We start from the raw sequence: 93,418 nt of genomic DNA, 5'->3' as shown, positions 1-93,418 counted from the left end.
AATTGAGGAAATATCGGGCTTCATTTGCAGGTCTTCTTCTTCCCCTTCCTGACGTTGAATTGAGGAAATATCGGGCTTCATTTGCAGGTCTTCTTCTTCCCCTTCCTGACGTTGAATTGAGGAAATATCGGGCTTCATTTGCAAGTCTTCTTCTTCCCCTTCCTGACGTTGAATTGAGGAAATATCGGGCTTCATTTGCAAGTCTTCTTCTTCCTGACGTTGGACTCCTTGACCCGATGTTGACTGTTCCCCAGAAGGAGTATTAATTTTTTTGACCACTTTTTCAGCTACACTATCTGCTTCCTGTTCATATTTGTCCCCAGCCTCGCCGACAGTTAATTTTTTTTGTAGGGATAAATTAAATTTAGGTTGTATTCTGGATGTTGACCTATCTGTGTTTCCTGTAATCGGGATTTCCGCAAAATTAAAACCCGGTTTTTTCTGTATTTGCTGATGGTTTATATCTTCGGTTTGGTGTTTCTGCGGTGTTACGAGGCCGTTGTCCATTGGGCGAATATCTGTCAGGGATTTCGCTTGAATTCCGGTTTGATTGACAGATTCTACTTCATGGCGATTCTGTTTTTTTAGTCGTACTTTCATCGTCAGACCCCATTGCTTACAGATTAATACATTGACCAGGGCAGGTTACATTTTTATTAATTGTATCAATAAAATTGACAACCAAATCTATACTTAAGTCTAATTTTAGTTTTATAGCAACCGCCAAGGCAGTTAGGACACCAGACGTATCTTAGAACCCAGACGGTGAAGTGATTTCCCCACTGTTCCCTCCCCCTAGCCCTGCGTGCACGGGGGGTTTGGGGGGGCTGTTCCCTCTCTCAACTAGGTAATTTATTTTGTGCAACTACTTAGCACAAATCATAAAAAAAGGATGGGAGTGTGGAAACTCAGTGTCTTCAGACCACCAGAGGAAACACGATCCAGGGGAATTTATTCCCCTAGAAATATTTAGTAATGCTATCATAAAGAAACCAACATGGTCGTGATAGTCGAGTCAATGACTAAAGCAAGTAAAACAATGGGAGTGCAGCAAATCTTGTTGTCTCCAGATCCAGAAACTCGTGCGTTGATAGAATATCTTTGTCAACAATCGGGTAAATTGTACAATACAGGGATTTATTTTGCCCGTCAAACGTTTTTTAAGACAGGTAAATTATTAACGGGAAAATTTGATTTAGCATTTGAACCATCGGTGTCTATTGATTTAGGTACTGCCGACAATTTAGCAGCTTGTGTTGATACCTTGGGAAATTCCTTTTTGATTGATGCCGATGACAGACCCACACAAAACTGGACAGTATCTGAGGTGATCGATTTTATGCGAATTTTATTGGTTGATGATGAAATCGAATTAACAGATCCTTTAAGCCGGGTATTAACCAGGGAAGGGTATACAGTTGATATTGCAACGGATGGCTGTTTTGGCTGTGATTTAGCCCGTCAAAATCATTATGATTTATTAATTTTAGATTGGATGTTACCGCAAAAATCCGGTTTAGAAATTTGTCAGGAATTGCGATCGCATTCTGACCAAACACCGATTCTATTTTTAACCGCAAAAGACACCCTAGATGACCGAGTTCAAGGGTTAGATGCTGGTGCAGATGACTATTTAATGAAACCCTTTGAATTACGCGAATTATTAGCTAGAGTCCGCGCCTTACTGCGTCGTTATCAAGTTATAGAATCTACCATTAATTCTAACCATTTGCAAGTATTAGACTTAGAATTAGACCTCGATAATCAACTCGCCTATCGAGGTGAACGCATGATTGATTTATCAGAAAAAGAAAGTCAACTTTTAGCTTATTTGATGCGTTCACCAGGACAGTTATTAACCCATGATCAAATTCATCAATATCTCTGGGGAGAGGGTGAACAACCGAGCAGCAATGTATTAGCAGCACAAATTCGCCTGTTAAGAAGAAAAATCGAAACTACAGGGGAAATTCCCCTAATTCATACGGTTTATGGTAAAGGATATCGTTTTGGAGAATAGTTTATTACTTTTCATTGCATACCCTTATAACCCCAACAAAATTTCTGCTAAATATTCATATTGGGATAAATGATTATAAATTTGAGCCGAAATTCTCATCAAGGACTTAGTTTGATCTTCCCAAGGCATAATCGGAACTTCAATTTGATATTCTTCCCAAAGTTTTTGATTCAAATTATCATAATTTTGCCATTTTTCCCCTAAAGGTAAAACTGCCATTGAACCGATCATATCATCAGGACAGGATAAATTTATTCCTATTTTTTTAGATAATAATTTTCGAGCATTTACCACTAAATTATGATTAGTTTTGATTAATTCTGACCAGCCTCCGGGTAACAGAGAACCCATGAATTTAATTGCTTCAGGAATACATAAATAAGCACTGGGGTCTGGGGTTCCTGTCCAGTCAAATTCTAATAAAAATCGAGAGCGATCGCTTCGGGTAGAATTAGCTCCATGACTAATTGTAAGCGGACGAATTAATGATTGTCTATCCCTTTGTACCATTAAAAACGCGGCTCCCTTGGGAGCAGATAACCATTTATGACAATTTCCTGTATAGTAAGTTGCTCCAATTGCTTGTAAGTTTAGCTCTAACATTCCGGGTGCGTGGGCACCATCAACTAAAGTATCTATTCCTAAATGAGTTAACTTTTTAATAATCTCTTGAATTGGAAAAATTAACCCGGTTTGGCTGGTAATATGATCGATTAAAACTAATTTTGTTCGAGGAGAGACTTTTGCCATAATCGCATCAATAATTTCTTCAGATGAAGCGACCGGAAAAGGAATATCTGCTATAATGATTTTAGCCCCCGTGCGACTAGCAACAAAATCTAATACATTCCGACAAGCATTATATTCGTGATTAGTTGTAAGTAATTCATCTTGTTCTGAGAAAATTAGCGATCGCAAAACCGTATTTACCCCGGTTGTCGCATTGGGAATGAATACTAATTCCTCTGGATTTGCACCCACAAAATTAGCTAATTCAACTCTAGCATTATCGAGTAAAATTTCATATTCTCTGACAAAAAAATGACAAGATTGTTGTTCAAGTTGTTGTCGAAATTGATATTGAGAATCTAACACAGGAATTGGACAAGCACCAAAAGCACCATGATTCAGAAAAGTTACCTTGGGATCAAATAACCAATATCGAGAAAAGGGAGAATATTCAGGTTTAGTGTGTAAAAGAGTGTCTTTCATATTTGATGAAATTAACAACTATTTGATCCTAAACCAATTCCGAACTTAAATAAATCTTATTTTTTGACAAAATCTTTCCCAAGTCGAGTAAATTAGGAATACCGTATCCATCCCCAATATTTATGAGCATAGCCAGCTTTTTGATGTTCTGGCGAAATCTGAAATCGTTTAAGTGGCGACCTTGTGCTATTCACACCCATTTAGTTAAACTGATTCAGCGCGGTGCTGATCTCGTCGCGGAGCAATTAATTGTCCTGTTTCCTATCATAATTAAACAGATTAAAAGAAGTAGGCGACGGATGATTCGTTTCTGCCGTTTTTTTCTATATTTGAATCCCAGAACCTTTAAAAAACTGATTCAGGCGACTATAGAACAGCGTCTACCGGGTTTTGCTGCGGAAATGGCTTATCATGCTACCTTAGCATTATTTCCGGCGGTATTAGCCCTATTAATTGCCCTAAGTTCCTTTGAATTATTGCAAACGGAACTCTATCAAATGGCAACTTTACTCAGTCAAATTGTCCCAGAAGATGTCCAGAATTTAATAGGAACTGGAATTTATCATTTATCTTTAACACCGAGTTCGGGTTTACTTTCGGTGAGTTTTATTGCCTCTTTGTGGGTTTTTTCCGGTGTAATTGGTGCAGCGATGACCGCATTAAATCATATTCATGGGGTAGAAAAGACCCATATTAGACCCTTTTGGAAAAATAAATTAATTGCCTTATCTTTAGCATTAGGAACTCTATTATTATTAATTTTAGCCACTGCATTAGTATTAGTGAGTGACATGATTGTTGAAGGAATTGCCCGTCAAAGTTGTATGATTGAAACCATCGGAAACTGTGCCTTAGAAGATTTAGCCATTTGCATGATTCAACCGCCAGTACAGAATTGTTTATTACAATCAACCCTATTAGAAACCTGGCAAAAACTACGGTGGCCGATTACCTTGGGAATTGTTTCTACTAACTATGCTTTTATTTATCGTTACGCGCCTAATTACCGCAAACATGGAACTCCTCTGATGCCAGGAGCAATTTTAGCCGCTGTATTTTGGGCTTTAGTATCTAATTTATTTCGTTTATATGTTTACTATTTTGGCAAATTTAATATTACCTACGGCACAATTGGCGCGTTTGTAGTTTTATTACTCTGGTTACAAATTAGTTCCTTAATTATGCTAGTAGGAGCCCAACTTAATGTGATTGTGGGGGATGAATTAAGATCCTCACCGCCCTAGAATTGCAGTGATTCCTAAACCTGTTCTCAGGCGATCGCATTTAATAGGGGCGAGTTTAGATAGGTTATGGGTTAGTATTGAATATTGTCTTAGTAGCTGATCATCAGTAAGACATTTCCATTATAGACTTTAATTCAGAAATCTTCAACACTCCAGAGGCGGGTTTAGCAAGGTTATTGCTAAGAATTAAATATTGTTGCGGAACCCTCCCCTACAATTTGTTAAAAAATTGCGATCGCATTTGACAATGATTAACAATTCAACCGTAGGGGCGGGTTCCGAGACCATCTTTAATTATCAGCAATTATCTCCCTAAACCCGCCCCGGCAATTTGTTGTTGAAAAAAGCGCGATCGCTCTGAGAAATACAGAGGCGATCGCCGAAATCATCAACCTATCTGATGACCAGATTCAGATAATGGCAAAGTTTGCTGCTGTTAAGGAAACATCGTGGAAGATACTAATTTTATTTCCTGGGCTGAGGGTGATTTCAGAAAACAGGCCTCCACCAGTAACAGGAAGTTGGTTAGTAATTGCGGCTAAAACAGCGACTCCATTGCTAAAACCAAGACCAGCAGCGACCTGAATCTTATCATCAGCAACAACAAATTGATTCACGCTATTTTGACCACTTGACGCACCAAAGATGAAGGTATCTTTGCCTGCACCACCGAATAGATTAGTAGAACTCTTGCAAAATAATTTTATGGTATTATGGTAAGTTTTGCTCAATTTCATAAAATCCTAGAGACTAACCATTCTTCACAAACTTTTGCTAAAAACTCCATAAAATGGTAAAAATTGAAAGTGAATTTAGACAATAACTCTGCGATGAACACTCAATTTTATCTAAATTTGAAACCTCATGAATTTAAACGAAGATTTGGTGTCAAGATTCAAACCTTCCAAAAAATGGTTAATGCCATAGAGCAGTTCAGGTTAGAACATCCTAAAGATAGGAGAGGACATCACACCCACCTGACTCTCCAAGAGCAAGTTTTAGTAGCCTTGGAGTATTGGCGAGAATACAGAACATATTTTCATATTGGGACAAATTGGGGAGTATCAGAATCAACTATTTGCCGAATTGTTGCTGACATTATTCAATTAGTAATTAATCAAGAAACTAAACAGATTATTTGTACAGATTTTGGAGAAGGACATTGCCACGATTTTAGCTTATTCAAAAAAAGCGAAATTCATTTTCACCCCCAAACTGATAGCTTACAAGATAGTGGCTATCAAGGAATTAAAGATTATCACTTTAATAGCTATGTACCCAAAAAGAAACCCAAAAATGGCAACCTTTCGGTCTTAGAAAAAGACTATAATCAAGATTTGGCTCATCAACGAATTGTGATTGAACACGTTAATCGGAGCCTCAAAATTTTCAGGATCTTATCGAGTCGTTATCGAAATCGTCGTCGCCGTTATGGTCTTCGTTGTAATTTGTTGTCAGCCATTTATAATTATGAGTTGACACTCTTAGTCTGAAAGTGAAAGTTTGGCATTATAGCATAGATTTTTTTTGCAAGAGGTTTATCATTCCCATTACCTCCATTTAGGAAGTCATCCCCATCTCCTCCATCAAGGTAGTCGTTGCCAGCACCGCCCAGCAGTGTATCATTGCCGACATCGCCCCATAGGTAATTATTCCCATCACCAGCGTCAAGGGAATCATCGCCACCCCCTCCGCTCAGTGTGTCGTTGCCAGCTAAACCGCTAATAGTGTCACCCAGTTCGTCCCCGAAGAGGTTGTCATTCCCCGCAGTCCCGACAATCGGTGCTTTGGGGCCGACAGTAAACGACCATGTGTAGGTTTGACCGTTGGCTGTAATGGAGGCAGTATAAGTTTCCCCTGGCAGCAATGGATCGCGCGGAACCAATAATACCATGTCATTTGAGTCGAGACTAGAGCGTCCTACCTCTTGATCGTTGTTGAATCCAGACCCTGGCCCGTAAGCTTCGAGAACCCCATTCTTGGGATTGATGTAATTAGTTTCATCAAACACCGCGTGAGCAAGTTGTGTGCCGCCCTGCGAGAATGAGTGAGCAGTAACATTAGGAGTAACGTCTCCATTCCCCAACTGCAAGAGCAATGGCAAACCCGTAGGGGCAGTGTACGGGGGGGTACCTGTGCTTGTTAGCGGATCGGGCCACTCTCCTCCTCCATAATCGCGTATGGAAGCTGGAATGGTTTGACCGTCGCCTGGCCAGATAATGGGAAACTTCACTGATGAGGGGATGCTGCTGTATTCACGTTGAAGCACAAGCGTGGCACCAGTAGTAATCTGGCCGCCTGCTTCCCGATAAGCACCATAGCCGACTTCGGTCACGTACTGATTGAGAATTCCCGATGCGTGGAAAGGCGCCCTCAGCCACACCTCGATATCGTCTACATCAGTAGTGTTGAGACCACCACCCCACGCTACATTGCCGGACATACCAGCTTTCGCGCCTTCAGGGGTGTACCACTGGTTCCCTGGATCTTCGTAATGCCCACCCCCGTTATTTTTAACCAGATATTTGGAGTGTGCGACAGCACCCGCTCCCGCAATCGGGTTTTCTCGGACGGGGGGCAGGTTGGCTGCGGTGCGATGGAAATTAATAGTAGACAGCCATTCCGGTTGCGTATCATTATCGACTATAGCCAAAGTTGCGTTCCTCTGGGTTCCTACAGTTGCCCCACCAGTAGGGTTTTTTAAGGTCATCGTCAGGGTTTCACCGGGATCATAGGCAGTGTCATCGAGGATGGGAACCTGAATCGTTTTGGGCGTGGTGTCTCCCGCAGCAAAATTAACGGCTGTGGGAGTGGTGCCGTAGTCGCCAGATCCAAATTTAGCTGTACCGTCAGAGAGGCTAACAACAGCACTAACCGCTCCATCACTGCTGCCTGTGCGGGTGACAGTCACCAATGTGACTGGTGTGCCATCTTCGTTGACGCTGTAGGTAGCCGCACTAAATTGCAAGCTGCTTGCTGGTATTATCGTTGGCTCAGGAGTTGGCGCTGGTTCCGGTGTTGGTTGAACAGTTGGAGTTGGAGCCGGAGGAAAACTGCTGCGAGGAACATTCAGCAAGACTGCGATCGCACGATTAGTAAGTTTGTCTATGATCAGCGTATCGTCACTACCAGTACCATCAGCACCTGTACCCGCAGTCAAAGTGTAGTTATCAAAATTCAAAATGCCGTTCTTGCTGGTAATCTGATCGCTTCCAATTTGATAATCGGTAATATAATCAATACTCTGATCATCTAGCTTCAGGAAAAATGTGTCGGAGCCATCGCCACCTGTTAGGGTATTGATACCGCGATTGCCGTACAAAATATCATTGCCTCTACCACCGACAATTAAATCATTGCCTCCACCACCGAATAACCAATCATTGCCATTTCCTCCTATAAGAGTGTCTTGATCTTGGTTTCCGAAAAGGGAATCATCACCACCTCCGCCATCAATTGAATCATTTCCTTTCCCAGCGTAAACAACTTCAGCATCAGAAGAACCGCTCACGCTATCATTACCTTGGCGAGTTACCAAACCAGACATACCCTGAAGTTGTCCGGCTTCGAGTGCAACATTGTCGGCTGTATCTTCTCCGACTAAATAAATCCCTTCTTTTTTGATCGTCATCAGAATAAATATGAGTGTTTAGAAATCCAGTCGCTATACCTTACGGCAGGCTAGGCCAATGCACCGGATGTATCTGATTTTTTTTGCCGAGAAACTGATTTAAACACCCTGAAACAATTTTAGTGGCGGAGGATGATGAAGATGATCGCCTACTGATGCAAGAAGTCCTAGTGGGACTTAAACAAAAATCAAGCCCAAATCAAGTTTTATAAAGACAGGCTAATGATACTAGACAATGAAAATAGCAATCTGAAAGTTTATGAGTGGATTGTAAAATATACGGAAGAAGGTACTGTAGACATTATTACAGGTTATTTCACCGTCGGAGCTTTAGCTTATCTTTCGCAGCAAATTAATCAGAAAATTGCTAAATTTCGGCTAGTGCTTGGGGATATTGTTAATTTGGATCTGGTGGAAAACCGACCCTTAGATTTGCTCAATGAAAACATTACAATTGAAGCGGCACTTAATCTTAACCGTTTAGCACGGGAAGCCGTGGCTTTTTTAAAGCAGGATAAAGTGAAAGCAAAAACTTTAGAACCCAATTTTTGTCATGCTAAGTGCTATTTATTTAACCCGTCGAAGAATGATGATCGTAATAAATATTTTATTTCGGGTAGCTCCAACCTAACTGAAGCAGGAATTGGCTTAAAACATACAAATAATTTAGAATTAAATATTGCTGAAACTGGTAATAATAACCAATATAAAGAGCTAGTCGAATGGTTTGCAGAACTTTGGAACAAACCACAAGCACATCAAGAAAAAACTCTTATTTTTAAAGATGGTTCGAGGAAAAAAGTTAATTTCAAGCAATATTTAATTGCAGAAATTGAAAAGATATTTATTGAATATACGCCCAGAGATATTTACTACAAAATTTTATTTGAGTTATTTGGTAATCAAATTCTGGAAATCGAGAATGATCCAGAGTTTAATCGTCAAATAGGTCGGTTAGAAAATACCGCTATTTTTCACTCCCTGTATGACTTTCAAAAAAAAGGTGCTCTTAGTTTAATTCGGATGCTTCAGAAATATGATGGGGCAATTTTAGCGGATGCTGTGGGTTTGGGTAAAACTTGGAGTGCTTTGGCGGTGATCAAGTTTTTCCAGATGCAGGGAAGGGAAGTTATATTGCTTTGTCCTAAAAAATTAGAAAGTAACTGGAGACGCTATAAGGAAGATCAGGAATCTAAATTTGAAAGTGATAAACTCAAGTTTTTTATTCGCTTTCATACGGATATGAATAGCGATCGCCTAAATTCCTATAATGATCGCGCTGATAAATTATTTTGTGACGATAAACCTAAGCTAATTGTGATTGATGAAAGTCATAATCTCAGGAATGATAAATCCCAGCGCTATAAATTTTTAGTTGAGCAGATTTTGCGGAAAAATCAAGATATCAAAGTTTTGTTGATATCAGCGACTCCGATCAATAACTCTTTAAATGATGCTAGAAATCAATTTAAGTTAATGGTGCAGGGTAATGTTCATGGGTATGAAACAAAATTGGGTATCAAAAATATTGATTATTCCTTTAAAGAAGCAAAGACAATATTTAATGAATGGCGTAAAGATGACATTCCCAAAATAGGAGACTTTATTAAAAAACTCTCAGGTAATGATTTTTTTAGATTGACGGATTCGTTATTAGTGGCGAGAACTCGCAAGATGGTAGAAAGTCAGCAAACTAATTTAATATTTCCTGTTAAAAATAAGCCTGTAAATTTATTTGTGACACCACACCAACTTGGTAATTTTGAAACCTTTGAAGAATTATTTGACCATTTCCCCCCGATGCTGTCAGGGTATCAACCAGCGTTTTATTTAGATGATAAATCGGGAACAAAAAAGGATGTATTACGCGATGATAAACTACGCGATCGCTTTCTGGTCAAGATGATTTATATTTTGATGGTCAAGCGTTTAGAGTCTTCTTGGTGTTCCTTTTACTCAACGGTTGAGAAAATTAAATATCATCATCAAAATGCTTTAGATAAAATTAAAGATTATCAAACCAACAAGGCAAAAGCAGTATTACTAGAAAATGATGTTCTTGATTTGGATGATGATCAAAATGATGATGATTTTACAGAAGCAGTTGAAGAATATACACTAGGCAAAAAACGTCCGATTAATATTGCTGATATTGATGCTGCTGGTAGTTTGGATAAGTTTAAGGAGGATCTCAAAAAAGATTTGGATGCTCTTGATAATCTTTATGTCAATTTGCAAAAATTTGACGCAAAAATTAATAAAGAGTTAAATAAACCCAATCAAATTAAATCCTGTGATGATAAGTTAGAAGCATTGATCGCTCAGATTATTAAAAAGCGGAAGTTAGGGGCAAATAACCATAATCAAAAAGTGATAATTTTTACGGTTTATCGTGATACGGCGATATATTTATTTGAGCAACTTCAGGCTAGAGGTTTTAACAAAATTGCGATCGCATCGGGTACAAGTTCACAGTCTGATGATAGCGATCGCCCTCAAAAAATGGAAATGATTTTAGAGAGATTTGCGCCCTATACTAAGTTATTTTGTGAAAAGGAATGGAATTTTAGTTCCGAAAAAGAAGGGTTAGAAGCGTTTACAGAGTGGCAAGAATGGATTAAAGAAAATCATCCTGATACTCACCAAAAGCTGAATAAACCCATTGATATTTTGATTGCGACTGATGCTTTGAGTGAGGGACAAAACTTGCAGGATGCTGATATGGTGATTAATTACGATATCCATTGGAATCCGGTAAGAATTATTCAACGGATGGGACGAATTGATCGCTTGGGTAGTCCAAATCAACAAATATTTGGGATTAACTTCTGGCCCTCAGATAAGATTAATTCCTATCTCAATTTGCAAGGAAGAATTGAGCAACGGATGGCGACGATGAAGTTGGCGGGGTCAGAAGTCGATCATCAGTTTTCTGATAGCTTTGCAAAGATGGCTCATGATGAAGATTTTGATCGGAAAATGAATGATCTGATGATGCGACAAATGCAAACTACTTGGGATGATATCGAGGTAAGCGATCAAGGTTTAGGCTTTGATAGTTTGTCTTTGGAGCGCTATCGACAGGATTTACTCGCTGAATTTGACCGCGATAAAGATAAATATCGCCAGATGCCAAAGGGGGTATATACGGGATTTTTGGGAGATGGTAAAATAGGCGATCGTAATGGGATTGTGGCTTTACTTGGTTATCCGGCAAAACCTTCTAAGAAGTTCGATCATCAATATCAAGTTTTTGATTTAATTTATATTAATAAGTCGGGTAACTTAATTTTGAATAATCAAAAGGAGGTTTTAGATTTTCTGACTTTAAATAAGGAGAAAGGACGTTTTGTGCCTGATGCTGTTGATCGGGGTGATGAAAGTGCGATCGCTGAATTAGTAAATGCGCTTAAAGCTTGGTTAAGTAGTCAAATAGATCAGGAGCCGCGAGATTTATTAGCCAAAATCAAAAAAGGTAATAAATCTGCATTGGAAATTGTTAAGCAAAATATTAAGGTTGATGAAAAATTTCAGGTTGATAAGTTTGATTTGGTGGCTTGGGTGTTGGTGAGCGCGGATTAGGGGGGGACTTGAACACGGATTAAGGGGATTACACGGATTTCGCGGATTTTTTGGATTAAGAGTGATTAAGGGATTTTCTTTGTTGAAAGCTATATGATAAAAATAAGTAAAATCTGTGAAATCCTTTAATCTGCATAATCCGCGATTAAGACGTTTTTTTGATAGGAGGCAAAATTTATAGAAAGCTTTAATCTGACTGAACACGCCCGTTATCAAATTCTGAAGCGAAAAATACTAGAATCATGGATAGAACAGACATTGCTATATCCTGAAAGAGTTGAACTTTTAGCTGACATTCATGGGAATACCCATTATTTAAAGCGCATACAGGAATTTGGCGATCGCTGGTTGCGAGTGGTCGTAAATCCCAATGTTGAGCCTAATCGAGTTGTGACCATCTTTTTTGATAGGAGAGTAAAATGAAATTGATTGTTCATAAAGAAGATGATGCTCTGTATTTGAGTTTAGATGATTCAGAAGTTATAGAGTCAGAAGAAGTGAGTGATGGCATTATTCTTGATTACAACGCTGAGGGAAAAATTATTGGGATTGAGTTGCTGTATATCAGTAAGCGTAGTCCTAATTCTTTGCAGAAAATTTTGTTAGAAACGAGTGCTTAACATAAAAAATTTGAGTAAATAGCTATGACTATTGCAGTTACAGAAAATATCCGATCGCTTAATGATGTAGAGACAAAGTTAGGTCTGCGCCGATCGCACGATCCAGACTTCTTTGTGGAATGGCGTGGAGATTTTGCAGAATTAGTTGATACTGAAAAAAACACTCTAGATCGGATCAAACGCTCATATTTACATCATGTTGCTGAAGGCTTTTTGTCTGAGGGGTCAGTAAATTTGTTGATGGTTTCACCATTACTATTTTTGGCAGGTTTTCTGGAATCTCCTTTTAGTTTGCGAAGTGAACAGTCAGTTGAAATTAGCGATCGCAGTGGTAGTGTTACTTATCACGGCAGAATTGATGCTTTAGTTTTGAATAACAATTTATGGATCGTTTTAATTGAGGCAAAGCGTTCTAGTTTTTCGTTTTTAGTGGCATTACCACAGGCTCTTGCCTATATGATGGCAAGTCCAAATGGTGATAAACCAACCTATGCACTCGTCACCAATGGCGATCATTTTATGTTTATTAAGCTGCAACAATCGCAATACGATCTTTCTGATGATTTTTCACTTTTTAAGCGATCACGCAATGAACTCTATTCCGTGTTTCAAATCCTGAAATCCTTTGAGAATCTGTAAATAATGAACCTAACTATCTTTGAACACGGATTAGATGGATTACACGGATTTCGCGGATTTTTTGGATTAAGAGTGATTAATGGATTTTTTTTGTTGAAAGCTATATGATAAAAATAAGTAAAATCTGTGACATCAGTGTAATCTGCATAATCCGTGATTGTGGCTTTGTTTTGATATGAAACTCACTATTTTTAATGAATTAGACTTTTTGCCTGCTTTACGGGCTTTTTTTGCGGAGTTGCAAGTACCGATAAATGCGGTGACGGATAAGCCGATCAATGCTAGAGATATTCTGGGAAATAATTACAAAGATCGCGAACCTTTTGAATTGATTGATGATGTTTATTTTTTGGGGATGGTTGATGATGCTGCGTTTCGGGGTGGTAAGAGTTTAGCGATTGATAAAATTAAGTCGGATTATGATGGGATTATCATTTTTGGGGTGACATTAAATAGGCGCGAGGGTGGTTTATTGCCAACGCGATCGCATTTAGCCGAAATAGCACGGGCTTTTAATCGGGAGTTTTGCTATACGCCTGTCGTAGTAGTGTTTAAGTATGCTGATGCTGATAACAAATATCTGGCGTTTGCTAATACCGAGAGATCGAAGTATAAGCGGAATCAGGAAGGGGAAAAGGCGGGGAAGGTAACGTTGTTAAGGGATGTGAGTATTAGCAATATTCACTCGGCGCATGAAAAAATTATTTTTGGCGATAAGAGTTTTAAGGGTTTAAAGATTGATGCGAGTAAGGTCAATAGTTTTAAAAAGTTGTATGACTATTGGCAAACAGTATTTTCATTACAAGCTTTAAATGATCAGTTTTATGGAGATTTACAAGATTGGTTTTACTATGCCTCACAGCATATAAAGCTTCCTTTCAGACCTAACTATGTGCCAGAAAAGGAGAATATCAAAAACTTTTTGGTGCGGTTGCTGGCGAGAACCATGTTTTGCTGGTTTATCAAGGAGAAAGGACTAATTGAGCCTGAAATTTTAGAGCTTAGAGATTGGGATGGTCGGGTTTTTCCTTTGGTTAAAGATTTTGAGGATGAGAACTTTTTAGAGTCAAATAGCTACTATCGCGGCGTTTTGCAAAATATATTTTTTAATTCGTTGAACCAAAAGGATAAAAAGTCGCTCAAAGATTTTAAATGGACTAAGTATTTACATTCTAACTTTCAGGTTGAATGGTTTACAGAAATTCCATATTTGAATGGTGGTATTTTTGATGATTTGGATGAAGATAATGCGAAGGAAAGTATTGAGGATACGGTGATGCGTGTGCCTAATTTTCTGTTTTATGGGATTGAGACAGAGGAGATTGTGGCTAAGGGTAAGGCTAAAAAGATTGAAGTTAGCAAGGTTTATCATAATGGTTTGAATGGTATTTTCAAATCCTATAAGTTTACCCTGGAAGAAAATACGCCCTATGATGAAGATATTGCCTTAGATCCTGAGTTATTGGGTTTGGTATTTGAGAACCTATTGGCAGAACTCGATCCAAATTTGGAAGAGAATACGATTAAGAGTATCCGTAAGCAGACAGGGAGCTATTACACACCGCGTAAGGTGATTCAGGAAATGGTGAATGAGAGTTTGTTTATCTATTTGAAAAAACATACTGCTCCTGCAAATGTAGAAACTCTCAAAAAGTTGGTTTATGAGAATATCCTAGACAATACGAGTAATGCTTTTTGTGAAGGTGTGGTGAATGGAATTGATCGCTTTAAGGTGCTTGATCCTGCCTGTGGTTCGGGGGCTTTTCCGATGGGTGTGTTACATCGGTTAGTTGATATTTTGAAGCTGGTTGATCCAGATAATTCCAAATGGTTACGGCTAAAGTTACAACCTGTGGATGCTAATTATCGTGATGAGTTTGAGAAGACACTGAAGCAACATTTAGATGATTACAGTCGCAAGTTAGGGATTATTCGTGACAGTATCTATGGCATTGATATTCAGCCTTTGGCGGTACAGATTACCAAGTTACGCTTTTTTATCTCTTTGCTAATTGATCAAAAGGTTGAGAAAGGGATTACACCAATGCCAAATATTGAGACAAAAATTATTTGTGCAAATAGTCTCAAAAATATTCAGCCAGATTTGCTTTCGTTTGGTGCGATTCCCCAGTTAAAAATCGCTAGACTCAAGTATTACAAGCCTGATTTGTCGATTGATGAGAAGCGATCGGTAACTGATGACATTGTGACGGTTTTAGATGGTGCTTTTCCATCGTTTAGTACGGAGATTATGGGTAAGCATATCGCAGGACAGAATCGGGAATTATTGCGCCATTGGTTTACCCATGCGACGGTGGCGGCTCCATTTTTTAATTTAGATTTCTTCTATCCTGAGCTTGAGGGACAGGGTTTTGATTGTGTGATTGGCAATCCGCCCTATGGTGGTACGAAGATTAGTGATGATGTGCGTAAGGATTTGGGAATAGATAGTAAAGATCCCTATGGTGCTTTTATTGCGAGATTTTTGGCAAGTAATAATAAGCAAACGCCGTTAAAGGATGGTGGGGTTTTGGCTTACATTGTCAGTGATACTTTCATGACGATCAAGAGTCATCATGCTTTGCGCCGTCAGATGATGGATAACTACATTCATAAGATGATTCGGGTGCATCCTGATACGTTTAAGGCGACTGTAAATACGGCAATTATTATTTGTGAACGCAATAATTCAAAGTCTTTTAATCGGGATCATGTTTGTCAGATGGTAGATATGACTAATGTGAGTGTTCATGATAGTTATAGTCGGTTTGTGGAGTTGTTGGGACTGGCGCGGGGTGTTGATTTTGGTGAGGTGAAGGAATGTGTGAGTAATGAGGAGTATGGGATTTATTATTATCCGCAGGGTTTGATTCGGACTAATAGTAATTTGCCTTTTTTTGTGGCTAGTCCTAAGTTGTTTGCTTTAATGAATGATAGTAATGATCCGTCTTGTATGCCGAAAACTATTAATCAGGAGATTGGCGGCAAAAGGGTAAAGGTACGCAAGATTGAGATGAATGGGAAAGAGATTCAGGTGGTGAAGTTGGGGGATATTGCGGATGTAAAGCAAGGACTCGCAACTGGTGATAATCAGGCTTATTTATTCCAAAATCCTGATGCAAGGGGTAATTATCGCAGTATCGAAGATTTTAGAGAGTATTTGCTGACTGATGAAGATTTAGACAAGATTAGAAATAATGAGAATTTGCGTTTAGAGGTGATTAATAAAGGTATTTCTAAAGATGATCCTTCAAGTCAAAGATATTTTGGTGGGCGTTATATTGTTCCTTATGATAAAGGTGGTGAGAGTGATTCTGATGGTGGTTGGATGCCTAATTATTTTGTTCCGACTAATTATTTTATTGATTGGAGTGATTGGAGTGTCAATAGAATGAAAATTTACACAATTGCTCAAAGAATTAGAGAGTATGAAGAGAAAAAATCAATAAAATCTAATTACGAAACTACAACCTGTGCTGTTTTTAGAAGTCCTGACAAGTATTTTACTGATTCAATAAGTTTCTCTCGTACTGGTGTTTATAGCCCTACGTTTAGATTAGGTTCAATAGCACCGTTTGATACCGAAGGATCTATGATTTTTCAAGATTTTATTTCTAAAGAACATTTAGCAGGTATTTTGACAACATCTTTAATTAGATATCAAACAAAAAATTTTATTGGTCATACTGTTCACGCACAAGTTGACGAATTAAAAGAAATTAATATTCCTACAACATCATCTGTCAAAATTGAAGACTTAGTAAATCAAATCATTCAACAGCAAAAAATTAATCCGCGTTACGATTATGCCAGTCACGAACAGATAGAAATAGATAAATTAGTCTATGAAGCCTATGGACTTAATGCCGAAGACATTGCCGAAGTTGAAAATTGGTATGCGCGTAGATATCCCAAATTATCGCAAGCGCAAAAAGCCAACCTGCGTAAACTTAACACCACTATTTGAACACGGATTAAGGGGATTACACAGATTGCACGGATTTTTTTAGATTTTTGGAGATTAAATGAATTAAAATCAGCGAAATCAGCGTAATCCGTTAAATCCGTGTTCAGCATTTATATTATGACCTTCAAACACCAAGACATCACCCAAAAAATCATCGGCGCATCCTTTGAAGTTCATAAATTTCTCGGTAACGGCTTTCAAGAAGTAATCTATCAAAGAGCATTAGCCTACGAATTTCATCAAGCAGGATTAACATTTGCCAGAGAAATCGAACAACAAATCTATTACAAAAACCTACCCGAACCAATCGGTACACGCCGCGCTGATTTTGTTGTCGAAGAAAAAGTATTAGTCGAACTAAAAGCCACCAAACAACTAGAAGATGTCCACTTTGCCCAATCCCTAAACTATCTCAAAGTCTATAAACTCGAAGTCGGACTATTAATTAACTTCGGCAGTAAAAGCCTAGAATTTAAACGACTAATACGAACATAAACATCTGAACACGGATTAGACGGATTACGCGGATCTCACAGATTTAGGTTATCTTAAAAATCAGCGTAATCTGCGTAATCCCCTTAATCCGTGTTCAGCATTTAATTAATATGAACTACTGGCTAGTAAAATTCGCACCCTTCCGCTACAGTTGGCAAAAAATCCTACTACATGGCAAATTTGAAATCTATTCCGTCCGCAACCCCCAAGCACGGAATAACCTCAAAGCCATGCAACTAAACGATCAAGTCTTGTTTTACCACAGCCAAGAAGGAAACAGCATCATGGGTAAAATGAAAGTAATCGTCACCGCCCATCAAGACCCAACCACCGATGATCCCAAATGGTTAAGCGTCACCTTTGAGCCAGTAGAAACCTTTGAGAAAGCGATCGCATTAAGCCAGATTAAAGAAATTCCAGAATTAGCAAATATTGGCTTAGTCAAACAGCCAAGACTCGCCATAATGCCATTAACTAAAGCTGAATTTGAGATAATTGTAAATTTAGGAAATTAATAAAGGCTGAACACGGATTAAGGGGATTACACAGATTGCACGGATTTTTTTAGATTTTTGGAGATTAAATGAATTAAAATCAGCGAAATCAGCGTAATCCGTTAAATCCGTGTTCAGAATTTATATTTAATTGCTTTTCGTCTTTTTTCAGCAAGCCCTATTTACTGGTTTGAAATTGTAGAATTACCCGACCGCGCCTCCAGAGAATAACTGCTAGAAATTGACACTCTCAGGTCTGAAGACACTGAGTTTTCAAGCTCCCAGACTTATGTTATAAAAAGCAAAATCCGCGACGTTACTCCCTGCTGCATCCATGAAGCATTAAGCGGGAGTTGGGGCGCGGTAGATACAAAAGCAGTTTTTCGGTCTTAACAAAACTAAAACTATGATGTCCGTTTTTTGCGGAAAGCACGTCTTTGACGTTGATTAGCGATCGCCTTGCGCTTACGCTTCTCTGTAGGGGTTTCAAAGTGACGGTTTTTTCTAACATCCGCCAAAATACCAGCCTTAGAAACTTCCCTCTTAAAACGCCTTAATGCTGACTCTAGCTGTTCATTTTCACCCAGAATAACTTGGGTCATGTCCTCTCCTTAAATGGTCTACAACAACATTTGAAAATCTTTTGTGGGATTATTCCCCTTCATGCAATATTACAACAATGGGTAATATCTAGTCCATGTTGTAATGGCTACAAAGCGGATAATATATTAGGTTCGGTGAACCTAGCAACTCAAGTTTAGCGGCTCGCCGAACGTAGAATTCCAGTTGCAATAGACAGAAATAGCAAAATCCAAATCACATAACCCGGGATAAACGCTAAAACAGATAGACCCCTGAGCGTCCATAACAAGACCAGTAGACCCGTTATAGACGCAAATAGGTAGGAAAAAATTAACTTTTGGGAATTAGGAGATCGAGTCACAAATAGTACAGACTTGAAGACGCTACGGATCTAGCTTAACCTAAGACCTGGAAGCTATTAGAAATAATTAAATTAGCCTGTACACCCGCCAGACGCACTAGGGGCTGATCTCCAAGATTAATTAAGGTAGAAGTTCCCTCTTGGATAATAGTCAGTTGGTTTAAGGTTAAGCCATTTGCCAAAACCAAGAAATCTTCTCCCACACGGAAATCCGTAATCTGGTCAAAACCAGTACCAGCACCGATGACAAAATAATCTTTACCTGTACCTCCGGTGATCAAATCATCACCGAGATCCCCAAATAACCAATCATCCCCAGCCCCGCCGTTCAAGGTATCGTTTTGTTGTCCACTGTAGAGGGTATCATTGTCATCACCGCCACAGAGTAGATTTTCTCCCTCATTAGCTAAGAGCAGGTCATTGCCCGCACCGCCACTGAGTTGATCTAGGTCGGAACTATTACCCACGACATTATGGCTTCCCACACCCCCATAGATCGTGTCATCCCCATTGCCACCGCAGAGGATATCCGTGCCTTGGTCACCAAACAGGAGATCATTTCCCGCATCTCCATACAGGACATCATCCTGTTCACCACCATAGACATTATCGTTACCCTCACCCCCCATCAGGGTGTCGTTGTTGCGGTTGCCATAGTAATCCATTGTGTAGGTTGTGGTGGCGTTGGCGGGAATAGCATCAATCGGAGCGCCTAGAGCATCGTAGTTCTTAATCGTACCATTAGTAGGAGGGATAGTGGGAATGGTTACACCAAAATTAGTCGCTGCTAGAGGTAATAAAATACCCTGGTAATTTCTGATCGCATTTTGACTAAAAGCTAAAGCAGTTTCAATATTTCCGGTTTGAACTTCTAACGCCCAGTTTCCTCCTAATGCTGCATTTCCGGTTAAGTCATTAGAAGCTGCAATATCAGCCCCAGTTAGTTGGGATAAATTTGTAACGAAGGATTGTCCTAAACTTCCAGACGCAACATTACATCCATATAATAAAATATCCGCATTTTCTGTTAAGCTGGCTTGCCATTGGGAGAGTTGGGTTGAATATTGGTCGAGATTATTAGCATTAATAACAGTTGTCCCTAACTGTAAACTTCCACTTTCACCGTGAGAAATAATATGGAGGGCATCAATATCTTTTTGTGTAGAAAGAATAGAACTAATTTGAGCGATTCCATCTTGATTAGGATCGAGTATAATAACTTCTGCGTTTGGGTCAACGCCTTGCAATAATGTTTCATAGTTTTCGACACTAGAATCAATAACTACGACAGTTTTCACTTGATCTTGAATATAATTATGGTTAGATGACATATCCTGATTTTCCTTGGTTTGGCTTTTGTTTCAACAAATGTATGGGCTAGTTGAAACTTAGATTGAAATTTACACTAAAAAAAACTGATGCAATACCGACGACTCTGAATGAATAGCGTGTATCATAAACTGCACTATCCTCTCAGTGTAAACCCATAGATTAGATTTATTCATTAAGTTTGTACCAGATCTGAAATTGTCATACTTACAATTGACAAAAGGTTAAACAATGCTATAATTGACAGCCTTATTAATCAAAAACCTAAAAACTTCCACCCAAATCAAAGATGAGGTAATCAGCCAATGTATAGTTAAAGAATATCTTTGCAACCTAGCATAGAATTAGTATTGAACTTCCAGGCTAAGAGCGACCTCACGGATGCCTCCAATTTCGTCTCAACATAACTTAACTAAAAGTAAAATTTCTCCTGGCATTGTCCTGTATATGTTTAATCGTTTAAGCATTCGGCAAAAAATTGGCTGGGGTTATGGGGTGGTAATCGGGGTCGTCCTTGTGGGTCTGACCTCTGCCTTCTTGGTGGCGACCTATTCGGTGCGACCTTTGCGTGCCCAATTAGAAATTGACCAACAAAAGGCAAAAGTTCTCGATGGACTCAGCCAAAGTCTACTCCAGTTAAAGCATAATCAGGATAATCTAGCGCAGTTTTTTAGCGATACCAAGGATATAGAAAAAATTGAACGGGGAGTTTCCGCCCTGCGTTCAAATATCTTTGTGATGAATAATGAATTGCAACAACTCCAAGATATTCCTGAAACAATGGATGTTACAATTCAACAGGATTATCAAGCCCTACAGGACTTAACTCAACGCTATAAAGAACAGTTGACTAGCTATTCAGAACAGTTTGAAACTCTGATTCAAACTACGGAAAAACCGAATTTGAATCCTCAAATTTTGCAGTCGGTTCAAAAATCTTTGATTAACCTGAATCGGACAACCGGAATTATTCAAGTTTATCCGGTTTATGCTGAAACAACTCAACTGGAAAATAGATTCAGAAAGCGGGCTGAAACTGCTCTAAAAGATTATGAAAAAATCCAATCTTTAGGCAATAAAGTTATGATAATAACTTTATTTTTATCTACTGGTTTAGCAATAATCTTTGCAATTTTTACGGGTAATATGATTGCAACTCCCCTGGATATTATGATTAAAGTTGCAGAACAGGTGAGTGAGGAATCGGATTTTGCCCTACAAGCACCCGTTACCAGTTCCGATGAAATTGGGGTATTAACTGAATCTTTAAATCATCTAATTCAACGGGTGGCTGAATATACGGAAGAATTACAGAAAGCGAAAATTATAGCCGAAGCTGCTAACCGTTCTAAGAGTGTGTTTTTAGCGAATATGAGTCATGAACTTCGCACGCCGTTAAATGCGATTATTGGCTATAGTGAAATGCTCCATGATGAATCGGAAGATTTAGGCTATACGGACTTTTTACCCGACCTAGAACGGATTCAAACTGCGGGAAAACATCTGCGGGATATGATTAGTGATATTTTAGATATTTCTAAAATTGAGGCGGGTCATGTTACTCTCTATTTAGAAAATTTCCCTGTTGATCAACTCATAGAAGATGTGATTACTACCGCTACACCTTTAGCAGAAAAAAATAATAATGTTTTGAAGGTCAAGACCAAAGCGAATATTGGAACTATGTATGCCGATATGCCAAAAGTTCGACAAATTCTGTTAAATCTACTCAGCAATGCTTCTAAATTTACCGAAAAAGGAACGATTTATTTAATTGCTGAACGTACCCAAGAAAAACCCCCGATTCCAGAAGATGATGAATTTATGTATACAATGGTTGCTAATTCGTCTCAATATTTAGTATTCCGGGTTAAAGATTCGGGAATTGGGATGACTGAAGAGCAATTACAACATATTTTTAAACCCTTTATTCAAGCGGATGTTTCGACAACTAAACGGTTTGGTGGGACTGGGTTGGGACTGGCAATTAGTCAGCGTTTATGTCAAATTCTCGGAGGCGTGATTACGGTGGAAAGTCAAATGGATAAGGGTTCTATTTTTAGTGTTTGGCTTCCAGTTCATGTTAAAGGATAGGGAATGGGTAATAGGTAGGGGAATGATCCAAATTCCGATTCCCCCTTCCCGATGCTGCTAGGAGATCAACTAACTCAACACCCAATTCACTAGCATTCGCACCCCATAACCCGTTGCTCCGGCGTTATTATAACCGTTGTCTTTATCAGCCCAAACCGGGCCAGCAACATCTAAATGGGCCCAGGGAGTTTTTTCCACAAATTGCTTCAGGAATAAGGTGGCTGTGATTGACCCTCCAGCCCTTGGCCCGGTATTTTTCATGTCGGCGTGGATGGCTTTTAAACCTTCAAAATATTTGTCTTCTAAGGGCATCCGCCAGAGTTTTTCCCCTGATGTTTTGGAGGCGGTTTCTAACTCGATTGCTAACTGATCATCGGGACTCCATAACCCGGCAATATCATCTCCTAAAGCAACCACACAGGCGCCAGTTAAGGTGGCTAAATCAATCATCGCATCTAACCCTAATTTATCAGCAAAAACCAGGGCATCAGCTAGGGTTAATCGTCCTTCGGCGTCGGTATTATTAACTTCAATGGTTTTCCCATTAGATGCTGTTAGAAAGTCCCCTGGGTGCATGGCGCGGCCGCTAATCATATTTTCCGTCACCGCACTAATAAAATGCACTTCTACGTCCGGTTTTAATTGACTAATAGCTTTAGCCGCCCCAAAGGTTGCCCCTGCGCCTCCCATATCGACTTTCATCATTTCAATCCCGCCACCTGTGGGTTTAATATTTAACCCACCGGAATCAAAGGTTAAGCCTTTACCAATAATGGCTAATTTGCGGCGAGGAGTGACTGAAGGATGATAGATTAAATGAATAAATTTAGGCGGTAAATCCGAGGCTTGGGCTACTCCTAAAAAAGCCCCCATCCCCAATTTTTCGCAGTCTTCTTTTTCCAAAATATTCAATTCTAAGCCGTATTCTTTAGCTAGGGATTGAGCCATTTCTGCCATTGTAATTGGGGTGACTTCATTGGCGGGGGCGGCGACTAATTCCCTGGCTAAAATTACCCCGGAACAGATTTGTTTAGCCCGGGTAATGGCGGATTCTGTGCCGGGTAAACCTAATAATTCAATCTGTTCAATTCCGTGACCCTTATCATCGGTTTCTGACTTAAATCTGGTATCTTGATAGAGGGCTAATTCTATGCCTTCGGTAATAGCTTGGGCGGTGGTTTCTGGAGTTTCAAAAATTGGTAAGCTCACCCCAAGACTTTTGCCTTTCAGGGATTTTGCGGTTTTAGCAATATTGGCGGCGGCGCGGCGTAAGCTGTCTAATTTGAGAGCATCGGATTTACCTAAACCGACTAAAATCACTTTGCGAATGGGACTATTTCCCCCCACGCGAGTTGAAATATTGCTATCTGCTTTTCCCTTAAATTCGGTTTCTGTGATTAATTCTTTTAGAGTTCCGGCTAGTTTATCATCTAAGGTGGCTAAGTCCCCGGTTAATTCTATCTGGTCTTCAAATAAACCCAGGGCGAGGATGTCTCCCGACCAGTTTAAGGAGGATGTGTTGGTGGCTGTAAATTCCATTGTTGTTTGTGTCTGAGTTACTGTAAAAAGTATAAACTGTTTTCGAGTTCAGGAATTAGGGAAAATTTCATGGTGTGACTTCGTTGATACATGGCTTTGAAAAATTTTAATTCGGTGATGTTGAAATATAATTTATTTTTTCCAGGTTTCTTGCCATAAATCCCCCCCGACTTCGACTCCACCCAGGGAACTGGTGGCTTCTAGGATTATACTATTTCCTGCTTTTAATTGCAAGTGAATTTTCCCCTGCATGGTATCTCGACAACGAAAGATTAATCCGGCTTGGGTGGGTGCTCTTAATAAAGTTCCTGGGTGTTCGGTGGTAGCGGTCAAACAGACTTCATATTCGTTATTTTTAGCTGTCATTTGCCATTTTCCCCAGGGTTCGATTTGCCAACTAACTTCCGAATTCCAAGGCACAAATTCATAGAATTTTCCCTGATAATGAATTGCAATTAAAGCTACGGATTCTGACCAGAATAACACATCTCTGATCCCGCCTCCGGCCGTTAATGCTAAATCTGTTTCTCCATCAAAACTATTACAATTTACCCAAAACCATTGTTTAGGAAAACTCCCGCCCCAATTTTTTTCGCCATAGGCGGGGGCGTTTTCAAATTGATAAATTTGACCATTCCAATCAATCCAACCTGTGGCTAAACCATGGGCCATTAAAATTTGCCATCCTGGTTCAAATATAGGTAGAAAAGACAACCATCCGGCGGTCGATTGTTGCGGTTGATTGGGATTTCCCCAGCCATAAATCGGTTGAATATTATATTGCCAATTACAATATTGAGAACTGCCCGAATCGGCTAATTTTCCTTGATGTAAGGTGGCTGTTCCTTGATAGCCTTGTTGAATCGAATTTTCAAAAATTGTGGGTTCTAAATAGCCAGGAATGGCAGTTAAATCGGTTTTTCCCCAATGTCCTAAACCGAGTTGATCGGAGGTTGCCCAAAAGGTTTTAACGTCGGGAAAGGTGCGACATAAATACCCATCATCGGGCCCTAAAATTTGGGCTCCGCCTCCACTTTGGGGTTGATTTCCGATGGGATCTTCGATAGAATACATGAAGGCAAAGGTCTGTTTTTCTTGAGGTAATGTGACTCGATAGTACCAGCCTTCAAAAAAACGGCGATCGCTTCCATCCCAATGATACCCACTATGGGGGGTTTGTAAAGGGTTTTGTTGACGATTAAAATTAAACATCAAAATCCTCAAAAATAAACAAAAATTAAAATCGTAGTGAGTCCTTTAGGACTCTCTTAATATTAGATTAAGATAGCCCTAAAGGGCTTACTATCGTAGTGAGTCCTTTAGGACTCTCTTAATATTAGATTAAGATAGCCCTAAAGGGCTTACTACGGTTTGTAATGAGTCCTTTAGGACTCTCTTAAATATTGGATTAAGATAGCCCTAAAGGGCTTACTACGGTTTGTTGTCAACTCCCTTTCGAGGCTTTAATATTAGGTACAGCAGAGCCATAATTAACTCGACAACCCAAATTAAATAAACTAGAACTACATTCTAACGGGACAACTTGATCACCTAATAAGGCGCTACAGCTAACATAATTATCATTATTACTATCTTTCAAAACACATTCAATTGGTCTAGCACCGGAACTACTTGTCCACATTTTCATTCCCATTTCTGCTATAATATGTTGATAAAAGAAGGCGAAAATTGCTCCTCCTAAAAGCACAATTCCTAGTAGGGTGATTCTGACTTTCCAATTACTCAGAATTTTACCGATAAATCCTTTAATACTGTCTAGGATGGATGTTGTTATCGGCGTGGGTGTATCCGTGGGTTGATTTTCTGTCATCAGATTTTTCCTTTAAAATAATTGCTGCTGGGGTTAAGCCCAATTTCAGGTTAACGCCCAGAGTATTACTTCTATATTTTAACTGAATTTACTGAAAATTAGATTCGATCTGGCTAAATCTCCCTGAAGATGTAGGGTAAGGGAAGATATAGGGCGCTGAGATAGTATCAATAAATCTCCTGTTTAAGATTTTATAGCCCTTAATTAAGACTTTGCTATTCTGTTTGAATTTGTGTTAATAAATTATAAAAAGGTTGCCAATTATCTTCAAGGCTAATCTGTTCCCAGACTGCTTCAATTTCAGGACGAATAATCACCACTTGAGGATTATAATAGTTTAATCTTTGTTGAATTTCATTGAGTTCGGGATTAGACAAGGTTTGTAAATGATGATAATATTGTTGTCTCCAAGCGTCTAAATATTCCATGGGTTCAGCATCTTTTAAAATATTCTGAGGTTGGTCTTGCCATTGCTGACAAAATTGTTCTCGCAGTTGTATAAAAAAGTCGGGATAGCTAATTCGATTATTTTTGAGTAAATTAATTGTAATTTGCAATAATTCCTCTGCTTCTGGGGTGGGAAGTTGTTCAAATCCTAAACGATTAATCATCCGTTGACGATAGAATTCTCGATAATAGTTTTGAAAAGGGTCTAACCCAGCTTTAAGTTCTTCTAAAGGTATAACTAAGGATAACGGTTTTTGTAATAATTCTAGGTTTCCTTCACAAATAAAGGGCTGATTTCCATAACAATATAACTTTCCATAATCAAAATAGGCGGCGGTGAATTGTGGGTTATAATCGGGCATAAAGGCGTAGGGGCCATAATCGAAACTTTCCCCGGTAATTGACATATTATCGGTGTTTAAAACCCCGTGACAAAACCCGGAAGCCATCCATTGGGCGGCTAATTCTGCAACTCTTTTCACTAATTCTGTGTAAAATAAAATATAGCGATCGCTCTCTAATTTTATGCTAGAATAATAATAGGTAATAACGTGATCTAATAGAATTTCAATCAGATCTTTTCGTTTAAAATAGTGTAGTCGTTCAAAGGTTCCGAAGCGAATATGCGAGCGACTAAATCGGATCATCACGGAAGAACGGGTGGGGGAAGGTTCATCTCCTCGCCACAGTTGTTCCCCGGTTTCAATTAAGCTTAAACACCGAGAGGTTTTGACTCGCATTCGATGCAACATTTCGGCGGCTAAAACTTCCCGCACGCCACCTTTTAAGGTTAATCTACCGTCGGCATTTCGAGAGTAGGGGGTTCTTCCCGATCCTTTTGTCCCGAAATCGTATAATTCCCCGTCTATTCCTCGCACTTGGCCATACAAAAACCCCCGTCCGTCACCCAAATAGGGGTTATATTCCCCAAACTGATAGCCGTGGTAACGCATGGCCAACAACGGACGCACGGATTCAAATTTGCCAAAGGCTTCGATAAAATGTTCGTCGGTAACGGTTTCGGGGTTGAGTCCTAACTGGGTTAATACGGAATTATTGCGGAACCGGAGTTGGTGCATCGGGAACTCCGCAGCCGTGACAATATCGGAGTAGTCACCGCCTAACGCCTCAAATGCGGGTTCATAGTCGAGGTGCAGGAACGGATTAGACATAAAATCCCTAATGATAGTCTATTGACAATATTACCCCTATTTTGCAAAATTGTCAATTTCTGAGGGGAAAAATCTTAGATTAGGGATTAAGAAGCAAGGGATAAATGCTATTATTTTTGAGGTATCCTTAACTGTATATCCATACTTTTAAATAAACGAAAGGAGCAAGACCAATGACTGAGTTAATTAAGGCAATTCAAACGGGAGAAATAGATCAAGTTAAAACAGCTTTAAGTCAAAACCCAGATATTAATGCTCAGAATGAACAGGGAAATACGGGATTAATTACAGCGATTACTTTAGGAAAAAAGGAGATAGTAAAACTCTTACTAGAAGCGGGGGCGGATGTTAATGTGTCTGACAATGATCATTGGACTCCTTTGATGGAAGCGGCGGCAAGTGGTTACTTAGAAATGGTGCAGTTATTATTAGATACCGGGGCGGATATTCAGGCTAAAACTAATTTTGGGTTAACAGCGTTAATGGGTGCGGCTGGAAGCGGACATAAACCCATTGTAGAATTATTATTAAATAGTGGCGCAGATTTAACTACAAAAGATCAGAATAGTTGGACGGCTTTAATTTGGGCATCTTCGGAGAAATATACAGAGATCGTAGAATTAATTAAACAATTTCGAGATCAGCATTAAATTTCTCGTTGATCAATCGGACATAATATTAAGATAAGCGGGTGGATAGCCTGATGATTTTTTAGAGTGACGACATCAAGGGTAAAAATAATGTGATGAAATAATAAACTAAAGGGGCGGTAAAAACATAACTATCGGCGCGGTCTAAAATTCCACCGTGACCGGGGATGAGTTGACCGGAATCTTTAACTCCTGCATCTCGTTTCATTAAAGATTCGGTTAAATCGCCTAATAAACTGGAAATTCCAATTAATAATCCTAGGATTAAACCCGCCCAAGGAAACCCCGGCCATTGTAAATACCAAGACCCCAATATGGCGACGATAATACTACCTAAAAACCCAAATATTGCCCCTTCAACGGTTTTTTTCGGACTAATATCTGAGAGGCGAGTTCGACCAAAGGTTTTTCCGAAAATATAAGCCCCAATATCCGCCGCCCAAATACAACTAAAAGCTAATAAGGTAGCAGTTAATCCTGGGGATAAATTAGAAATTGACCAATTTTCTAACCAATTTTCATTAAAAGCAATGGGACTAGCGAAGGCTTTTTCTAGTAAAGTATTGGGTTCAAGTCCAACTCGTAACCGTACCCAATAACTGGGTAAATATCCCCCATAAAATAAGCCTAAAATTGAAGAACTAATATCGGCAATGCTTGATAATTTAGGTCTAAATAATAGATAAAAACAGACTAATGTTCCAGCTAAGGCAAACATCGCATCGACTAAACTAGGAGAAAATGCGGCGGTCAAAAGTAGGGCTTGACTAACAAATAAAGTTGTTTTAACCGCAGGTTCAGTGCCTTTAGCTTGAACTAATTGAAAATATTCTAATTGACCTAAATAAATAATTACACTCAATCCCAGGGTAAAATACCATCCTCCAAAAATGAGCATTCCCAATGCTAAAATAATTCCAATAATTCCACTGATAATACGAGACAAAGAAGGCATAGTGTTAGGAGTCAGAAGTTAAGACGGTCTAGGGCAGTTATCTATAGCGTATTTTAAATTTAATCTATTTTTTCACCACTTAAAATAAACATAGGATTAACGGCTTCAAAAGTTTGATGATTTCCCCGTTTTTCCAATCGGTTAATGGCAGATTGAACCACTTCTACATTGCGAACTTGTAACTCGGAAAATCCTTCGGAAATGGCATAGAGACTTTCTAAATTAGATGCTGTGGCTACAATTCTTCCTTGCGGTTGTAAGTATTTCCAAACTTCATGCAGAATGGCTTTAATGGGTTTTCCTCCTTCCAAACAAACCCGATGAGGTAGATAGGGAATACTTTGTAAACATTCGGGGACACTCCCTTCAACTATATCAACATTTTGTAGTTCAAACTGTTCACAATTGACTCGAATTAAATTCACCACATCTTCATCCCTTTCAATGGCAATAATTCGACCTTGGGGACATAATAGCCCCGTTTCCACCGCAATTGTTCCGGTTCCAGCCCCAATATCCCATACAATTGAGTCAGGTTGCAATCGCATGAAGGATACTAATAATAAACGGACTTCCCGCTTACTCAAGGGGATACCGGGCAACCGTTCAAATAAATCATCAGGAATACCCGGAGTAACATAAGGCCAAAGTTTAGACATTTTGGGAATTAATTGGGGGTGAGATTTCAACTTTTATTGATTAGGTTGGGGACAAATAAATAGTTGTCTATTCTTAATTTAACCCTTAACAATTTTAAGCTGTTGCAGGTTCGGATCACTACATCCTGTTATTTTCCCACCCAACGCTATCACTTGTTGCAAAAATTTTAGAGCATCAGAGGTGATAATTTCACCTGGCATTAATACGGGGATACCAGGCGGGTAGGGACAAATAATTTCCGCACTCACAGACCCCACGCAGTCTGTAAGGGGACGTTTTTCTGTTTGGGCAAAAAAAGCATCCCGACAGGAAAAAGGGGGTGCAGAAGGCGCAGAGTGGGGTGTAGGAAAGAAATTAAGGGCAGGGTGGTAGGCCGCAGAAAGTTGGTATTCAACGGAGAGGGTTTTTAATCCGTTAATTAGTTGGTAAATATCGGTTTCAGTGTTACCCAAACTAATAATAAAAGTTAGGTGATGAAGACTAGGAAGTTCTGCGATAACATGGAATTGTTGACTGAGAATCTCATCGGCTTCATACCCGCTTATTCCTAAGTTTGATACTTTAATAGTTAAACGGGTGATATCTAGGTTAACACATCCTGATGTCGATTTTAATTCGAGATTTCCAAAAACAGATAAACCTTGGATTTTGCTAATTTCTGTTCTGGCTATTTGTGCTAAGGATATTGTTTGATTCATTAAATTATAGCCTTGGGTTGCCATTTGTTGACGGGCGGCATCTAAGGAGGCTAATAATATATAATTGGGACTGGTAGATTCGACAAATTGTAAGGTTTGAGATAAACGCTCTTTGTTAATCCGATTTCCTTGAACATGAAGCATGGAAGATTGTGTCATGGAACCTAATATTTTATGGGTAGATTGTATTGTTAAATCTGCTCCTGCTTTTAGGGCTGGGGTTGGTAAGTCGGGATGAAAATTAAAATGCGCTCCGTGAGCTTCGTCTACAATCAGAGGAATATTATATTGATGGGTAATTTTAGCAATTTCGGTAATATTTCCACATACTCCCTGATAAGTAGGATATACTATTAATACGGCTTTAGCATCGGGATGTTGTTGTAAAGATTTAGCAACGGTTTCTGGAGTAATACTATAGGATAAATCCCAGCTTGGATTATATTCTGGCTGTAAAAAAATTGCGATCGCACCGGATAAAATTAAACCTGAAATCACAGATTGATGAGCATTTCTAGGGACTAAAATTTTATCTCCAGTTCCACAAATAGCTAAAATAGTAGCAATAATTCCAGAAGTTGACCCATTAACTAAAAACCAAGTTTTTTCTGCCCCAAATGCTTCGGATGCAAGATATTGAGCTTCTGCTATTACACTTTCTGGATTAAATAAATTATCCAGTTCAGGTAATTCGGGTAAATCTGCTTTAAAAAGTTGAGTTCCTAAAAATTCCGTTAATAAAGGTGAAATCCCCTGCCCGCGTTTATGGCCAGGAGTATAAAAGGGTACGTCAGGCTGATTAGCACAATTTTTTAAAGCCGTTAATAATGGTGTTGGAAATTGATCTAACATGAAAAAACTCCGTTGTTGTTGCGCTTAAGCGCAAATATTAACAATCTAAAATTCAACTCCAAATATTACTATATTACAATATATCTACTCAATACACTCATCTAGCATAAATTTTATTTTTATTCATGGAAAAGTCAGTAAATACAAGAGTTAGATAATATTTTTTGCTATTTATTCCTGATAATACCCCTATAGGGGATTGCAAATTATCAAAAAAAGGTATTTAATATTAATGTTGATAAATTCATTAATACAGCAATTCAAGGATCAGGGCTTAATTTATGCACATTCCCGATGGATTTATTTCCCCCGCAGTAGCAACTGTTACCAGTCTTACCAGCACCGGATTTTTAGCAGTTTGCCTGGGGCGTACCCGCGAGAATGTAGGGTTACGATACGCGCCAGTTATGGGATTAACAACCGCGTTTATTTTTGCCGCCCAAATGATTAATTTTCCCGTAGCAGGTGGCACCAGTGGACACCTTTTAGGAGGAACTTTAGCGGCAGTAATTTTAGGAAATCCTTGGGCAGCTTCTGTATCCATTGCGACGGTTTTATTGATTCAAGCTTTTTTATTTGCTGATGGCGGAATTACCGCACTAGGAGCCAATATTTTTAACATGGCAATTGTCGGAGTTTGGGTAGGTTGGATCTTAACACAAATTCTCCAACAATTATTAGGAGGTTCTCGTTTTCGTTTACCTTTAGCTGCGGGTATTGCTGGGGGAATTAGTGTTATTGCTGCTGCGATCACTTGTTCTATAAATTTAATTTTATCAGGCACAGCTACGGCGGCGATAATTTTACCCGCAATGATAGGAGTTCATAGTTTAATTGGTATCGGTGAAGGATTAATTACCGCCGGAATTTTAACTTATTTAATTACAGTCAGACCAGATTTATTACCCGGAGATCAACCCCAATTAAATAAATGGTTAACTCCCGTAATTAGTATATTATTAATTGCCGGAGTGTTATCCTTATTTGCATCAGCTTGGCCAGATGGTTTAGAAAAGGTTGCAGAAACTCACGGTTTTGGTGCATTAGCCGAAAATGTGCGGTTTAGTATTCCCACACCTCTCGCTGATTATACTATCAAAGGATTAGGGGAAATTGGCACTAGCATTGCCGGAATTATAGGTAGTTTAATCTGTTTTGGTGTTGCTTTTGGGATTCTCCAAATTGGTAAACCAAATCAGTTATAATTCAACAATGATTCAACTTTCTATCCCGTTTAAATTACGGGTTTCTCTTATCCTTGTCATCGGAATTGCCTTACTCAAAACATCTGTATGGTGGGCATTAGGTTGTTATAGTGCGATCGCATTTTTTTGGGTAATTATTTTAAAACCGCCCCTAAAAATTATCTCAAAACTATTAGGAGCGGAATTAATCTTCCTTTCATTATTAGCCTTACCCATGGGATACGAAAAAGCCAGTTTTATGGTAAGTCGTTCCCTGGTCTGTTTACTAATAATGAATAGTTTTCTAATCACCTTACCATCCCATAGTTTAGGAATTGCATTAAAAGGTTTACCAATTCCCGCAACTTTTCAAGAAATTATCTTATTAACTGGGCAATATTTAGAAATATTAATCTCAGAAGTTCGTCAAATGCAACAATCGGCAAAATTGCGAGGTTTATCCGGTTATTCCGGTTGGTTACGATATACAAGTGCCGCCATGATTGGTTCTCTTTATTTACGCAGTTTAGATCGATCTGAACGAGTTTATAATGCCATGATTTTGCGAGGTTATCAAGGTAAATTACCCGTAGAATCTCAATCAACACCCAGAGATAATTTTGCCCTAATTATTGTGATCACTATCGCTGGTTTATTAACATTTTTTTCCTATGTCAAAAATTAATAGTTCTGAAAAAACCCTAATTGTCCAAGATTTAATGTTTGGATATACCCGACAAGAGCCGATATTGCAAAATATATCTTTTACCATAAATTCCGGTGAAAGAGTGGCTTTAATGGGGGCTACAGGTGCGGGTAAAAGCACTTTATTAGAAAACTTAATCGGGTTAAAATTACCGCAATCCGGTCAGATTTTCATTAATGGTATTAGTTTAGAATCTAAAAATCTTTCTGAGATTCGTCTTCAGGTAGGATTTGCTTTTCAAAATCCTGATGATCAATTATTTATGCCAACTATTTTAGAAGATGTGATGTTTGGTTTGCGTAACTATGGAATGTCTCTGATAGAAGCAAAAGAAAAAGCCCGATTGGTTTTATCACAATTCGGGTTAATCTATTATGAAAATCGCTCCTCCCATGAATTATCAGGAGGACAAAAACGCCTAGCTGCATTAGCATCAATTTTAGCATTAGAACCCAGTATTTTAATCTTAGATGAACCAACAAACGGTTTAGATCCCGCTTGGCGTAAAAAATTAGCTACCATATTATCTGAGTTACCCTTAGAAGCAATATTAATTGCTTCCCATGATCTGAATTGGATTAAAAAAACTACCAATAGATCCTTAATTTTAGCTCAAGGAAAAATCGTCGTAGAGCGTCCGACTCAGGAATTATTACAAGATGAAGAAACGTTAGAATTATACGGTTTACCTCCTAATTGGTAAGAGATACATCTGGAATCGGATTGCTTGAATATAATCTATAAATAACTCCGTTGTTGCGCTTAAGCGCATATCTAAAGCCATGTTGACAATGGTAAAGCCTATTAATAATTATATTGATCTAATTCCAGATAAATACTGATAATCAGAAAAACGAAAAATTTGCTCTCTAATCTGTATAGCAAGTTCTTGAAATAGGGGAATACAAACAGAATTTCCAATTTGTTTATAACATTCTCCCAAATTGGGATGCAATTTAAACGTATCAGGAAACCCCATAATTCTATAACATTCTTGAATAGTTAACCTACGAACTCGATTTTCTTCGGGAATATAAATAAAGAAACGTCCCGATGTTTCCTGGGATGGAATAGTGGGATGGACTCCATCAATAGAGTAAATTCGATTCGGTTGGTGATGTACCCTAGATAAATGTTCTGTATTGGGTCTAATCCCTTTTTTCCAAATATTTTTATTTCGATATCCTACAAAAATTAAACCCGATGACTGTTGTTTGTAACCCTCAATTAACGTATATTCTTCTGGGTTTAAGTATTCAAATTTTCCCGTATTATCTAAAAAATCTCTTAATTTAGGAACAGGATAAACCCTTGGCAATTTTGAGAAAGAAAATTGTTGATCTTTGCAAGCGATAATAATTACTCGCTCTCGATTTTGAGGAAGTCCAAAGTCTTTAGCATTCAATAATTTATAATCAACAGAATAGCCTAAATCTTCTAAAGAATATAAAATAGTCTTGAGGGTTTTTCCCTGATCATGATGTAACAAATGCTTAACATTTTCCAAGACAATAACCCTGGGATGATAGACTTCTATAATTTCGCAAATATGAAAAAATAGGGTTCCTCTAGTATCCTGAAACCCTTGACGTTTTCCACAAATACTAAAGGGTTGACAGGGAAATCCGGCGGTTAATAGATCAAATTCAGGAAGATTATTATAATCAATTTTAGTAATATCTGCCTCTGGCTTTTCTCCAAAGTTATTAAAATAGACAGATTGACAAGCGGGATCTTTTTCGCAAGAATAAACACATTGATAAGCAGCCCTTTCAAAAGCCAATCTTAACCCACCGATTCCAGAAAATAAATCTGCTATTTTAAGAGAATTATCCATATTTTAACTATTGTATGTAGAAGTAACCACAAAGACACAAAGGAACCGATAAAAGAGTCATTCTAAGTTGATAGTAGTTTTTAGTCAGGCAAGGGACTGATGAGGGTTTTCTATGTTATGATTAAACGATACCATTTCCACAACCCATATCCCATTAATTATTCTTCTTTCTTTCTTCGTGTCTTTGTGTCTTTGTGGTAAACAATGCAGATACAGTACATTCATTTTATCTTAATAATGAAACAAGTTAAAGATGAAACTTCTTTAAATTTAGATACAGCTTTGTTGAATTTGTCCCCAGAAGGTTTATAATCATAAATTGATAGTCTATTGAACGTTTAACTCAACCATCGAACCCATGCTAAGAGCCGGAATTGTTGGACTTCCCAACGTTGGTAAATCGACATTATTTAACGCTTTAGTTGCCAATGCTAAGGCGACGGCGGCGAACTTTCCCTTTTGTACTATTGAACCGAATGTCGGCGTTGTCGGAGTTCCCGATGAACGGTTAAATGTATTAGCAAAAATCTCCAAGTCTGAACAAATTATCCCCACTCGAATTGAATTTGTAGACATTGCTGGATTAGTCAAAGGGGCGAGTCAAGGAGAAGGGTTAGGGAATCAATTTTTATCCCATATTCGAGAAGTAGATGCCATTGTTCATGTCGTTCGCTGTTTTGAAGATGATGATATTATTCACGTTTCGGGTTCAATTGATCCCTTGCGAGATATTGATATTATTAATTTAGAATTAGCCTTATCAGATTTATCTCAAGTTGAACGACGCATCGACCGCGCCCGCAAACAAGCCAAAACCAGCAAAGAAGCGCAATTTGAAGTCACCGCTTTAGAAAAAATTGCAGTTTTATTAAATGAAGGAAAACCCGCCCGTCAAGCAATATTAACTGAAGAAGAACTAGAAGCAGTAAAAGGGTTGGGTTTAGTCACTCAAAAATCTGTAATTTATGCAACAAACGTCTCAGAAGATGATTTAGCAACAGGAAATGCCCAAGTTGAAAAAGTCCGGGAAGTGGCAAAAATTGATAATGCTCAAGTAGTGATTATTTCGGCACAGGTAGAATCGGAATTAGTGGATTTGTCGGAAGAAGAACGGGCTGACTTTTTGGCTTCTTTGGGAGTAGAAGAAGGAGGTTTAAAATCCTTAATTAGAGCCACTTATGAATTATTAGGATTACGCACCTATTTAACCACTGGCCCGAAAGAAACTCGCGCCTGGACAATTAAAGCTGGAATGTCCGCACCCCAAGCCGCCGGAGTGATTCACTCTGATTTTGAACGGGGATTTATTCGAGCGGAAACGGTGGCGTATAAGGATTTAGTGGCGACTGGTTCGATGAATGCTGCGAAGGAAAAAGGATTAGTTCGCAGTGAAGGGAAAGAGTATATTGTCCAAGAAGGAGATGTGCTATTATTCCGATTTAATGTTTAATTTCTGACGGTAAACCCCGTACTGGTAGCAGGTGCGGGGTGAATTTATCTTAAATTTTATTAAGGAAAAATAAAGATTTTATAATTTTATCTTCAGATTGTGATGAATTAGGGTTAAAATTAGGCGTTATAGAAATATTGGAGTTCTCAAAATGTTGGTTAGTTTGTTAATCGCTTGGTTAGTAACAGCCGTCAGCTTATATTTGATTGCTTTACTGAGTCAATTTACTGGAGTTGAAATTGAGGATTTCAAAAAAGCCCTAATTTCGGCGGCGGTTTTTGGAATTGTTAATGCTTTAATTCGTCCAATTTTAGCCTTAATTATAGCTCCAGCGACTTTAATTTTTGCCGGATCTTTTGTTTCGTTTATTCTCAACGTGGCTATGTTTGCTTTAGCGGCTAAACTGGTGGAAGGATTTCGTTTACGTTGGGGAGTTTGGAGTGCTATAATTGGAGCTTTAGCCCTGAGTTTTATTAATTCAGTTCTGTTTCAGGTATTAGCAAAAGTCGGTATTTAATAATTCTAATTCATACTAACCAGAGAACAACGAATATAAACCCAGGAATGCACCTTTATCAGTCTCTATCTAACTAATTGGATTAATTGTTAATTAATGCACAGGGATTTGTGAAAACAATCTTAGGGGTTTACAGACCAAACCCCCCAAAATAGAATTTAAGCCGAAATTAATTTTTCAGCAGAGTTAGATATTTGTTCAACTGCTTGTCCTAAATCTTGGATAGATTTTTGTAAACGTTGTTGAATTTCTTCATCGAATAAAAAACTACCATCCTCTTGACGTTGAATTTGTTTATCAACTACATAAACCCCATTTAATAAATATTCCGCGCCTAATTCTGATAAAACGGGTTTTAGGGTATAATCAATACTTAATAAATGGGCAATTGTTCCCCCAGTTGCGATCGGTAAAATCACTTTACCCGATAGAAATTTGGGCGGTAATAAATCTAAAAAAGATTTTAATACCCCGGTATAAGCTGCTTTATAAACGGGTGTAGCAATAATTAACCCCGATGCGGCTTGAATTAATGCTTTTGCAGGTTCTAAAGCGGGACTATCATAGCGTCCAAAGATTAAATCTTCTGAAGGCAGATCCCGAACCGAAATTATATCGGTTTCAAACCCATTTTCAGCCAATAAATTCAAGGCATATTCGACAATTCCATAAGTCCGAGAGGGATGGGAAGGACTACCGGCGATCGCCACAATTTTTGTCATTTGAAAAACTCCTAGGTGATAATTAAAAATGTGAACCTGATTCTGCTAGTTGTAATGGATTTTTAACAGAAGAATTACTATTTAAAACCCTGGCTAAAATTTGTTCAACTAATCGTCCAAAATTAGGATCACCGCGATATCGAGGACGAGAAAGGGGAATATCTACATCCATCGTGACTTGTCCTGCTTCTAATAACAAAACTCGATCCGCTAAAACCACGGCTTCTTCAACATCATGGGTAATTAATAAAGTCGTAAACTGCTTTTCTAACCACAATTGTTCAATCAAAGATTGCATTTCAATTCGAGTTAAAGCATCTAACGCCCCCAAGGGTTCATCGAGAAGCAGTAAACGAGGTTGACTGACCAACGCCCTGGCTAACGCCACCCGTTGCCGTTGTCCCCCCGACAAAACTGCGATCCAGTCCTGAGATCGATCCGCTAAACCCACCTGTGCCAGCATATCTAAGGCTTTGGGCCTCCAGTCCCCCCGCAGTCCCAAACCGACATTTTCCAATACCCGACACCAGAATAATAGACGGGAATCTTGGAACATGATTCTGGCTGAGGGATTTAGTTGATGTAGGGGTTCTCCATCCACTAATACACCCCCAGAAGTCGGACGATCTAACCCGGAAATTAATCGTAATAAGGTACTTTTTCCGCAGCCACTCCGCCCGACAATGGCGACAAATTCTCCGGGTTTAATATCTAAGTCTAAATGGGATAAAACAGAGGTTTGACCAAAGGATTTACTTAATCCCAAAAGCTTCAGATCTGCCCCTCTAATTTCTGTGTTCATAGTGTATATTCTCCTAGTATTTCTATTGATAACTTGGATGCCATTGTAATAATTTGGCTTCTAATCCACAGGCGATCGCATCGGCTAATTTTCCTAATAAGGCGTACATGAGAATACTTAAAACCACAACATCGGTTCGCATAAACTCCCGGGCATTCATCGCCATATAACCAATTCCCGAATTAGCGGCAATGGTTTCAGCCACAATTAAGGTTAACCACATAATTCCTAATCCATAGCGCACCCCAACTAAAATTGAAGGTAACGCCCCGGGCAGAATTACTTGCCAAAATAAACCCCAAGAATTTAATCCATAGACTTTTCCCATTTCAATTAATCCCGCATCTACGGTTTTAATCCCGTAAAAAGTATTAATATAAAGGGGAAAAAACACCCCAAAAGAAACTAAAAAAAGTTTAGCTTCTTCCCCAATTCCAAACCAAAGAATTACTAAAGGAATTAAGGCTAAGTGGGGAATATTCCTGATCATTTGCAAAGAAGTATCGAGGAATTTTTCAGCCCGGAAGGAAATGCCATTCAGCAAGCCCAAACTGACCCCAATTATTCCCCCAACGATAAATCCAGCGATCGCCCGTTGGGTACTAATCAAAATATGTTTGAACAATTCACCACTTAACGTTAATGTAATCGCGGCTTGTATCACATCCGTCGGGGGGGGTAAAACCCGATTGGATAACCAACCTATTTGAGATAAAAATTGCCAAATCAGCAAGAATCCCACAGGCACAAGCCAAGGAATAATCGGATGATTCAAAGATTTTTTCAACCCTTTTGTAGCCATAATTTAGGAAGCCGTAGGACTGGTAATTTTTTGTGAACTAGGATGGCGATCATTACCAATAATTTCTCCAACAAAAGGACTCATCATATTAGTCTCTAAAGAAGGAGGTTGATAGTCTAAAGGCAGATGGGGAAATAATAATTCTGTAACCCGATAGGCTTCTTCTAAATGGGGATAACCGGAGAAAATAAAGGTTTCAATTCCTAATGCTTGATATTCCAACATCCGTTTAACAACCGTATCAGCATCCCCGACTAATGCAGTGCCCGCCCCGCCCCGGACTAACCCCACACCCGCCCACAAATTGGGGCTAATTTCCAGGGCAGTTTTTGAGCCTCCATGCAGTTCGCTCATCCGCCGTTGTCCCTCGGAGTCGGTACGAGATAAAGCTTTTTGGGCATCTGCGATCGCCTGATCATCGACATATTCAATCAATTCATTTGCCGCATCCCAGGCTTGATTTAAGGTACGACGGACAATAACGTGGAGACGAATCCCAAACTTGAGGGTACGACCTTGGGCTTCAGCCAATTGACGCATCCGGGCAATTTTTGCAGCCACCTGTGCCGGGGGTTCTCCCCAGGTCAAATACACGTCAATTTGTTTGGCCGCGATCTCCATAGCTGCCGGGGATGAACCCCCAAACCACAGGGGCGGATGGGGGTTTTGTACTGGAGGAAACAACAATTTTGCCCCTTGAATATCCAGATATTTCCCCTTAAAATCAACGGTTTCCCCAGCCATTACCCGGCGCCAAATCTGAAGAAATTCATCGGTTAACTCATAACGATCATCATGGGACAGATACAGACCTTCCCCCGCCATTTCTACGGGATCACCTCCGGTGACGACATTCACCAGTAACCGCCCCCCAGAGAGGCGATCAAAGGTGGAGGCCATTCTCGCTACCGTGCTAGGGGTAGTCATTCCGGGACGGAGGGCGACTAAAAATTTCATCCGTTGGGTGACGGAAATTAGGGACGACGCAGCAATCCAAGCATCTTCACAGGAGCGTCCGGTGGGAATCAGTGCCCCGGTGTAGCCCAGGTGATCAACGGCTTGAGCAATTTGTTGTAAATAGTCCAGATTAACGGCCCGTCCGCCATAGGTGGTTCCTAAATAACGTCCGTCTCCATGAGTGGGAAAAAACCAGAGAATTTGCATTTTTTTATTCCTAAAATTGTCAATTCCGAGAAACAGTTATCGGTCAAATGATCCCCCCTAGCCCACGCCACTTGCTCCACTTGGGGAGACCCCAAGACCGCAGTGGCTCCCCTTAACAAGGGGGGAACAGGAGATCAAAGTCCCCCTTTTTAAGGGGGATTTAGGGGGATCTGATCTCGGCTGTAATCACGGGTTTTCGGCGGTCGTTGACACGGATGGGCGCGCCGTCCCCCTACAAAGACTGTTAACTGATTAGACCAGATTTTTAACCACCGATTGAATACTGATTTCTTTAGGAATGAGTTTTAATCGGTAAAAGGTATCGGCAATTTTTTGTTGACCAGAAATTGTTTCTGGAGTTAAGGGATCAACACCATAATTGCGTCTTTTTTCGGCTAATAATAGAGAGTCAATATCAATTCCGGTTTCTTTAGATAGAAATTCTGCCACTTTTTGAGGGTTGGTTTGTGCCCATTGGCTAGTGGTTTTCAGTTCTTCTAATATGGCGGTAACAACTTGGGGATTTTGATCAACAAACTTTTGAGATGCTAAGAAAAAGCCTCGGTTTTCCACTAATCCTGTACCATCGGTTAAAATTCTTGCCCCAATAGCGGTTTCGGCAACGGCTGCATAAGGATCCCAAATCACCCAAGCATCAACGCTTCCTTGTTCAAAGGCTGCCCTGGCATCGGCCGGAGGCAGAAAAACCGGAGTAATATCGGTATATTGCAACCCGGCATTTTCTAATGCTGCTACGAGTAAATAATGCACATTTGAACCTTTATTTAAGGCAACTTTTTTCCCTTTTAAATCCGCCACACTTTGAATTGTTGAATCCTTGGGAATTAAAATTGCTTCGGCTTTGGGCCCTAATGGTTCATAGGCAACATAAACTAAGGGTGCATTCGCCGCTTGTGCAAAAATTGGCGGGGTTTCTCCTGTATAACCAAAGTCAATTTGTCCGACATTTAAGCCTTCTAAAATTGCTGGGCCAGCCGAAAACTCCGACCATTGAACTGTTATCCCTTGGGGTTGTAAACGCTTTTCTAAAGTTCCTTGGGATTTTAAGGTGTTGAGGAGGGTAGCAGATTTTTGATAGCCAATTCTAACTACTGCACTTGATGGTGTGGCTGTGTTAGCTGCTATAGGGGTTGGGGTTGAGGTACTGGCGGAATTTCCGCCTCCGCAAGCGGCTAAGGCAAAACTTAAGCACAAACCGCCAGCGAATAAACCCATAAAACGTAGAATAGAACGGCGTTTCATGGCTTTTGAGAGAAGTTGCAGCCAAGAAGGAATGTTTAACCGTGCAGACCATTTAGTCATCTCTGTACAGAATTTATCATAAATTGATAGGGAAAGTGTATTATACTTTCAATTGAATTTCAATACATTTGTAAATTAATTTATTTTCAGATTATGGAGCCACCACTTCCCGACCCCAGATGGCCACCTGAGCAGGTTAGGACTTAGGTATCAAGCCCAGCAATAGTTATGTTTTCTGGATGAACTGAATTCAAGGTACAATCGACTCAAAAGCACATCTTTAAATGAAGCCTTAAACCGGAACTATTTATTTTATGACATCTACAGTAGAACTTCTCAAGATTAAATTTAATCAAGCGTTAGTAGCTGCCTTTGGTGAAGATTTTGCCACAATTGATCCGATGGTAGTTGCATCAACTAATCCTAAATTTGGTGATTATCAATGTAATTTGGCGATGTCTTTAACTAAACCTTTAAAAAGTAATCCTAGAGCGATCGCAACTCAAATTATAGACAATTTAATTATTGATGAAATTTGCGAAACTCCGGAAATTGCTGGCCCTGGTTTTATTAATTTACGCTTGAAAACAGACTATTTACAAATCCAACTCCAAAAAATGTTAGGGGATGAACGGTTAAATATTCCTAAAGTTAACCCTAACCAAAAAATGATTGTAGATTTTTCTAGTCCGAATATTGCTAAAGAAATGCACGTCGGACATCTCCGATCTACGATTATTGGAGATAGCATTGCTAGGGTTTTAGAATTTCAAGGACATGAGGTTTTACGTCTTAACCACGTTGGGGACTGGGGAACTCAATTTGGAATGTTAATTACCTATTTAAGAGAAGTTTATCCTGAAGCTTTAATCACAGCAGATGCTTTAGTTTTAGGGGATTTAGTAGAGTTTTATCGTCAAGCTAAAGTTAGATTTGATCAGGATGAAACCTTCAAAGAAACCTCCCGTCAAGAGGTTGTACGCCTACAAGCGGGGGCAGAAGATAGCCGTCGGGCGTGGCAATTATTATGTGAACAATCTCGGCGAGAATTTCAGTTAATTTATGATGATTTAGGGATTAAATTAACTGAAAGAGGAGAATCTTTTTATAATCAATTTTTACCCCAAATTGTTGAAGAATTAGAAAAAACAGGATTATTAGTCGAAAATCAGGGGGCAAAATGTGTATTTTTAGAAGGTTTTACTAATAAAGAAGGAGAACCTTTACCATTAATTGTGCAGAAATCCGATGGTGGCTATAATTATGCTACAACGGATTTAGCTGCGTTAAGACATCGGATTGAAACCGAGAAAGCGACTCGAATTATTTATGTTACCGATGCTGGACAAACCAACCATTTTATGCAGTTTTGGCAAGTAGCAAAACGGGCGAGTTGGATACCGGAAAATGTCGAATTAGTTCATGTTGCTTTTGGAGTTGTGAAAGGGGAAGATGGCAAAAAATTAAAAACTCGTTCTGGGGAAACCGTGCGTTTAAGGGAGTTATTAGATGAGGCGGTCAATTATGCTAAAAAGGATTTAGAAACCCGCATCAAAGCTGAAGGACGCACGGAAACCCAGGAGTTTATTGATCATGTGGCGGAAATAGTGGGTTTGAGTGCGGTTAAATATGCAGATTTAAGCCAAAATCGCACCAGTGATTATATTTTTAGTTTTGATAAAATGTTATCATTACAAGGAAATACGGCTCCTTATATGCTCTATGCCTATGTAAGAATTCAAGGAATTAGTCGTAAGGGAAATATTGATTGGCAAAAGTTAGAAACAGATATTCAACTGGTTTTAGAAGCAGATGAAGAAGTGGTTTTGGCTAAACATTTATTACAATTGCAGGATATTTTAGAGGAAGTTGCTAAAGATCTATTACCTAACCGCTTATGTCAATATTTGTTTGAATTAAGCCAAAAATTTAATCAGTTTTACGAGCAATGTGACGTCGTGAAAGCCAGAGAACCTCAACGGACTTCTCGTTTATCATTATGTGATTTAACGGCAAAAACCTTAAAATTAGGGTTATCTTTGTTAGGAATTTCTGTCTTAGAACGGATGTAATATGGGGAATTACGAATTACGAATTACGAATGAGTTTACACCCCCTGCTCCCCCTGCTTCCTGTTATATTATTAATTCTAAATCAGGGGTTAATGTTAAAATAATATCCGTAGATCCTGGAAATTTCTGGAGTAGTTCATAGCGATTTGCTAATTGAAAGTCGGCAAAATCAAACCCGGGTGCAACGGTACAACCAACGAAACTATAGGAACTTTCAGAATTAGGATAACCCCCAAACCACCATCCCGCCGGAACCACAAACTGGACTTGTTCTCCTGCTAAAATATTAGACCCAAGAATAATATTTTGTACCCCATAGTCTTCGTGCATTAAGATCAGAGTCATGGAACCTCCTAAATAAAAATGCCACATTTCATCAGATTGAATCCGATGCAAACAGGATTTTGTCCCTTGGGGTAGTAGAAAATAAATTCCTGTACAATAGTTGCGATCACCTTTAAAATGTTCGGGTAAAGCATTCTGATAAATTACACCCTCAGAACGATAGGTTTCTCGAAAATATCCACCTTCAGGATGGGGAATAAGCTGATATTTTTCAATTAATTCTTCTACACTAATCATAAATTTAATTAATAAGATTGTTTGATTTTTCTGATTTTAACATAGATTTTTAAGTTTTATAGACGAGCATAGGGAATAATAATATCTTAAATATGCTATAATAAATTAGGTAATATTGTTAATCAATTTTAAGGATATTTTAATTTAAAAGTGAATTCTGAACTTTGGTTATCTTGGTTAAAAAAATATCGAGCGATCGCCGTTATCCGCACTCGCCAAAGGCAACTCGGAAAACAAATGGCTCAGGCGACCGCCGCCGGAGGCATGGGGTTAATTGAAATTACTTGGAATAGCGATCAAGCCCCAGAATTAATTGCGGAATTACGGTCTGAATTGCCAGAATGTTTGATCGGAACTGGAACATTATTTACCATTGAAGACGTGCAGAATGCGATCGCATCCGGGGCGCAATTCCTATTTTCTCCCCATACCAACCCTGATATGATTCAGGTGGCAAAACAAGCGGAAATTCCCATAATTCCCGGGGCATTATCCCCCACCGAAATCATCACCGCCTGGCAAGCAGGGGCTAGTTGTGTTAAAGTATTTCCTATTTCTGCGGTCGGTGGTGTAGATTATATTAGAAGTATTAAAGGGCCGATGGGAAATATCCCCTTGATTCCCACGGGAGGGGTAACTTTAAACAATGCTGTTGAGTTTATTCAAGCGGGAGCGATCGCGGTGGGACTGGCTGGAGATTTATTTCCACCTGATTTAATTGGAGAACAAAATTGGCAAGCGATCGCCAAAAAAACTCAAACCCTCCTACAACAGTTCTCGGAAATTTCCCTATAATTGAATTTAACAATCACACCCATTGATCTAAATTAAGTTAAACAAGAGGAGTAGATTATGAAAACGCTCAACCCCCTAATTCAATCCCTCTCTGATTTCAGGTTTAATCCGGTCAAACAACCCCATTTTCCCAGAACAAAATCAAGTTTTTTGGGAATAATAGCAACGGCGACAATATTAACATTAATTACCGGATTTTCCCCAGTAAATTTAGCGATCGCCAATGAACAACACAACCTGATTGCGCGTAATATGATAGAATTACAGCAATCTTCTGAACGTTGGATTTTAATAGATTTATCTCGACAAAGATTAATAGCTTGGGAAGGAAATCAACCCGTTTATGCAGTAATTGTTTCCACCGGAAAAGCGGACACTCCCACCCGCACCGGAGTCTTTAAAGTTTATACCAAATATGAAACAACTCGCATGACCGGCCCGGATTATGATGTTCCCGATGTTCCCTATACAATGTACTACGACGGTGGCATGGCCATTCATGGAGCCTATTGGCATAATTTATTTGGTACACCCGTTTCCCACGGTTGTACGAATGTGGCAGTTAATCATGCCAAATGGTTATTTGAGTGGGCATCGGTGGGAACCCCCGTTATTGTACATAACTAAATATGCGAATTATTGCCATTGGTGATATTCACGGCTGTTCAATGGCTTGGGATACTCTCCTATTTATGATTAAGCCTCAAACCGATGATTTAATCATTACCCTAGGGGACTATGTGGATCGAGGGCCAGATTCTAACGGGGTACTGGAAAGACTGATTACCCTGCACAAAACCGGACAGTTAGTCGCCCTGCGGGGAAACCACGAAATCATGATGTTAGAAGCACGAAATTCTCCCCAACAGTTTGATGCTTGGTTTAAATGGGGGGGAGATCAAACCTTAGCTTCCTATCCTAAAACAGAGAAAAAATTTTATTTACAAACTATTCCCGCTCACCATTGGGAATTTATGGAAAACCTGTGTGTGAACTATTGGGAAACGGAAAACCATTTTTTTGTTCATGGGAATGTTGACCCCCAACTTCCCTTAAATCAACAACCCACAGAACAATTATTTGGGGCAAAATTTCATCATGCGAAACCCCATATTTCAGGAAAAACTATGGTTTGTGGTCATACCCGTCAAACCATTGGTAAACCAGTTAATTTAGGCTATGCCATTTGTATTGATACTTGGGTTTATGGACAAGGTTGGTTAACGGGTTTAGATATTAATAGTGGTAAAATTTGGCAAGCCAATCAAATCGGTCATTTTCGGACGGCTGAGATTGACGAATTCAAACCCCTTTAATCGGGTGAACAGCGTTATCGGTAACATTGCCTTGTACGTTCTGGTTGCTGAGAATGTTATAATGTTACTTGAAGGAAAGCTCTAAATAAAAAATTAGCAGGAAATATAGAAAAAATGATTTTATCTCAGATTTCACTTTCTATAGGTGATGTTACTGATATCATTCAGACGATTGTAATAGTTGTGTCTCTAATTTATGTGGCTATCCAAGTGAGGGAGAGTACAAGAGCAACTAAAGGCGCAACTTATCAATCAATTATCACTGCTTTTGCTGAGATTGAATCCCGCATTAGCCAGGATGCAGAAGTAGCAAAAATATATAGGTTGGGACAGGCAAGTAGCGACAAATTCAACGAAACACAATTGGCTAGATTTAATGAGCTTATGTCTAGCTTTTTCAATTTATACGAGAATTTATATTACCAATATAATAATAAGTTATTAGAAGAAGAATTATGGGCTGGCTGGGGTCAAAATATACGAGATCATTTGGCACAGCCGGGAGTGGCTGCTTGGTGGAAATCGAAAAGTTATCTTTATGCTAAGAGCTTTCGTGAATATATCAACTCAGGAAAATGCCCTAGAAATTAAATTTGACAATATAAGAACCTTTGGCAGTACGCTGTGGGAGAAGGTAATTACAAGGAATGGAAAAGTGGATTCATAAATAAAACTATTCGATAGTGTACAAACCGAATATTTTTGAGGTAGAATATAGTGATTTAAACGGTCGGGCTTATGCTATAGAGACTTTGAACGCTAATCAATTAATGCTTTTGCATGATCAGAGGTTGTCAGAATAAATTTTAGTTGAATTTTGAGGTTTGTTAAAAGGACAGTAAAATAAAATTTTCAGCATTTAATTAAGAGGAACTATTTATGAATGCTTATAAAGCTTACATCACGATAGAAGACCCGAAACAGGTGATTTTATCAGATTTACCTTTTCAACCCGGACAGCGAGTAGAGGTGATTATTTTAGCAGAAGAAAATCCCCGTGCAGAAATGAGTCAAAAGTTGCGAGAATTATTTGATCGCACCCAAGCTTTGCCAGGGGTAGAAGATATTACGGAAGAAGAAATTACCGCAGAAATTGAAGCTTATCGTAGAGGGGAATGAAAGTTATTATTGATACCAATGTCTTAGTATCTGCTGTTCTAAAAGGACGCAATCCGAGGATTGTGATTCAGTTTGTGGCTGATCATCCTAATTATGAATGGATTATATCACCAGAGATTTTAACTGAATACAAAGAAGTTTTAAATCGTCCTAAGTTTCCTTTAACGGAAGAAATACGGACAGAGTGGTTAACTTTTATAGAGCAATTTACTACAGTTTTAGAAGTAAATGTTGAGGTAGATTTTCCTAGAGATAGAAAAGATGCTAAGTTTCTCGCTTGTGCTGTGGCGGCTAAGGCGGATTTTTTGATTACAGGAGATAGAGATTTAACTGAAGTAAAAACCTGGGAAGATACTAAAATTATTTCAGTTTCTTTGTTTAAGCGGTTGGTAGTTGATGCTAGTTCTTGAAAGTTAATGAGGGATCAAACACAGATTGATTCTCTTTATTATAAGCGCGCTCGCGTAGCGTGCCGGAGGCATATCGCCCTTCTGTCTGAACCAGATTAATGCGCTATATATAGCGTCCTTGCGTAAGTCCTGTTAAACAAAAATTTCGATGCTTGGTTTAAATGGGGGGGTGATCAAACCTTGCCATTTGTATTGATACTTGGGTTTATGGACAAGGTTGGTTAACGGGTTTAGATATTAATAGTGGTAGAATTTGGCAAGCCAATCAAATCGGTCATTTTCGGACAGGTTGGATTGATGAATTCAAACCGATTTAATCCGATGAACAGCTTTCGGTAATTCCCCGCAGAGAATCTATCAGACTGCTGTATTCCGAAGGATTGAGCACCCCTGCACTATAAAACTGAGCCAGACAGCTATTAATGGCATTAAACGCTGACTTCCGTTCTAACCAAGATTTTCCTTCCCTAAGTGCTTCTTCTGCGGAGGCGTAGTCCTCGTCGGAGGTCAAATATTCGCCATAGGGGAGAATAATTTGCCATTTCCAGCGATGGCGAAAACTGAGGGTGGAGATTAACAAGCCGTAATAGTCTTTGTGCATTGATAATACTGCTGAAAATCCTTAACAATTATTTAACTATTGTATTACATTTCTTAAAGAATTCCAACTTTATGTTAGAGTTATTTAAGAAATGAGTACATATACAGATTGTTTATCCCTAAAAATCCGTTGCTTCTGTATTGAAATGTACAAACATACCCCTTTTTAGGCTGATTAAATTTTATCTGTAAAAATAAAAATATTCGACCGTTACTGGAGAAAATAATGAAGTAATGTTAATATTATTAATATTGTTTAAAAAATGGGATTAATTTCGCTGTATTCTTTTAGTAAAGAGATCAAAGTTCATCCAATTTAATAAAATCATGAACTTTTAGATATGCCTTAATTTTGTCAATTATTGCGTCGAGTAATACCTTTTTTGTTAGCCCTTTTATCAATTTGTTTATGAACTTAAATTTTAAATTTGCCATTGTCAGTGATTTGCATATTGCTCTGCCTCAAACAATTTGGGATCATCCCCATCGTTTCCATTTAGTGGAAGTGAGTATCCCCGCTTTAGAATTGGCATTAGACCATTTAGGGGAATTAGATTTAGATTTTCTACTCTTACCCGGAGATTTAACTCAACATGGAGAACGGGAAAATCATCAATGGTTAAGTCAACGATTAAGCCAACTTCCCTATCCAGTTTATGTAATTCCTGGCAATCATGATATTCCAGCCTTAGAAAGCCATAAAAATTCCATTGGATTGAAGGAATTTCCCCAATATTATCGAGCTTTTGGCTATGAAAACCATCAAGGTTTAGATTATACCCAGGAAATTTTACCCGGGTTACAATTAATTGGGTTAAATTCCAATCATTTTGATGTTAATGGCAATCAAATAGGCTGTTTAAAGTCAGAACAGTTAGAGTGGTTAGAACAGGTATTATCTCAAGTCAAAAATCAATTGGTTTTTGTGATGATTCATCATAATGTGATTGAACATTTACCAGGACAGGCGACGAATTCCTTGGGACGAAGATATATGTTAGAAAATGCTCCGCGTTTTTTAGAGATTTTAAAACAGGCGGGGGTGCAGTTAGTTTTTACCGGACATTTGCACGTTCAAGATATTGCCCAATGGCAAGGAATTTATGATATTACCACAGGATCATTAGTTAGTTATCCCCATCCCTATCGCGTGATTTGTGTTCATACAAATGCTCAGGGAAAACCCGTTTTAAAGATAGAATCCCATCGAATTACCGCCGTTGAAGATTGGCCAGATTTATCCGTAAAATCACGGGAATGGATGGGGGAGCATTCTTTTCCCTTTATGATGAAACTATTAACCAATCCACCGTTAAGATTAACGATTCAAGAAGCCGAACAATTAGTTCCCCATTTGCGTTATTTTTGGGCAGATATCGCCAACGGAGATACTCAATTTAATTTTGAGGTTTTTCCGCCGTCTGTGCGCCGCTACTTTGAAGAATTTAGTGCTACAGATCAAATTGATAATTTTGCACAGTTAGTTTTATCTTAAAGTTTAGATCCTCTACAATTAAGCAGATGAATAAAAATTTAATGACGGGTCGGGGTTATTTAGCCTTAGCTATTATTATTTTTGCCACTTCTAATGCAATTGTGAGCAAACTAGCGGATCTGGGTGGACAACATTTAATTAATGGGAGAAACCCTATAGCTTTTTGTAATGTTTTATTTGTGGGAAATGTTTGTGCTTTATTGGCTTTATTACTGATTTATGGGAGACAATGGACGGTAAACAACATTAAAAAACTTTCAGTATCTGATTGGTTTGGTCTGTTAACGGTTGCTATTTTATCCAGTGCGATCGCCCCGGCTTTAATTTTTTCAGCCCTGGAACAAACCACCGTTAATAATGTGGTTTTAATTGGTAGAATTGAACCCGCTTTAGCCTTAGCTTTGTCAATTTTTATTCTCAAGGAAAAAGTCAATTTTTGGGTAATTCTGGGTGCAATAATTTCCTTTGTGGGGGTGGCTTTAACGATTATGCTTCAACCTCCTGAATCTGGTATGATAGAAATGGGAGGCAGTTTGATGATCGGGATTCCTGAATTAATGATTCTTGGAGGTGCGATCGCCTTGGCTTTTTCTAGTATTATTAGTAAAGTTAAACTACAAAAAATCCCTTTAGGAATTTTTACGATTTTTCGTACAATCACGGGAACAATTATTTTTTTTATAGTTGCTATGCACATATTTGGATCACAACATTTTATGGATGTTTTTTCTCCTTTTTTATGGCAATGGATGTTAGTTTATGGAATCATAATTGTCGTAGGAGGTCAAATCTGCTGGTTTCAGGGAATTAAAAATACGACGGCTTCAGATGTTTCTTTGGTGAGTTCTTTTAGCCCATTGGCAGGAATTTTGGCTGCCTATTTTATATTGGGAGAAACCCCGACAATTGCTCAATATATTGGGGGAATAGTTATTATTTTGGGAATTATTTTAAGCCAACTTGGGTTAATCAAAAAATCTCCTCAAGCTCAATCTAATCTTTTAGAACAAGAAATAAAAACAGGATTTAAAGGAGTCTAAAACTAAAGTGAACTCTTTTCTTCCCCATTACCCATTCGTAATTCGTAATTCGTAATTCGTAATTACCCTTATCTATAATTAAACATCAAAATAATCCTCAATATTACTGCTTTTTTCCAAGAGTTTTTCCAAAGTATCAAATTGAAACCAGAAGACTAAATTTCGATCTTTGAATATTTCAATAGTTCCGATCAAAGCAATTGAATATTTAGGAGATAAACTCCCGAACAATAGATTTCTCAGATCTCCTTCTTTATATTTAGGAATCATATAGGTAATTCCATATTCACAGAGGGTACTAATCACTCCCATAATCCCATTATAAAAAATATTTCCTACTTCGCTAAAAATGGCTTTTTCAAAAGCTCCTTTATCTAATTTGCGCCGATCTTCACTTTCAATCAAATCAATTAATATTGTCGCAGTTTGTTTCGGAAACATCAGTTGAGTATTCCCTTGAAACTCCCCTGTAAATACCATTTCTACCGATTTTAGATCCTTAGTACCCAACCGTTTTTCCAACTGCATAGTTAACTGTTGCGGGGGGAATAAATCGATAGATAGTAACTTTAACTTGATCGGCGATCGGCAGATAGTTTCTAACATCATATCCGCCCGATCAATACCGACTTTAAACAATTGAGTCAAAACCAAAAGCTGTTGTGAATTTTCCTGCATAAACTTCAAACACTTAGTTTTTACAAAAATTGAATTGATATTAATTAATAATTTTTTTGCCGACAAATTCCAAAAACCGAGGTATAACCGTGTAGAAACGTAGTATCTCGCACCGGGCCAATTTCACCATTGCAGAAAAAGCCACTCAAGGGAATATTAAAATATCGTCGGAATAGTCGGGAGTCGAAATTCGGTTCCCCATAAAGCCCTTCTCCCCGTCCCAAACAAGAAAACATCAATGCTCCGGCATTTGTGACTCCTTGGGGAAAGGAAGAAGCCTGTCGTTGATAACGTTCGATTAATAATTCTAAATCTTCTGCGGAAGTGCGAGAATCTCGGAGGTGAAATTGAATCCGTTGGCCGGGACGAACCCGATCGCCAATAGCAATGGCCCCAGCCTTGGGATCGACCCCAATTAAATTCCGAATTAAAAAATCCCCAGGTTCTAATTTCTGTTTAAATTCATCCCGCACTACCCCAACAAACAAAGAATGTTGAGCCAGTTGTCGATCTTCTTCGCTTAATTCCTGTACCAGATCCTGCAATGCTTCTAGGGGAGATAAGCGCACAGAAACGGAAAACTTGGTTTCTGGTTCAGAATCTGCCGATGGAGTTTCCACTTCTAAAACAATATTGCGTTCAGCTTGGGTCACGCGATAGGGATGGCCAATGGGACGACAACCTTGAGCAACAATGGTTTCAATCACAATATTACCAGACAACGCCAAACCAACAATTTCCTCAGAATAGCGTTTGGAACCGGAAAATACCCCTGTAGCCCCACCCATGGCTCCAGTGCTGGCCACTCCTCCCACTTTTACCGAACCCGGGTAGGCGTAATCTAAACCCAGCAGGAAATCATTAATTTGACCAAAGTAGGGATCAACTAACAGAATAAATTGGGGCTGATCTTCGGGTTTAACTCCAATTAATTCTACCCATTGATCCGGGGAACTATCCAAATCAGGCAAATCATCGGCCGATAGATGAAACGGATGAATTGCAACATCCGGTAAATGGGCTAAAGTGAGACTCAGAGCGGGTTCTCCCTCAATTTCCTCAGCCTGGTAATCGGAATTCATGCCAATCACACCCCCTGCACCACAACCGATCAGCATGGGAAGATTGAGATGTTCTTGGAGTAAGGGCATCAGTCGGGAATATTCACTACTAAAGGCCGAGGAAATAAAGACTAAACCTAGGTCTGGAGAAGCTCGTAAGGCATCTTGAGCGATTTCCACAACTTCTTTTACCGCCGCTTCCAAGGAAGGACGTTCAGATAAAGCACTGACCCAGCGCATAGGTTTGGTTGTTGATTCTGCCATCTTCGCCCTCCCTCAATAGTCGGCTCTCTTGTGCTAAGATAGCAGATTGTGTGGAATACAGCAGATCCAATGAATGTTACTGTCTGGGTTGACTGAACTGTTGAAAAATGTTCTAAAGTATAATTGGAACCTGTACTTAGTAGATTTGGATTGGACGAAAGGTTTATGAACGACATCAACGAAGTCATCGAGAAAGAAGTAGAGGGAGCCCGCACAGTCTGTGATGTCACTGGCTCGAACTCTAAAGAGTGTGCAGCAGCTTGGGATGCTGTAGAAGAATTACAAGCTGAAGCTTCACACCAAAAACAAAAAAAACCCAAAAACTCTTTTGAAGTCTATTGCAACGATAACCCTGGTGCGGATGAATGTCGTATTTATGAAGACTAATCCGTTGTTTTTGGGTTTTTATAGTCTTTGTTAATTGATCAGCAACTGGGAGTTAACTTTAGTTAACCCAGTTGCTTAATTTTTGTTAATTGGATTTGATAATTTAGGATGTTTAATTGTTTACTAGCCGTCGAATCTCCCTGGTTACAACCGTTGGTCTGGACGGACTATAGGCTGGCGGTTATATTTGCACTAATTATTCCCTTTGTGATCTTTATTTGGGCTTTTGTTCAGAAAGCTGAAGCTATTCAACGCTTAATGATCACCTATTTTCGTGTTGCTAGTTTGTTGATCATTAGTTTGTATTTAATGATTGCTGCCCTCCCGATTGGTTTTCTGACTTCTATTATGGCACGGGTTTTAATTCTGATTTCCCTCTGGTTTTGGGTGGATCTGAATGAAGAAGTTTCAGAAATGCCTAATTCGGGTCTGAAGTTAATCTTTACTTCTTGGCGTTGGGCGGCAACGGTTTATAATCTTTTGGGTGCGATCGCTTTAATTCCGGTTGTACATTGTGGATTTTCTCAAGGTCAAAAAAATTTAATCGCCGATGCGACTTGTCGGATTTGGCTAGACCCTCCCTGGTTATATAGACAAACTTTTAGTCCTAATTTGACCCCTCAATTTTTAGGCTTTTTTGCTTTAGTGGGTTTAGCTGTTTATATTCTTTATTTGGGTTATTTTGTATTCTTTAAATTGGGAAAACAGGGACGTTCCGCCATGGGATAGGGATATGGGCAAGTTCTATAAGTACCTAAACAAAATTAATTACACATCCTCTACCCTGTTCCCTCCCCCCCTAGCCCTGCGTGCACGGGGGGTTTGGGGGGGCTGTTCCGGTGTTCCCTCTCTCAACTAGGTAATTTATTTTGTGCAACTACTTATAAACCTGCCTCACGGTCTACCATCAAAGAACAAAAAGAAAGAGAGAGTCGCCTTAGCCACTCTCCCTACCATCAGGGTGCATCTACATACCACAATATAACTTTTTTTGGGTGAGGGGTCAAGCCCCCTATTCAAGAATTGTGTAAAAATTTGTTAGCAATTGTTAAGGCTTTGTAAAGATGGGCGCGGGAAAAGCCAGGGGAGCGAGGATACTCGCCAACCATCAACAGCTTTACAAAAGTAAAGCTGAACTGGGTGATAGGTTTTTTAATAAATCTTTACGATTAATCCGTGTCACAATAGGGAAACAAGTCAAAGTCATAACCAATTATCTAGGGAGGTCATGAATGGTAGCCCTCACTGATCGTGTAAAACAAAATCGTTTAACAATTGAAGTTCAAGAGATTGCTGCTGATACCACTGCTATTCGTTCCCTGGACTGGGATCGGGAAAGATTTGATATAGAATTTGGCCTGCAAAACGGTACAACCTATAATTCATTTATCATTCGCGGGGAAAAAATAGCCCTGGTTGACACATCCCATGCCAAATTCCGGCAACTATATTTAGACACACTCAAAGGATTAATTAATCCTGCGGATATTGACTATTTAATTATTAGTCATACCGAACCCGATCACAGTGGCCTAGTTAAAGATATCCTAGAACTTGCTCCCAATGTTACGGTTGTGGGGTCGAAGGTAGCAATTCAATTTTTAGAAAATTTAACCCATACCCCCTTTGAACGTAAATTAGTTAAAAATGGCGATACCTTAGATTTAGGAAATGATCATGTTTTAGAATTTGTATCTGCTCCGAATTTACATTGGCCGGATACAATTTTTAGCTTTGATCGGAAAAGCCAAACCTTATTTACTTGCGATGCGTTTGGAATGCACTATTGTTCCGATCAAACCTACGATACAAACTTAGCGGCACTTGAACCAGATTTTCACTTTTATTATGAGTGTTTAATGGCTCCTAATGCTCGTTCGGTAATTAATGCGATGAAACGCATGGAACCTTTAGGAGAAATTACCACAATTGCCACGGGACACGGCCCATTATTACGGCATAATTTAGAAGAACTAAAAGGACGTTATTGGCAATGGAGTCACGAACAAACTAAATCTGAAACCACTGTAGCGGTGTTTTATTTCTCCGACTATGGCTATAGCGATCGCCTCTCCCAAGCCATCGCCCACGGCATTACAAAAACAGGTGTTGCCGTAGAAATGATGGATTTACGCACGGCTGAAGCGACAGAAGTGCGAGAATTAGTGATGGGTTCTGCGGGATTTATAATCGGAATGCCCCCGGTTTCTGGTTTAGGTTCTGAACTTGCAGAAGAAACAATTAACACCATTATTGCATCGGCTCATAATAAACAATCCTACGGTTTATATGAGTCGGGAGGGGGAAATGATTTATCATTATATCCGTTGCAAGTTAAACTCAATGATGCTGGATTAAAGCAAGTCTTTCCTTCAATTCGGATTACGGAAACTCCCCATGATACCACCTATCAAACCTGCGATGAAGCGGGTACAGATATCGGACAATGGTTGAGTCGAGATAAAACCGTTAAGCAGATGAAATCCCTGGATAGTAACTTAGATAAAGCCATGGGACGCTTAAGCGGTGGATTGTATATTATTACGGCTCAAAAAGGAGAAGTTAGTAGTGCGATGTTAGCCTCCTGGGTGACTCAAGCAAGTTTTCAACCATTAGGATTAACCATTGCCGTTGCTAAGGATCGAGCCATTGAAGCGTTAATGCAGGTTGATGATAAATTTGTGCTGAATGTTTTGGCAGAAAGTAATTATCAAAAACTGATGAGACACTTCTTAAAACGATTTACTCCTGGTGCGGATCGGTTTGAAGGAATTAATACCCAAACTGCTAATAATGGCAGTCCGATTCTAACAGATTCCTTAGCCTATTTAGAATGTCAAGTCCAAAGTCGGATGGAGTTAAGTGATCATTGGATTGTTTACGCCACCGTTGATAATGGACGAGTCAGTGATCCTGATGTGCTACCTGCGGTTCACCATCGCAAAGTCGGAAATCATTATTAATCCCCCTTAATCCCCCCTAACCCTGCTTAATAAGGGCAGGGGCCAGGGGGGATCGATGCTTAAGGCTCAAGAGAGATCAAAAAAACTTTTTTTAATATAAGATTATGGATAATCAAAAACCGCGTGATGTTCAAGTTTTTTTAATTGGAAATAACACAAAAATAGTGCGATCGCGCACTTGGGAACGGTTAAAATTTGAAGTTGAATATTCCCTACAACGGGGAACAACGGCGAATAGTTATATTATTGAAGCTGATCAAACTGCAATTATTGATCCCCCCGGAGAATCCTTTACCCAAAATTACATTGAAGCGTTACAAACTCGTGTGAATTTGGAACAGTTGAATTATATTATTTTGGGTCACTTTAATGCTAATCGAGGGGCGACATTAAAGGCTTTATTGGAATTATCACCTAATATAACATTCGTTTGTTCAAATCCGGCTGCTTTAGCATTACGAGAATATTTTGAAACTGAAAACTTAAAAATTTTAACCATCAAAGGAGAAGAAACCTTAGATTTAGGTCAAGGTCATCAATTACAGTTTGTTTTAACTCCTACTCCTCGCTGGCCCGATGCCATTTTAACCTATGATCAAGCCACGGAAATTTTATTCTCCGATAAGCTATTTGGGGCGCACGTTTGCGGCGATCAAGTCTTTGATGAAGGCTGGTCAGTTTATAGCGATGATCGACGGTTTTATTATGACTGTCTTCATGCAGCCCAGGCTAAATATGTTCTTTCTAACCTCGATAAAATCAAGGAATTACCTCCGATTAAATTCTATGGAACCGGTCATGGGCCGTTAGTTAAACATGGCAAAACAGAACTAACAAATTTATATCGAGATTGGAGTGAAAAACAGAAATCTCAGGACTTAACTGTAGCATTATTATATGCCTCAGCTTATGGAAATACCGCAACAGTAGCCCAAGCGATCGCCAAAGGATTAACAAAGTCCGATATCGCCGTAGAATTAATTAATTGTGAATATGCCAAATCCTCAGAAATTCAAGAAGCCCTAGAAAAATGTGATGGATTTATTATTGGTTCTCCCACCCTAGGAGGTCATGCTCCAACCCAAATTCAAACCGCTTTAGGAGTGATTTTAAATACAGCTTCGACGAACAAATTAGCCGGAGTATTTGGGTCTTATGGATGGAGTGGAGAAGCAATTGACTTGTTAGAAAGTCGCTTAAAAGATGCGGGTTATAAATTTGGTTTTGAACCCATCCGAGTTAAATTTACCCCCACGGATGTCACCCTACAAACCTGTAAAGAGGCGGCGATTGATTTTGCTCAAACCCTCAAACGCACCCAAAAACGCCGGGCATTTCGTCCCACAGCTACCTCTGCGGGAGCCGATCGCACCGCCCAAGCCTTGGGGCGTGTGGTTGGTTCGTTGTGCGTCGTGTCCGGGCGTCGGGGGGAGATGTACAGCGCTATGTTAGCCTCCTGGGTATCCCAGGCGACCTTCAACCCTCCGGGGTTTACCGTAGCGGTGGCTAAGGATCGGGCCTTGGAACCCTTAACTCATATTGGCGATCGCTTTGTACTCAATATTTTGCAGGAAGGAAAAGAACTGCGAAAACATTTTCTCAAGCGTTTTGAACCCGGAGAAAATCGGTTTGTTGACATAGAAACGGAAGAAACATCGACGGGTTGTTTGATCTTAAAAGATGCCTTAGCCTATCTCGATTGTGAGGTAAAAAATCGGATGGAATGTGGCGATCATTGGGTAATTTATGCCACTGTTCATCAGGGTCAGGTGTTGAATTCAGATGGAGTTACGGCGGTTCATTATCGGAAGACGGGAACCCAATATTAATTACAGCAGGGAACACCGGAACACCGGAACAGCCCCCCAAACCCCCCGTGCACGGGGGGCTGGGGGGGGAGGGAACAGGCTGCGCCGGGATTTAGAAGTGTTTTAACTGTAATGCGTAGTGCTATATAATTCGGCAATAAAAATCCCTCCATAGAAACACAGAGGGATATAAGCTGTTATTAGTTATTAGTTATTAGTTAACTAACTCTTGACTATTAACTCTTACACTGATAACTGATTACTGATTTTAGCTACGGTCAGTCGCAGTCACAGGTTCAAAACTGGGAACTACTAACTCATCGTTTTGCTTAGTTAATTGGTTATACAGCCGTTCCGTATTCGGGAAATTAGCCGCAGGTAAGGTGGGATAACGACGATAAGGAACCGTATCTTCCCCGAACAGTTGAGCATATTCCACACTGTTCACCATCGCATTAATAAACCCCTTCAACCCATCGGTTGCCAGGATTTGGTTATACTGCCGAATTTCCGCTTGGTTGCGAGGTGCGCGACCCAAGAAATGCTTGGTTCCCAACTCAATCACCTTAGTATTGGGATAGGGGGTATAGAACTCCTTAATATACAGAGAAGTGCTTCCCAACGCCTCAACAAACTCCTTCAGGTTAATTTCATTGTTCCCCAGCTTACTTTCCAGAGCCGTAAACTCATTTCTGTTCACATAGGGATCAATATTGCGCTCAAAGATTTGACGATAAAGCGCTTGAATTAAGGTCTTCAGCGCCACTTTATCAGTAGTAGTCGTCAACTTGAACACTTTGCTTTGTTCACGTCGCTTGCTGACACCTTGAGCAACACGATTATCTAACTCCATCTCACCCTTAGTTTGGTCAGGAGTACCCAGTTCAATAAACCGAGGAGTAACTTCATCACGCCCCACAGGTTTTTTCTCAGCAAAGGCACCGACACGACCCGTCCGCAGAGAAACACCCCCCGGAGTCAAATACCGTTCATAAGGAACCGTATCTTCCCCAAAGGCTTCGTTATATTCCTGACTATCGAGAATGGCATCTACCAAAGCATAGAAGCCCTTCTTGGAACTCAGATCGAAGTAGGCATTCATTTCCTGACGGCCGTAGGTTGGACGACCCAACAGACGGCGATGAATAAATTCGATCGCTTTACACACATACAGCGACGTCCAATACATCTTACGGAACACATCGGACTTCGCCAAGGCGCGAATAAACTCACGCACGGTAATATCGCCGTTTTCCAGCTTAATTTCCGCAACAGTTTGGCGTTGACCCTCATAGAGTTCCCGACCAAACACCTGCCGATAAGCTGCACGAATCAACGTTTGGGTAGAGGATTCCGAGTAATTAACACTGGTTCCTTTGCTGCTACCACTGCGCTTGAACCGACTGCTAATATAGCCCCCAGGCAGTTGATCCAGTTTGAACACCTTCGGCCCCAAAGAGCCAGGATGGTTGCCTCTGGCCGCCGGGTTGCTTAACTGGTTATCAATTCCAGCCCCATTGCGGATCAGAATTCTTCTGGTATCTTTACCAAAAGGAGCCGGACGGTTACTAGGATTGCGGGTTTCTTTCGGGAAAATTGCCCCGAACTGAATTTCCAGAGGATCATTCCCAGTCCCGTAAACGTGCTGATCCCGCAGAGGTTGTTTATAGTCTGCGAACAAAGTCACAAACTGTGGCACTTTGCGGAAAGGAGCGCTGTAGTTAAACAGGTCAATTTGTGGCCCCCAGTTGCGACATTCTTGGGCTTCTTGACCCAAACCGCGCAAATAGGGAACGGTTTCTTCCCCGAAATAATCGGAATATTCCTCGGAATCAACCAGCGCATCCACTAAGGCCGATAAACCGCCTTTGGAGACAATCGAGAAATATTTGGTAAATTCTTCAGGAGAACTTAAACCCCGGCCCAAGAAGTGACGGGTTGCCAGTTCCACCACCCGACTATTCACATAAGGCTCATAGAAATTTTTCCGGTATAACGGAGATTTCCCTAAGCGGCGGATAAACTCTTTGGTGGAGATTTCGCCGTTTTTCACCTTGGATTCTAAGTCGGAAACGCTCAAGCTATAGGCGCGGGTAATATCCCGTTCAAACACTTGGCGATAGGCCGCTTTCACCACATCTTCTTTTTCCGTCGAAGACAAGCCCGGTTTCATCACGAACTTCTGACGTCGCTCGGCGGCGTTGAAGTAAATTTGAGGCAGTGCTAACCCCTGTTTGTCACTACTGTTAGGACGTTGGCGAACCTTTGTCCCAGGAGTGGCCGCTTCAAATTCGGTGATTAATACCCCAAAGTATTGCAGGGCAATTTCTTGAGCTTCTTTGTCAGCTTTTAAATAGCCCAAAGCAGCCCGACGCATTTCTTGCAAGGCTACCAAAGTCGCCGCGCTAGAACAAGCATTTTCAATAATTTCCCGCAGTCCCCGCACGTTAACGGCGATTAGATTTGGATCACCGGCGACAATGGCGTAGGTTACATAACGCAAGAACCAGCTTAAATCCCGCAGGGATTTAGTCATGTTCCGAGGGCCATAACGAGAAACGTTAATTGGCCCGAAACCGGGGGGTAAAAACACGGCTGGCCCCGATCCTGCATCTACAAAAATGGATTTTAAACCATCCAACAGACTGTTAGTTCGGCTCTCCGCATAGGAAATCGTTCCCAGTTTCATGCCTTCGGCGACATTACTGCTACCGCCACCAACGGCCACCAGTTCGGTCGCTTCGCTAGGTTTTTCTAAAAACGCTAGAGGTGAACCCCCCGTGAAAATCCGATTAGCAGCACGAGAAACAATCAATTCTGCATTTTGTGTCAGAATTTGAGCAATTTCTAAACGTTTCGCCCCGGAACTGAAATAGGTTGCCAGTTCACTTAATTCGCTTTTGCCCAAAAAGCGATCCTGTTGCTCCGCTTGGGAAATGGTGGCAACGGGTACGGTTTGATATAGTTGCGGACGTGCAACTGAGCTTCCACCACTTGCTTTTATACTCATTCGATCTCTGTCGCTCCCTATCTGAATCTTTACAGTATGGAACCTGGAATATGGTACTGTTCTCAAACATTCAACGGATTCGTTTCGACGCCCTTGGCCGGGACGCTTTCAACCTATCCTCGCTTGAGTCGTTGCCAATTTAATCTTTTAGATTAAAATGATTTTGGCTAATTAACCAGACATTTGACATCCTCCTCGCCGTAAACGGACGGGGATTTCTCGCCACGCCACCTTTTTAGGATGGTCGCTGAATGGGGTTGACGTTTCGCAGACTGTTGCTACCGAAAAAGTAGTCTTACACTGTCTCCACGTCCGTTTTAAGTCTCGGAATGCCCTCCCGCGACCTGAGTTTAACCTCGTTCACTAAGTTAAACTTTTTTTTAATTTGATAAAAAATCGTACCGACAATTATTGTATAGACTTGAGTGAAGTTATCTGAGAAAAAAGAATAAGTTTTGTTACGTCGGGGTTGCTGACGGTTAGCCGTTGTTGGTTGAGCATCGATCAAAAACAAATTTCTGGTATAGCAGTGATTCAGGTGGTTAGGACGCGATCATACCACCAAACCCGATCAGATTCAGAGTTTCCCTGAAAAATACCCATAGCCAGATTGCCTATTACTGTACAATCAATTTTTATTAACTTGGATAAAAAGGCATTCTAGGGGGTGCTGTTTTCCAGATTAATTCAATTTCTTCTGGGGTTAATTGATAGGCTTGATTAACTAAATCGGATAACCGTTTTTCTAGGTTTAGTGCTTCTTGTTTACGAGTTTTAATATCTGGTACATATTCATTATAGGCTTCTCGAATTGATTTTAACCCTTTGACTCCCAAGGGGTCGGATGATTTACTTTTGGGTAATTGTTTGATCACTTCTTCGATTAATTCTTCAAAATTCAGATCGGCAAAGTTTTCTAATTTTCGACTAATTTTTTTAACTTTATATTGAATTTGTAGCCAGGTTAAAAAATCTTGATATACTGTTTTCTGAGATATTGTTATTTCAATTAATCTTTGGACTATAGACTCATACTCGACAGACATTATATTAGTCAGTGGTGCAATGGGAAAATTTTGAACGTAAGGAATATCCATTGCTAATGCTTCATCTTTTTTATGGGGTAGATAACGAAAACTTAAATACCAATTAGCAGGAGAGTTCAGACATCCTAATATCCAGTAATTATCACTAGGAATAATTAAAGCTGAATCATTAATAAATAAACCTTGATTATCAAAAGCTACTCTGGGATAAAATGCTATGCGTTGCACAATTAGTTTTGGGTCTAAAAATTTCTGGTAATAGGTAGGAGAAGCTTCTATTTGCCACCAAACTTGTTTACTGGCTCTCTTTTCTAACTTATCTTTATATTGACTTAAATGTTGTTTTACACTAGGATAAAAATTAATATCAACTTCGGAGTTAGTATAAATCATCCATAACTTTTGCCATTCTGGACTCCACCGTTTAATATCCTGACCTCGTAAATAAGGTTTAATAATTTCGGCGGATTTTGGGTCAGCTTGAACAATTTTATTTTTAGTTTCATCATCAATTAAAAAGGCTTCATTTAACCCGGTTTTAATGCCATATAACGGTTTAACTCCTGCAAAATCTTTAAGAGGAATTCCCACACGCTGAATTTTTTTCATTAACTCCTCAACGTCTGGACGCTCTAAACTCCAAGATTCACTGGTAAACCTTGACCAAGCAACATCATAACCTTCATTTTGGACATATTGAGTTAAATTAATATTAACTAATTTTTCCCTGGGAACTGGACAGAGTTTAACATTAAATTCAGCAGGAATAGAGGTTTTTAGTTCAGTTGTTTCAGCTTGAGAAGGAGAAGATTTATAAACAGATATAATACAGGGAAAAGTATCTGCATCCTCAAAAATTGGGGCGTGTCCAAAATCAATAATTTGTTCAAAGGTGCTATTTTCAATAAAAAACCGTCGCAAGGGTTCACCATAACCCGCTTTTAACCATTTATTAGTAACAATATAAGATAATTTTCCGGCGGGTTTGAGGATATTCAACCCTTTTTCATAGAAATAAGCATATAAATCAGCTACCCCATTATAGGATTGATAATGCTGTTTTAAATAGGGTTTAATTGGTGATAATAATTCCTGTCGGACATAGGGAGGATTTCCAATTACCACATCAAACCCCCCGTTAGCAAATACTTCAGGAAATTCTGTTTCCCAGTTAAAGGGTTTATCGGTAAATTCAGGATCAGCAACAATAGAATTACCTTGTTTAATATTATCATCTAAATCCGTTAAAGATTTTCCGTGTTCCGCCGTTTTTAACCACAGAGATAATTTAGTAATTTCGACCGACTCCGCCGATAAATCAACCCCATATAAGTTTTGAGTTAAAATCATTGTATCTAAACGTTCTAACTCTGTTTCTGGTGTTGTGAGCAGGGCAGATAAGGCTTGATTAACTCGTTGATAATCTTGGAATAAATAATCAAAAGCCGCGATTAAAAATGCACCCGAACCGCAAGCGGGATCACAAACTTTGGTTAGTTTTAAAACTTGATCTCGATAGGTTTGCCAAAATTGAATTTCTGCCTGTTTTTGTTGCTTTTTGTTGGTTTTTGTGGTAATATTTAATTGAAAGCGAGGGGCTCCGCCCAGCCGGAGGCTATCGCGTAATTCATCTTCTTTTTGTTTGAGATAACCACCCAAAGCTACCCGCACAATATATTGAGTAATAAACGCCGGAGTATAAAAAATTCCTTGGGTTTTGCGTTTCCCTGATTTTTGGTTAAATTCCTGAGTTTGAGTTTTAGCTTTTAATGCTTCTAAATCCGTAATTGATTGTTCAAAAATATGCCCTAAAATATCAACAGAAACCTCAGTCTCAAAGTCATATTTAGTTAAATTTTTGAGTTGTGTACACAGAGGGTCAGTAACCGTTAATTGTTCATCTAATAACGGGTCATGTTCAAATAATCCTCCATTATAACCAGGAATTGGTGGATCTTCATTTCCTTTATCAACCCAAGAAAAGACTGATTTATAATTATCCCAAATGAATCGAGGATTATAAGGATCTTTGTGATCATGAGCATTATTAAGGGTGTTTTTCGGTAATAAACCTCGATCTTGACAAAAAGCTAAAAATAGAATTCTATCTAAGGTTTTTTGAGCTTTTTCAATTAAAATATTATCTCGATTTGGGAGATTTTTCGGCCCGGTGAAGCGAAAATGATTAACAAGATTTATTCGGACATTATGATAATCTTGATAGAGTTGTTCTGTAATTTCTTGTTGGGCGGTATCGGAATCAGCTAATAATCGATCAATAACCGATTGTTGTTGTCCGGTTTTGGGTAGAAAATTAGTCCGACAGAGTAAATAATATAGCTTTTTAAAATTTGCGATCGCTTCTAATTCAATTAATAAAAAACGTTCAAAATAAGCCGGAGTTTTGCTAATTTGATAAAGACGTAATTCTCGATAATTAGAAACAATCACCCACCGACAATTTTCTGTATAATTAGCATATTGCCAACCCTGTTCAACCGCAGAAAGTTTACATCCGGGTGCAGGTCGATCTAAATCGTTTTTAGCACTTTTTAATTCAATAGGTGCAATAATTTTTCCCTGTAGTTTGCCTTCAATATTCGTAAATAATCCTAACGCACCATCAGCAAATCCACCCCCATCAGAAATCGTTTGTTCGGCGTGAATTTCCCAGGTTTTTCCCTCTCCTGAAATTACAGACCGATATCCTAAAATATCCTGAAAAATGTCTTTTAAAAAATCCCCCTGTAAAGACGTTTCTTTGACTTTTTCTAATGTTCCTGCTTTCAGGGTTTTAATCCAACCTTGAAGAATATTATGACGGTCTAGCAAATCATCAGGAAAGGTAAAATTGCGGATAGCATTATTTAGTATTTTATTTTGAAATAAGGTTTTAGTTACTTGCATCGGATTTCTTGAATAGAAAAATGTCAATCTTCAAATTTTCGGGTGGGTAAAACCCACCCTAGAAGTATCATAACCCCCATTAAAAACTCGTTGTTGCGCTTGAGCGCATCAGGAGGGGCACTCATCCCAACAACGGAATTTAACGCAGTCTTAAAAATACCGTTGCGTGCTGAATATTCCCGACGCGATCGCTACTACTAATGGTAAACGATCGCAAATTATCAAAAAATGGTTTAGCCGAAAGTTCTACTAATTTAAACAAAGGGAATTGTTGATTAAGGAAATTCCGACTGGTTAGCCAATTGAGATAGAAATAACCATCGTTTATTTTAGGTAAAACTTCAATACTAGCCTTGAAATCGGGATCTTGAGTAATCAAATTTTCCGTTTTTGACAATCCTAATACCTCATCCATTGCTTCTACAGAAGTTGTAAAAATTTCATATTTCCCTACGGTTGAATGTACTCCTTTTGCATTTGCTTGAATTAATCTAGTTTGAGTTTTGGCTTTATCCTTTTTCTCTAAAACCATCGGGGTTAACTTTGTCCAGGCGGAAAGGGTATTATTATTAAGATTAAATGATCCCAAACTATAGCCTTGTTCTGTTGCTATTTTATCTAAATTTTCAATAGCTAAATTAGCATTTTCTGAACGTTCTGCCACAAACACCCAATCCCATTTTTCATTGCTATGGGGAACTACAGCTAAGGCATATTCTCCTGTCACCCAACTGAAAATATCTTGAGGTAAATCTAAACCCCACAAGGTTTTAATTCCGTCTATAGGTTGGGTAATAAATTCTTCTAAAGGTTGATTAGCTGCAACAATAGCAGAAAAATCTTTCCAGAGTTGATTTAAGTCTTTTCCGGCAATTAATAACGGACTATTAGAACTAATATAGTTTAATGCTGCTACGGGTTGAGAAAATGCCGGAGATGGATTAGTTGTATCTTCCTCGACGGTAGCAATTAACACGGTTTCCGCTAATAATCCTTGAGAATTAATCCCTAAAGATACGGCTAAACTTGGTTTTTGACCGATAAATTCGTCTGTTTGGTCAGTGACTAATTGCCAATCTCCTAAATTAAAAAATCCAAATCCCACTCCCCCAGGTTTTAATTCTTTTAAGGCTTTTTGATAGGATTCAGATTGACTTAAATTCAGATTCGCTTGTACCGTATTTAAGGCTTCTTTCATCACCTTGGGATAGTTGGCAAATAACACAAAGCGATCGTTAATTGTAGCCATAACTAAAGTCGGTGCATCATCAATTGTTCCTTGAAAGGGTCGGCGATAAATTAGTTTAACCCCTCGATATTGATCCTGAACAATATCTAAACCCGCATCCACTTGTTTTTGCCAAAATTTATCTAAAATCTCCTGACTTTTTTGAGAATTTTTTGTTGATAAAGCCACAAAATATCCAGGTTGTTGACCATTATTCGCTAACCGATCTAGATCGGGGGTAACTAATGCCCAAGTGATTTCATTCCCTAACCAGGGTTGAATATCTCGCCCATAATTTAACCCTGTATTTGCTAAAAGACTTTCTTTAATAGAGTTAAGTTGAATCCGATTATTATTACTTTTTTGAGAAAAGGTTAAAATCTTTCCCACTGATTCTAACCGATCAGGATTTACTAATAATGAAACCATCGCCGGAGCCGTCCGAGGAACAAACATTGCCGCCTCTGGTGCTGTTTTTGTGCTACCTGTAACTAAAGCAGCCGGGTTTTGACCTGATAATTTATAAACTCCCCCAATTCCCAGGAGTCCTAAAACAACTAGACCAATTACCAAAATTTTAGGAAATGAGCGTCTTTTCATAAGCTTAACTGTTGAGCGAATAAAATTTTCCGATGGGAGTTCCTTCTTTATTATGTGTCAATTGTGTACTTACGATACAAAGAAGACAGATTGAAGGAGAGTTAAGTTCAAAATATATACTTTACCTGTATAATTATACTAGATAACTGATGTATTTATTGACTCAATTTTTGATTGGATTATATTTATCCTATTGTTAACCTATTATGACTGCAAGAACACCCGTTTTATCCGCTTGGCAACAACTGAGAAACCAGAGTATTAACTGTGAACAAGCATTGAAAAATTTAGTCGATGATCAAAAAATTTTGAATCTAAAATTATTGGATCGGGATGTTAGTTTTAGATTTTTTCGTGAATTTCCAGATAAAAATATTTTGCCCCCGGTTATTCCGTTATTATTATGGCAAAATTGTTATTATTTGGGATGTCCGGTAGAAGTCTCCATGGACGCACTCACCATGATGGGCGATCGCACTTTTTCTGATATTAAAATTATCCCCATTGATGATAAAAGTTATCGGGCTTGGTATCATGCCCAACATCTCGATCCCCATCGAATTACATCTAACCCATTAATTAACCCATTAACGGGAGAATTAGAATCGGAAAATGTTAGTGAAACCACCGAATTATATTTATCAAAAGCCGCGGATCAACTGACTCGAATTAAAACTTTAATTTCAGGAGCTTTAAGAAATCGTGCCAGTGATATTCATTTAGAACCTTCCAAAGATGGTTTAAGAGTTCGTTATCGAATTGATGGTTTACTTCGCAATATTACGCTCTTACCTTCGGATATTGGACGTAAAGTTATTGTGGCAATTAAAGTTATGTCTAATATGGATATTGCCGAAAGTCGTCGCCCCCAAGATGGCAGAATTGGGGAGAATTATGTATCAGGAAAAGACTTAGAAGTTGCCCTTGATATGCGGGTTAGTACCCTGCCCTGTGTCGGGGGTGAAAAAGCTGTAATTCGATTATTACCCCAAGAAAATCCCTTTTCTGGATTACAAGATTTAGGCTTCTCTGAAACCACATTAAATATTTATAAAAGTTGGCTCTGTCAACCCCAAGGAATGATTATTTTTACCGGGCCCACAGGGTCAGGAAAAACCAGCACCCTTTATAATAGTTTGTTAGCCGTTGCCACAGAAAATGTTAATGTTGTCACCGTGGAAGATCCCGTTGAATATATCTTATCTGGGATTACTCAAACTCAAGTTCATGAACGAGCCGGGATGACTTTTGCTTCTGGATTACGCGCTATTTTACGACAAGATCCTGATATTATTATGGTGGGAGAAATTCGGGATCAAGATACGGCAGATACCGCCATTCGTGCCGCATTAACTGGTCATTTAGTGTTAACAACCTTGCATACAAATGATGCCATTGGTGCCATTCCCCGTTTAAAAGATATTGGCCCCGATCCGGGGTTAATTAGTGATGCCTTATTAGGAATTGTGGGACAACGCTTAACCCGTCGTGTTTGTCCCCACTGCGCGGAATCCTATAGCCCAACGGCGATGGATTTAGACCTATTAGGGTTAGAATTAAAAGATGTAAAAACTGACGGTTGGCGCAAAGGTCGAGGCTGTTCTAACTGTTTTAATTCCGGCTATTCTGGGCGAGAAGCAATTGTAGAATTATTAGCTGTTGATGATCGAATTCGTGAAATTATCTATGAAGGAACTCTAACAGAATTACATCGTTATTTGCATGAAACAGGCTTTTTATCATTCCGAATTGCCGCCATTGAAAAAGTCACAACTGGAGCCACCACCGTTGAAGAAATTCAGCGTGTTTTACCTCGCAGTTCTTTAGCTCGAAAATTCTCAATTTAAACTTGAAATTAGGATTATAAAAGCCTATTTCTAAGCATTACAATTCTATTTATTTTTATCTTAGATTTCCCATGCTTACACCCATTAATTCTAAACCCCTGCGTTGGCAAAAAACTCGATATTCTCCATTAACCAGACAATTAGATGTATTCACCGCCTGCGGGTCGTTTATGTTCTTTTTATGGTGGGATAAAACCTTAGCAAATCAGACCAATCAACAGAAACGAAAACGAGCGATTTGGTTAGTTAAAACTCTCTTGGAGTTGGGGCCAACTTTTATCAAAATAGGACAAGCTCTATCAACAAGAGCCGATATTTTACCCCTAGAATATGTTGAAGAATTAGAAAAACTACAGGATCAAGTTCCTGCTTTTAGTACCGATGAAGCCGTCGCTATTATTGAAGCAGAATTAGGTCATTCTTTATTTACATTATATCGAGATTTTGATGAACAACCCCTAGCCGCAGCTAGTTTAGGACAAGTTCATAAAGCCAGACTGCACACGGGAGAGGATGTAATTGTTAAAGTTCAGCGTCCGGGTTTAAAACAATTATTTGATTTAGATGTACAAGCGGTGCGGCGCATAATTCAGTTTTGTCAACGGCATTTTAGTTGGTCAAAACTTTATAATTTGGATGAATTATATAATGAGTTTTTTATGATTTTATATCAAGAAATTGATTATATTAAAGAAGGTAATAATGCTGAAAGATTTAAAGAAAATTTTAAAAATTATCCGGGGATTTTAGTACCAAAAGTATATTGGAAATATACCACCCATAAGATACTAACTATGCAATATTTACCAGGAATTAAAGCTGATAATCGAGATCAATTAATTGCCTATGGAATTGATGTCAAACGGATCAATCAGTTGGGGATTTGTTGTTATTTAAAACAGATTCTTCAGGATGGTTTTTTCCAAGCTGACCCCCACCCAGGAAATATTGCCGTTAGCATTGATGGAAATTTGATTTTTTATGATTTTGGCATGATGGCAGAAGTCAAAGCCTTAGCTAAGGATCAGATGATTAAAGCCTTTTTTGCGGTATTAAAAAAAGATACCGATGTTGTATTAACTACTTTAGTTGATATTGGATTGATCGAACCTGTATCTGATATGAAACCTGTCAGAAAAATGGTTAAATTTTTATTAGAAGAATTTACAGAAAAACCCGTTGATTTTCAAATGTTTAATCAAATTAAAGAAGAAATTTATATCATGTTTGAGCAACAACCCTTCCGTTTACCTGCTCAAATGATGTTTATTTTAAAGTCTTTAACTACCTTGGATGGTTTAGCCAGAACTTTAGACCCTAAATATAGTTTAGTGGCTTGCGCCGAACCTTTTGTTAAGAGTTTAACTATTTCTCAAGGACGAGGTAATTTAGTCGGAGAATTAGCAAAACAGGCGCGAGATTTTATTAAGTTTAGATTACAACAACCGAGTAAATCAGAGGTGTTAATTCGTCGTTTAGAAGAACGTTTGGAAGAAGGAGAGTTACAAATTCGGGTCAGGTCTGTGGAAAGCGATCGCGCTTTAAGACGGATTAATTTAGCAATTAAAACTTTAATTTATATCTGCTGGACAGGATTTACTTTAATTGCGGGGGCGATTTTATTAATTGGAAATTATCAAGGATGGGCGGTTTTTGTCCTGGTTTTATCATTATTTGGGTTATGGATGTCGGTGCGATCGCTCTTTAATTTGGCTATTCGAGAACGGTTAGATCGAATTGCGGAAAGTTAAGGTTTATAGTAGTTTTTGCTTGTATCTTGAGAAGTGTTAAGCCTAATTTAACCACAAAGACACAAAGACACAAAGAAGTTGTAAACACGCTCCCGGCTCATTTATTTCCAGATGCTTTTAAACTGGGATATTTCAAGACAAATGTTTGATATTTACCATTTTTGAGTTGCTTAATTCCAATATCATAATTTAATTTATTCCCAAGATGGATTAGGGGAGGAGAGTTAGTTACCATTATGCAATTCAACCTCAATACTATCTTAATTTTAACAATTTTATCGGAGTTAGTCAAGAATGGGCGATCGCTCTTTAATCTTGCTATTCTATAAAAGCCAGTTTGAAATTTTCAATAAAATATGTAAAAATACAATTGCTAACCAAAATCAGGAAATTATCAGAATGCTACCTATCCCTATTCCCCCAGAACCCGGCCAAGAATCCGTTTGGGATTATCCCCGTCCCCCTCGTTTGGAAGATGTCAACCAACCGATTAAAGTAATATTTAATGGGGTGATTCTAGCAGAAACCCAAGGAGCAAAACGAGTCTTAGAAACCAGCCATCCTCCGGTATATTATATTCCGCCCGAAGATATTAAATTAGAGTATTTACAACAAACTTCTCGCAGAAGTTGGTGTGAATGGAAAGGAGGTTGTAGTTATTATAATATTACAGTCGGTGACAAACAAGCTGTTAATGCGGCTTGGAGTTATTTGACTCCGGTTCCTGAATTTATTGATATTCAAAATTATTATAGTTTTTATGCTAGTTTAATGGATGCTTGCTATGTGGGAGATGAGTTAGTTCAAGCCCAAACTGGTGATTTTTATGGAGGTTGGATTACTCAAAATATTGTCGGGCCTTTTAAGGGAGAACCCGGAACCATGGGGTGGTAATCTCTACTATTTAACCTAAAAAAACCCGCCTGAGCGGGTTGGTGTGGGTGTAAACATTGTATAGTGCTACGCATTAAAGTTAGAACACTTCTAAATCCTGAAACTCATTCCCTGTTCCGGTGTTCCGGTGTTCCGGTGTTCCCTAGTGCGTAGCTCTATAATCTGTTGAAACTGATTAGGGTTTTATTTCAGTAATGATTCAGCCAATTGTTCTAAATGAATGGCACTATTGACTTCATAAAAAGATGTAGTTGGAGCCTTGACAAATAGGGATGACATTTCATTCATAATAGCTTGATAGGCTTCGGTGTGGTTATTGGAAGTATCCATATCACCAATATCTTCCCAGAAAATCAGAGCAATTCCCTTATCGGTTCCAGGTTCTTGAAGTAAATAAGCTCCTTGAAAGCCTTCTTTGTAAGTGGCTACCGCTTGTTCAAATAATGTTTGAGCTTCTTTAAATTTACCCGGTTTGAATTCCCCGATGGCAACGTAGGCAACTTTTCGTCTTAAAAAATCTTGAAATTCAGACATAAGTTAATAAATGTAATAAACTGCACGTTATTGTAGCAGAGTCAAAATTTAACTCGGAATAATTCTAGCAGTTTAACCGCCAAAAACCATAGAGAGTAACCGTGACCCTTTGACCCCTACCAGAAAGAACAGCAATTGCGATCGCAATTAGTCCAAAGAAAAGTACCCTAGTCTGTAAAATCTTAAAGAAATCAAAAAAACGTTCCTCTAGTAGCGAACCCAATTTCAATTTTACTTGGTGGTGTCAAACGTGAATACAGTCCCCCCGCTCGATCTTAGCCTACAGTACAAAACCATTCAGGATGAAGTCAACGCTTGTGTCCAAGCGGTCTTGGCTTCCGGTCGTTATATTGGAGGTTCAACGGTCGAAGCCTTTGAACAAGACTTTGGAGAATATATTGGGGTTAGGGAAACCATTCCCTGTAATTCGGGAACCGATGCCCTATTTTTGGCCTTACGCGCCCTAAATATTGGCCCAGGTGATGAAGTGATTACCACCCCCTTTACCTTTATCGCCACGGCAGAAATGATCAGTGCGGTGGGAGCAACGCCTGTATTTGTCGATATTGATGCCAAAACTTTTAATCTCGATATTGAACAAATTCCTAACGCTATTACCGAGAAAACGAAAGCCATTATCCCCGTCCATTTATTTGGTCAACCCTTGGACATGACCCGATTAATGGCCGTGGCAAAATCCTATCATTTAGCAGTAATTGAAGACTGCGCCCAAGCCACCGGAGCAACTTGGCAAGGGCAAAAAGTCGGCAGTATCGGAGATATCGGTTGTTTTAGTTTCTTCCCCACGAAAAATTTAGGCGCCTGTGGGGATGGAGGGGCGGTGACAACTCAAGATCCGGCCCTGGCCAAAGCCATGAGAATCATCAAAGAACATGGTCAATCAACCCGTTATAGTTCGGATACCATTGGGATTAATAGCCGTTTGGATGCCCTACAAGCAGCGATTTTACGGATCAAACTGCGTTATCTCGATACCTGGAATCAACAACGGCATACCCTCGCCAAACGGTATCACCAGTTACTCTATCCCCTATCAGAAATTATTACACCCCAAGAAATCCCTTCCGGTGAAAGTGTTTGGAATCAATACACGATTAGGGTTCAAGGCCCCCTGAATTCTGAAATCAAGCCTAGGGATTATCTGCGAAACTACCTGCAAGAACAGGGAATTGGTTCTATGATTTACTATCCCATTCCCCTACATCAGCAACCCGTCTATCAATATTTGGGCTATCAAGCCAATCAATTCCCAATTGTTGAAAGGGTTTGTCAGGAGGTCTTATCTTTACCCCTGTTTCCCGAACTGTCTCCAGAACAGCAAGATCAGGTAATTACGGCTATAAAAGAAGGATTGACTCAAATCCCACAATTGTAGAAACGTGCGGTGGGTGCGATTGTTTGTATACTATTCAGTAATAAAAAGATAAAAAAATTCACAATTTCTTTTTTCGATCCCAACAATAAAAATCTCACCATTAGGAGGAATACGATAAACGTGAACCCACAGCAAGTCAAATCCAGACGACGCTATGACCCAGAGGAAATTGCCCGCTACCATAGTCGTCGCCCCTGGTTAGCCATCGGACGGACAATTATGGTGATTTGGTATTTCACCGGGTTTATTCTGGGGTTATTGTGGGATAAATGGCAACATGGGGACGTGGAACATACCCCCCAACGGGCTACCCACCTCCGCCACGTTCTCACGGATTTAGGCCCGACCTATATTAAAGTGGGTCAAGCCCTTTCTACCCGTCCCGATTTAATTAGAAAAGATTTTTTAGAGGAATTAACCAAACTTCAGGATCAATTGCCGCCCTTTAATCATGATCAGGCGATGGCAATTATTCAAGCAGAATTAGAGCAGGATTTAGATCTAATTTATAGCGATATTTCTCCCGAACCTATAGCCGCAGCAAGTTTGGGTCAAGTCTATCATGCCCGACTCAGAACTGGGGAAGAAGTTGCAGTTAAGGTACAACGGCCGAATTTATTACCCGTTTTAACCTTAGATTTATATTTAATGCGTTGGGCGGCAGGATGGCTTTCTCCTTGGCTACCTTTGAATTTAGGACATGATTTAAGCCTAATTGTGGATGAATTTGGGGTTAAGTTATTTGAGGAAATTGACTATATTAATGAAGGTCAGAATGCGGAACGCTTTGCCACCTATTTTGCCGATGATCCTTTGGTAAAAGTTCCCTCGATTTATTGGAGTTACACCACCACTTGTGTTTTAACTTTAGAGTGGATTAATGGGTTTAAATTAACCGATACGGAACGAATTAAAGCCGCGGGATTAGATCGGGATACCTTGATTGAAATTGGCGTAACCAGTGGTTTAAAACAATTATTAGAATTTGGTTTTTTCCATGCCGATCCGCACCCCGGAAATTTATTTGTCCTGCCCGATGGTCGCATGGCATTTATTGATTTTGGCATGATGGATCAGTTACAACAGAATACAAAAGAAACCTTGGTTGATTCCGTGGTGCATTTGATTAATAAAGACTATGATCAACTGGCACTTGATTTTGTGAAATTAGGATTTTTGTCTCCTGAAACTAATATTAAACCGATTATTCCTGCCTTGGAAATGGTCTTGGGGGATATAATTGGCACGAGTGTTAAGGATTTTAATTTTAAAACTATTACCGATAGTTTTTCGGAATTAATGTATGAATATCCCTTCCGAGTTCCCGCCCAATTTGCCTTAATTATTCGTTCTTTGGTGACTCAAGAAGGTATTGCTTTAAGTTTAAATCCCGATTTCAAAATTGTGGATGTTGCCTATCCTTATGTGGCCCGTCGATTATTAAATGGTGAAACCCCAGCCCTACGACGTCGTTTAATTGAAGTATTATTTAAAGATGGGAAATTACAATGGCAACGATTAGAAAATATGATTGCGATCGCTCGATCAGATCGGAATTTTGATCTGTTACCTACGGCTCAATTAGGATTAAAATATTTGATGTCTGATGAGGGAGATTTCCTCCGCCGTCAAATTATTTCGGCTTTAACCGAAGATGATCGTCTCCATACCACAGAAGTTCAACGGTTATGGACTTTAATTCAGCCGGATTTAAAACCCAATCGTTTATTCGATGTGGCTTGGAGTGCGATTAGTCAGTTATCATTAATAGGTAATGGGTAATAATGAGTAATGGGTAATGGGTAATGGGTAATAGGTAATAGGTAATAGAAAGAGTTTACCTCCCCTGCTCTCCCTGCTCCCCTGCTTCCCCTGCTCCCCCTGCCTCCACTTCTCCCCTGCTCCCTTCTCTATGTATAATTCTGCTAATCCGCCTTTGGTTTTACTCCTTGGGGGTTTATTCATTGGAATCACCTGCTGTACTGCTTTTGTTGTGAATCTCAAGCAACTTTTAAAAGAATGGTCGAAAAATCGTTCTAGTCGTAATCTCGCCAATTTACGAGGCTTTCCCATACTGTTTCCCTTTCTGGGAATTGGGTTGGGAATTTGTATTTTTCTGGCTTCCTGTTTAGAAGTTTTTGCCTTTTCAGAATCCTTCGCCTATGGGTTTTCTATTCCCTTAACGGCGTTAATGGCCGGATTAGTTTGGTATCAATTAACTCGATTATTTAACCAACTAGAACAAAAAGGTTTAAGAGGGATAGATTTAGACGATTTAAGTTTAGGTAAAATCATCCCTCAACAGAATCCACCGAAGAATTAATTACAGATGACAAATTCAACAAACCTCTAATCTGAGGAATCTGTTTTAACCGACTAAACGGTTAATATCTTGATTGGAACCGACAACAACAATCATGGTTCCTTTGTAAAGTTTACGATTAGAAAGGGGATTAATTTCCATTTTATCCCCTTCGTTTTTAATCGCTAAAAGATTTAATCCATAACGGCGACGGAGTTCTAATTCAGCAATGGTTTTACCATCAAATTCATCGGGAACAATCATTTCTACAATACTATGTTCCGCATCAAGTTCAAACTGATCAAGTAAACGGGGACGAGTCAATTGTCGGGCTAATTGTTGCCCCATTTCCTGTTCAGGAAACACTACCATATCCGCGCCGACTTTATTTAATAATTTAGCATGGGTTTCCGAAGATGCTTTCGCAATTACATTGGCAACACCCCCTTCTTTTAAGTTTAAAGTGGTGGTAATACTTTCGGCTAAAAAACTACCCACAGCGACAATTACCGTATCAAATTCTAAAATTCCTGCTTCTCGAAGTGCAGAGGTTTCAGTCGAATCTAACAACAACGCATGGGAGGCTATTTGATCACTTAATGCCGAAGTCACTCGTTTTTCTTCTTTATCAACGGCGAGAACTTCATAACCGCTTTTGTGCAATGTTGAACAAACGGCACTTCCAAACCGACCTAATCCAATCACAGCAAATTGTTTTTTTTCAGTTCTGAGATTGCGTAAAAAATTCCAAGATGAAAAGTTCATATTATTTATTTTCAAAGAAATGTGTCAACCCACTAAAAGGTTTTGTTCGGGATAATCAATGGACGTCGGTTTGGGATCGCCTAAAATAGCCGACATTAATAAAATTACACCAACTCGTCCCACATACATTGTAGTAATAATAATCAATTGACTCAAGGGGGTTAAACTGGCTGTAATTCCGGTAGATAATCCCACCGTGGCAAAGGCAGAAACCACCTCGAACAAAATGGAGTCAAAATCAATATTAGGTTGGCTTAAAGAGATCAGAATCGCCGAGATACAGATCACCATAAACGAACCAAATAAAACCCCAATTGCCTTTAAAATTAACGGCAGTGGAATTTGACGTTTATAACAAATAACTTCTTCTCGCCCTTGTAAAGCCGAACGAGTAGAATTAGCTAAAATCCTAAGGGTTGTGGTTTTAATCCCTCCTCCTGTTCCCCCTGGACTGGCTCCAATAAACATTAAAATGATCGAGATAAATAACCCGGCAACGGTTAATTCTCCATTATTAATTGTATTAAATCCGGCCGTTCGGGTCGTCACCGATTGAAACCAAGCTGCCATAACTTGATCAGGAAAATTAAGGGGTGCTAAGGTTCCGGGGTTGTGATGTTCAGTGAAGAATAATAAAGCTGTTCCTAAGATTAATAGAAATATGGTTGTGGAAGTGACAACTCGGAAATGAACCGAAAAATCACGACGCAGGGGATATTTAGACAAGCGATTACCAATCCATAAATAAAGTTCTTGAATCACTTGATAGCCCATGCCTCCCCAAATAATTAGAAAAGTAATGATAAAATTTAATACGGGAGAGTTAACATAGCGAACAAAACTATCAGACAATAATCCAAATCCGGCATTATTAAAAGCATTTACACTATGAAAAAGGGCAAACCATAGTCCCTGACTCCATCCCAAATCAGGAACAAACACGAATAACAATAGAAAAATTCCGGTTATTTCAAATAGGGCGGTGGTTGCTACAATAGATTTTAATAAAGGAACGGCCCCTGCTATTCCTGAAGCATCTAAGGATTGTTGTAAGGCTAATTTATCCTTGAGGCGAAACTTTCGACCTAATAATAACAATAAAAAAGTGGTGACGGTCATATATCCTAATCCTCCCACCTGAACTAGCAATACAATGATAAACTGACCCCAAAATGAGTAAAATTTGCCCACATCCACAACGGATAATCCGGTCACACAAACCGCAGATGTTGATGTAAATAAGGCCGTTAGAGGATTACCCCAAGTTCGGGCACTCAAGGAGAACGGTAACATCAGTAAAATTGTTCCCAGGGCAATTACCGCCAGGAAACCTAAACCAATTGTTCGAGATACTGTCATGGGTAATGGGTAATGGGTTTTGGGTAATGGGTAATCGGTAATGGGTAATGGGAATTTAGGGTTAATCTTTTAGTTGAAAACGGGCAATTTGCGATAAGTAGAATCATACTGTAGAGATGCTGCTCTAAGGGCGTCAGTAAAATTTTTTAATGATTCAGATGAATTCAACACTCTATCAACAAATTCAGCAATTCTATGATTCTTCTTCCGGTTTGTGGGAAGAAATTTGGGGAGAACATCTGCATCATGGATATTATGGCTTGGATGGAACCCTGAAAAAAGAACGCCGTCAAGCTCAAATTGACTTAATTGAAGAATTTCTAAACTGGGGACTAACACCCTCCGACCAAGAGGATTTACAAGGATCTCGAATACTTGATGTCGGCTGTGGAATTGGAGGAAGTTCGTTATATTTAGCGGACAAATTCCAGGCGGATGTTACTGGAATTACCCTGAGTCCTGTCCAAGCTAAAAGAGCCACAGAACGTGCCTTGGAAGCTCGGTTAGAGCAGAAAACGAAGTTTTTGGTAGCCGATGCCTTAGAAATGCCTTTCGAGAGCAATAGCTTTGATCTGGTATGGTCTTTAGAAAGTGCCGAACACTTCCCGAATAAAATTCAGTTTTTGCGAGAATCCTATCGAGTCTTGAAACCGGGCGGAACCTTATTAATGGCCACTTGGTGTCATCGTCCCTTGGGGGGAAATGCTGGACAACTCACCGAGGAAGAACGTCGGCATTTAGCAGAAATATATCGGGTTTATGCCTTACCCTATGTGATTGCTTTGCCTGAATATGAAGCGATCGCAACGGATCAAGGGTTTAAAAATATTCAAACGGCTGACTGGTCAAAGGCCGTTGCTCCCTTTTGGAATACGGTGATCGATTCCGCCTTTAACCTGAATGCCATCGTTGGCTTGCTATTGAGTGGCCCAACAACGATTCAAGCCGCCCTAGCCTTACCCCTGATGAGTCGAGGCTATGACACCGGACTGATTCGTTTTGGTCTATTAACAGGAACCAAATAGATAGACCGAGTGTGAATCAATCCCCATTAAAACCGATAAACCTGGCCATCAATTAATAGCCGGGTAATTCCTTTGGCTTGTAAATAGGGAGCCGCTTTTCTCAGAAGTCGGCCATCGGGAACTTTAAATACCCGTTGGTTGCGTCCAGAAAAACGACTAGCGATGCGGTGATTATCAAAAACAGGAAGGGTTTGTTCTAGGACTTCTTCCTCTGGAATCCTTCCCAACTCACTAAATGCCCTCAAGGGTTTAGCAATCAATTCCGAGAATCGGTCAATCACTAAATAGCAGGTTCTCGGGAGTACAGTTTCTGTTAAAGGCAAAATTTTAACGAGTACAGAACCTCCACTGGCCAGAGAATGGGAAAATAGACCCCGAGGCTCTGTATCATCATCTTCATCCCCCTCATCGTCTGCAAACTCGTCTCCATAGTCTTCACCATCATCATTATCGTCTCCTTCATTTCCTCGATCCCGATTGGTGTCTTCCCCATCTTCCTCGTGATCCTCATCTGGGTCATAGTCCCCAAAAACGCGACCCTTGACTTCGAGCCGATCAGGTGAGAACAGCCCCTCTAAGCCAGGAATTGATAACTGATAATTAGACGAAGAAATTTTTAGAGAATCTGGCTCTAGGGAATCAGAAGCATCGGACTTCAACACCTCCGAATCAAAAGTAGATGAGCGCTTACGCTTTCGAGGCAAAATTACGGTAGATTCCCGACTGATAGGTTCGGGTGTTTGCGAGTCAACTTCCCTTTGAGATTCATCCCTATCAACCACATCTTCCGAGGAACGTTTCCCCACACGATGAAGACGCTGTTTCTGGGTCGTCAGAATATCATAGACATCTTTAGGAACAGCACTTTGCAAGACTCGTCTCACCGTTGAGCTACTGACTCCATAGCGTTCTGCTAGAGTAATAGTTGTTTCCTCTGGCACGTCCTGATAGAGCCTAATAATTTCCTGTTTTTCTGATTGGGAAAGTTTCGTGGATGTCATTGAGTTGGGAGTCACTTGATATCGAAGGATTAAGGTTCACATAAAGCCAAGGGATTTCCTACCCGGCTTGGTGTGATTGACACACCGGAGAAGGATTGAACGAGAGTTCTATGAATCCTCATGTTAAGATCGAAATCTCAACCATTCCACCAATTAACCTTTAGCCGTGCGTCGGCTCCGGCGACTTTGACGAGAACGGGTTGAGATGTCATACTCCAAAATCGCTCCAACGGCAAATAAAACCCCCGTGAATACAAAGAAGACTTCTAACAAACCGCCACTTTCATAGTCCCCTGACCCTCTGGAGTCAGCCCATTTGAAATACATATCAGCAATATAGAGGGAGAAAATGGCAAAGGCAATCATCCGCCAGGACTGGGAAAACCGTCCTCCCCAAAAGGCTAAAATCAAAGCCGTTGCTAAAATCAACAGGAAAACATCCCCGATGATGTAGAACAAATTGAACCCAAAAGCCAGGGGTTCTAGTTTACTATCAATTGCCTCTACCCATAGAGGGGCAGAAGAAGTCTCCTGATCTGATTCTGTTTCGGGGGAAGTTTGGGCTGAAGATTTTTCAATTTTAGGCCCGGAAATCGCCGGAGCCTTCGCAGTAGGAGTAGCAACCGATTGTTCAATAGCCACAGGTTCGGGAGAACCGAGTAATCCAAATAAGTTAGGACTGGCAACCCACATTCCAAATGTAGTTCCCACCAGGGCTACCCCGAATAAGATTAACCACTGACTAATATCTAAATTCAATCGTTTAGAGACGACGGCTAGAATCATTCCCGCGGCTAGAAAAAGATAGCTGAGAACGTAAAAACCATCGGCAATGGAAACCGCCGGATCTAAATGCCAAGCCAGTTCCCACACTCCAAACAGGACACCCCCGACAAAGTAGAAAAATACCCCTAACCCAATACAGAGCCAAACATTACGACCGCTTACCATCTGGGGACTTTTCCAGTTTCGATAACAGACAAGGGCGGCGGCTAGAAATGCCCCCAATTCAAAAAAATAGGTTCCGATGGAGTACCACAGGGGTAACTCCTCTCCTTGTACCGTTACACTAAACAGCAGAAAAAATAACAAGGCAAGAACAGCCCACACAATCCCGGCAATTACCATACCCTGTGATGAAAACAAGGTGGCAAATAAGGAGGACTTTTCTTGTGAAGTGCTACCCATAGGATTAAAATACCTAGCAATTTAAAGAATCAAGACCAAGTTTAGAGGCTAATCGTTGTTATAGCAGTCGCCAGACCTATTAGGACAAAGAGTGATGCAGCAAAGCTAGACGGTGAAGTCTTTTCCTCCGGTGTTCCCTCCCCCCCAAGCCCTGCGTGCACGGGGGTTTGGGGGGGGCTGTTCCGGTGTTCCCTGCTATAACTTCAGCATTCAAACAATTGTCTTTAATCTAGCGTCCCATATTTAGGTCAGAACAGCTAGTCTATATTTGGGTTAACTCATCACCCATTGCTTGCTCAAAGATGACTGATGCAGCCAATTGACAAACTGCTCGCGATCATCATCAGCCATATCCTCTAGCACTTCTTCTATTCCCTCTGCAAAACTGGTATTGCCAAAATAGTTTTTTCCCAGTTCATAGAGTTCTTGCAGCAAGGTGCTGAGGTGATTTTCTTGCCAAGAGGGAATTTTGAAGCTCTCCAGGGGGTTGACAGTCAGTAGAATTTCTATAGCCTTGGAATCATCAGTTTGGGGAAACTTGAACTTTTGAAAAATTTTGGTCAAATCTTTTTGAAAGGAAACCGCTTGTTTTGATCCTAGCAAGTCTTCAATATCAAAGTAAACCGCTTGCAATAGCAGCAAGCAGGCTTGAGTCAGAATCGGCAATTTGCTGTCTGTTGGGCTGTGACCCTCCTTCAAAAGCTGGTCTAAACGGACTTTCCCCCAGACACTATATCGGTCTGGTTCTTCTAATAGAACGCAAGCCTTTCCTTTATTATCAGTGAGATCCCGCCATAAAGCCCTGGCATCATCTGCTTGTTTGGCTTCAAACGTTTTCATCAGGCGAAATGTCTGTCCCTGATAATTCAAAACAGGAATCTGCTGCTCCCGGTTAGGGTGTTGAACCATGGTTATTTCAACATCCGTTCGTTTTAATATAAACATGACACTTCTGCACCTATTCCTGTCATGGCACCCGGCTTTGACTCTCTCGGTAAATTCGCTGTGCGCTGATTCACTGAGATTTTTAAGACTCCAAACCTGGATTCTTAAAGGCGTAGTCAAGGCACCCCTGGCAATTTCACCCCGATCCAATCTCAATGTTATTTATGGTACGATCATGAATAACACTTGTTGCACCCTTACAGTCTGCATTAATATTAATCTGGGTTGCAGTTCTGTTTAAAACACCACTGATCATAACATAGGCACTAACAAGACGGAAATAAAAGAGCATCGGGATTAATAATCCTGCACTGGGCTTAACTAGGGGCAGTCTTGATCAGAAATTTTTCCCTTTGGCTTTTTTCAGGGACTTGAGGAAAAGTCTTTTGAAACTATGTTAAAAATTGACAAGGAATAAGATAAAATGATTCTGGATTGGGTGTGTAACTCAGGTGGATAGAGTAGCGACCTTCTAAGTCGTCTGTCGGGGGTTCGAATCCCTCCACACCCGTTAAATTTCAAGGCCTCCAGAAAAAGCCGAAGTGAAGAAAAAGAATCCCAAGTGTTTTTCTTGACCAGGTGGAAATCAACATCTACCCCAAATTCCCAGGGTTCGCTAAATTATAAGGAGGTAGTGTTGATTATGGAAGGACAATATGACCAGTACCAGTAATTTTCGTCAAGCTGTACGAGAGGCTAAAAATGAGGCTATTGTTGGCCCAAATGTGATTGCTAACGCCTTACCCTATGTGGGAGGCGGGTTAATTCTTACAGCCCTGGGCACCTTTGGGGGTCTGAATGTTGCTGCGGCTAACCCTGGATTGTTTATGACGACCTTCTGGGTCGCCTTCATTGCCCAAATCGCTTTATTTTTTGTGGCTTCGGGTATCGCCAACAAGGGTAATAATCAGGCGGCTTTACCCCTATTAGCAACCTATAGCCTACTGACGGGCTATACTCTCACAGGTCTAGTCGCCCTGGCTTTGGGCACAAGTGGTGTTGGGATGGCTGGAATTGGGGTGGCGGCTTTAGGATGTGGAGTCACCTTTATCGGGGCGCGTTCGATTGGGTCTAACCTTTCAGAATCCGATGGTATGGCCCTGAGCAAAACCATCCGTCTAGGAATTATTTCCCTATTCGTGGTGATTTTAGCCCAATTTGTCCTCGGTTTCTTTGGAATCATTACCCCTTCTTGGTTGGAAATTGGGATTTCTGGCTTGGGAGTTCTATTATTTGTGGGGGCGGCTGTTGTTGACTTCTATTTGCTTCCCCGGGCTTACACCGACAAACAGTATTTGTCCGCCGCATTATCGATGTATTTAACCTACATCAACCTATTTATCTTCATTCTACGCTTGCTGATTGCCTTTAATCGGGATTAAGCTTGGCCAGAATCGGAAGAGCCGAGAATACCGCAACACAGAGGAAAATCTGAGTTTGCTCCATCAGTCTATGTCCTAACCGTTAGGGGCGACTGCGATAAATTAAGGGAGTGGGTGACAACTCGCTCCTTTTTATTGGGGTTTTTCTACATAATTTCTCGGAGATACGATTCATTTTGACAGGGTGAATCTGAGTTAATTGTTAATCTTGAAAATAAGGAAACTTTAATTCAGGGGTTTTCGTCAAATATATAGTGTAGCCTGACTAAATCATGATGGGGATGTATCTACTAATATGCACCCTTTGAGAGTCTAAAAAATGCCTACTGTTTCAACCTTGTGCTTTTCTGGAAATTTTAATTTAACCCTCGTTTGGCTGAATTTGTACTTAGGAAATACTTCTAGGATAGTTTTTGCTATTAAAAATGAGGTTAAATCCCTTCTTTATCAACACCAGAATGGGATTTTTTCAGAAATTAAAAGTTTTGCTCAATTTTATAATATAGTTTTAGTCTTTTATAGACTAATAATACTATCGTGTTTTTCTCAACCCTTAGATCAAAATGATCAAAGGTTGAAATTTGCTGTCCAATTTTATTGGAATTTTTGATCGCTAATTTTACTGACTTTAGCCTTCGGTAAAAATGGCTAGAAGATGGAAAAAAAATATCCTAGATAACCGGATATTTATGAACTGTGATTGAAAAGATAATTGTCTGGAAATTATACCTAAAATTAGGAATAACTCGTAATGGCTGCCGTAATTGTTACAAACTTAAATGATAATGGAGCGGGTTCTCTAAGAGATGCGATCGCTCTATCTCAACCCGGAGATATTATCCAATTTGATCCAAGTTTAGCAAGTTTAACTAATCCTACCATAAAACTCACCAGTAGTCAATTAAATATCAATAAAAGTATTACTATTGATGGACTGATTCCAGGTACAGTTCCAACTCCAATTACCATTAGTGGTGAAAATCAATTTCGCGTCTTAGAAATTCAAGCTGATGCTCAATCTCAACCCACAAATACAACTCTTAAAAACCTAATTATTGTCAATGGTAATGCCCAAGGTATTGCTCAAGAGGGTGCAGGGGGAGGAGTTAGAGTTAAAACATTAAACACTTTAACCTTAGAAAATAGTCAGGTTAATAATAATATAGCTCAGTATGGAGGTGGTCTTTTTGCTGGGTATAGAACCAGTACAACCATTATTAATAGTAAATTTAATACTAATGATGGAACACCGGGAGGAAGTGAACGAGGTGGCGGGGCAATTTCCACTGATAGCCAAACGAATCTGACGGTTATTGATAGTGAATTTACCAATAATAAAGGTATTAATGGCGGAGCTATTTATAGTGTAATTTGCGACTTAAATGTTCAGAATACTAAGTTTATTAATAATACTTCTGTCCCCGGGGCAAATATCAATCTTGGCGCTAATATTTCTAATGGTTATGGGGGTGCAATTTTTGCCGATGGAGCTAAGTCGGAAGGAACATTAAGAACAATTCAGATTAATAATTCTGTATTTGATGGGAATACCGCAGCCGGACAAGCGGGGGGGTTATATTTATATGGTTACTCTCCCGATAAAATGATTGTTCAAAATAGCACGATTACTAATAATAGTGTTATTTTTAACAATAAAGGTGATAGTTATGGAGGAGGGATTAGACCGGGAAATAATGGGCAATTCACCCTTGAAAATACAACCATTGCCAATAATAAAGCCTTGATTCAAGGCGGTGGTTTGTGGGTTGGGGAACAGGTTCCGATGACTATTATTAATAGTACCATTTCAGGAAATAGGGCTGAATCTGTAGATGGAAAAGGGGGATCTGGAGGAGGAATTACTCTGGCTAATGGGACAACTCCCACCAGTATTATTAATACAACAATTGCTAATAATTATGCAGGTTTTTTAGGTGGAGGAATATCGTCTGGAGGAACAAATGTTACCTTAACTAATACACTTTTATCTAAAAATAAAGCATTTAATGGCGGAAATACTTGGAATACAAACCATCACGTTACCGCTCAACTTAACAATGGTGGGGGAAACATTCAAACGACGGAATTAAACCCGAATGATATTAAAGCAACTGCTAATATTCAGTTAGTTGCTGATGCTTTATTAGGAGATTTACAAACCATTAATGGGGTATTAATTCATCCGTTATTAACAGGAAGTCCCGCTATTGATACAGGAAGTAGTAATAATTCACCCACAACGGATCAACTCGGTCAGCCTCGTCCTATTGATGGCGATCAAAATGGTACAGCAATTATTGATATTGGTGCTTATGAGTTTTCAGTGGTAACTCCGACTCCAACTCCCACACCGACACCAACTCCGACACCAACTCCGAGTCCAACTCCCACACCAACTCCCACTTCAACTCCAACTCCGACTCCAACTCCGACTCCCACACCAACTCCCACACCAACTCCAACTCCGACTCCCACACCAACTCCGACTCCCACACCAACTCCGACTCCTACACCAACTCCGACTCCAATTTCAACTCCAAGTCCAACTCCAACTTTAACTCCGACTCCAACTCCCACACCAACTCCGACACCAACTCCCACACCAACTCCCACACCAACTCCGAGTCCAACTCCCGTAACGACTCCGAGTCCAACTCCGAGTCCAACTCCAGCACCAACTCCAACACCAACTCCAACTCCCGCACCAGGGGGAACGAGCGGACTTGAACTACAAGATCAATGTATCGATATTCCTAATATTACACCTGCTAAAAATATCGTTGTCAATACTATTTTTGACCCCGAACAAACGAATGGGTTAGGGACACCTGAAGCAGATGGAATTTTAGGTCGAGATACTAATGATATTCTCTATGGTTTAGAAGAAAATGACAATTTAGATGGCGGGTTTGGAAATGATATTTTATTTGGAAATCAAGGAGATGATTATATCACCGGAGATTTGGGAAATGATAGTATTTACGGAGGACAGGGTAATGACTTTGTTTTAGGCGAAGATAGTCAGGATATTATTTGGGGAAATTTAGGAAACGATAACCTTCAAGGAGGAAATGAAAATGACATTATTTATGGCGGTCAAGGAAATGATTTAGTTTGGGGAAATCAAGGGAATGATACTCTTTTTGGAGATTTAGGAAATGATACTTTAGTTGGAAATGAAGACAACGATATTTTATTTGGAAATCAAGGGGATGACTTATTACAAGGAGGATCTGGAAACGATACGATATATGGAGGACAGGATAATGACACGATTTGTGGAGGGGAAGATAATGACCTAATCTTTGGTAATTTAGGGGATGATTTCTTAAAGGGAAGAACGGGTAATGATACTCTCTATGGTGGTCAAGGAAATGACACCCTTTTAGGAGGAGATGGAGATGATTTTATTAGTGGAGATTTGGGAGATGATTTATTATGGGGAGGGAAAGGACAAGATACTTTTGTTTTAGGAGAAAATCAAGGTAGTAATTGGATTGATGACTTTACCGATGGAGAAGATTTTATCGGTTTAACAGGAGGATTAACCTTTGAAAAATTGCAGTTTACTCTCGTTGACAATAACACCTTAATTCAAGTTTCAAGTACGGGAGAAGTTTTAGCTACTTTAAAAGGATTTAATCCTAATTTACTGACTTCTGAAGATTTTATTAGTTTGGCTTTTAATCCTAATTAATACTAAATTCATCCTTCAAAATATAAACCATTTTTTTGAACTATTTTGAAGGATAAAATATTATAAAAATTTTATAAATTGAGGATGAAATAAAATGGCAAACTTGATTGTTACTAACTTAAATGATAATGGGATTGGTTCTTTAAGAGAAGCGATCGCCCTAGCTCAATCTGGAGATATAATCCAATTTGATTCTAGTTTAGCTAATCAACCTAACCCGACTATTTTACTCACCAGTGGTCAATTAAATATCAATCAAAGTATTACCGTTGATGGACTTATTTCAGGTGTAACTCCTAGTAAAATTACTATTAGCGGAGACAATCAATTTCGCGTCTTTGAACTCCAGGTTAGTCCTCAATTTCAACCTACTAATATAAACCTAAAAAACCTGATTATCACTAATGGAAAAGCTCAGGGAATTGATGAAGCGGGTGCGGGGGGTGGAATTCGGATGCAAGGTTCAACCAACCTGACTTTAGAAGATAGTGAAATCAATAATAATATCGCTCAATTTGGAGGTGGAATCTATACTGGATTTAAGAGTAATACGGTTGTTATTAATAGCAAATTTAATAATAATGATGGCACATTAGGCGGGAGTGAAAGGGGGGGAGGTGCGATCGCAACAAAAAGCGCAGGTTCTCTCTCAGTTACTAATAGTCAATTCACCAATAATAAAGGAATAAATGGCGGTGCAATTAATCATTTATTGGGTAATTTAACTGTTGATAATTCCAAATTTATTAACAATACTTCTGTTCCAGGCGGTACAGTTGCAAATGGTTCAAGTAACTATCACGGCGCAGGTGGAGCCATTTATACCGATGGCGCAAACGCCTCTGGAGCCAATGCTACACCAGGAGCAATAGGTGGAATTATTAGAATTAATAACTCCGTATTTGATGGAAATACGGGTTCTGGACAGGGGGGAGGATTATTTCTATTTGCCTATCCTCCCGATAAAATTATTGTAGAAAATAGCACGATTATTAATAATATAATTCAAACCAATAATAAAGGCGATTCTTTAGGAGGAGGAATACGTTCTGGAAATGCTGAATTAACCCTAAATAATACAACATTTGCTAATAATCGAGCCTATAGTCAAGGAGGTGGTTTATGGGTGGGTGAAACCTCTCCTACTACCATTACAAATAGCACTTTTTCAGGAAATCGATCTGAATCTACCGACGGAAATAGTGGTTTAGGAGGTGCAATGACCCTCGCCAATGGTACTAATTTGACTAATATTATTAATACAACAATTGCCAATAATTATGCCGGATTTCAAGGAGGTGGATTTTGGGGAGGCGGTACAAATGTCACCTTAACAAATACAATTTTATCCAAAAATGTTGCTAATAATGGCGGAAATACTTGGAACGTTAAACACCATACCGGAACTGAATATAATGATGGTGGTGGTAATATTCAAACCAATGAATTAAACCCCAATGATACTAAAGCAACTCCTAATATTAAATTAGTTACTGATGCTTTATTGGGAAATTTGCAAACAGTTAATGGGATGTTAATTCATCCGTTGTTAACAGGAAGTCCCGCTATTGATACGGGAAATAACAATAATTCACCCACAACGGATCAACTCGGTCAACCTCGCCCAACAGATGGCGATCAAAATGGTACAGCAATTATTGATAGTGGTGCTTATGAGTTTTCAGTTGTAACCCCCGCACCGACTCCAATTACAACTCCGACTCCAACTCCCACACCAACTCTGAGTCCAACACCAAGTCCAACACCAAGTCCGACTCCGACTCCAACCCCAAGTCCAACACCAAGTCCAACACCAAGTCCGACTGCGACTCCAAGTCCAACCCCCGCACCAACACCAAGTCCAACTCCCGCACCAAGTCCAAGTCCAACTCCCGCACCAAGTCCCGCACCAACACCAAGTCCAACACCAACACCAACTCCAACTCCAATTCCAACACCGAGTCCTGTTGGTGAAGATAAATGTCTGTGTGATCAATTTCCTACGCCCAATATAGACCCATTAAAAACACAAAATCCTGTCGAACAAACCTTTGATGGTCAAGCAGGAAATGATAACTTAATTGGAAGTAATTTTAATGATCAAATCACGGGTTTTGAAGGTGATGATACCCTCACAGGAAAGGCGGGAGTAGATAACTTAAATGGCGAAAATGGCAATGATTTATTATTCGGAAATCAAGGAGCAGATATTCTCCGAGGAGGGTTAGGAAACGATACCCAATATGGGGGAGAAGGCGATGATATTTTAGACGGAAATGAAGATAATGATTTGCTATTTGGCGATCGCAATAATGATTTTATCCAGGGAAATTTGGGGAATGATAGCCTTTATGGTGGCAAAGAGAATGATACATTACAAGGGGATGAAGGCGACGATTTGCTATTTGGAAACTTAGGAAATGATATCTTAATGGGTGGAGAAGGGAACGATATTTTATTCGGAAATTCAGAAGATGATTTTCTCGATGGTGGGTCGGGAGATGATAGTTTATTTGGAGGTCAAGGTCAGGATATTCTCAAAGGTGAACAGGGTGCAGATATTCTATTTGGAGATATTGGAGATGACAGTATTTGTGGAGGAGATGATCAAGATTTGCTATTCGGGAATGAGGGTACGGATATTTTAGATGGATGTGCTGGAAATGATACCCTTTATGGAGGAAGTGGAGATGATTCTTTAATAGGAGGAATTGGGAATGATCTGTTATGGGGAGATACCGGGAATGATACCTTAATTGGAGGAGCAGGTCAAGATATATTTGTACTATCAATTAATAGTGGAAGTGACTTAATTCTTGACTTTAATCCAGAGTTAGATTCCCTAGGACTCAGTAAAGAATTAACCTTCGATCAACTTACCCTAAATCAACAGGGAAATACCGCTATTATTAGTTTAACCAATACCGGAGAAGAATTAGCTCGATTAAATGGGATTGATATTAATTTAATTTCGTCTAATCAGTTTCAAGTTATTTCTATATAAATTGTCTGGAAAGTTAACACTTTGTAATGGCGATCGCACCTAATTTCTAAGTGCGCGATCGCCCCCAGTCTAGCAAACAAAAGGCGATCGCTACGACTCCCCCAAACATTTCTCACTCTACAATTTAGGGTAACAAACTTCTAATTGCCCATCCCGCAAAAACACCAGCAAAAAATGCCCAAATTTGCCCGCTTTTAACGATATGGTTCCACGTTCTGACGAAATCGCCAACAATATCTACATTCACTTGTTGAGCTAAAATTGTTCCGTGAGCGAACAAATTTAAACCGTGATCAAGGATATTAAACCCATCAAGAGGATTCAGCATTAGAATCATCATTATTATCGCCTCCATTGCTCAATTGAACTTGCAACACTACGAGGGTCATATCATCCCCATTCCGGTTTTCTGCACCAATAAATTGTTGAACTTGTTCAAACAAATAATCCAGAATTGCTTGGGGATTTCTACAATTCTGACACGCCCAATGGAATGCTTGGCTAAGATTTTCCTCATCGAAGCGATCGCCTCGTTGATTCATCGCATCCGTAAATCCATCGGTATAATAAATAATTGTATCCCCCGGATAAAGTTGGATTTTATCTTCATAATAGCGACTATTCGCATCTAATCCAATCAACATTCCCAAAGTATCCAACCTGATAATATTATTAGTTGCAATCTGCCATAATAACGGGGGATGATGAGCCGCATTACTATAGGACAACATTCGAGTCGCCGGATCATATTCCGAATAAAATAAGGTAACAAAGCGGCTAGAATTTTCCAAATCCGCATACATAACTTGATTCAAATGCCCCAAAATCAAGGAAGGAGAATGACGGTTTAACACCTCTACCCGGAGCATTCCCCTGGTCATAGTCATAATCAAACCCGCCGGGACTCCCTTACCCATGACATCGCCGATGACAATACTCCAGCGCTCATCAGAATAGACAGAAAGATGATCACCCCGTTTGTCAAAATTAGAGGGAATAAAATCATAATAATCTCCTCCGACTCGGCTCGCCGTTTGACATTTGGCAGCAATTTCTAAACCCGGAATTGTCGGGCATTTTCGAGGCAATAATTGTAACTGAATTTCCGCCCCAATTTCCAATTCTCGATCTAAACGTTCTTTCTCCCGTAGGGAAGTTGCCAACTCATCATTAGCAATGGCAACGGCCGTTTGATCAGCGACCAAACGGATTAATTTCTGACGGGTCGGTGTCCAAACATAATTAACATCATGGCTAAAAACATATAACCGTCCGCGCTCGATATTATTCACCAAAATCGGTGTCCCGAATAGCTGCACCTCGGGGCCAAGATAGCGACTAACTTGATAATCTAAATTTGCCGTATAGGTTTGTAATGCCGATTCCGATAATTCTTCTAACCTTCCTGTAGATGAGAGCGAGGTAATTTGTCGGGTTACGGCTTCGATCGCTTGCCGAATATCCTGACATTGACGTCCTTCCTGACAATGGAGCCGTTGAAACCGAACTTGTCCATTAGGTTTAAATAATACTAAAGCCCCCCCATCAGAATCCGTCACCCGACTAGCAACTAAGGGAGTTAACTCTAAAAATTGATTCAGGTTGTTGAAGCTACGCAGGGCATACCCCAAGGAACTTAACAACTCGTTCACGTTTTGCTGTTCTCGATGCAAACGCGCCACCATTTCCTTGAGGGCAAAAACTGGCGTCGTTTCCGGTGTTGCAGAACCCGTAATCGAGTCAGCAAATTGATCGGAGCGTTTAGGGAGGGGCAAGGCTGTCATCTAAAACCTCACGGGATAAATATACGAATTATCAATTACGAATTGTCAATTACGAATTACGAATTAATAAATTAGGAGTTAGCTAATTGTCTCGTAATTCGTAATTTGTAATTTGTAATTATTAAACTAGCCACTGAGGAGGGCTTCGATAAACTCGTAGCTGGAAAACGGGCGTAAATCTTCAATACTTTCCCCAACTCCGATAAACCGAATCGGTAAGCCAAGTTGCTGGACAATAGCTAGGGCAACACCACCTTTAGCAGTTCCGTCGAGTTTTGTCAATACTACCCCACTTAATTGAGCCACTTCTGAAAAAACTTCGGCTTGGCGTAAACCGTTTTGACCCAAGGTAGAATCCAATACTAACAAAGATTGAATTTTAGCTGATGGAGCGCGTTTATCAATGACTCGACGGATTTTATTGAGTTCCTCCATTAAATTCTTTTTATTTTGCAAGCGACCAGCCGTATCAATAATTAACAATTCCGTATTTCGAGATATTGCCGCTTCTATGGCATCATAAACCACCGCCGCCGGATCGGTATTTTTTCCAGGGTTCGCCACGACTTCCACACCCGTCCGTTCTCCCCAGACCTTCACCTGATCAACGGCCGCAGCCCGAAAGGTATCCCCAGCAGCGATTAAACAACGATAACCGGATTTTTGAGCTAAATGGGCAATTTTGCCGATGGTTGTAGTTTTACCCGCCCCATTGACTCCGGTGACTAACCAAATATTGAGCGTATCTTTTTCCGGTGCGAAGCTAATCGGATAACCTTGGGAAAAAGGTTCTTCTAAAATTCCTCTTAATATTTGTTTAAGATAGGCGATCGCTTGTTCAGGAGGTAGGGCTTCTTGACGAAGTTTATTTTGTAAGGCTTCAATGACGCGATCGGTTGCTGCTACCCCTACATCCGCCTGTAAAAGCATAGATTCAATTTCATCAACGGCCTGTTGATTTAATGGCCCTTGACCCACAATGGCTTTTAATTGGTTTAGTAAGTTGCGCCGCGTCCTTCCTAACGCTTTCCAGAGTTTCTGTAACCAAGTAATTTCTTCTAAGGTGACTTGATCGGGACGGCGACCTTGATCGGCTAAGACCTGGGCCGACCACATAAAGACCTCATCAAACACCATTCCCGCTTCCCCAGAGGCCATTTCGCTGGTTTCGGGTTCCGGTTCAATGGCGGTTTCTTTCAGCCGTTCTAGGCGGGTTTGGCGTTCTGTGGTTGATGCTGCCCAAAAAGGTAGGGGTTCTGTTGATTCTGGGGGAGCAGGGGGGGTTTTTGTCTCTGGGAGGTTGGTTTCAGGTGCGCTAACGAGTTCGGGTGCAACTATTGGTTCAGTAATGCCCCCCATTGACAAGGGGGGGTTGGGGGGTCGGCTTCCGTTTCTACTTCTTGAATTTCCTGGGTTAAAACGGTCTGTTCAACTTCCGGTTCAACTTCCGGTTCAACTTCCGGTTCAACTTCCGGTTCCGGTTCTTGTTGTTTCTGAATATTTTTATAAGCTGCCTTTGCCCACTGTAAATAATCCTCAGAAATTTGAGGTTTTTCTTCCGAACTATCAGCCGTTTCAGTAGGTTGATCTACTTTGACTGGTTCGGATTGAACCTCCGTTTCCGGTTCTTGATTTTGATCTG

General features: G+C 39.7%; 75 protein-coding genes, 1 tRNA gene and 2 pseudogenes (1 of these 78 only partly in view). 42 read left to right on the top strand and 36 right to left on the bottom strand.

The window, feature by feature from the left end; translation table 11 throughout:
* Positions 1-600, bottom strand: a pseudogene (locus AC559H_RS16565) (hypothetical protein); the annotation flags it as partial.
* A 739-nt stretch (positions 601-1,339) separates the two neighbouring features.
* Here AC559H_RS16565 and rppA point away from each other — a divergent pair.
* Positions 1,340-2,020: a two-component system response regulator RppA gene (gene rppA / locus AC559H_RS16560; protein WP_026785226.1), complete on the top strand. Its 681-nt coding sequence runs from the start codon at positions 1,340-1,342 to the stop codon at positions 2,018-2,020.
* A 24-nt stretch (positions 2,021-2,044) separates the two neighbouring features.
* Here rppA and AC559H_RS16555 read toward each other — a convergent pair whose 3' ends face one another.
* The gene (locus AC559H_RS16555; protein ID WP_026796053.1) at positions 2,045-3,232 is read right to left on the bottom strand and encodes an aminotransferase class V-fold PLP-dependent enzyme; all 1,188 of its coding nucleotides are present in this window, start codon (positions 3,230-3,232) and stop codon (positions 2,045-2,047) included.
* Positions 3,233-3,354: 122 nt separating this feature from the next.
* On the opposite strand from AC559H_RS16555, the gene AC559H_RS16550 reads away from it, so the two are divergent.
* Positions 3,355-4,476: a YihY/virulence factor BrkB family protein gene (locus AC559H_RS16550; RefSeq protein ID WP_237745634.1), complete on the top strand. Its 1,122-nt coding sequence runs from the start codon at positions 3,355-3,357 to the stop codon at positions 4,474-4,476.
* A gap of 410 nt (positions 4,477-4,886) precedes the next feature.
* On the opposite strand, the gene AC559H_RS16545 is transcribed toward AC559H_RS16550, so the two are convergent.
* Complete coding sequence (locus tag AC559H_RS16545) at positions 4,887-5,213, bottom strand: calcium-binding protein (RefSeq protein WP_026798546.1); 327 nt, start codon at positions 5,211-5,213, stop codon at positions 4,887-4,889.
* Between the two features lie 93 nt (positions 5,214-5,306).
* Here AC559H_RS16545 and AC559H_RS16540 point away from each other — a divergent pair, with 93 nt between their 5' ends.
* Positions 5,307-5,969, top strand: coding sequence for an IS5/IS1182 family transposase (locus AC559H_RS16540; protein WP_026793975.1), 663 nt, complete (start codon positions 5,307-5,309; stop codon positions 5,967-5,969).
* On the opposite strand, the gene AC559H_RS16535 is transcribed toward AC559H_RS16540, so the two are convergent.
* A complete protein-coding gene (locus tag AC559H_RS16535; RefSeq protein WP_052349613.1) occupies positions 5,945-8,107 on the bottom strand; it encodes a Calx-beta domain-containing protein in 2,163 nt (720 codons plus the stop codon). The genes AC559H_RS16540 and AC559H_RS16535 overlap by 25 nt on opposite strands.
* A gap of 222 nt (positions 8,108-8,329) precedes the next feature.
* Between AC559H_RS16535 and AC559H_RS16530 the strand changes: the two genes are divergently transcribed.
* The 7 genes from AC559H_RS16530 to AC559H_RS16500 all read left to right on the top strand — a co-directional run bounded on the left by AC559H_RS16530 (position 8,330) and on the right by AC559H_RS16500 (position 17,925).
* On the top strand, positions 8,330-11,689 hold the full coding sequence (locus AC559H_RS16530) for a helicase-related protein (protein WP_026785229.1): 3,360 nt from the start codon (positions 8,330-8,332) through the stop codon (positions 11,687-11,689).
* A gap of 177 nt (positions 11,690-11,866) precedes the next feature.
* Positions 11,867-12,112 (top strand): DUF4258 domain-containing protein, encoded by a 246-nt coding sequence (locus AC559H_RS16525; RefSeq protein ID WP_071782636.1) that lies wholly within the window; start codon positions 11,867-11,869, stop codon positions 12,110-12,112.
* Positions 12,109-12,309, top strand: a complete 201-nt coding sequence (locus AC559H_RS16520) for a DUF2283 domain-containing protein (protein WP_026785230.1) — start codon at positions 12,109-12,111, stop codon at positions 12,307-12,309. The genes AC559H_RS16525 and AC559H_RS16520 overlap by 4 nt, the downstream gene beginning before the upstream one ends.
* A gap of 24 nt (positions 12,310-12,333) precedes the next feature.
* Positions 12,334-12,948: a type I restriction endonuclease gene (locus AC559H_RS16515; RefSeq protein ID WP_036831444.1), complete on the top strand. Its 615-nt coding sequence runs from the start codon at positions 12,334-12,336 to the stop codon at positions 12,946-12,948.
* 175 nt (positions 12,949-13,123) lie between these two features.
* Entirely contained in the window at positions 13,124-16,915 is a 3,792-nt protein-coding gene (locus AC559H_RS16510; protein WP_026796050.1) for an HsdM family class I SAM-dependent methyltransferase, read from the top strand.
* Between the two features lie 117 nt (positions 16,916-17,032).
* Positions 17,033-17,410: a GxxExxY protein gene (locus tag AC559H_RS16505; RefSeq protein WP_026796049.1), complete on the top strand. Its 378-nt coding sequence runs from the start codon at positions 17,033-17,035 to the stop codon at positions 17,408-17,410.
* Positions 17,411-17,520: 110 nt separating this feature from the next.
* Positions 17,521-17,925 carry an EVE domain-containing protein gene (locus tag AC559H_RS16500; protein ID WP_026785234.1) on the top strand — a complete coding sequence of 135 codons (405 nt, stop codon included), beginning with the start codon at positions 17,521-17,523 and terminating at the stop codon, positions 17,923-17,925.
* A 383-nt stretch (positions 17,926-18,308) separates the two neighbouring features.
* On the opposite strand, the gene rpsU is transcribed toward AC559H_RS16500, so the two are convergent.
* Both rpsU and AC559H_RS16490 read right to left on the bottom strand, forming a co-directional pair.
* Entirely contained in the window at positions 18,309-18,506 is a 198-nt protein-coding gene (rpsU, locus tag AC559H_RS16495) for a 30S ribosomal protein S21 (protein ID WP_026785235.1), read from the bottom strand.
* A 376-nt stretch (positions 18,507-18,882) separates the two neighbouring features.
* Positions 18,883-20,178 carry a DUF4347 domain-containing protein gene (locus AC559H_RS16490; RefSeq protein WP_051319489.1) on the bottom strand — a complete coding sequence of 432 codons (1,296 nt, stop codon included), beginning with the start codon at positions 20,176-20,178 and terminating at the stop codon, positions 18,883-18,885.
* A gap of 379 nt (positions 20,179-20,557) precedes the next feature.
* Here AC559H_RS16490 and AC559H_RS16485 point away from each other — a divergent pair, with 379 nt between their 5' ends.
* Positions 20,558-22,270, top strand: coding sequence for a sensor histidine kinase (locus AC559H_RS16485; protein WP_026796048.1), 1,713 nt, complete (start codon positions 20,558-20,560; stop codon positions 22,268-22,270).
* A 69-nt stretch (positions 22,271-22,339) separates the two neighbouring features.
* On the opposite strand, the gene AC559H_RS16480 is transcribed toward AC559H_RS16485, so the two are convergent.
* The 4 genes from AC559H_RS16480 to AC559H_RS16465 form a co-directional block, all read right to left on the bottom strand.
* Positions 22,340-23,809 carry a leucyl aminopeptidase gene (locus tag AC559H_RS16480; protein WP_026796047.1) on the bottom strand — a complete coding sequence of 490 codons (1,470 nt, stop codon included), beginning with the start codon at positions 23,807-23,809 and terminating at the stop codon, positions 22,340-22,342.
* A 132-nt stretch (positions 23,810-23,941) separates the two neighbouring features.
* Positions 23,942-25,021 (bottom strand): tocopherol cyclase family protein, encoded by a 1,080-nt coding sequence (locus AC559H_RS16475; RefSeq protein ID WP_026796046.1) that lies wholly within the window; start codon positions 25,019-25,021, stop codon positions 23,942-23,944.
* A gap of 232 nt (positions 25,022-25,253) precedes the next feature.
* Positions 25,254-25,640, bottom strand: a complete 387-nt coding sequence (locus AC559H_RS16470; RefSeq protein WP_026785240.1) for a hypothetical protein — start codon at positions 25,638-25,640, stop codon at positions 25,254-25,256.
* 215 nt (positions 25,641-25,855) lie between these two features.
* Positions 25,856-27,259, bottom strand: a complete 1,404-nt coding sequence (locus AC559H_RS16465; protein ID WP_026796045.1) for a protein adenylyltransferase SelO — start codon at positions 27,257-27,259, stop codon at positions 25,856-25,858.
* A 173-nt stretch (positions 27,260-27,432) separates the two neighbouring features.
* Between AC559H_RS16465 and AC559H_RS16460 the strand changes: the two genes are divergently transcribed.
* Entirely contained in the window at positions 27,433-27,909 is a 477-nt protein-coding gene (locus AC559H_RS16460; RefSeq protein WP_026796044.1) for an ankyrin repeat domain-containing protein, read from the top strand.
* A gap of 61 nt (positions 27,910-27,970) precedes the next feature.
* Here the strand turns inward: AC559H_RS16460 and AC559H_RS16455 are convergent, their stop codons facing one another.
* The 3 genes from AC559H_RS16455 to AC559H_RS16445 all read right to left on the bottom strand — a co-directional run bounded on the left by AC559H_RS16455 (position 27,971) and on the right by AC559H_RS16445 (position 31,074).
* Positions 27,971-28,864, bottom strand: a complete 894-nt coding sequence (locus AC559H_RS16455; RefSeq protein WP_026796043.1) for a phosphatidate cytidylyltransferase — start codon at positions 28,862-28,864, stop codon at positions 27,971-27,973.
* A gap of 59 nt (positions 28,865-28,923) precedes the next feature.
* The gene (cbiT, locus tag AC559H_RS16450) at positions 28,924-29,523 is read right to left on the bottom strand and encodes a precorrin-6Y C5,15-methyltransferase subunit CbiT (protein ID WP_036831466.1); all 600 of its coding nucleotides are present in this window, start codon (positions 29,521-29,523) and stop codon (positions 28,924-28,926) included.
* A 78-nt stretch (positions 29,524-29,601) separates the two neighbouring features.
* Positions 29,602-31,074 (bottom strand): aminotransferase class I/II-fold pyridoxal phosphate-dependent enzyme, encoded by a 1,473-nt coding sequence (locus AC559H_RS16445; RefSeq protein ID WP_026796042.1) that lies wholly within the window; start codon positions 31,072-31,074, stop codon positions 29,602-29,604.
* A 281-nt stretch (positions 31,075-31,355) separates the two neighbouring features.
* On the opposite strand from AC559H_RS16445, the gene AC559H_RS16440 reads away from it, so the two are divergent.
* The 3 genes from AC559H_RS16440 to AC559H_RS16430 are packed head-to-tail and all read left to right on the top strand — an operon-like array spanning position 31,356 to position 33,667.
* Positions 31,356-32,279 (top strand): energy-coupling factor ABC transporter permease, encoded by a 924-nt coding sequence (locus tag AC559H_RS16440; protein WP_026796041.1) that lies wholly within the window; start codon positions 31,356-31,358, stop codon positions 32,277-32,279.
* A gap of 7 nt (positions 32,280-32,286) precedes the next feature.
* Positions 32,287-32,943, top strand: coding sequence for an energy-coupling factor transporter transmembrane component T family protein (locus tag AC559H_RS16435; RefSeq protein WP_026785247.1), 657 nt, complete (start codon positions 32,287-32,289; stop codon positions 32,941-32,943).
* Positions 32,930-33,667, top strand: a complete 738-nt coding sequence (locus AC559H_RS16430; protein ID WP_026785248.1) for an energy-coupling factor ABC transporter ATP-binding protein — start codon at positions 32,930-32,932, stop codon at positions 33,665-33,667. Before AC559H_RS16435 ends, AC559H_RS16430 begins: the two co-directional genes overlap by 14 nt.
* A 108-nt stretch (positions 33,668-33,775) precedes the next feature.
* On the opposite strand, the gene AC559H_RS16425 is transcribed toward AC559H_RS16430, so the two are convergent.
* Positions 33,776-34,801 (bottom strand): DNA cytosine methyltransferase, encoded by a 1,026-nt coding sequence (locus AC559H_RS16425; RefSeq protein ID WP_051319488.1) that lies wholly within the window; start codon positions 34,799-34,801, stop codon positions 33,776-33,778.
* Between the two features lie 358 nt (positions 34,802-35,159).
* Here AC559H_RS16425 and ychF point away from each other — a divergent pair, with 358 nt between their 5' ends.
* Complete coding sequence (ychF, locus tag AC559H_RS16420) at positions 35,160-36,251, top strand: redox-regulated ATPase YchF (protein WP_026796040.1); 1,092 nt, start codon at positions 35,160-35,162, stop codon at positions 36,249-36,251.
* Between the two features lie 151 nt (positions 36,252-36,402).
* A complete protein-coding gene (locus AC559H_RS16415; RefSeq protein ID WP_036831440.1) occupies positions 36,403-36,768 on the top strand; it encodes a phage holin family protein in 366 nt (121 codons plus the stop codon).
* Between the two features lie 158 nt (positions 36,769-36,926).
* On the opposite strand, the gene ssuE is transcribed toward AC559H_RS16415, so the two are convergent.
* The 5 genes from ssuE to AC559H_RS16390 all read right to left on the bottom strand — a co-directional run bounded on the left by ssuE (position 36,927) and on the right by AC559H_RS16390 (position 41,581).
* Positions 36,927-37,490 (bottom strand): NADPH-dependent FMN reductase, encoded by a 564-nt coding sequence (ssuE, locus tag AC559H_RS16410; protein WP_026796038.1) that lies wholly within the window; start codon positions 37,488-37,490, stop codon positions 36,927-36,929.
* A 22-nt stretch (positions 37,491-37,512) separates the two neighbouring features.
* Positions 37,513-38,292: an ATP-binding cassette domain-containing protein gene (locus AC559H_RS16405; protein ID WP_026796037.1), complete on the bottom strand. Its 780-nt coding sequence runs from the start codon at positions 38,290-38,292 to the stop codon at positions 37,513-37,515.
* A gap of 22 nt (positions 38,293-38,314) precedes the next feature.
* On the bottom strand, positions 38,315-39,094 hold the full coding sequence (ssuC, locus tag AC559H_RS16400; RefSeq protein WP_026796036.1) for an aliphatic sulfonate ABC transporter permease SsuC: 780 nt from the start codon (positions 39,092-39,094) through the stop codon (positions 38,315-38,317).
* A gap of 3 nt (positions 39,095-39,097) precedes the next feature.
* On the bottom strand, positions 39,098-40,258 hold the full coding sequence (gene ssuD / locus AC559H_RS16395; protein ID WP_026796035.1) for an FMNH2-dependent alkanesulfonate monooxygenase: 1,161 nt from the start codon (positions 40,256-40,258) through the stop codon (positions 39,098-39,100).
* A 252-nt stretch (positions 40,259-40,510) separates the two neighbouring features.
* Positions 40,511-41,581: a sulfonate ABC transporter substrate-binding protein gene (locus tag AC559H_RS16390; protein WP_026796034.1), complete on the bottom strand. Its 1,071-nt coding sequence runs from the start codon at positions 41,579-41,581 to the stop codon at positions 40,511-40,513.
* Positions 41,582-41,835: 254 nt separating this feature from the next.
* On the opposite strand from AC559H_RS16390, the gene argS reads away from it, so the two are divergent.
* Complete coding sequence (argS, locus tag AC559H_RS16385; protein WP_026796033.1) at positions 41,836-43,593, top strand: arginine--tRNA ligase; 1,758 nt, start codon at positions 41,836-41,838, stop codon at positions 43,591-43,593.
* A gap of 63 nt (positions 43,594-43,656) precedes the next feature.
* Here the strand turns inward: argS and AC559H_RS16380 are convergent, their stop codons facing one another.
* Positions 43,657-44,175: a cupin domain-containing protein gene (locus tag AC559H_RS16380; RefSeq protein WP_026796032.1), complete on the bottom strand. Its 519-nt coding sequence runs from the start codon at positions 44,173-44,175 to the stop codon at positions 43,657-43,659.
* A 150-nt stretch (positions 44,176-44,325) separates the two neighbouring features.
* Between AC559H_RS16380 and AC559H_RS16375 the strand changes: the two genes are divergently transcribed.
* From AC559H_RS16375 to AC559H_RS16345, 7 genes are all read left to right on the top strand, one after another.
* Complete coding sequence (locus AC559H_RS16375; protein ID WP_026796031.1) at positions 44,326-44,970, top strand: bifunctional 4-hydroxy-2-oxoglutarate aldolase/2-dehydro-3-deoxy-phosphogluconate aldolase; 645 nt, start codon at positions 44,326-44,328, stop codon at positions 44,968-44,970.
* 57 nt (positions 44,971-45,027) lie between these two features.
* Entirely contained in the window at positions 45,028-45,597 is a 570-nt protein-coding gene (locus tag AC559H_RS16370; protein ID WP_081692440.1) for a L,D-transpeptidase, read from the top strand.
* Between the two features lie 2 nt (positions 45,598-45,599).
* Positions 45,600-46,286 (top strand): metallophosphoesterase family protein, encoded by a 687-nt coding sequence (locus tag AC559H_RS16365; protein ID WP_026796029.1) that lies wholly within the window; start codon positions 45,600-45,602, stop codon positions 46,284-46,286.
* Between the two features lie 114 nt (positions 46,287-46,400).
* The gene (locus AC559H_RS16360; protein WP_026796028.1) at positions 46,401-46,877 is read left to right on the top strand and encodes a hypothetical protein; all 477 of its coding nucleotides are present in this window, start codon (positions 46,401-46,403) and stop codon (positions 46,875-46,877) included.
* Between the two features lie 92 nt (positions 46,878-46,969).
* Positions 46,970-47,089: a DUF4926 domain-containing protein gene (locus AC559H_RS16355; protein WP_234996832.1), complete on the top strand. Its 120-nt coding sequence runs from the start codon at positions 46,970-46,972 to the stop codon at positions 47,087-47,089.
* Between the two features lie 76 nt (positions 47,090-47,165).
* Positions 47,166-47,405: a hypothetical protein gene (locus AC559H_RS16350; protein WP_026796027.1), complete on the top strand. Its 240-nt coding sequence runs from the start codon at positions 47,166-47,168 to the stop codon at positions 47,403-47,405.
* Positions 47,402-47,815, top strand: a complete 414-nt coding sequence (locus tag AC559H_RS16345) for a putative toxin-antitoxin system toxin component, PIN family (RefSeq protein WP_026796026.1) — start codon at positions 47,402-47,404, stop codon at positions 47,813-47,815. Before AC559H_RS16350 ends, AC559H_RS16345 begins: the two co-directional genes overlap by 4 nt.
* A gap of 313 nt (positions 47,816-48,128) precedes the next feature.
* On the opposite strand, the gene AC559H_RS16340 is transcribed toward AC559H_RS16345, so the two are convergent.
* Positions 48,129-48,416: a hypothetical protein gene (locus tag AC559H_RS16340; protein ID WP_026785254.1), complete on the bottom strand. Its 288-nt coding sequence runs from the start codon at positions 48,414-48,416 to the stop codon at positions 48,129-48,131.
* 408 nt (positions 48,417-48,824) lie between these two features.
* Here AC559H_RS16340 and AC559H_RS16335 point away from each other — a divergent pair, with 408 nt between their 5' ends.
* Complete coding sequence (locus AC559H_RS16335; RefSeq protein ID WP_026796025.1) at positions 48,825-49,910, top strand: metallophosphoesterase family protein; 1,086 nt, start codon at positions 48,825-48,827, stop codon at positions 49,908-49,910.
* Positions 49,911-49,936: 26 nt separating this feature from the next.
* Positions 49,937-50,950, top strand: coding sequence for a DMT family transporter (locus tag AC559H_RS16330; protein WP_051319487.1), 1,014 nt, complete (start codon positions 49,937-49,939; stop codon positions 50,948-50,950).
* Between the two features lie 78 nt (positions 50,951-51,028).
* Here AC559H_RS16330 and AC559H_RS16325 read toward each other — a convergent pair whose 3' ends face one another.
* Both AC559H_RS16325 and AC559H_RS16320 read right to left on the bottom strand, forming a co-directional pair.
* Positions 51,029-51,628 carry a hypothetical protein gene (locus tag AC559H_RS16325; RefSeq protein ID WP_026785257.1) on the bottom strand — a complete coding sequence of 200 codons (600 nt, stop codon included), beginning with the start codon at positions 51,626-51,628 and terminating at the stop codon, positions 51,029-51,031.
* Positions 51,629-51,672: 44 nt separating this feature from the next.
* Positions 51,673-52,929 (bottom strand): FIST signal transduction protein, encoded by a 1,257-nt coding sequence (locus tag AC559H_RS16320; protein WP_026796023.1) that lies wholly within the window; start codon positions 52,927-52,929, stop codon positions 51,673-51,675.
* A 189-nt stretch (positions 52,930-53,118) separates the two neighbouring features.
* On the opposite strand from AC559H_RS16320, the gene AC559H_RS16315 reads away from it, so the two are divergent.
* From AC559H_RS16315 to AC559H_RS16300, 4 genes are all read left to right on the top strand, one after another.
* Positions 53,119-53,340 carry a Calvin cycle protein CP12 gene (locus AC559H_RS16315; RefSeq protein WP_026785259.1) on the top strand — a complete coding sequence of 74 codons (222 nt, stop codon included), beginning with the start codon at positions 53,119-53,121 and terminating at the stop codon, positions 53,338-53,340.
* A 108-nt stretch (positions 53,341-53,448) separates the two neighbouring features.
* The gene (locus AC559H_RS16310) at positions 53,449-54,069 is read left to right on the top strand and encodes a DUF3177 family protein (RefSeq protein ID WP_026796022.1); all 621 of its coding nucleotides are present in this window, start codon (positions 53,449-53,451) and stop codon (positions 54,067-54,069) included.
* A 503-nt stretch (positions 54,070-54,572) separates the two neighbouring features.
* On the top strand, positions 54,573-56,303 hold the full coding sequence (locus AC559H_RS16305; RefSeq protein ID WP_026785261.1) for a diflavin flavoprotein: 1,731 nt from the start codon (positions 54,573-54,575) through the stop codon (positions 56,301-56,303).
* 104 nt (positions 56,304-56,407) lie between these two features.
* A complete protein-coding gene (locus AC559H_RS16300; protein WP_026796021.1) occupies positions 56,408-58,132 on the top strand; it encodes a diflavin flavoprotein in 1,725 nt (574 codons plus the stop codon).
* Positions 58,133-58,379: 247 nt separating this feature from the next.
* Here AC559H_RS16300 and AC559H_RS16295 read toward each other — a convergent pair whose 3' ends face one another.
* From AC559H_RS16295 to AC559H_RS16285, 3 genes are all read right to left on the bottom strand, one after another.
* The gene (locus AC559H_RS16295) at positions 58,380-61,121 is read right to left on the bottom strand and encodes a phycobilisome rod-core linker polypeptide (protein WP_026796020.1); all 2,742 of its coding nucleotides are present in this window, start codon (positions 61,119-61,121) and stop codon (positions 58,380-58,382) included.
* Between the two features lie 638 nt (positions 61,122-61,759).
* Positions 61,760-65,074 carry an Eco57I restriction-modification methylase domain-containing protein gene (locus AC559H_RS16290; RefSeq protein ID WP_026796019.1) on the bottom strand — a complete coding sequence of 1,105 codons (3,315 nt, stop codon included), beginning with the start codon at positions 65,072-65,074 and terminating at the stop codon, positions 61,760-61,762.
* A gap of 139 nt (positions 65,075-65,213) precedes the next feature.
* Complete coding sequence (locus tag AC559H_RS16285) at positions 65,214-66,902, bottom strand: DUF3352 domain-containing protein (RefSeq protein ID WP_026785265.1); 1,689 nt, start codon at positions 66,900-66,902, stop codon at positions 65,214-65,216.
* 206 nt (positions 66,903-67,108) lie between these two features.
* Here AC559H_RS16285 and AC559H_RS16280 point away from each other — a divergent pair, with 206 nt between their 5' ends.
* Both AC559H_RS16280 and AC559H_RS16275 read left to right on the top strand, forming a co-directional pair.
* Complete coding sequence (locus tag AC559H_RS16280; protein WP_148292160.1) at positions 67,109-68,749, top strand: GspE/PulE family protein; 1,641 nt, start codon at positions 67,109-67,111, stop codon at positions 68,747-68,749.
* 71 nt (positions 68,750-68,820) lie between these two features.
* A complete protein-coding gene (locus tag AC559H_RS16275; protein WP_026796017.1) occupies positions 68,821-70,500 on the top strand; it encodes an ABC1 kinase family protein in 1,680 nt (559 codons plus the stop codon).
* Positions 70,501-70,597: 97 nt separating this feature from the next.
* Here the strand turns inward: AC559H_RS16275 and AC559H_RS16270 are convergent, their stop codons facing one another.
* The gene (locus AC559H_RS16270; RefSeq protein WP_158442088.1) at positions 70,598-70,735 is read right to left on the bottom strand and encodes a hypothetical protein; all 138 of its coding nucleotides are present in this window, start codon (positions 70,733-70,735) and stop codon (positions 70,598-70,600) included.
* 164 nt (positions 70,736-70,899) lie between these two features.
* Here AC559H_RS16270 and AC559H_RS16265 point away from each other — a divergent pair, with 164 nt between their 5' ends.
* The gene (locus AC559H_RS16265; protein ID WP_026796016.1) at positions 70,900-71,394 is read left to right on the top strand and encodes a DUF427 domain-containing protein; all 495 of its coding nucleotides are present in this window, start codon (positions 70,900-70,902) and stop codon (positions 71,392-71,394) included.
* Positions 71,395-71,577: 183 nt separating this feature from the next.
* Here the strand turns inward: AC559H_RS16265 and AC559H_RS16260 are convergent, their stop codons facing one another.
* Complete coding sequence (locus tag AC559H_RS16260) at positions 71,578-71,928, bottom strand: hypothetical protein (RefSeq protein WP_026796015.1); 351 nt, start codon at positions 71,926-71,928, stop codon at positions 71,578-71,580.
* Positions 71,929-72,178: 250 nt separating this feature from the next.
* Here AC559H_RS16260 and AC559H_RS16255 point away from each other — a divergent pair, with 250 nt between their 5' ends.
* From AC559H_RS16255 to AC559H_RS16245, 3 genes are all read left to right on the top strand, one after another.
* On the top strand, positions 72,179-73,324 hold the full coding sequence (locus AC559H_RS16255) for a DegT/DnrJ/EryC1/StrS family aminotransferase (protein WP_202806289.1): 1,146 nt from the start codon (positions 72,179-72,181) through the stop codon (positions 73,322-73,324).
* 120 nt (positions 73,325-73,444) lie between these two features.
* Positions 73,445-75,106: an ABC1 kinase family protein gene (locus AC559H_RS16250; protein WP_026785272.1), complete on the top strand. Its 1,662-nt coding sequence runs from the start codon at positions 73,445-73,447 to the stop codon at positions 75,104-75,106.
* 130 nt (positions 75,107-75,236) lie between these two features.
* The gene (locus AC559H_RS16245; RefSeq protein ID WP_026796013.1) at positions 75,237-75,647 is read left to right on the top strand and encodes a hypothetical protein; all 411 of its coding nucleotides are present in this window, start codon (positions 75,237-75,239) and stop codon (positions 75,645-75,647) included.
* A 45-nt stretch (positions 75,648-75,692) separates the two neighbouring features.
* Here AC559H_RS16245 and AC559H_RS16240 read toward each other — a convergent pair whose 3' ends face one another.
* A complete protein-coding gene (locus AC559H_RS16240) occupies positions 75,693-76,391 on the bottom strand; it encodes a potassium channel family protein (RefSeq protein WP_026796012.1) in 699 nt (232 codons plus the stop codon).
* Positions 76,392-76,415: 24 nt separating this feature from the next.
* A complete protein-coding gene (locus AC559H_RS16235) occupies positions 76,416-77,750 on the bottom strand; it encodes a TrkH family potassium uptake protein (RefSeq protein ID WP_026796011.1) in 1,335 nt (444 codons plus the stop codon).
* Positions 77,751-77,908: 158 nt separating this feature from the next.
* Here AC559H_RS16235 and AC559H_RS16230 point away from each other — a divergent pair, with 158 nt between their 5' ends.
* The gene (locus tag AC559H_RS16230) at positions 77,909-78,775 is read left to right on the top strand and encodes a methyltransferase domain-containing protein (protein WP_026785276.1); all 867 of its coding nucleotides are present in this window, start codon (positions 77,909-77,911) and stop codon (positions 78,773-78,775) included.
* A 26-nt stretch (positions 78,776-78,801) separates the two neighbouring features.
* Here the strand turns inward: AC559H_RS16230 and AC559H_RS16225 are convergent, their stop codons facing one another.
* From AC559H_RS16225 to AC559H_RS16215, 3 genes are all read right to left on the bottom strand, one after another.
* Complete coding sequence (locus AC559H_RS16225; protein WP_026796010.1) at positions 78,802-79,776, bottom strand: hypothetical protein; 975 nt, start codon at positions 79,774-79,776, stop codon at positions 78,802-78,804.
* Between the two features lie 153 nt (positions 79,777-79,929).
* The gene (locus AC559H_RS16220; protein WP_026796009.1) at positions 79,930-80,964 is read right to left on the bottom strand and encodes a hypothetical protein; all 1,035 of its coding nucleotides are present in this window, start codon (positions 80,962-80,964) and stop codon (positions 79,930-79,932) included.
* Positions 80,965-81,237: 273 nt separating this feature from the next.
* Positions 81,238-81,909: an Npun_F0813 family protein gene (locus AC559H_RS16215; protein ID WP_026796008.1), complete on the bottom strand. Its 672-nt coding sequence runs from the start codon at positions 81,907-81,909 to the stop codon at positions 81,238-81,240.
* A 437-nt stretch (positions 81,910-82,346) separates the two neighbouring features.
* Between AC559H_RS16215 and AC559H_RS16210 the strand changes: the two genes are divergently transcribed.
* The 4 genes from AC559H_RS16210 (at position 82,347) to AC559H_RS16195 (ending at position 89,992) form a co-directional block, all read left to right on the top strand.
* Positions 82,347-82,420: transfer RNA gene (locus tag AC559H_RS16210), tRNA-Arg, on the top strand.
* Positions 82,421-82,565: 145 nt separating this feature from the next.
* On the top strand, positions 82,566-83,291 hold the full coding sequence (locus AC559H_RS16205) for a Bax inhibitor-1/YccA family protein (protein WP_026796007.1): 726 nt from the start codon (positions 82,566-82,568) through the stop codon (positions 83,289-83,291).
* A 751-nt stretch (positions 83,292-84,042) separates the two neighbouring features.
* Positions 84,043-86,988: a calcium-binding protein gene (locus AC559H_RS16200; protein WP_036831428.1), complete on the top strand. Its 2,946-nt coding sequence runs from the start codon at positions 84,043-84,045 to the stop codon at positions 86,986-86,988.
* A gap of 94 nt (positions 86,989-87,082) precedes the next feature.
* On the top strand, positions 87,083-89,992 hold the full coding sequence (locus AC559H_RS16195) for a choice-of-anchor Q domain-containing protein (protein ID WP_036831425.1): 2,910 nt from the start codon (positions 87,083-87,085) through the stop codon (positions 89,990-89,992).
* 124 nt (positions 89,993-90,116) lie between these two features.
* Here the strand turns inward: AC559H_RS16195 and AC559H_RS16190 are convergent, their stop codons facing one another.
* The 3 genes and pseudogenes from AC559H_RS16190 to ftsY form a co-directional block, all read right to left on the bottom strand.
* A complete protein-coding gene (locus tag AC559H_RS16190) occupies positions 90,117-90,320 on the bottom strand; it encodes a hypothetical protein (RefSeq protein WP_036831422.1) in 204 nt (67 codons plus the stop codon).
* Positions 90,304-91,776: a GAF domain-containing SpoIIE family protein phosphatase gene (locus tag AC559H_RS16185; protein ID WP_026796006.1), complete on the bottom strand. Its 1,473-nt coding sequence runs from the start codon at positions 91,774-91,776 to the stop codon at positions 90,304-90,306. The genes AC559H_RS16190 and AC559H_RS16185 overlap by 17 nt, the downstream gene beginning before the upstream one ends.
* A 126-nt stretch (positions 91,777-91,902) precedes the next feature.
* Positions 91,903-93,418, bottom strand: a pseudogene (gene ftsY / locus AC559H_RS16180) (signal recognition particle-docking protein FtsY); it runs 40 nt beyond the window's last position.

Origin of the sequence: Planktothrix prolifica NIVA-CYA 540, from assembly GCF_963864145.1 — a bacterium.
GTDB classification, from domain to species: domain Bacteria; phylum Cyanobacteriota; class Cyanobacteriia; order Cyanobacteriales; family Microcoleaceae; genus Planktothrix; species Planktothrix agardhii.
The sequence above is the reverse complement of the archived record's forward strand: the minus strand, read 5'-3'. Positions and strand labels throughout refer to the sequence as shown.

Excerpts from the sequence above, each read along its gene's own strand:
- AC559H_RS16270 (WP_158442088.1), bottom strand. The coding sequence starts at position 70,735 with ATGGTAACTAACTCTCCTCCCCTAATCCATCTTGGGAATAAATTAAAT.
- ssuE (WP_026796038.1), bottom strand. The coding sequence starts at position 37,490 with ATGACAAAAATTGTGGCGATCGCCGGTAGTCCTTCCCATCCCTCTCGG.
- AC559H_RS16310 (WP_026796022.1), top strand. The coding sequence starts at position 53,449 with ATGTTTAATTGTTTACTAGCCGTCGAATCTCCCTGGTTACAACCGTTG.
- AC559H_RS16460 (WP_026796044.1), top strand. The coding sequence starts at position 27,433 with ATGACTGAGTTAATTAAGGCAATTCAAACGGGAGAAATAGATCAAGTT.
- AC559H_RS16360 (WP_026796028.1), top strand. The coding sequence starts at position 46,401 with ATGATTTTATCTCAGATTTCACTTTCTATAGGTGATGTTACTGATATC.
- argS (WP_026796033.1), top strand. The coding sequence starts at position 41,836 with ATGACATCTACAGTAGAACTTCTCAAGATTAAATTTAATCAAGCGTTA.
- ssuD (WP_026796035.1), bottom strand. The coding sequence starts at position 40,258 with ATGCAAATTCTCTGGTTTTTTCCCACTCATGGAGACGGACGTTATTTA.
- AC559H_RS16340 (WP_026785254.1), bottom strand. The coding sequence starts at position 48,416 with ATGCACAAAGACTATTACGGCTTGTTAATCTCCACCCTCAGTTTTCGC.
- AC559H_RS16225 (WP_026796010.1), bottom strand. The coding sequence starts at position 79,776 with ATGACATCCACGAAACTTTCCCAATCAGAAAAACAGGAAATTATTAGG.
- rppA (WP_026785226.1), top strand. The coding sequence starts at position 1,340 with ATGCGAATTTTATTGGTTGATGATGAAATCGAATTAACAGATCCTTTA.
- AC559H_RS16415 (WP_036831440.1), top strand. The coding sequence starts at position 36,403 with ATGTTGGTTAGTTTGTTAATCGCTTGGTTAGTAACAGCCGTCAGCTTA.
- AC559H_RS16510 (WP_026796050.1), top strand. The coding sequence starts at position 13,124 with ATGAAACTCACTATTTTTAATGAATTAGACTTTTTGCCTGCTTTACGG.
- AC559H_RS16235 (WP_026796011.1), bottom strand. The coding sequence starts at position 77,750 with ATGACAGTATCTCGAACAATTGGTTTAGGTTTCCTGGCGGTAATTGCC.
- AC559H_RS16300 (WP_026796021.1), top strand. The coding sequence starts at position 56,408 with ATGGATAATCAAAAACCGCGTGATGTTCAAGTTTTTTTAATTGGAAAT.
- AC559H_RS16485 (WP_026796048.1), top strand. The coding sequence starts at position 20,558 with ATGCCTCCAATTTCGTCTCAACATAACTTAACTAAAAGTAAAATTTCT.
- AC559H_RS16220 (WP_026796009.1), bottom strand. The coding sequence starts at position 80,964 with ATGGGTAGCACTTCACAAGAAAAGTCCTCCTTATTTGCCACCTTGTTT.
- AC559H_RS16465 (WP_026796045.1), bottom strand. The coding sequence starts at position 27,259 with ATGTCTAATCCGTTCCTGCACCTCGACTATGAACCCGCATTTGAGGCG.
- AC559H_RS16195 (WP_036831425.1), top strand. The coding sequence starts at position 87,083 with ATGGCAAACTTGATTGTTACTAACTTAAATGATAATGGGATTGGTTCT.
- AC559H_RS16505 (WP_026796049.1), top strand. The coding sequence starts at position 17,033 with ATGACCTTCAAACACCAAGACATCACCCAAAAAATCATCGGCGCATCC.
- rpsU (WP_026785235.1), bottom strand. The coding sequence starts at position 18,506 with ATGACCCAAGTTATTCTGGGTGAAAATGAACAGCTAGAGTCAGCATTA.
- AC559H_RS16555 (WP_026796053.1), bottom strand. The coding sequence starts at position 3,232 with ATGAAAGACACTCTTTTACACACTAAACCTGAATATTCTCCCTTTTCT.
- AC559H_RS16320 (WP_026796023.1), bottom strand. The coding sequence starts at position 52,929 with ATGCGCTGGGTCAGTGCTTTATCTGAACGTCCTTCCTTGGAAGCGGCG.
- AC559H_RS16535 (WP_052349613.1), bottom strand. The coding sequence starts at position 8,107 with ATGACGATCAAAAAAGAAGGGATTTATTTAGTCGGAGAAGATACAGCC.
- AC559H_RS16455 (WP_026796043.1), bottom strand. The coding sequence starts at position 28,864 with ATGCCTTCTTTGTCTCGTATTATCAGTGGAATTATTGGAATTATTTTA.
- AC559H_RS16500 (WP_026785234.1), top strand. The coding sequence starts at position 17,521 with ATGAACTACTGGCTAGTAAAATTCGCACCCTTCCGCTACAGTTGGCAA.
- AC559H_RS16305 (WP_026785261.1), top strand. The coding sequence starts at position 54,573 with ATGGTAGCCCTCACTGATCGTGTAAAACAAAATCGTTTAACAATTGAA.
- AC559H_RS16475 (WP_026796046.1), bottom strand. The coding sequence starts at position 25,021 with ATGTTTAATTTTAATCGTCAACAAAACCCTTTACAAACCCCCCATAGT.
- AC559H_RS16280 (WP_148292160.1), top strand. The coding sequence starts at position 67,109 with ATGACTGCAAGAACACCCGTTTTATCCGCTTGGCAACAACTGAGAAAC.
- AC559H_RS16200 (WP_036831428.1), top strand. The coding sequence starts at position 84,043 with ATGGCTGCCGTAATTGTTACAAACTTAAATGATAATGGAGCGGGTTCT.
- AC559H_RS16490 (WP_051319489.1), bottom strand. The coding sequence starts at position 20,178 with ATGTCATCTAACCATAATTATATTCAAGATCAAGTGAAAACTGTCGTA.
- AC559H_RS16295 (WP_026796020.1), bottom strand. The coding sequence starts at position 61,121 with ATGAGTATAAAAGCAAGTGGTGGAAGCTCAGTTGCACGTCCGCAACTA.
- AC559H_RS16275 (WP_026796017.1), top strand. The coding sequence starts at position 68,821 with ATGCTTACACCCATTAATTCTAAACCCCTGCGTTGGCAAAAAACTCGA.
- AC559H_RS16315 (WP_026785259.1), top strand. The coding sequence starts at position 53,119 with ATGAACGACATCAACGAAGTCATCGAGAAAGAAGTAGAGGGAGCCCGC.
- AC559H_RS16440 (WP_026796041.1), top strand. The coding sequence starts at position 31,356 with ATGCACATTCCCGATGGATTTATTTCCCCCGCAGTAGCAACTGTTACC.
- AC559H_RS16430 (WP_026785248.1), top strand. The coding sequence starts at position 32,930 with ATGTCAAAAATTAATAGTTCTGAAAAAACCCTAATTGTCCAAGATTTA.
- AC559H_RS16330 (WP_051319487.1), top strand. The coding sequence starts at position 49,937 with ATGAATAAAAATTTAATGACGGGTCGGGGTTATTTAGCCTTAGCTATT.
- AC559H_RS16370 (WP_081692440.1), top strand. The coding sequence starts at position 45,028 with ATGAAAACGCTCAACCCCCTAATTCAATCCCTCTCTGATTTCAGGTTT.
- AC559H_RS16365 (WP_026796029.1), top strand. The coding sequence starts at position 45,600 with ATGCGAATTATTGCCATTGGTGATATTCACGGCTGTTCAATGGCTTGG.
- AC559H_RS16215 (WP_026796008.1), bottom strand. The coding sequence starts at position 81,909 with ATGTTTATATTAAAACGAACGGATGTTGAAATAACCATGGTTCAACAC.
- AC559H_RS16425 (WP_051319488.1), bottom strand. The coding sequence starts at position 34,801 with ATGGATAATTCTCTTAAAATAGCAGATTTATTTTCTGGAATCGGTGGG.
- AC559H_RS16405 (WP_026796037.1), bottom strand. The coding sequence starts at position 38,292 with ATGAACACAGAAATTAGAGGGGCAGATCTGAAGCTTTTGGGATTAAGT.
- AC559H_RS16530 (WP_026785229.1), top strand. The coding sequence starts at position 8,330 with ATGATACTAGACAATGAAAATAGCAATCTGAAAGTTTATGAGTGGATT.
- AC559H_RS16470 (WP_026785240.1), bottom strand. The coding sequence starts at position 25,640 with ATGACAGAAAATCAACCCACGGATACACCCACGCCGATAACAACATCC.
- AC559H_RS16350 (WP_026796027.1), top strand. The coding sequence starts at position 47,166 with ATGAATGCTTATAAAGCTTACATCACGATAGAAGACCCGAAACAGGTG.
- AC559H_RS16325 (WP_026785257.1), bottom strand. The coding sequence starts at position 51,628 with ATGCAGGAAAATTCACAACAGCTTTTGGTTTTGACTCAATTGTTTAAA.
- AC559H_RS16245 (WP_026796013.1), top strand. The coding sequence starts at position 75,237 with ATGTATAATTCTGCTAATCCGCCTTTGGTTTTACTCCTTGGGGGTTTA.
- AC559H_RS16540 (WP_026793975.1), top strand. The coding sequence starts at position 5,307 with ATGAACACTCAATTTTATCTAAATTTGAAACCTCATGAATTTAAACGA.
- AC559H_RS16480 (WP_026796047.1), bottom strand. The coding sequence starts at position 23,809 with ATGGAATTTACAGCCACCAACACATCCTCCTTAAACTGGTCGGGAGAC.
- AC559H_RS16445 (WP_026796042.1), bottom strand. The coding sequence starts at position 31,074 with ATGTTAGATCAATTTCCAACACCATTATTAACGGCTTTAAAAAATTGT.
- AC559H_RS16205 (WP_026796007.1), top strand. The coding sequence starts at position 82,566 with ATGACCAGTACCAGTAATTTTCGTCAAGCTGTACGAGAGGCTAAAAAT.
- AC559H_RS16190 (WP_036831422.1), bottom strand. The coding sequence starts at position 90,320 with ATGCTGAATCCTCTTGATGGGTTTAATATCCTTGATCACGGTTTAAAT.
- AC559H_RS16265 (WP_026796016.1), top strand. The coding sequence starts at position 70,900 with ATGCTACCTATCCCTATTCCCCCAGAACCCGGCCAAGAATCCGTTTGG.
- AC559H_RS16380 (WP_026796032.1), bottom strand. The coding sequence starts at position 44,175 with ATGATTAGTGTAGAAGAATTAATTGAAAAATATCAGCTTATTCCCCAT.
- AC559H_RS16185 (WP_026796006.1), bottom strand. The coding sequence starts at position 91,776 with ATGACAGCCTTGCCCCTCCCTAAACGCTCCGATCAATTTGCTGACTCG.
- AC559H_RS16240 (WP_026796012.1), bottom strand. The coding sequence starts at position 76,391 with ATGAACTTTTCATCTTGGAATTTTTTACGCAATCTCAGAACTGAAAAA.
- AC559H_RS16435 (WP_026785247.1), top strand. The coding sequence starts at position 32,287 with ATGATTCAACTTTCTATCCCGTTTAAATTACGGGTTTCTCTTATCCTT.
- ssuC (WP_026796036.1), bottom strand. The coding sequence starts at position 39,094 with ATGGCTACAAAAGGGTTGAAAAAATCTTTGAATCATCCGATTATTCCT.
- AC559H_RS16545 (WP_026798546.1), bottom strand. The coding sequence starts at position 5,213 with ATGAAATTGAGCAAAACTTACCATAATACCATAAAATTATTTTGCAAG.
- AC559H_RS16520 (WP_026785230.1), top strand. The coding sequence starts at position 12,109 with ATGAAATTGATTGTTCATAAAGAAGATGATGCTCTGTATTTGAGTTTA.
- AC559H_RS16345 (WP_026796026.1), top strand. The coding sequence starts at position 47,402 with ATGAAAGTTATTATTGATACCAATGTCTTAGTATCTGCTGTTCTAAAA.
- AC559H_RS16515 (WP_036831444.1), top strand. The coding sequence starts at position 12,334 with ATGACTATTGCAGTTACAGAAAATATCCGATCGCTTAATGATGTAGAG.
- AC559H_RS16260 (WP_026796015.1), bottom strand. The coding sequence starts at position 71,928 with ATGTCTGAATTTCAAGATTTTTTAAGACGAAAAGTTGCCTACGTTGCC.
- AC559H_RS16335 (WP_026796025.1), top strand. The coding sequence starts at position 48,825 with ATGAACTTAAATTTTAAATTTGCCATTGTCAGTGATTTGCATATTGCT.
- cbiT (WP_036831466.1), bottom strand. The coding sequence starts at position 29,523 with ATGTCTAAACTTTGGCCTTATGTTACTCCGGGTATTCCTGATGATTTA.
- AC559H_RS16290 (WP_026796019.1), bottom strand. The coding sequence starts at position 65,074 with ATGCAAGTAACTAAAACCTTATTTCAAAATAAAATACTAAATAATGCT.
- AC559H_RS16230 (WP_026785276.1), top strand. The coding sequence starts at position 77,909 with ATGAATTCAACACTCTATCAACAAATTCAGCAATTCTATGATTCTTCT.
- AC559H_RS16550 (WP_237745634.1), top strand. The coding sequence starts at position 3,355 with ATGAGCATAGCCAGCTTTTTGATGTTCTGGCGAAATCTGAAATCGTTT.
- AC559H_RS16390 (WP_026796034.1), bottom strand. The coding sequence starts at position 41,581 with ATGACTAAATGGTCTGCACGGTTAAACATTCCTTCTTGGCTGCAACTT.
- ychF (WP_026796040.1), top strand. The coding sequence starts at position 35,160 with ATGCTAAGAGCCGGAATTGTTGGACTTCCCAACGTTGGTAAATCGACA.
- AC559H_RS16285 (WP_026785265.1), bottom strand. The coding sequence starts at position 66,902 with ATGAAAAGACGCTCATTTCCTAAAATTTTGGTAATTGGTCTAGTTGTT.